108 protein-coding genes, 5 tRNA genes and 1 rRNA gene (1 of these 114 only partly in view) are annotated in these 113,894 nt (G+C 34.6%); 71 read left to right on the top strand and 43 right to left on the bottom strand.

Annotated elements, in window-relative coordinates:
* Positions 1-80 (top strand): 5S ribosomal RNA (gene rrf / locus IEV72_RS08425); the annotation flags it as partial.
* A gap of 87 nt (positions 81-167) precedes the next feature.
* On the opposite strand, the gene IEV72_RS08420 is transcribed toward rrf, so the two are convergent.
* Complete coding sequence (locus IEV72_RS08420) at positions 168-596, bottom strand: BLUF domain-containing protein (protein ID WP_188458648.1); 429 nt, start codon at positions 594-596, stop codon at positions 168-170.
* Positions 597-702: 106 nt separating this feature from the next.
* Here IEV72_RS08420 and IEV72_RS08415 point away from each other — a divergent pair, with 106 nt between their 5' ends.
* The 12 genes from IEV72_RS08415 (at position 703) to mutS (ending at position 10,592) form a co-directional block, all read left to right on the top strand.
* Positions 703-1,473 carry a 3'-5' exonuclease gene (locus tag IEV72_RS08415; protein WP_188458647.1) on the top strand — a complete coding sequence of 257 codons (771 nt, stop codon included), beginning with the start codon at positions 703-705 and terminating at the stop codon, positions 1,471-1,473.
* Positions 1,474-1,477: 4 nt separating this feature from the next.
* The gene (locus tag IEV72_RS08410; protein ID WP_188458646.1) at positions 1,478-2,089 is read left to right on the top strand and encodes a fumarylacetoacetate hydrolase family protein; all 612 of its coding nucleotides are present in this window, start codon (positions 1,478-1,480) and stop codon (positions 2,087-2,089) included.
* 2 nt (positions 2,090-2,091) lie between these two features.
* Positions 2,092-3,357, top strand: coding sequence for a CinA family nicotinamide mononucleotide deamidase-related protein (locus IEV72_RS08405; RefSeq protein WP_188458645.1), 1,266 nt, complete (start codon positions 2,092-2,094; stop codon positions 3,355-3,357).
* Between the two features lie 135 nt (positions 3,358-3,492).
* Positions 3,493-3,732: a 50S ribosomal protein L28 gene (rpmB, locus tag IEV72_RS08400; protein WP_188458644.1), complete on the top strand. Its 240-nt coding sequence runs from the start codon at positions 3,493-3,495 to the stop codon at positions 3,730-3,732.
* Positions 3,733-3,749: 17 nt separating this feature from the next.
* Complete coding sequence (gene rpmG, locus IEV72_RS08395) at positions 3,750-3,932, top strand: 50S ribosomal protein L33 (protein WP_188458643.1); 183 nt, start codon at positions 3,750-3,752, stop codon at positions 3,930-3,932.
* A 6-nt stretch (positions 3,933-3,938) separates the two neighbouring features.
* Positions 3,939-4,091, top strand: a complete 153-nt coding sequence (locus IEV72_RS08390; RefSeq protein ID WP_188458642.1) for a DUF4295 domain-containing protein — start codon at positions 3,939-3,941, stop codon at positions 4,089-4,091.
* A 100-nt stretch (positions 4,092-4,191) separates the two neighbouring features.
* Entirely contained in the window at positions 4,192-5,142 is a 951-nt protein-coding gene (ftsY, locus tag IEV72_RS08385) for a signal recognition particle-docking protein FtsY (protein ID WP_188458641.1), read from the top strand.
* 3 nt (positions 5,143-5,145) lie between these two features.
* Entirely contained in the window at positions 5,146-5,454 is a 309-nt protein-coding gene (locus IEV72_RS08380; RefSeq protein ID WP_188458640.1) for a hypothetical protein, read from the top strand.
* Between the two features lie 6 nt (positions 5,455-5,460).
* Positions 5,461-5,991 (top strand): TlpA family protein disulfide reductase, encoded by a 531-nt coding sequence (locus IEV72_RS08375; protein ID WP_188458639.1) that lies wholly within the window; start codon positions 5,461-5,463, stop codon positions 5,989-5,991.
* Complete coding sequence (locus tag IEV72_RS08370; protein ID WP_188458638.1) at positions 5,988-6,614, top strand: thioredoxin family protein; 627 nt, start codon at positions 5,988-5,990, stop codon at positions 6,612-6,614. The genes IEV72_RS08375 and IEV72_RS08370 overlap by 4 nt, the downstream gene beginning before the upstream one ends.
* Before the next feature lie 110 nt (positions 6,615-6,724).
* On the top strand, positions 6,725-7,786 hold the full coding sequence (gene rlmN / locus IEV72_RS08365; RefSeq protein WP_188458637.1) for a dual-specificity RNA methyltransferase RlmN: 1,062 nt from the start codon (positions 6,725-6,727) through the stop codon (positions 7,784-7,786).
* A 232-nt stretch (positions 7,787-8,018) separates the two neighbouring features.
* Positions 8,019-10,592 carry a DNA mismatch repair protein MutS gene (gene mutS / locus IEV72_RS08360; RefSeq protein ID WP_188458662.1) on the top strand — a complete coding sequence of 858 codons (2,574 nt, stop codon included), beginning with the start codon at positions 8,019-8,021 and terminating at the stop codon, positions 10,590-10,592.
* Between the two features lie 252 nt (positions 10,593-10,844).
* Here the strand turns inward: mutS and IEV72_RS08355 are convergent, their stop codons facing one another.
* The 4 genes from IEV72_RS08355 to IEV72_RS08340 form a co-directional block, all read right to left on the bottom strand.
* Entirely contained in the window at positions 10,845-12,563 is a 1,719-nt protein-coding gene (locus IEV72_RS08355) for a NupC/NupG family nucleoside CNT transporter (protein WP_188458636.1), read from the bottom strand.
* Between the two features lie 9 nt (positions 12,564-12,572).
* Complete coding sequence (locus tag IEV72_RS08350) at positions 12,573-13,181, bottom strand: bifunctional nuclease family protein (protein WP_188458635.1); 609 nt, start codon at positions 13,179-13,181, stop codon at positions 12,573-12,575.
* A gap of 88 nt (positions 13,182-13,269) precedes the next feature.
* A complete protein-coding gene (locus IEV72_RS08345; protein WP_188458634.1) occupies positions 13,270-14,238 on the bottom strand; it encodes an electron transfer flavoprotein subunit alpha/FixB family protein in 969 nt (322 codons plus the stop codon).
* A gap of 11 nt (positions 14,239-14,249) precedes the next feature.
* The gene (locus IEV72_RS08340; protein ID WP_188458633.1) at positions 14,250-14,996 is read right to left on the bottom strand and encodes an electron transfer flavoprotein subunit beta/FixA family protein; all 747 of its coding nucleotides are present in this window, start codon (positions 14,994-14,996) and stop codon (positions 14,250-14,252) included.
* A 144-nt stretch (positions 14,997-15,140) separates the two neighbouring features.
* Here IEV72_RS08340 and IEV72_RS08335 point away from each other — a divergent pair, with 144 nt between their 5' ends.
* The 5 genes from IEV72_RS08335 to IEV72_RS08315 all read left to right on the top strand — a co-directional run bounded on the left by IEV72_RS08335 (position 15,141) and on the right by IEV72_RS08315 (position 23,551).
* Positions 15,141-16,121 carry a pyruvate dehydrogenase complex E1 component subunit beta gene (locus IEV72_RS08335; protein ID WP_188458632.1) on the top strand — a complete coding sequence of 327 codons (981 nt, stop codon included), beginning with the start codon at positions 15,141-15,143 and terminating at the stop codon, positions 16,119-16,121.
* A 66-nt stretch (positions 16,122-16,187) separates the two neighbouring features.
* Positions 16,188-18,683, top strand: coding sequence for a DUF5686 and carboxypeptidase-like regulatory domain-containing protein (locus IEV72_RS08330; RefSeq protein WP_188458631.1), 2,496 nt, complete (start codon positions 16,188-16,190; stop codon positions 18,681-18,683).
* A 61-nt stretch (positions 18,684-18,744) separates the two neighbouring features.
* Complete coding sequence (locus IEV72_RS08325) at positions 18,745-19,254, top strand: inorganic diphosphatase (protein ID WP_188458630.1); 510 nt, start codon at positions 18,745-18,747, stop codon at positions 19,252-19,254.
* A gap of 104 nt (positions 19,255-19,358) precedes the next feature.
* Complete coding sequence (locus IEV72_RS08320; RefSeq protein WP_188458629.1) at positions 19,359-21,608, top strand: sodium-translocating pyrophosphatase; 2,250 nt, start codon at positions 19,359-19,361, stop codon at positions 21,606-21,608.
* A gap of 155 nt (positions 21,609-21,763) precedes the next feature.
* Entirely contained in the window at positions 21,764-23,551 is a 1,788-nt protein-coding gene (locus IEV72_RS08315) for an ABC transporter ATP-binding protein (RefSeq protein ID WP_188458628.1), read from the top strand.
* Between the two features lie 53 nt (positions 23,552-23,604).
* Here the strand turns inward: IEV72_RS08315 and IEV72_RS08310 are convergent, their stop codons facing one another.
* Positions 23,605-24,675 (bottom strand): branched-chain amino acid aminotransferase, encoded by a 1,071-nt coding sequence (locus IEV72_RS08310; RefSeq protein WP_188458627.1) that lies wholly within the window; start codon positions 24,673-24,675, stop codon positions 23,605-23,607.
* 102 nt (positions 24,676-24,777) lie between these two features.
* Between IEV72_RS08310 and IEV72_RS08305 the strand changes: the two genes are divergently transcribed.
* From IEV72_RS08305 to IEV72_RS08295, 3 genes are all read left to right on the top strand, one after another.
* Positions 24,778-25,365 carry a DUF4920 domain-containing protein gene (locus tag IEV72_RS08305; protein ID WP_188458626.1) on the top strand — a complete coding sequence of 196 codons (588 nt, stop codon included), beginning with the start codon at positions 24,778-24,780 and terminating at the stop codon, positions 25,363-25,365.
* Positions 25,366-26,037 (top strand): tRNA (5-methylaminomethyl-2-thiouridine)(34)-methyltransferase MnmC2, encoded by a 672-nt coding sequence (mnmC2, locus tag IEV72_RS08300; protein ID WP_188458625.1) that lies wholly within the window; start codon positions 25,366-25,368, stop codon positions 26,035-26,037. It begins immediately after the preceding gene.
* A 62-nt stretch (positions 26,038-26,099) separates the two neighbouring features.
* Positions 26,100-27,008, top strand: a complete 909-nt coding sequence (locus IEV72_RS08295) for a TIGR01777 family oxidoreductase (RefSeq protein ID WP_188458624.1) — start codon at positions 26,100-26,102, stop codon at positions 27,006-27,008.
* Here IEV72_RS08295 and IEV72_RS08290 read toward each other — a convergent pair.
* The 7 genes from IEV72_RS08290 to trmB all read right to left on the bottom strand — a co-directional run bounded on the left by IEV72_RS08290 (position 27,005) and on the right by trmB (position 31,766).
* Complete coding sequence (locus IEV72_RS08290) at positions 27,005-27,337, bottom strand: 2Fe-2S iron-sulfur cluster-binding protein (protein ID WP_188458623.1); 333 nt, start codon at positions 27,335-27,337, stop codon at positions 27,005-27,007. The genes IEV72_RS08295 and IEV72_RS08290 overlap by 4 nt on opposite strands.
* Before the next feature lie 5 nt (positions 27,338-27,342).
* A complete protein-coding gene (locus tag IEV72_RS08285) occupies positions 27,343-28,404 on the bottom strand; it encodes an NAD(P)/FAD-dependent oxidoreductase (RefSeq protein WP_188458661.1) in 1,062 nt (353 codons plus the stop codon).
* 74 nt (positions 28,405-28,478) lie between these two features.
* Positions 28,479-28,721: a NifU family protein gene (locus tag IEV72_RS08280; RefSeq protein ID WP_188458622.1), complete on the bottom strand. Its 243-nt coding sequence runs from the start codon at positions 28,719-28,721 to the stop codon at positions 28,479-28,481.
* Complete coding sequence (locus IEV72_RS08275; RefSeq protein ID WP_188458621.1) at positions 28,721-29,863, bottom strand: Mrp/NBP35 family ATP-binding protein; 1,143 nt, start codon at positions 29,861-29,863, stop codon at positions 28,721-28,723. The genes IEV72_RS08280 and IEV72_RS08275 overlap by 1 nt, the downstream gene beginning before the upstream one ends.
* Before the next feature lie 263 nt (positions 29,864-30,126).
* A complete protein-coding gene (locus IEV72_RS08270) occupies positions 30,127-30,468 on the bottom strand; it encodes an MGMT family protein (protein WP_188458620.1) in 342 nt (113 codons plus the stop codon).
* A complete protein-coding gene (locus tag IEV72_RS08265; RefSeq protein WP_188458619.1) occupies positions 30,461-31,084 on the bottom strand; it encodes a LysE family translocator in 624 nt (207 codons plus the stop codon). Before IEV72_RS08265 ends, IEV72_RS08270 begins: the two co-directional genes overlap by 8 nt.
* A 4-nt stretch (positions 31,085-31,088) precedes the next feature.
* Complete coding sequence (trmB, locus tag IEV72_RS08260; protein WP_188458660.1) at positions 31,089-31,766, bottom strand: tRNA (guanosine(46)-N7)-methyltransferase TrmB; 678 nt, start codon at positions 31,764-31,766, stop codon at positions 31,089-31,091.
* Between the two features lie 14 nt (positions 31,767-31,780).
* On the opposite strand from trmB, the gene IEV72_RS08255 reads away from it, so the two are divergent.
* The gene (locus IEV72_RS08255) at positions 31,781-32,878 is read left to right on the top strand and encodes a glycosyltransferase (protein ID WP_188458618.1); all 1,098 of its coding nucleotides are present in this window, start codon (positions 31,781-31,783) and stop codon (positions 32,876-32,878) included.
* A gap of 80 nt (positions 32,879-32,958) precedes the next feature.
* On the opposite strand, the gene IEV72_RS08250 is transcribed toward IEV72_RS08255, so the two are convergent.
* Both IEV72_RS08250 and IEV72_RS08245 read right to left on the bottom strand, forming a co-directional pair.
* Entirely contained in the window at positions 32,959-34,029 is a 1,071-nt protein-coding gene (locus IEV72_RS08250) for a sensor histidine kinase (protein WP_188458617.1), read from the bottom strand.
* Positions 34,019-34,708 (bottom strand): response regulator transcription factor, encoded by a 690-nt coding sequence (locus tag IEV72_RS08245; RefSeq protein ID WP_188458616.1) that lies wholly within the window; start codon positions 34,706-34,708, stop codon positions 34,019-34,021. The genes IEV72_RS08250 and IEV72_RS08245 overlap by 11 nt, the downstream gene beginning before the upstream one ends.
* A 300-nt stretch (positions 34,709-35,008) precedes the next feature.
* Here IEV72_RS08245 and IEV72_RS08240 point away from each other — a divergent pair, with 300 nt between their 5' ends.
* The 4 genes from IEV72_RS08240 (at position 35,009) to IEV72_RS08225 (ending at position 42,120) form a co-directional block, all read left to right on the top strand.
* Positions 35,009-36,310, top strand: coding sequence for a beta-helix domain-containing protein (locus IEV72_RS08240; RefSeq protein WP_188458615.1), 1,302 nt, complete (start codon positions 35,009-35,011; stop codon positions 36,308-36,310).
* A 146-nt stretch (positions 36,311-36,456) separates the two neighbouring features.
* On the top strand, positions 36,457-39,264 hold the full coding sequence (locus IEV72_RS08235) for a TonB-dependent receptor (RefSeq protein WP_188458614.1): 2,808 nt from the start codon (positions 36,457-36,459) through the stop codon (positions 39,262-39,264).
* Positions 39,265-39,348: 84 nt separating this feature from the next.
* Positions 39,349-41,073: a T9SS type A sorting domain-containing protein gene (locus IEV72_RS08230; protein ID WP_188458613.1), complete on the top strand. Its 1,725-nt coding sequence runs from the start codon at positions 39,349-39,351 to the stop codon at positions 41,071-41,073.
* A 75-nt stretch (positions 41,074-41,148) separates the two neighbouring features.
* Positions 41,149-42,120 carry a LuxE/PaaK family acyltransferase gene (locus tag IEV72_RS08225; protein WP_188458612.1) on the top strand — a complete coding sequence of 324 codons (972 nt, stop codon included), beginning with the start codon at positions 41,149-41,151 and terminating at the stop codon, positions 42,118-42,120.
* A gap of 504 nt (positions 42,121-42,624) precedes the next feature.
* Here IEV72_RS08225 and IEV72_RS08220 read toward each other — a convergent pair.
* Positions 42,625-43,695: a M42 family metallopeptidase gene (locus IEV72_RS08220; RefSeq protein WP_188458611.1), complete on the bottom strand. Its 1,071-nt coding sequence runs from the start codon at positions 43,693-43,695 to the stop codon at positions 42,625-42,627.
* Positions 43,696-43,800: 105 nt separating this feature from the next.
* Between IEV72_RS08220 and IEV72_RS08215 the strand changes: the two genes are divergently transcribed.
* Entirely contained in the window at positions 43,801-44,538 is a 738-nt protein-coding gene (locus IEV72_RS08215; RefSeq protein WP_188458610.1) for a DUF4294 domain-containing protein, read from the top strand.
* Here the strand turns inward: IEV72_RS08215 and IEV72_RS08210 are convergent.
* The 5 genes from IEV72_RS08210 to IEV72_RS08190 form a co-directional block, all read right to left on the bottom strand.
* Entirely contained in the window at positions 44,535-45,764 is a 1,230-nt protein-coding gene (locus IEV72_RS08210) for an ammonium transporter (RefSeq protein WP_188458609.1), read from the bottom strand. The two genes, IEV72_RS08215 and IEV72_RS08210, sit on opposite strands and share 4 nt — an antisense overlap.
* Positions 45,765-45,776: 12 nt before the next feature.
* Complete coding sequence (locus IEV72_RS08205; RefSeq protein WP_188458608.1) at positions 45,777-46,115, bottom strand: P-II family nitrogen regulator; 339 nt, start codon at positions 46,113-46,115, stop codon at positions 45,777-45,779.
* A gap of 204 nt (positions 46,116-46,319) precedes the next feature.
* On the bottom strand, positions 46,320-47,582 hold the full coding sequence (locus tag IEV72_RS08200) for a DNA recombination protein RmuC (protein ID WP_188458607.1): 1,263 nt from the start codon (positions 47,580-47,582) through the stop codon (positions 46,320-46,322).
* Between the two features lie 38 nt (positions 47,583-47,620).
* Positions 47,621-48,868, bottom strand: a complete 1,248-nt coding sequence (gene pepT, locus IEV72_RS08195; protein ID WP_188458606.1) for a peptidase T — start codon at positions 48,866-48,868, stop codon at positions 47,621-47,623.
* A gap of 10 nt (positions 48,869-48,878) precedes the next feature.
* Positions 48,879-49,589: a queuosine precursor transporter gene (locus IEV72_RS08190; RefSeq protein ID WP_229731845.1), complete on the bottom strand. Its 711-nt coding sequence runs from the start codon at positions 49,587-49,589 to the stop codon at positions 48,879-48,881.
* Between the two features lie 114 nt (positions 49,590-49,703).
* On the opposite strand from IEV72_RS08190, the gene folK reads away from it, so the two are divergent.
* A complete protein-coding gene (folK, locus tag IEV72_RS08185) occupies positions 49,704-50,828 on the top strand; it encodes a 2-amino-4-hydroxy-6-hydroxymethyldihydropteridine diphosphokinase (protein ID WP_188458605.1) in 1,125 nt (374 codons plus the stop codon).
* A 504-nt stretch (positions 50,829-51,332) separates the two neighbouring features.
* Here the strand turns inward: folK and nadE are convergent.
* Positions 51,333-52,121 (bottom strand): NAD(+) synthase, encoded by a 789-nt coding sequence (gene nadE, locus IEV72_RS08180; RefSeq protein ID WP_188458604.1) that lies wholly within the window; start codon positions 52,119-52,121, stop codon positions 51,333-51,335.
* A gap of 173 nt (positions 52,122-52,294) precedes the next feature.
* Between nadE and gldB the strand changes: the two genes are divergently transcribed.
* From gldB to IEV72_RS08165, 3 genes are read left to right on the top strand one after another with little or no spacing between them, the layout of a single operon-like run.
* Positions 52,295-53,263: a gliding motility lipoprotein GldB gene (gene gldB / locus IEV72_RS08175; RefSeq protein ID WP_188458603.1), complete on the top strand. Its 969-nt coding sequence runs from the start codon at positions 52,295-52,297 to the stop codon at positions 53,261-53,263.
* Positions 53,263-53,598, top strand: a complete 336-nt coding sequence (gldC, locus tag IEV72_RS08170; protein ID WP_188458602.1) for a gliding motility protein GldC — start codon at positions 53,263-53,265, stop codon at positions 53,596-53,598. The genes gldB and gldC overlap by 1 nt, the downstream gene beginning before the upstream one ends.
* Positions 53,598-53,969, top strand: coding sequence for a GTPase (locus tag IEV72_RS08165; RefSeq protein WP_188458601.1), 372 nt, complete (start codon positions 53,598-53,600; stop codon positions 53,967-53,969). The genes gldC and IEV72_RS08165 overlap by 1 nt, the downstream gene beginning before the upstream one ends.
* Before the next feature lie 92 nt (positions 53,970-54,061).
* Here IEV72_RS08165 and IEV72_RS08160 read toward each other — a convergent pair whose 3' ends face one another.
* Both IEV72_RS08160 and lpdA read right to left on the bottom strand, forming a co-directional pair.
* Complete coding sequence (locus IEV72_RS08160; RefSeq protein ID WP_188458600.1) at positions 54,062-54,871, bottom strand: TrmH family RNA methyltransferase; 810 nt, start codon at positions 54,869-54,871, stop codon at positions 54,062-54,064.
* A gap of 167 nt (positions 54,872-55,038) precedes the next feature.
* Entirely contained in the window at positions 55,039-56,430 is a 1,392-nt protein-coding gene (gene lpdA / locus IEV72_RS08155; RefSeq protein WP_188458599.1) for a dihydrolipoyl dehydrogenase, read from the bottom strand.
* Between the two features lie 146 nt (positions 56,431-56,576).
* On the opposite strand from lpdA, the gene IEV72_RS08150 reads away from it, so the two are divergent.
* Positions 56,577-56,819: a GlsB/YeaQ/YmgE family stress response membrane protein gene (locus IEV72_RS08150; RefSeq protein WP_188458598.1), complete on the top strand. Its 243-nt coding sequence runs from the start codon at positions 56,577-56,579 to the stop codon at positions 56,817-56,819.
* 211 nt (positions 56,820-57,030) lie between these two features.
* Here the strand turns inward: IEV72_RS08150 and trpA are convergent, their stop codons facing one another.
* The 13 genes from trpA to IEV72_RS08085 form a co-directional block, all read right to left on the bottom strand.
* Positions 57,031-57,795, bottom strand: a complete 765-nt coding sequence (gene trpA / locus IEV72_RS08145; RefSeq protein WP_188458597.1) for a tryptophan synthase subunit alpha — start codon at positions 57,793-57,795, stop codon at positions 57,031-57,033.
* A gap of 79 nt (positions 57,796-57,874) precedes the next feature.
* Positions 57,875-59,068 carry a tryptophan synthase subunit beta gene (gene trpB, locus IEV72_RS08140; RefSeq protein ID WP_188458596.1) on the bottom strand — a complete coding sequence of 398 codons (1,194 nt, stop codon included), beginning with the start codon at positions 59,066-59,068 and terminating at the stop codon, positions 57,875-57,877.
* Entirely contained in the window at positions 59,065-59,721 is a 657-nt protein-coding gene (locus IEV72_RS08135) for a phosphoribosylanthranilate isomerase (protein WP_188458595.1), read from the bottom strand. The genes trpB and IEV72_RS08135 overlap by 4 nt, the downstream gene beginning before the upstream one ends.
* A gap of 2 nt (positions 59,722-59,723) precedes the next feature.
* Positions 59,724-60,515, bottom strand: coding sequence for an indole-3-glycerol phosphate synthase TrpC (trpC, locus tag IEV72_RS08130; protein WP_188458594.1), 792 nt, complete (start codon positions 60,513-60,515; stop codon positions 59,724-59,726).
* On the bottom strand, positions 60,515-61,504 hold the full coding sequence (trpD, locus tag IEV72_RS08125; protein WP_188458593.1) for an anthranilate phosphoribosyltransferase: 990 nt from the start codon (positions 61,502-61,504) through the stop codon (positions 60,515-60,517). Before trpD ends, trpC begins: the two co-directional genes overlap by 1 nt.
* Positions 61,505-61,803: 299 nt before the next feature.
* Positions 61,804-62,370, bottom strand: a complete 567-nt coding sequence (locus IEV72_RS08120; RefSeq protein WP_188458592.1) for an anthranilate synthase component II — start codon at positions 62,368-62,370, stop codon at positions 61,804-61,806.
* Between the two features lie 188 nt (positions 62,371-62,558).
* Positions 62,559-63,962, bottom strand: coding sequence for an anthranilate synthase component I family protein (locus IEV72_RS08115; protein ID WP_188458591.1), 1,404 nt, complete (start codon positions 63,960-63,962; stop codon positions 62,559-62,561).
* A 971-nt stretch (positions 63,963-64,933) separates the two neighbouring features.
* Positions 64,934-65,584 carry a hypothetical protein gene (locus IEV72_RS08110; protein WP_188458590.1) on the bottom strand — a complete coding sequence of 217 codons (651 nt, stop codon included), beginning with the start codon at positions 65,582-65,584 and terminating at the stop codon, positions 64,934-64,936.
* An 8-nt stretch (positions 65,585-65,592) separates the two neighbouring features.
* Positions 65,593-66,009: a hypothetical protein gene (locus IEV72_RS08105; RefSeq protein WP_188458589.1), complete on the bottom strand. Its 417-nt coding sequence runs from the start codon at positions 66,007-66,009 to the stop codon at positions 65,593-65,595.
* 196 nt (positions 66,010-66,205) lie between these two features.
* Complete coding sequence (ald, locus tag IEV72_RS08100) at positions 66,206-67,300, bottom strand: alanine dehydrogenase (protein ID WP_188458588.1); 1,095 nt, start codon at positions 67,298-67,300, stop codon at positions 66,206-66,208.
* 612 nt (positions 67,301-67,912) lie between these two features.
* Positions 67,913-69,400 (bottom strand): carboxypeptidase-like regulatory domain-containing protein, encoded by a 1,488-nt coding sequence (locus tag IEV72_RS08095; protein WP_188458587.1) that lies wholly within the window; start codon positions 69,398-69,400, stop codon positions 67,913-67,915.
* Positions 69,401-69,445: 45 nt separating this feature from the next.
* The gene (locus IEV72_RS08090) at positions 69,446-69,853 is read right to left on the bottom strand and encodes a nuclear transport factor 2 family protein (protein WP_229731844.1); all 408 of its coding nucleotides are present in this window, start codon (positions 69,851-69,853) and stop codon (positions 69,446-69,448) included.
* A gap of 9 nt (positions 69,854-69,862) precedes the next feature.
* Positions 69,863-70,213 (bottom strand): SdpI family protein, encoded by a 351-nt coding sequence (locus IEV72_RS08085; protein ID WP_188458586.1) that lies wholly within the window; start codon positions 70,211-70,213, stop codon positions 69,863-69,865.
* Between the two features lie 221 nt (positions 70,214-70,434).
* On the opposite strand from IEV72_RS08085, the gene IEV72_RS08080 reads away from it, so the two are divergent.
* The 11 genes from IEV72_RS08080 to IEV72_RS08030 all read left to right on the top strand — a co-directional run bounded on the left by IEV72_RS08080 (position 70,435) and on the right by IEV72_RS08030 (position 81,971).
* Complete coding sequence (locus IEV72_RS08080; RefSeq protein WP_188458585.1) at positions 70,435-70,956, top strand: hypothetical protein; 522 nt, start codon at positions 70,435-70,437, stop codon at positions 70,954-70,956.
* Between the two features lie 116 nt (positions 70,957-71,072).
* Positions 71,073-72,251: an acyl-CoA dehydrogenase family protein gene (locus IEV72_RS08075; RefSeq protein ID WP_188458584.1), complete on the top strand. Its 1,179-nt coding sequence runs from the start codon at positions 71,073-71,075 to the stop codon at positions 72,249-72,251.
* 560 nt (positions 72,252-72,811) lie between these two features.
* Positions 72,812-73,594, top strand: a complete 783-nt coding sequence (locus tag IEV72_RS08070) for a DUF3050 domain-containing protein (RefSeq protein ID WP_188458583.1) — start codon at positions 72,812-72,814, stop codon at positions 73,592-73,594.
* Positions 73,595-73,901: 307 nt separating this feature from the next.
* Positions 73,902-74,297, top strand: coding sequence for a hypothetical protein (locus IEV72_RS08065; RefSeq protein WP_188458582.1), 396 nt, complete (start codon positions 73,902-73,904; stop codon positions 74,295-74,297).
* Between the two features lie 230 nt (positions 74,298-74,527).
* Complete coding sequence (locus IEV72_RS08060; protein WP_188458581.1) at positions 74,528-75,148, top strand: SGNH/GDSL hydrolase family protein; 621 nt, start codon at positions 74,528-74,530, stop codon at positions 75,146-75,148.
* A 44-nt stretch (positions 75,149-75,192) separates the two neighbouring features.
* Positions 75,193-76,476, top strand: a complete 1,284-nt coding sequence (locus IEV72_RS08055) for a DUF2851 family protein (RefSeq protein ID WP_188458580.1) — start codon at positions 75,193-75,195, stop codon at positions 76,474-76,476.
* Positions 76,473-76,694, top strand: coding sequence for a PspC domain-containing protein (locus tag IEV72_RS08050; protein ID WP_188458579.1), 222 nt, complete (start codon positions 76,473-76,475; stop codon positions 76,692-76,694). Before IEV72_RS08055 ends, IEV72_RS08050 begins: the two co-directional genes overlap by 4 nt.
* The gene (locus IEV72_RS08045) at positions 76,691-77,707 is read left to right on the top strand and encodes a potassium channel family protein (protein ID WP_229731843.1); all 1,017 of its coding nucleotides are present in this window, start codon (positions 76,691-76,693) and stop codon (positions 77,705-77,707) included. Before IEV72_RS08050 ends, IEV72_RS08045 begins: the two co-directional genes overlap by 4 nt.
* Before the next feature lie 76 nt (positions 77,708-77,783).
* The gene (locus IEV72_RS08040; protein WP_188458578.1) at positions 77,784-79,853 is read left to right on the top strand and encodes an amino acid carrier protein; all 2,070 of its coding nucleotides are present in this window, start codon (positions 77,784-77,786) and stop codon (positions 79,851-79,853) included.
* A 38-nt stretch (positions 79,854-79,891) separates the two neighbouring features.
* Positions 79,892-80,752 carry a ComEA family DNA-binding protein gene (locus IEV72_RS08035; protein ID WP_188458577.1) on the top strand — a complete coding sequence of 287 codons (861 nt, stop codon included), beginning with the start codon at positions 79,892-79,894 and terminating at the stop codon, positions 80,750-80,752.
* Between the two features lie 49 nt (positions 80,753-80,801).
* Positions 80,802-81,971, top strand: a complete 1,170-nt coding sequence (locus tag IEV72_RS08030) for an acyl-CoA dehydrogenase family protein (protein WP_188458576.1) — start codon at positions 80,802-80,804, stop codon at positions 81,969-81,971.
* 4 nt (positions 81,972-81,975) lie between these two features.
* Here IEV72_RS08030 and IEV72_RS08025 read toward each other — a convergent pair whose 3' ends face one another.
* Entirely contained in the window at positions 81,976-82,173 is a 198-nt protein-coding gene (locus tag IEV72_RS08025; protein WP_188458575.1) for a hypothetical protein, read from the bottom strand.
* 598 nt (positions 82,174-82,771) lie between these two features.
* Here IEV72_RS08025 and IEV72_RS08020 point away from each other — a divergent pair.
* The 20 genes from IEV72_RS08020 to IEV72_RS07925 all read left to right on the top strand — a co-directional run bounded on the left by IEV72_RS08020 (position 82,772) and on the right by IEV72_RS07925 (position 101,469).
* Entirely contained in the window at positions 82,772-83,671 is a 900-nt protein-coding gene (locus tag IEV72_RS08020; protein ID WP_188458574.1) for a T9SS type A sorting domain-containing protein, read from the top strand.
* Between the two features lie 93 nt (positions 83,672-83,764).
* On the top strand, positions 83,765-84,643 hold the full coding sequence (locus IEV72_RS08015; RefSeq protein WP_188458573.1) for a tyrosine-type recombinase/integrase: 879 nt from the start codon (positions 83,765-83,767) through the stop codon (positions 84,641-84,643).
* A gap of 131 nt (positions 84,644-84,774) precedes the next feature.
* Positions 84,775-84,848: transfer RNA gene (locus IEV72_RS08010), tRNA-Thr, on the top strand.
* A 24-nt stretch (positions 84,849-84,872) separates the two neighbouring features.
* Positions 84,873-84,955, top strand: a tRNA-Tyr gene (locus IEV72_RS08005).
* A gap of 36 nt (positions 84,956-84,991) precedes the next feature.
* Positions 84,992-85,064, top strand: a tRNA-Gly gene (locus IEV72_RS08000).
* Between the two features lie 36 nt (positions 85,065-85,100).
* A tRNA-Thr gene (locus IEV72_RS07995) sits at positions 85,101-85,172 on the top strand.
* Positions 85,173-85,269: 97 nt separating this feature from the next.
* Complete coding sequence (gene tuf / locus IEV72_RS07990) at positions 85,270-86,457, top strand: elongation factor Tu (protein WP_188458572.1); 1,188 nt, start codon at positions 85,270-85,272, stop codon at positions 86,455-86,457.
* Between the two features lie 58 nt (positions 86,458-86,515).
* Positions 86,516-86,588 (top strand) — tRNA-Trp (locus IEV72_RS07985).
* Between the two features lie 15 nt (positions 86,589-86,603).
* On the top strand, positions 86,604-86,801 hold the full coding sequence (gene secE / locus IEV72_RS07980) for a preprotein translocase subunit SecE (RefSeq protein WP_188458571.1): 198 nt from the start codon (positions 86,604-86,606) through the stop codon (positions 86,799-86,801).
* Between the two features lie 2 nt (positions 86,802-86,803).
* Positions 86,804-87,355 carry a transcription termination/antitermination protein NusG gene (gene nusG / locus IEV72_RS07975; RefSeq protein ID WP_188458570.1) on the top strand — a complete coding sequence of 184 codons (552 nt, stop codon included), beginning with the start codon at positions 86,804-86,806 and terminating at the stop codon, positions 87,353-87,355.
* A gap of 67 nt (positions 87,356-87,422) precedes the next feature.
* Positions 87,423-87,860, top strand: coding sequence for a 50S ribosomal protein L11 (rplK, locus tag IEV72_RS07970; RefSeq protein WP_188458569.1), 438 nt, complete (start codon positions 87,423-87,425; stop codon positions 87,858-87,860).
* Positions 87,861-87,876: 16 nt separating this feature from the next.
* Positions 87,877-88,575: a 50S ribosomal protein L1 gene (rplA, locus tag IEV72_RS07965; protein WP_188458568.1), complete on the top strand. Its 699-nt coding sequence runs from the start codon at positions 87,877-87,879 to the stop codon at positions 88,573-88,575.
* A gap of 9 nt (positions 88,576-88,584) precedes the next feature.
* The gene (gene rplJ, locus IEV72_RS07960) at positions 88,585-89,103 is read left to right on the top strand and encodes a 50S ribosomal protein L10 (protein WP_188458567.1); all 519 of its coding nucleotides are present in this window, start codon (positions 88,585-88,587) and stop codon (positions 89,101-89,103) included.
* Positions 89,104-89,152: 49 nt separating this feature from the next.
* On the top strand, positions 89,153-89,527 hold the full coding sequence (gene rplL / locus IEV72_RS07955; RefSeq protein WP_188458566.1) for a 50S ribosomal protein L7/L12: 375 nt from the start codon (positions 89,153-89,155) through the stop codon (positions 89,525-89,527).
* A 166-nt stretch (positions 89,528-89,693) separates the two neighbouring features.
* Positions 89,694-93,506, top strand: a complete 3,813-nt coding sequence (rpoB, locus tag IEV72_RS07950) for a DNA-directed RNA polymerase subunit beta (protein ID WP_188458565.1) — start codon at positions 89,694-89,696, stop codon at positions 93,504-93,506.
* A 78-nt stretch (positions 93,507-93,584) separates the two neighbouring features.
* On the top strand, positions 93,585-97,892 hold the full coding sequence (gene rpoC / locus IEV72_RS07945; RefSeq protein WP_188458564.1) for a DNA-directed RNA polymerase subunit beta': 4,308 nt from the start codon (positions 93,585-93,587) through the stop codon (positions 97,890-97,892).
* Positions 97,893-97,899: 7 nt separating this feature from the next.
* Entirely contained in the window at positions 97,900-98,214 is a 315-nt protein-coding gene (locus IEV72_RS07940; RefSeq protein ID WP_188458563.1) for a DUF3467 domain-containing protein, read from the top strand.
* 129 nt (positions 98,215-98,343) lie between these two features.
* Positions 98,344-98,961 (top strand): nucleotide exchange factor GrpE, encoded by a 618-nt coding sequence (locus IEV72_RS07935; RefSeq protein WP_188458562.1) that lies wholly within the window; start codon positions 98,344-98,346, stop codon positions 98,959-98,961.
* Positions 98,962-98,979: 18 nt separating this feature from the next.
* Positions 98,980-100,101: a molecular chaperone DnaJ gene (dnaJ, locus tag IEV72_RS07930; RefSeq protein WP_188458561.1), complete on the top strand. Its 1,122-nt coding sequence runs from the start codon at positions 98,980-98,982 to the stop codon at positions 100,099-100,101.
* A gap of 204 nt (positions 100,102-100,305) precedes the next feature.
* Positions 100,306-101,469, top strand: coding sequence for a sigma-54-dependent transcriptional regulator (locus IEV72_RS07925; protein WP_188458560.1), 1,164 nt, complete (start codon positions 100,306-100,308; stop codon positions 101,467-101,469).
* A 74-nt stretch (positions 101,470-101,543) separates the two neighbouring features.
* Here IEV72_RS07925 and IEV72_RS07920 read toward each other — a convergent pair whose 3' ends face one another.
* Positions 101,544-102,359, bottom strand: coding sequence for a T9SS type A sorting domain-containing protein (locus tag IEV72_RS07920; protein WP_188458559.1), 816 nt, complete (start codon positions 102,357-102,359; stop codon positions 101,544-101,546).
* A gap of 172 nt (positions 102,360-102,531) precedes the next feature.
* On the opposite strand from IEV72_RS07920, the gene IEV72_RS07915 reads away from it, so the two are divergent.
* Positions 102,532-103,509: a polyprenyl synthetase family protein gene (locus IEV72_RS07915; protein WP_188458558.1), complete on the top strand. Its 978-nt coding sequence runs from the start codon at positions 102,532-102,534 to the stop codon at positions 103,507-103,509.
* Between the two features lie 231 nt (positions 103,510-103,740).
* On the opposite strand, the gene IEV72_RS07910 is transcribed toward IEV72_RS07915, so the two are convergent.
* Positions 103,741-104,655 (bottom strand): bifunctional metallophosphatase/5'-nucleotidase, encoded by a 915-nt coding sequence (locus tag IEV72_RS07910; RefSeq protein WP_188458557.1) that lies wholly within the window; start codon positions 104,653-104,655, stop codon positions 103,741-103,743.
* Positions 104,656-104,676: 21 nt separating this feature from the next.
* Complete coding sequence (locus tag IEV72_RS07905; protein ID WP_188458556.1) at positions 104,677-105,453, bottom strand: 5'-nucleotidase C-terminal domain-containing protein; 777 nt, start codon at positions 105,451-105,453, stop codon at positions 104,677-104,679.
* A gap of 165 nt (positions 105,454-105,618) precedes the next feature.
* On the opposite strand from IEV72_RS07905, the gene dnaG reads away from it, so the two are divergent.
* Positions 105,619-107,586, top strand: coding sequence for a DNA primase (gene dnaG, locus IEV72_RS07900; RefSeq protein ID WP_188458555.1), 1,968 nt, complete (start codon positions 105,619-105,621; stop codon positions 107,584-107,586).
* Positions 107,587-107,792: 206 nt separating this feature from the next.
* The gene (locus tag IEV72_RS07895; RefSeq protein WP_188458554.1) at positions 107,793-108,275 is read left to right on the top strand and encodes an outer membrane beta-barrel protein; all 483 of its coding nucleotides are present in this window, start codon (positions 107,793-107,795) and stop codon (positions 108,273-108,275) included.
* On the opposite strand, the gene IEV72_RS07890 is transcribed toward IEV72_RS07895, so the two are convergent.
* Positions 108,268-108,816: an RNA methyltransferase gene (locus IEV72_RS07890; protein WP_188458553.1), complete on the bottom strand. Its 549-nt coding sequence runs from the start codon at positions 108,814-108,816 to the stop codon at positions 108,268-108,270. The genes IEV72_RS07895 and IEV72_RS07890 overlap by 8 nt on opposite strands.
* Positions 108,809-109,411, bottom strand: a complete 603-nt coding sequence (locus tag IEV72_RS07885; protein ID WP_229731841.1) for a hypothetical protein — start codon at positions 109,409-109,411, stop codon at positions 108,809-108,811. Before IEV72_RS07885 ends, IEV72_RS07890 begins: the two co-directional genes overlap by 8 nt.
* Positions 109,412-109,562: 151 nt before the next feature.
* Between IEV72_RS07885 and IEV72_RS07880 the strand changes: the two genes are divergently transcribed.
* The 5 genes from IEV72_RS07880 to IEV72_RS07860 all read left to right on the top strand — a co-directional run.
* Positions 109,563-109,721, top strand: coding sequence for a hypothetical protein (locus tag IEV72_RS07880; protein WP_188458552.1), 159 nt, complete (start codon positions 109,563-109,565; stop codon positions 109,719-109,721).
* Between the two features lie 42 nt (positions 109,722-109,763).
* Entirely contained in the window at positions 109,764-111,752 is a 1,989-nt protein-coding gene (locus IEV72_RS07875) for a tetratricopeptide repeat-containing sensor histidine kinase (RefSeq protein ID WP_188458551.1), read from the top strand.
* 103 nt (positions 111,753-111,855) lie between these two features.
* The gene (locus IEV72_RS07870) at positions 111,856-112,509 is read left to right on the top strand and encodes a response regulator (RefSeq protein ID WP_188458550.1); all 654 of its coding nucleotides are present in this window, start codon (positions 111,856-111,858) and stop codon (positions 112,507-112,509) included.
* A gap of 147 nt (positions 112,510-112,656) precedes the next feature.
* Entirely contained in the window at positions 112,657-113,643 is a 987-nt protein-coding gene (locus IEV72_RS07865; protein WP_188458549.1) for a PAS domain S-box protein, read from the top strand.
* A gap of 103 nt (positions 113,644-113,746) precedes the next feature.
* On the top strand, positions 113,747-113,894 hold the beginning of the coding sequence (locus IEV72_RS07860) for an MATE family efflux transporter (RefSeq protein ID WP_188458548.1). Its footprint extends 1,187 nt past the window's final position; 148 of the gene's 1,335 nt are visible here — the first part of the coding sequence; the start codon lies at positions 113,747-113,749; the stop codon falls past the right edge of the window.

The raw sequence follows: 113,894 nt of genomic DNA, 5'->3' as shown, positions 1-113,894 counted from the left end.
CTTCCCATTCCGAACAGAGAAGTTAAGCTCATTTGCGCCGATGGTACTGCATTCCGTGGGAGAGTAGGTCGCCGCCTTCCTTATACTAAAAGTCCTTTTAGCAATCACGCTGAAAGGACTTTTTTTGTTGTGTGCTTATTGTTACCCAGTTAAAATGAAAATCTTATCTAAGATAAGTTCTTGGTGAAATTGTACAAGATTTTTAAAACTGGATGGGCAGACCTTTCATCTTTATCAACAAAAAACAATTCGTCAAGCTTTAAATCTTTATAACCAACAAGTTTTTCGATGTCGGCATCTTTTACTTTTTGATACGCCATAGACCAATCTGTAAATTGTCTTTCTTCTAATTCGCCTTTATCTAAGAGTAAAAGTTCGTTATGTCTAGGGTCGTTTTTTATTTTCTTGTAAACCTTATCTATTTCTTTCGCAGGACCTTCAATATATTGTATGAATTTGCCTTGGATGAGCAGCAATAAACCTGTTATGGTTAAGCGTTTGTTTTTTTCCCTTACCTGAAATAACAAATCTTCAATGTCTTTTTCATTTAAAATATTGGCTTGGTTGCTCATATATGAAACATACTGTAAATCCATAATTCTAAATACTTATATACTGGAAAAATAAGTAATTTTTTTAAATGTTTATAGCAATTTTTAAGGATTTGATAAAATAAAGATTCAATTTTGCAAAAATTTATTTATGACCGCACTACAACTTAATAAACCATTGTGTTTTTTTGATATTGAATCAACAGGAACGAATATTGTGAAAGACCGAATTGTCGAAATTTCAATCTTAAAACTTTTGCCTAATCAAAATAAGGAAATCAAAACTTGGTTGGTAAATCCTGAAATGCCCATTCCTGCAGAAGTTACTGCTATTCATGGTATTTCAGATACAGATGTAGAAAATCATCCTTCGTTTAAACAATTAGCTTCTACAATTAATCAATTTATCAAAGGATGTGATTTAGCTGGATACAATAGCAATCGCTTCGATATACCTATGCTTGCAGAAGAAATGCTTCGTGCTGAGCAGGATTTTGATTTAAAGAATGTCAATTGTATTGATGTACAAACCATTTTTCATAAAAAGGAAAAACGCACACTAGAAGCGGCATATAAATTTTATTGTAATAAAGATTTAACCGATGCACATAGTGCTGAAGCTGACACGAATGCAACTTATGAAGTTTTGGAAGGTCAATTGCAAAAGTATCATGATTTAGAAAATGATGTGAAATGGTTAGCCGAATTCAGTAAGCATAAAGAATTTGCTGACTTTGCTGGTTTTATTCGTTTTAATAAAGAAGGCAAAGAAGTTTTTTCTTTTGGGAAACATAAAGGGAGATTAGTCGACGATGTCCTTAATGCCGAGCCCGGTTATTTCGGATGGATTCAAAATGCTGATTTTCCTAGGTATACCAAAAAAGTCTTAACCGCTATTAAACTCAGAGAATTTAACTCATAGTAGCATGAAAGTAATTTGTGTAGGAAGGAATTACGTAAAACATATAGAAGAATTAAAAAATCAAAAGCCTGACGAGCCCGTCATTTTTTTGAAACCTGATTCTTCCATTTTACCTAAAAATCAACCTTTTTTTATTCCGCCATTTTCAAATGATGTTCATTTTGAAACAGAACTGGTTTTTAGAATAGACAAAGTAGGAAAGCACATTTCAAAGAAATTTGCATCAAAATATTATTCTACATTTACACTAGGAATAGATTTTACTGCGAGAGACCTTCAACAGAAACTAAAAGAAAAATCCTTACCCTGGGAACTTTCAAAAGGTTTTGACGGTTCTTGTTTTGTTTCAAATCAATGGCTGAATGTTTCTGATTTCAATTTAAATGATATTCATTTTTCTTTATTGCAAAATGAAAACCGTGTTCAAAAAGGAAATTCTTCTGAAATGATTTATAGCATCGATGAAATTATAGCTTACGTTTCTCAGTTTTTCACTTTAAAAATTGGAGATTTAATTTTTACAGGAACACCAGCCGGAGTTGGTCCCGTGCATATTGATGATGAGCTGAAGGGCTTCGTAGAAAATGAAAACCTTTTCAACTTAAAAATAAAATAACAATGAAAGCCGAATTGATTACCATTGGAGATGAAATTTTAATTGGTCAGATTGTAGATTCCAATTCTGCTTTTATCGCAGCTCAGTTGAATAAAATCGGGATTGAAGTACACCAAATTACTTCTATACAAGATGATGAAGCAGTCATCATGAAAGCTTTTGATGATGCTGCTTCACAAGTTGATTTGGTGATTACCACAGGTGGTTTAGGCCCTACTAAAGACGATCTGACCAAAAAAACATGGTGTACTTATTTCAATGATGAATTGATTCTGAATGATTCTGTTTTAGCACATATCAAAGACATTTTCAAAAAATACGTTACCACGCCTATTTTACCCGCCAACCGAAGTCAAGCGTATCTGCCATCCAAATCAATTCCTTTGTATAATCGCTATGGAACCGCGCCTGGCATGTGGATGGATGCTAAAAATTGTGTTTTTATTTCGTTACCGGGCGTTCCATTTGAAATGAAATCCCTTTTTAGAGACGAAGTTATTCCGAAGCTAAAAGAGCGCTTCAAAACTCCTTTCATCATTCATAAAACAGTGCTTATTTACGGTTTAGGTGAAAGTGCAATTGCAGACAGAATTGAAAAATGGGAAGATAGTTTACCTACATTCATCAAGCTAGCTTACCTGCCTAGTTTAGGTAGAGTGAGACTAAGGCTTTCTGCTCGGGGCACAGATGAAGCCGTTTTAGTAAATGAAATAAAAAAGCAAATTGAAGCCTTACATCAATACATAGGAGATATTATTCGTGGTTATGAAGATGAACTTTCCCTTGAAGAGCAAATTGCTAATGTATTAACAAGCCATCAACTAAAATTAGTTACCGCAGAAAGTTGCACTGGGGGTAAAGTAGCTTCAAAAATAACGGAAATCCCGGGCGCTTCGTCTTACTATTTAGGTAGTATAGTGAGTTATGCTACTTCAGCTAAGAATGATGTGTTAAAAATTCCGTTGGATTTAATTGAAAAATATTCTGTGGTTAGTGCAGAAATTACGGAAGAAATGGCAAAACGTACTTTGAAGCTTTTTGGTGCGGACATCAGTCTTGCCACTACAGGAAATGCTGGTCCTACCAAAGGCGATAGCGATGCGGAGATAGGTACAGTTTTTATTGCTATTGCCACGAAAACGAAAGTAGAGTCGTTTCAATTTAATTTTGGCAATCACCGAGAGCGAGTGACCCAAAAAGCCGTCAATAAATCTTTTGAATTATTGATGGATCACCTGCAAGTGAATGTACTTACAAAGGCGAGTTAGTTTGAAATGCATAGTGTTTGACTAGTGTTTCAAAAATTAAAGCAGATGATGAAAATAAAAATAAATTTAACTTGGCAGATTGAGTAAAAAGTAGTTAATTTGCATCCTGTTTTGAAAACTTAAAGAAGTAAAGAAATGTCAAAAGTTTGTGAGCTTACCGGTAAAAGAGCGATGTCTGGAAATAACGTCTCTCACGCCTTGAATAGAACGAAAAGAAAGTTTAATGTAAACCTTATTAAGAAGCGTTTTTACATTCCTGAAGAAGATAAGTGGATCACGCTTAAAGTTTCTACTTCGGCATTAAAAACAATTAATAAAAAAGGAATTTCAGCTGTTTTGAAAGAAGCTCGTGCCAACGGTTTTCTTAAAAAATAGTATAATACAATAAGATTATGGCGAAGAAAGGAAATAGAGTTCAAGTTATTTTAGAATGTACAGAGCACAAGACTTCAGGAAAACCTGGGACTTCTCGTTACGTTACTACCAAAAACAAAAGAAATACACCGGACAGAATTGAGTTGAAAAAATTCAACCCTATTTTGAAGAAAATGACGGTTCATAAAGAAATAAAATAATTAATTATGGCAAAGAAATCAGTAGGAACGATACAAACTGGAACAAAGCGTTTAACAAAAGCCGTGAAAATGGTAAGATCTCCAAAAAGTGGATCCTATACTTTTGTTGAAAGAATCATGAATCCAGAAGATGTTAACGACTTCTTGAAGTCTAAATAAGTCTTTACTTATCATACAATATATAGCCGTAACTTCATGTTACGGCTTTTTTAGTTTTTACTATATTTGCTTGGCTTTAAAAGCGTAATAATTACCAAACATGGGACTATTCAAAAAAATATTTTCGAAAGAAAAAAAGGAAAAATTAGACCAAGGTTTAGAAAAATCGAAGTCCAATTTCTTTAATAAATTAGGAAAAGCAGTAGCTGGGAAATCTAAAGTTGACGATGATGTTCTTGACGATTTAGAAGAAGTGTTAATCTCCAGCGATGTAGGTGTTTCAACTACCATTAAAATTATCCGTAGAATTGAAGACCGCGTCGCGAAAGATAAATACCTAGGTACAGAAGAACTCAATGTAATTCTCCGAGAAGAAATCGCCGCTTTACTAAGCGAAACTGAAGAAGCTGAAAAAAACAATCAACCCGAATTAGGTCATCCGTATGTGATTATGGTTGTGGGAGTAAATGGCGTTGGTAAAACTACCACCATCGGAAAATTAGCATATCAATTTAAAAAACAGGGCAAAAAAGTTGTACTTGGCGCTGCCGACACCTTTAGAGCTGCCGCAATTGAACAACTGGAAATTTGGTCTCAACGTGTTGATGTTCCCATCGTGAAACAAAAAATGGGTAGCGATCCTGCTTCAGTTGCTTTTGATACACTTCAAAGTGCAGTAAAACTCAATGCCGATGTAGTTCTAATCGATACCGCTGGTAGACTACACAATAAAATCAACTTGATGAACGAATTGACCAAGGTAAAACGCGTGATGCAAAAAGTTGTTCCCAACGCGCCGCACGAAGTGCTTTTAGTTTTGGATGGTTCTACAGGGCAAAATGCTTTTGAACAAGCAAAACAATTTTCAGCTGCTACCGAAGTTACTTCGCTTGCCATTACCAAATTAGACGGTACTGCAAAAGGTGGAGTGGTAATCGGTATCAGTGATCAGTTGCAAGTTCCCGTGAAATATATCGGTGTTGGTGAAGGTATTGAAGACTTACAAGATTTCAATAAAATTGAATTTGTAGATTCATTTTTCAATCAATAAAGTATGTCTGAGCCCAAAAAGCAACCCCCAATTTTAAACCCCAAGAATAAAGTTGTTTTCAATAAAATAATTTTGATTTATGCTATATTTTACCTTGCTTTAAAAGCCTATGCTATTATTTTTATGGATCAATGGCTTTTAGAAAATTTCATCATTAGTATTCCAATCCTGATAATGGGATTGTTGGCTTTTTATTTTCAAAAGCAACAAATCCAAAATTGGGCATTTATTCTGCTAAGTATTGGAACAGCTATTTTGCTTCGCTTAAATGAAACGGAATGGATATTACACATACATGATCTTATAAACTAATTTTATATGTTCAAAACTTTTAAAATAGCATTATTTCTTTCGATAATTTTTATAGCTTTTACTTCTTGCAAAGAAGAAAAAAAGAAGAATAATGAAATCGAATTTTCAACTTGGACAGAAGAACGAATACCGATTATGGATTATGATGAATTCAAGCCCATGATTCAAGTTTCTGGTGATAAAAAATTACATGTTTTCAACTTCTGGGCAACGTGGTGTAAACCTTGTGTTGAAGAATTGCCTTATTTTGAAGAATTGAATCAAAAATATGATGAAGTGGAAGTAACTTTGGTAAGTCTCGACTTTCCAAACAAACTTTCTTCTCAAGTTGTGCCTTTTGCCAACAAACATCAATTGGTTTCAAATATTGTACTTTTAGACGATACTCGAAGCCATTTTTGGATTCCCGATGTAGATGAAAATTGGAGTGGAGCCATTCCTGCAACCTTAATGTTTTCTAAAAATGAGAAAGTTTTTTTTGAAAAAGCATTTACATTTGAAGAGCTAGAACAAGAAATTGTAAAACAATTAAAATGAAAACATTCAGTAACTTCAAAAAAATAGCAACCATCGGAATAATTGCTATTGCTTTATTCAGTTTTTTAAAGCCATCTACTTTAGATGCTTATCAAATTGGTGACAAAGTTGAAAACTTTAAACTTCAAAATATCGATGGTAAATTTGTAGCACTTTCAGATTACAATAATTACAAAGGCGTAATTGTGATTTTTACTTGTAACACCTGTCCGTATGCTGTTGCTTACGAAGATCGAATTGTCGCGCTTCATGAAAAATACCAAAGTCAAGGCTTTCCAGTTGTAGCCATCAATCCAAACGATCCTGAAGCTCAACCTGGCGATAGCATGATTGAAATGCAAAAACGTGCAGAAGAAAAAGCCTTTACTTTTCCATACCTCGTAGACGAAGGCCAAAAAGTGTATCCTAAGTTTGGCGCCACAAAAACACCACATGTATTTCTGTTAAACAATGAAAAAGGAGATTTCATATTAAAATACATCGGAGCGATTGACGATAACTATAAAGATGCTGCTCAAGTAAAAGAACCTTTTTTAGAAAACGCAATTCAAGCACTTCAAGAAGGCAGAGAAATCAAAGTAACCGAAACAAAAGCGATTGGCTGTACGATTAAAACGAAGTAGTTTTCAAATGAATTGAAATTTCAAATAAAAATCCGTTTTATCACTTAAAGCGGATTTTTCTTTTGAACAACATCACCACAATTCCCTTTTCAAATTCGTACTTTTGCAAAGTGAAAAAAGAAGATCAAAATACATCGAATAAAAAAGATATCAGGGCTTTAACAAAAGCGCAACTCCGTGATTTTTTTGTAAATGAAGGAGATAAGGCTTTTCGTGGAAATCAAGTCTACGAATGGTTGTGGAGCAAAGCTTGTTATAGTTTTGAAGACATGACCAATTTGTCTAAATCTACTCGTGAGTTGTTAGAAAACAATTTTGTAATTAACAATGTGAAGGTAGATCACATGCAAAAAAGCGAAGACGGAACCATCAAAAATGCAGTTAAGTTGCATGATGGTTTAACGGTTGAATCGGTTTTAATTCCTACTTTCTCGAGAACTACCGCTTGTGTTTCTTCGCAAGTAGGTTGCAGTTTAAATTGTAAATTCTGTGCTACCGCACAACTTAAAAGAATGCGCAATTTAAATCCCGATGAAATTTACGATCAAGTAGTCGCTATTGATAAGGAAAGTAGAATGTATAATGACATGCCACTTTCTAATATTGTTTTTATGGGCATGGGCGAACCCTTGATGAATTACAACAATGTACTCAAATCCATTGAAAAAATTACCAGTCCAGAAGGTTTAGGTATGTCGCCGAGACGAATTACCGTTTCAACTTCTGGCGTTCCCAAAATGATTAAGAAGTTAGCAGACGATCAGGTGCGTTTCAACTTGGCGGTTTCACTTCATTCAGCCCGTCAAGAAGTACGAACCCAAATCATGCCTTTTACGGAAACCTTCAATTTAGCAGACCTAAAAGAGTCATTGATATATTGGTTTCAAAAGACCAAAAAGCGTGTCACTTATGAATATATCGTTTGGGATGGAATCAACGACACCCAAGCCGATATCGATGCGCTTATCGATTTTTGTAGAGCCATTCCGTGTAAAGTCAACATCATAGAATACAACCCAATTGATAGTGAAGAAGCTTTTCAGCAAGGTTCAGATATTGCTGTTGCCAATTACGTAACCCAATTAGAAAAACACGGCATTACTGTGACAGTTAGGCATTCTCGCGGTAAAGATATCGACGCTGCATGTGGGCAATTGGCGAATAAACAATAATTGAAGCTGAGTAAGTTTTTTTGTTGCAAAAGTGAATCTTTGCGAACTTCACTAAATCATAGCGAGCTTTGCGTGAAAAATTAGACGTAGATTAAAATCTGTTATAAATTAGAAATCCTAATTATCGTATTCTTTTTCATAAATGAATAGCTTCAATTTTTTACCTTAGCAGTTCTAAAAAATCAACAGTTTGTCAGCTAAAAAGTCTTCCAAAGCCAAGGTTACTCCTTTAATGAATCAGTACAATGCCATCAAGCGAAAATATCCTGATGCTTTGTTGTTGTTTCGTGTAGGAGATTTTTACGAAACCTTCGGCGAAGACGCTGTACGAACTGCGCGCATTTTAAACATTGTGCTCACCAACCGAAATAACGGAAGCGAACGCACAGAATTAGCTGGTTTTCCACATCATTCCTTAAATACGTATTTGCCTAAATTGGTAAAAGCAGGTGAACGCGTAGCTATTTGCGATCAACTAGAAGACCCAAAACAAACCAAAACCATTGTAAAACGTGGCGTTACCGAATTAGTAACTCCTGGAGTTGCCATGAATGACGAAGTGCTTCAAAGCAAATCGAATAACTTTTTGGCTGCACTTCATTTTTCAAAAAACAACATCGGAATCAGTTTTTTAGATGTTTCTACAGGTGAATTTCTTTCGTCTCAAGGTAAGATAGATTACATCGATAAGTTGCTTAGAAATTTCAATCCAAGCGAAGTTTTGGTCGCTAAAAAAGACAAACACCTTTTTAAAGAACGCTTTGTAGATGAATTCCATACGTTTTACTTAGAAGATTGGTTGTTTAAATATGATTATGCAGAAGATTCGCTGAACAATCATTTCGGTACAACTTCTTTAAAAGGATTTGGAATTGAAGACTTAGAAGCGGGAATTATCGCTTCGGGAGCGATTTTACATTACTTAAATGAAACCCGACACGAAAAGCTTCAACACCTAACACATATTTCCAGAATTGCAGAAGACGCCTATGTTTGGATGGATAAATTCACCATACGAAATTTAGAGTTGTATGCTTCAACAGCAGTAGGAGCGGTGACTTTGTTAGACGTAATCGACAAAAGCATTTCCCCGATGGGAAGCCGAATGCTCAAACGTTGGCTTGCCTTTCCGCTGAAAAACAAAATCCAAATCGAGCAACGCCATGAAATTGTAGATTATTTTTTCAAAAACCCCAATCTGCAACAAAACATTCAGCTTCAATTGAAGAAAATTAGCGACTTGGAGCGGTTGATTTCTAAAGTAGCCACTCAGAAAATCAGTCCACGGGAAGTAAATCAATTAAAAGATTCTTTAGCGGCGATTTTGCCTATCAAAAAAGCATTGTTGCAAACGGACTTGGAATCACTTCGGGTGATTGGGGAGAACATCAATTCATGCGATTTGCTTCAAGAGAAAATTCAACTTGCTTTGCATGAAGATGCTCCAGTAAACATGAATAAAGGACAAGTAATTGCCAAAGGTTTTCATGAAGAATTAGATGAGTTGCGTTCCATCGCGTTTTCTGGGAAGGACTATTTAGATGAAATGGTGAATCGGGAAATTGAAGCAACGGGAATTTCAAGTTTAAAAATCGGAAACAACAATGTCTTTGGATATTACCTGGAAGTACGAAATACCCACAAAGATAAAGTGCCACAAGAGTGGATTCGCAAACAAACCTTGGTAAGTGCTGAACGATACATTACAGAAGAATTAAAAACCTACGAAGCCAAAATACTAGGTGCGGAAGAAAAAATACAACAATTAGAGCAAGAACTTTTTCAAAAATTGGTACTTTGGTTGAGCGACTATATTGAAGTAATTCAACAAAATGCACAACGCATTGCTAAAATTGATGTGTTGTGTGGTTTCGCTGAATTGGCAAGAATTGAAAACTATACTAAACCCAATATCAACGACTCTTTTGGGTTGAATATCGAAGATGGAAGACATCCCGTTATCGAAAAACAACTTCCAGCCGACGAAGCTTATGTAAGCAATTCCATTTATTTAGATCGGGAAGAACAACAAATCATCATGGTTACCGGACCCAACATGAGTGGTAAATCGGCTTTGTTGCGCCAAACGGCTTTAATTGTTTTACTGGCACAAATGGGTTGTTTTGTTCCTGCAAAATCGGCTGAAATTGGCATCGTAGACAAGTTATTCACCAGAGTAGGAGCCAGTGACAACATCTCGATGGGCGAATCTACCTTTATGGTAGAAATGAATGAAACGGCTTCCATATTAAACAACATTTCTGAACGCAGTTTGGTTTTATTGGACGAAATTGGTCGTGGCACCAGCACTTATGATGGAATTTCCATCGCTTGGGCAATCAGCGAATATTTGCACGAACATCCTGCACGTGCCAAAACCTTATTTGCCACCCATTACCATGAGCTCAATGAAATGACGGAGAAGTTTCCGAGAATCAAGAACTTCAATGTTTCCATTAAGCAATTGAAAGACCAAGTGCTTTTTCTTCGGAAATTAGTTCCTGGCGGAAGTCAGCACAGTTTTGGAATACACGTTGCAAAAATGGCGGGAATGCCACAACATGTAATCAATCGTGCCAATAAGATTTTAGAAAAATTGGAAAAAAGTCATAGTTCGGAAGAATTGGCTGGAAAGTTGAACCAAGCCGCTAATCAACCGCAATTGAGTTTCTTTAATCTGGATGACCCATTGTTGGAACAAGTTCGAGATGAAATTATTGACTTAGATATCGACACCCTAACTCCTGTTGAAGCTTTGATGAAACTAAATGAAATCAAACGAATGTTGGTGAAGAAGAAAAATTAGTTTAGAATAATTGGAATTTCAAAAGTATTGTAAAGTTCAAAAAAAGTATTGCTTCAAAAATCAAGGTTCAAATGGGCATGTTAATTTTTCACGCAAAGGTTCGCAAAGTATTTGCGCAAAGAACACCGAGAATGAAATGTTAGAAATCCTATTCTTAGCTTTTCATCTTTTCTATAGCTTATTTATTTCCAAACTTTCAAATTGACCCATTTTCAAATTAAAATAGTGTATAAATTTCCTATCAAAAGAAAATTAACCAATAATCATGCCTGCAATAGTAGCAGATAACAAGGAAGCTAAGGTTCCACCCAAAAGTGCACGCATTCCAAATTCCGATAAGACTTTACGTTGACCTGGAGCCAAAGAACCGATGCCACCAATCTGAATTCCAATTGATGCAAAGTTGGCAAAGCCACACAACATATAAGTTGCCATAAACACTGACTTTTCAAACTTTAAACTGAGTAAGTTTGCAGTATCTTTTAATTCTGCAAGTTGAATGTAGCCAACAAATTCGCTAGCTACAATTTTTATTCCTAGCAATTGTCCCATTAGCATTACGTCTTCTTTTGCTACACCAACTAACCACATAAGAGGGGCAAACACCAAGCCCAAAATAGATTCTAGTGAAAAGGATTCGTATGGAGTCTTGTTTGCTACTATAGTATTTAAGCTTGTTAAGTCGCCAAATTTTTCCAATCCAAAATTAATCATCGCAATAAAGGCAATAAATACCAACAACATCGCACCTACATTGGCGGCTAATTTTAAACCTTCTGTTGTTCCGTTGGAAATAGCATCTAAAATATTAGACCCAATTTTATCTTGCGAAACTTCTGCAGTTTGATCAATTTTAGCTTGCTGTGGATACAGCATTTTGGAAACAACAATCGCTCCAGGCGCTGCCATTACTGAAGCAGCCAGCAAGTGTCGAGCAAATTCTAATTTGGCAACGGGATCATCTCCACCTAGAAATCCGATATAGGCAGCTAAAACTCCACCGGCAACGGTAGCCATTCCGCCAATCATGACCAATAGCATTTCAGATCGGGTAAGTTTTTCTAAATAAGCTTTGATCATTAAAGGAGATTCGGTTTGGCCCAAGAAAATATTTCCCGCTACACTCAAGCTTTCAGCGCCTGAAATGCCTAATAATTTGGTAAGCACCCATGCCATTCCTTTTACCACTACTTGAATTACGCCCAAGTAAAAAAGCACCGAAGTTAATGCTGAGAAGAATATAACCGTCGGTAATATTTGAAAGATAAAAATGAAACCAAAAGAGTCCACATTCATTAAGTCTCCTAACAAAAATTCACTACCAACAACAGTAAAGTCTAATATTTTCACGAAAATTTTACTAATGATGTCAAAAAAGGCTTGTACAAATCCAATTTGTAAAATACCAATAGCAAGAAGCAATTGAGCACTTAACCCAGCACCTACTGTTTTCCAGTTGATGGCTTTTCGGTTTGCACTAAATAGAAAAGCAATAATTAAAATACTGATCATGCCTAAAACTCCACGCCAGAAACTTTCAAAAGTAAAACCTGTACTTTTAATCAATTCCTTTTTATTTTCTTCGGCTAGAGGGGAAGTAATGCTTTCGTCTTTTAACAGATGAATTTTCAACTGATTGTTTTCTAAAAACAAATTGCTTTCATCTTTAAAATGAAATTGTAAACTAGAATAATTGAAAATATCCAGCTCTGTTTGAAAAGTAATGATGCTGTCTTTTATCTTGTAATTTCCAGTAATCTTAGTCGAATCTTTTTGAATGCTAAAACTTTCATTTTCATTAAATGAAAACTTTATAGCCGTTTCAGATTGATTAAAAAAAGTATGCGCAGATTGATAGTCTTTTACTTCAATTACATCCCACTTGCTTTGTAATTGGTTTTCCGTGGTTTGTTGAGCATGAATGCTGTAAAAGCTAATTAAAGCAAAGGCGAAACAAGAAAATACTTTCATGAAATAAGGCTATCGTTTAGAAATTTCGTCTCTAATTCGAGCTGCTTTTTCGTAGTCTTCGTTTTTTACAGCTTCTTCAAGTAGACGATTTAGTTGGTTTATGCTAAAACTTGTAAACTCAATTTTTCCAGTTCCAGATTGGCTTCCGCCAGTAGTTTCTTCTTTATCGGTTAATTTAGCATCAAAAATACTAGAACTTTTGCCTGGTTTAAGTTGTATTCCTGCCTTTTCTAAAATATTAATATAGGTAAAAATTGGTGCGTCAAATCGAAGTGCCAATGCAATGGCATCACTAGTTCGTGCATCTATAATTTCTTCAATTTTATCGCGTTCACAAATCAGGCTAGAATAAAAAATACCATCTACTAATTTATGAATGATTACTTGCTTTACGTTTATTGAAAAACGATCTGCAAAGGTTTTAAATAAGTCATGTGTTAGTGGTCTTGGCGGCTTGATTTCTTTTTCTAAGGCAATGGCAATAGACTGTGCTTCAAAGGCACCGATTACAATAGGCAATTGTCTTTTTCCATTGATTTCGCTTAGTAACAAAGCATAGGCTCCATTTTGGGTTTGGCTATAAGAAATTCCTTTAATGTTTAAACGAACTAAACTCATGTTTGATTTTAAAAATTAAAAAACGGTCTAAAATCAGGCAAATCTACCTAAATTTTAGACCGCCGTTTCAGGCTCCTAAAATAGGAATTTAAGCATTATTAGCCTTAAATTCTTTTAGTTTTTCTGTAAGCTTCGGAATTACTTCAAAAGCATCGCCTACAATTCCGTAATCTGCTGCTTTAAAGAATGGTGCTTCAGCATCGTTGTTAATAACTACTTTTACTTTAGAAGCATTAATTCCAGCTAAGTGCTGGATGGCTCCAGAAATTCCGATAGCAATGTACAAATTAGATGCAACTGGTTTTCCAGTTTGACCTACGTGCTCGCTGTGTGGTCTCCAACCCATGTCGCTAACAGGTTTAGAGCAAGCCGTTGCTGCACCTAATGTTTCAGCTAAATCTTCAACTAAGTGCCAGTTTTCTGGACCTTTTAAGCCACGACCACCAGAAATAACAATTTCTGCATCGGCAATACTTACTTTGTCTTTGTTTTTATCAACCGATTGAACTTGAACTCCAGCTTCGCTTAAAACAACATTTGTTTGGTAATCTTCAACTTGAATATCCGTTTCTGCTTCATGTAAACCATAAGCATTACTTGAAACTCCAATTATTTTTGCATCTGTAGTGATAGCAGTTTCATTAAAAGCCTTGTTTGTAAAAGCGGTACGTTTTACTACAAACCCATTTTCAGTATTTGGTAATTCTACTACATTTGAAGCATAACCTGCTTCTAAATGTACTGCTAATAAGGGAGCAAGATATTTAGCATTAGCGCTTTGGCTCAACACAATTACTTTTGCATCCTGTGCTTTTGCAACTTCAGCAATTACTTCTGCATAGGCTTCTGCATTAAATTTAGAAAAGTTTTCATTGGAAAGATTAAAAGCTTTCTCCACTCCATAAGTTCCTAAATCGTTTGCGTTTTCTGCATTAAATGAAATGGCAAAAGTTTCTATTCCTAACTGCTTAGCAATTCCTTTGGCATAAGAAGCGGCTTCGAAAGCTGCTTTTTTAAATTTTCCGTTTTCACTTTCTGTATATACAAGTACTGACATAATTTTATTTTTTATATGGCTTTTGCTTCGTTATGAAGTAAGTCAATTAATTCATCTATATTTTCTGCATCAACAAGTTTAACATCTCCCTTTGGAGCAGGTTTGCTGAATTTTTTCGCTTCGGTACTAAGACCATCTGCAACAGGTTCAACTACATTCAAAGGTTTTTTTCTTGCCATCATAATACCGCGCATGTTTGGTATTTTTAAATCGCTCTCTTCAACTAAACCTTTTTGACCGCCAATTACCAATGGTAATGAAGATGTAAGTGTTTCTTTACCGCCGTCTATCTCTCTAATAGCAGTAGCTTTATCTCCTTCAATTTCTAAACTTACGCAAGTGTTAATAAAATTAGCACCTATTAATTTAGCTAACATTCCAGGAACCATACCACCATTGTAATCAATTGATTCTCTTCCTGCAATAATTAAATCGTAGTTACCATCTTTGGCTACCTTGGCTAATTCTTTAGCTACTTGGAAACCGTCTTTTGGTTCTGTGTCCACCCGAATAGCTTGATCTGCGCCAATAGCTAGAGCTTTTCTAATAGTGGGTTCGGTTTCTTTACTTCCAACCGTTACTACATCTACACTGGCACCTTGCTTTTCTTTAAACCACATAGCGCGAGTCAGACCAAATTCATCGTTTGGATTAATAACAAACTGAACTCCGTTTGTATCGAATTTAGTATCGTTATCCGTAAAATTTATTTTAGAAGTCGTGTCGGGTACATGACTAATACAAACTAAAATTTTCATGATTTTTTGTTTTCAATTTTGCTTGTGCGAATATATAAAAAATAGGCTTATTTTATTATGCATGCATAGTAAAATTTTATTAAATTTTAATAGGCTGAAGTCCATGTTATTCCTATTTTTGTGGCTTCTGAAAATTACTACTACATGAGAACAATACAGTTTAGAGAAGCCGTATGTGAAGCGATGAGCGAAGAAATGCGCGCAGATGAATCTGTTTATTTAATGGGTGAAGAAGTTGCCGAATACAATGGTGCTTACAAAGCTTCTAAAGGAATGCTTGATGAATTTGGTCCAGAACGCGTAATTGATACGCCTATTGCCGAGCTAGGTTTTTCGGGAATAGCTATAGGTTCAGCTATGAATGGAAACAGGCCTATTGTAGAATATATGACTTTTAACTTCTCTTTGGTTGGAATTGACCAAATTATCAATAATGCTGCAAAAATGCGGCAAATGTCTGGAGGCCAGTTTAATATTCCTATCGTGTTTCGTGGTCCAACAGCTTCTGCAGGTCAACTTGGGGCAACACATTCTCAAGCTTTTGAGAGTTGGTTTGCTAACACACCAGGCTTAAAAGTAGTAGTTCCATCTAATCCTTACGATGCAAAAGGACTTTTAAAATCTGCTATCCGCGATAACGATCCTGTTATTTTTATGGAAAGCGAACAAATGTATGGCGACAAGGGAGAAGTTCCTGAAGAAGAATACACGATTCCTCTAGGAAAAGCAGACGTTAAAAGAGAAGGAAAACATGTAACCATTGTTTCTTTTGGAAAAATCATAAAAGAAGCTTACAAAGCTGCAGACGCTTTAGCCGAAGATGATATTTCTTGTGAAATCATCGATTTACGTACTGTTCGTCCTTTAGATTATGATACTATTATCAAATCGATTAAAAAAACAAATAGAATGGTGATTTTGGAAGAAGCTTGGCCTTTTGGCAATGTTTCAACTGATATTACTTACCGCATCCAACAAGATGCATTTGATTATTTAGATGCTCCAATTATAAAAATAAACACCGCTGATACACCGGCACCTTATTCTCCAGTTTTATTGAAAGAATGGTTGCCTAACCATGAAGATGTAATTAAAGCAGTGAAAAAAGTAATGTATTTAGATTAATCTACTGAAATGTTAAATATTTAAGCTTCATTTGTATTTAATGCAGGTGAAGCTTTTTTCTTTTTTATGCGAAAAATAATAACATCCATCTTTCTTCTTCAATTCGTTTTCATATTTGGTCAAACCAAGGTGAGCGGATATGTGTTTGACGACGCTGATGAACCCGTAGCTTTTGCAAACGTTGTTTTTGAAAACTCAAGCGTAGGGACAATTACAGATGAAAACGGGAAATTTTACTTGGAAGCTGATGAAAAATATACTGCAGTAGTTGTATCTTTTATGGGTTTCAAAACCTACACGCTAACTTTAAATAAACCCAGCACTTACGATATTAAAATAAAACTAACCACAGACGAAGAAGCTTTGTCTGAAGTTATTGTTTATTCTGGAAAAACATCTAAAAAGAATAACCCTGCTATAGACATACTTAGAAAGATTTGGGAGAACAAAAGAGATAATGGGGTAAAGAAATTCAAACAATATCAATTTGACAAGTACGAAAAACTGCAGTTTGATTTGAATACCATAGATAGTAGCCTAATTAAAAGCCGTTTGTTTAAAGGAATGGAATTTATCTTTGAGCAAGCCGACACGAACAAAGTAACAGGAAAGACCTATCTGCCCATTTTTATAAATGAGTCCGTTTCTAAAGTATATGGAGATAATATTTTAGATAAAGAAAAAGAAATTTTAAAAGGAAACAAGAATTCCGGATTTAGCAATAATCAAGGCTTAGTAGCTTTTATAAAAGATTTATACGCTGAATATAGCGTGTACGACAACTACATTAAAATATTTGATAAAAGTTTTGTGAGCCCTTTATCTAAAACAGGTATCGATAATTACAATTACGTTTTATCAGATAGTACTTACATAGAAGACCGATGGTGTTATAAAATTGTCTATTACCCAAGACGAAAAAATGAACTCACATTTAAAGGAGATTTTTGGGTTAATGATACTACTTGGGCAATTAAACAAATAGAAATGACCATGTCTAAAAGCGCAAATATCAATTGGGTTAAAGACATCTACATTGAGCAAGAATTTGACGTGCTTAATGATTCTATCTTTTTAATAACGCGTGATTATTTTATGACTGATTTTACCTTTAGGAAAAAAGAAGATTCAAGAGGAGTTTATGGTAAACGCACAACTTTATACGATCACTATCAATTTGACAAGATAAAAGAAAAAGAATTTTATGATAGGCAAACCAATCCTTATAAAGATCAAGTCTTCGATCGGGATAGCACATTTTGGGCAAACAATCGTTTAGAAGAACTTAATAAAGACGAAAAGGAAATATATACTTTAGTAGACACCTTAAAGACTGTAAATGCATTTAAGCAAGTTTATGATGTTGCAACCGTATTAACTACCAACTATTATGAATTTGACGGGTGGGATTATGGTCCCGTATTTTCAACTTTAGGCTACAATGATATTGAAGGAGTCCGATTAAGAGTCGGAGGGCGTACTTATTTTGGACAAAATGACCCATGGCGAATTCAAGGCTTTACAGCTTACGGATTTAATGACGACAAGTTTAAATATGGCGTGTCTGGAAAAATTATGCTGGACAGAAAGTCAAGATTAATCTTATCTGCAGGAAACAGAAGAGACGTAGAACAACTGGGTGCGAGTTTAACCAGTTCTAATGATGTATTAGGTAGAAGTTTAGTGTCATCATCACCACTTACTGTAGCATCAAACAATACCTTAACCAATATCAATTTAAGTAGTTTAGCTCTAGAAGCAGAACCCTTTTTCAATTTTAAACTTCGTTTAGAAGGAACTTACCGAACCTTAGCTGGAGCAGATACAGATTTGTTTAGTCTTGCCTTTTATACAGACGATGAACGTACACAAACACAAGAACAAACAACACAATCAGAATTATCTTTAACTGCTAATTACACACCCAATAAAAAAGCAACTGGATATGGAGTTGAACGCTATATTGTGAACAATGGAAAATATCCTGAGTTTATGCTGAAATATACCAAAGGATTAAAAGGTGTAATCGATAGCGATTTTAATTATGATCGGTTACAACTTTTATACAAGCAACCTATTCTTTTAGGTGGTTTCGGAAAATTTACTTCTACTTTAGAAGCAGGAAAAACATTTGGCGGTGTGCCATTGAGCTTACTAAATGTAGTTCCAGGAAACCAAACTTTGTTTTCTATTCAAGGAACATTTCCATTATTGAATTTTTACGAATTTGTCACAGATGAATATGTAAGCCTGCACATGGAACATAATTTTAATGGCAGATTGTTTTCTAGAATTCCTTTATTAAGAGATTTAGATCTTAGGGAAATTGTAACTTTACGTGGAGTCTACGGTCAACTATCAGATGAAAGTATGTTGTTGAACGCTTCTACTACAAATCCTGTTTTGTTTGCTCCCGATCGTAATATTTATTATTCATACAGCGTAGGTATAGGAAACATTTTTAGAGTCTTTAGACTCGATTTTCACTTTAGAGGAAATTACTTTGATATTTCCGATTCAAGAAATTTTGGAATAACAGGAGCTTTTGGATTTTATTTTTAAAAAAATAGTAGTTTGCCTACTTCTAATAGTTAATTTTGCATTTTTAAATAAACAATAGATTATGACTTTTGATGTATTAATTGAAATCCCGAAAGGGAGTAGAAACAAATATGAATACGATTTTCAATTGAAAAAAATCAGGTTCGATAGAATGCTTTTTTCTTCTATGATGTATCCAGCAGATTATGGTTTTGTACCAGAAACTTTAGCTTTAGACGGAGACCCTTTAGATGTATTGGTATTGGTTACTGAGCCTACTTTTCCAGGCTGTGTAATGGAAGTTAAACCCATAGGTGTTTTCCATATGACGGACGAAAAAGGTCCAGACGAAAAAATTATTTGCGTTCCTGTAAGTGATCCAGTAGCAAGTAAGTTTCAAGATTTATCTGAACTAAATCCACACCTTGTTTTAGAAATTGAACACTTTTTTAAAGTATATAAAGATTTAGAAAAGAAAAAAGTAGATGTAGGTGGTTGGGGAAATGTAGATGAAGCTAAAGAAATTGTAGCAGCTTGCGAAAAAAGATACCAAGAAAGTGATGTTCCTTTTAACGAAGTATCTATCAAATAAGTCAAAATTTTAACATTTTTATAAAGCAGCGCCAAAAAGTGCTGCTTTTTTTATGCAATTAATTTTTTTTCATTTAGATTTAACAAAATTTTTAATTAAAATCTATGAAATCAAATGTTATTTTCATTCCTATCATTCTTTCGGTGATAGGTCTTTTATTTATGATTGTAAAAATGTTTTGGGTGAAGAAGCAATCCCCAGGAAATGCTAAAATGCAGCAAATTTCAAAAAGCATAAAAGAAGGTGCACTTGCCTTTCTAAATGCAGAATACCGTTTGCTAATGGTTTTTGTAGTCATAGCATCTATAGCACTATTTTTTGTTTCTCAGCAGGTAGAAACTACCAGTTTTTTAATAATCCCTGCATTTATTATTGGAGCTTTCTTTTCAGGTTTAGCAGGAAACATTGGTATGCGTGTTGCAACAGATGCTAATGCTAGAACAGCAGAAGCGGCCAAAACTAGTTTGCCACAAGCCTTAAAAGTTTCTTTTAGTGGCGGTACGGTTATGGGATTAGGTGTTGCTGGCTTAGCAGTTCTAGGCTTAAGCCTAATTTTTCTCTTTCTAATGGGGCAATTCATGATAGAAGGTGGAGATTTTTATGGAGATATGACTGTTGTATTAGAAGCCTTAGCTGGTTTTTCTTTAGGTGCAGAATCCATTGCACTTTTTGCTAGAGTTGGTGGAGGTATTTATACCAAAGCAGCAGATGTAGGTGCAGATTTAGTAGGTAAAGTAGAAGCTGGAATTCCAGAAGATGACCCAAGAAATCCAGCAACTATTGCAGATAATGTTGGAGACAACGTGGGAGATGTTGCAGGAATGGGAGCCGATTTATTTGGTAGTTACGTAGCTACCGTTTTAGCGGCCATGGTACTCGGTAATTATGTTATTCGAGATATGTCTGTTACTACTCAATTTGTAGACGATTTTAATAATATGGGACCAATTTTACTTCCCTTAGTTATCGCGGGTGTAGGTATTTTAGCATCCATCATCGGAACATTTTTTGTCCGAATTGGTAGCAATGATGCAAAAGAAGCTAGAGTGCAATTGGCTTTGGATATTGCTAATTGGTCAGCTATAATTTTAACCGGTATTGTCACTTGGTTTTTAATTCAATGGATGTTACCATCAACTTTGCAAATGGAATTTTTTGGGGAAGGCATGAAAGACATTCCTTCAACTTATGTATTTTACTCCTGTTTAATCGGTTTAGCTGTTGGAGCTTTAATTTCATTTGTTACTGCATACTACACGAGTTTGGGTAAAAAACCTGTTTTAGATATTGTAAGAAATAGTTCAACTGGAGCGGCAACCAATATCATAGCTGGTTTAGCAGTTGGGATGAAATCTACTTTTTGGTCGGTTTTATTATTTGCTGCTGCCATTTACGGTTCGTATGCACTTGCAGGATTTTATGGTGTAGCACTTGCTGCATCAGCTATGATGGCAACTACTGCCATGCAATTAGCTATCGATGCTTTTGGACCCATTGCAGATAATGCTGGTGGAGTAGCCGAAATGAGTGAATTAGATGATCAAGTTAGAGAACGTACCGATATTTTAGATTCTGTAGGAAATACAACTGCTGCCGTTGGAAAGGGTTTTGCCATCGCTTCGGCTGCATTAACTGCTTTAGCTCTGTTTGCCGCTTATGTAACTTTTACAGGAATTGAAGGCATCAATATTTACAAAGCCGATGTGTTAGCTATGCTTTTTGTAGGTGGAATGATTCCTGTAGTTTTCTCAGCATTAGCTATGAAATCGGTTGGTAAAGCCGCTATGGAAATGGTAAAAGAAGTGCGTAGACAGTTCAAAGAAATTCCTGGAATTATGGAAGGAACTGGAACACCAGAATACGCAAAATGTGTTGACATTTCAACAAAAGCTGCTTTACGCGAAATGATTTTACCCGGTTTAATTACCATTATCACCCCAATTTTAGTAGGTTGGTTTTTTGGAGCTGAACCTTTGGGCGGCTATATGGCTGGAGTTTGTGTTTCGGGTGTAATGTGGGCTATTTTTCAAAACAATGCTGGTGGCGCTTGGGACAATGCTAAGAAATCTTTTGAAGCGGGTGTAGAAATAGACGGAAAAATGCAATACAAAGGAAGCGAAGCTCACAAAGCAGCTGTTACAGGTGATACCGTTGGCGATCCGTTTAAAGATACTTCTGGTCCATCGATGAATATTTTAATTAAACTTACTTGTTTGGTTGGACTAGTTATCGCTCCAGTTTTAGGTCATGAATCTGAAACCGAAGTAGGTGAAGAAACCAAAAACGATGAAAAAAATATTGAAATAGTAGATGTAAAAGCAGAAGAAAATGTTACCACATTTGTTGTGGAATAAACTTTTTGCTCAATAGTTATTTTCAAAAGCCAACTCGAAATTTAGGGTTGGCTTTTGCTTTTGATAGAACTCAGGTTAATATTATTCTATAATGCATAAAAAATAAAAGTATAGCTGAATTACTTTTTTAAATTGCAACCATAAATTCATTAGGAATGGCAAAGAAGAAAACACAAAACGATTTACCCAAAGCAAGTTTAAATGCTTCTAATTTGAAAAGAAGCCTACGCTTATTCAAATATGTGGGACCACATAAATGGAAATTGATTCTTGGTTTAGTATTCTTAAGCTTTACAGGATTAACTGCTTTGCTTTTCCCAAAATTAATGGGAGATTTAATTGAAACAGCAGATTTTACTGCTGAAGACATCAACCGAATGGGCTTAATTTTATTAGCTTTATTTACAGCTCAAGCTATTTTTTCCTTTTTCCGCGTAGTGCTTTTTGTAAATGTTACCGAAAACATGTTAGCCAGTATAAGGAAAGACACTTTTTCAACCTTGATTAAAATGCCAATGCAGTTTTTTTCCAGTAGAAAAGTAAGCGAATTGAATAGCCGAATTGCAGCAGATATCGGTCAAATACAAGACACCTTTACAACAGGAATTGCCGAGTTTTTAAGGCAATTTATCATTGTAATTGGTGGAGTTATTGCCTTGTTTTTTACTTCGGTTAAGCTTTCCTTATTAATGTTAGCCACCATTCCCGTTTTTGCCATTGTAGCCGTTTTCTTTGGAAAATACATTCGAAAGTTAGCAAAAGATGCCCAAGATGAAGTAGCCGAATCCAACTCCATTGCTTCCGAAAGTCTACAAGGCATTGCCAATGTAAAAGCTTTTACTAACGAATTTTTTGAAATGCTTCGGTACGACAAAGCAGTCGATTCTATCAAAAAAATAGCCATCAAAGGCGGTTTAGCGCGAGGGGCTTTTTCTTCATTTATCATCTTTTGTATTTTCGGAGCTATCGTGTTGTTGGTTTGGTATGCGGTAAAACTTCAAAATCAAGATTTATTAACCCAATCAGAATTAATTACTTTCATTTTATACACCATTTTTGTAGGAGCTTCCATCGGAGGTTTGCCCATACAATATGCACAAATCCAAAAAGCGGTTGGAGCTACGGAACGGGTTTTTGATATTATTGACGAACAAACGGAATCGCTTCATGTTAAAGATAGAAGCAAAATTGAAGAATTGGAATTAGCTGGAAATATTCATTTTAAAAATGTAGATTTTCATTATCCATCCCGACCAGAAATTCAAGTCTTAGCTAATTTAAACTTTAAAGTAAATGCCGGTGAAACTATTGCAATTGTTGGTCCAAGTGGAGCTGGTAAATCAACTATTGCAGCACTTTTGCTTCAATTTTATAAACCTACAAACGGTGAAATTTTAATAGATGACAAATCCTGTTCAACCATGGATTTGTATAGCATTAGAGAAGAAATGGCTTATGTGCAGCAAGAAGTATTTTTATTTGGCGGAAGTATTCTGGAAAACATTCAATATGGTAAACCCGAAGCTAATTTAGATGAAATTAAAGAAGCGGCTAAAAAAGCAAATGCACATCAATTTATAGAAGATTTTCCTGAGCAATACGATACCATTGTAGGCGAGCGCGGCATCCAACTTTCTGGTGGTCAACGTCAACGTATTGCCATTGCACGTGCGGTTTTAAAAAATCCTAGTATTTTAATTTTAGATGAAGCAACCAGTGCTTTAGATGCTGAGTCGGAACATTTGGTGCAAGAAGCTTTGCAGAAATTGATGAAAGGCAGAACTTCATTTGTGATTGCTCACCGCTTGTCTACTATTCAAAATGCAGACCAGATTTTGGTTTTAGAAAACGGGAAGTTGCTTGAAAAAGGTACACATCAAGAATTAATAGCTAACCCTTTGGGACGTTACAAAAATCTAGTAGAATTGCAATTGCAAAGTTAGCGTATAAAAAAAGCTCGGAATTTCCGAGCTTTTTAATATTTAAGTAATAAAGATTATTTTTCGATAGGATGTAACCAGTTGTTTTTGTCTTCAACACGGTTGTACTGTATATCCTGTAAGTATTTTTTCATTAATTCACTATACTCAACTTCCATCTTTGGTAAAGTGAATTCATCACCTGCATGTTCAAAACCAGTAACTTTAGCAATAGTTGCTGCAGTTCCTGTGCCAAATATTTCCTTCAGTTCACCAGCTTTAGCAGCGTTTTTAATACGCTCAACTTCAACAGGAGCAACTTCTACTTCAATACCGTTATCTTTTGCAAGCTGAATTACACTTTTTCGGGTAACACCATCAAGAATTCGGTCGCTAGTTGGTGCGGTAAGTAGTTTATCTCCAATTCTAAAGAAGATATTCATAGTTCCTGCTTCTTCTAAATATTGGTGTGTTTTAGCATCTGTCCAGATTACCTGATCATAACCTTTGCTTTTAGCAATGTTTGTAGGGTAGAATTGTGCGCCATAGTTTCCGGCCGCTTTTGCATAACCAACGCCACCATCTGCAGACCGTGAATATTTTTCTGCAAATAAAACTTTTACAGGTTTGTTGTAATAAGCCTGAGATGGGCAAGTAATAATCATAAATCGATATGCATCAGATGGAGCAGCAGCCACGCCTTCTTCGGTTGCAATTACAAATGGTCTGATGTAAAGTGAATTGCCTTGTCCGGGTTTAACCCATTCGTGGTCTAGTTTCAATAGTGTTTCTAAACTTTCAAAAAAATAATCTTTTGGAAATTCAGGTATGGCTAAACGTTCTGAAGATTTATTAATTCGTTTAAAATTTTCTTCGGGTCTAAATAAGTGTACTCTTCCAGCATCATCTTTAAAAGCTTTCATACCTTCAAATACAGCTTGACCATAATGAAATACTTTAGTAGACGGACTAAACTCCATCGGACCATAAGGAACTATTTGCGGAGTTTGCCACTTCCCATCAATATAGTCACAATACATCATGTGGTCAGAATAATTTTTTCCAAAAGCCAAATTATTAAAGTCAACTTGTTCTATTTTAGATTTTTCTATTTTTTTTACGTGTATTGTTAGACTTTGTGTTTCCATTTAGTTTAAATTTGTTGCAAAAGTAAGAAATTAAAATAATCTACTTTTTCGTAAAGATATTAACTTTGTCATAATTATGACCTATTAAAACACTAGAAAAATATGAAAAATTTATTTTTAGTATTGATTTTGTCAATTATTGTTAGCTGCGAAACAGCTGAAAAAAAAGACGATCAGAAAACAAATCCAACTGAAGAACTAACCAAAAAAGTTCCTTACGCTTCATTTGGTGCTCAAATTGAAGAAAAAGATGCCTACAGCTCAGAAAGGTTAAATGAACTTTATCTTGGAATGGAAGTTGGAGATACTGTTGATGTTAAGTTTGCATCTAAAGTGAATTCTGTTTGTAAGAAAAAAGGCTGCTGGATGAAATTGGAGCTAGCAGAAGATAAAGAAACCATGGTTAGGTTTAAAGATTATGGTTTTTTTGTGCCTAAAAATAGCGAAGGAAGAGACGTTATAGTAGAAGGCTTTGCTTTTTTAGATGAAACTTCTGTTGACGATTTAAAGCACTACGCAGAAGATGAGGGAAAATCGAAGGAAGAAATAGAAGCGATTACCGAACCAAAAATCACCTATTCTTTTACGGCAACTGGAGTTTTAGTTCAAGGTACAGATGAAGAATTTGAAAGTCAAGTTGAAAAAGTAGAAGAAATCAAAGAAAAAACAGAAGAAGTTGAAACGGAGTAAATGCGAAAAATTGTAACCACAGCAGATGGTACTAAAAGTATACTAATTACAGATACTGACGTACAATACCATTCTAAGCATGGAGCAATTTTAGAAGCAAAACACGTTTTTATACATTCTGGATTACATTATTATTTAAAGTCCAACCATCCAAAACCCATTTCGGTATTCGAAATGGGTTTTGGTACTGGGTTAAATTGCTTGTTAACTTATTTAGCATCTAAGCAAAATAATATTTCTATACAATATACAGGTATTGAAGCTTTTCCAGTTGATTTTTCTGAACTAAAACAACTCAACTTTCATGAAAAACTAGGAATTCCAAATGAAGTTTTTTTTAAGTTACATCAATTCAAATGGGAAGAGAAGCATCAATTAACAGAAGACTTTAGTTTTCAAAAGATTCATAAAAGATTACAAGATTTTTCAGCAAAAGAAGAGTTTGATATAATTTATTTTGATGCTTTCGGTTCAAAAACACAACCTGAGTTATGGACAAAAGAAATAACCGACCAACTTTTTGAAATGCTTCAAAAAAATGGAGTAGTAGTTACTTATTCTGTAAAAGGAAGTTTTAGGCGGGATTTATTAGCTAGTGGATTTTCAGTTGAAAAAATTCCCGGACCGCCAGGTAAACGCGAAATGTTAAGAGCTACAAAAGAAGCCTGTTAAACTAGTTTAAAGTTTAATTGTGCGCAGTTTAATTCATTTACTTTTGAGCAAAATTCATCTTTATGCGATTTCTAATAACAGGTGCAACCGGAATGATTGGCAGTAAACTCGTAGAGCAATGCCACGATTTAGGAATTGCGGTAAATTACTTAACCACATCTAAAAATAAAATAACCAAAACAGACCATTACAAAGGTTTTTACTGGAATCCACAAAATCAAGAAATAGATAGTGCTTGTTTTCATGAAGTAGATGCTATTGTTAATTTAGTTGGAGCCAATGTAGCTGAACGATGGACAACCAAATACAAAAAGGAAATAATAGAAAGCAGGACTAAAACAGCAGCTTTAATGTTAAATGCGTTGAAACAAATTGACCATCAAGTGAGTTATTTAGTTTCTGCTAGTGCTATTGGAATTTATAAAAGTTCGCTTACTAAACTCCATACAGAAGATGAAGATAGTGAGTTTTATAACAACGAATACATCGGTCATGTTGTTCAGGAATGGGAAGCTGCCGTTGATGGTTTTTCTGAAATAGGAATAGATGTTGCTAAGTTGAGAATTGGTCTTGTACTTGCTGAAAAAGGCGGTGCATTAGAACGAATTTTGCAACCGATAAACTATTATGTTGGTGCACCGCTAGGAAGCGGAAAACAATGGCAATCTTGGATTCATGTAAATGATTTGGTAAGTATGTTTATCTATGCTGTAAAACACCAACTCACAGGCGTTTTCAATGCAGTTGCACCTAACCCTGTCACCAATAAAGAATTGACCAAATGTATTGCTGAAAAGGTAGGCAAACCTTTATGGTTGCCCAATGTGCCTGGCTTTGCTTTAAAATTTGCACTTGGAGAAATGTCTACTATTGTATTAGCTAGCCAACTGGTAAGTTCTAAGAAAATACAAAGTGAAGGATTTCAGTTTGAATATACCTATCTGAAAAATACGCTAGAAGATTTACTCTAAATTTCTTCTGGAGCTAATCTGACTCTTAAACCTTCTAAATTTTCTGTTATAGGAATTTGGCAACCTAATCGGCTGTTTTCTTTCACAAAAAAAGCTTCGGCTAACATTGCTTCTTCGTCTGATTCTATTTCAGGTAAAACCGTATCCGATTCAATATAACATTGGCAAGAAGCACACATTGCCATGCCACCGCAAATTCCGATGCTGCCTTCTGGAGCTAATTCGTAAGAGCGAACTACTTCCATTAAATTCATGGCCATATCTGTAGGAGCTTCAACTTCGTGAATAACTCCTTCTCGATCTACAATGGTAATGTTTACGTCTTGCATTTAGCTTAATCTATGCTTTTTACAACAGCTTTTGGTGCTTCTTTTTTAGATCCATCAAATCCTGTAACTCCACCAACTGTGGTATACTTCATAACGTATCTTTTATTGGGATGAATTCTTTGATAAGCGCTTTGACACATCAACGTAGCTTCATGAAACCCGCAGAGAATCAGTTTTAATTTTCCTGGGTAGGTATTTACATCACCAATGGCATAAATTCCCGGAATATTGGTTTGGTAATCTAAGGTATTATCTACTTTAATGGCATTTTTTTCAATTTCTAAACCCCATTTTGCAATAGGCCCTAATTTAGGCGACAAGCCAAATAATGGAATAAAATAATCTGTGCTCAAAGCAAAATCTTCTTCGGGGTTATTGTTTTTCCGAATCATTACCCCTTCAAGATGATCGCTTCCGTAGACATCTACAATTTCTGCAGGGGTAATTAATTTAATCTTGCCTAAATCTTTTAGCTCTTTTACTCGATCTACAGATTCTAGCGCTCCGCGAAATTCGTTTCTTCGGTGAACCAATGTAACTTCATCTGCAATGTCTGCTAAATAAATACTCCAATCTAAAGCAGAATCTCCACCGCCAGCAATTACAACAGATTTACCTTCAAAATTTTCAGGGTTTCTAATCATGTATTGCACTCCTTTGTCTTCAAATTGAGCTAAATTCTGGATAGGTGGTTTTCTGGGCTCAAAACTTCCTAATCCGCCAGCAATCGCAATAATAGGAGCGTGGTGTTTTGTGCCTTTGTTGGTAGTTACAATAAAACTGCCATCTTCTTGTTTATCTATATCTTGAGCAACTTCGCCTAAGGTAAAACCAGGCTGAAAAGCTTTGATTTGCTCCATTAGATTATCTACTAAAACACCTGCTTTAATTTCAGGAAATCCAGGAATATCGTAAATGGGTTTTTTAGGATAGAGTTCTGCCAATTGCCCACCAGGTTGAGGTAGCGCATCAATAATATGGCATTTCAATTTGAGTAATCCAGCTTCAAATACAGTAAATAATCCAGTTGGTCCTGCGCCAATTATAAGTATATCTGTTTTAATCATAACTTCAATTTCTTCGTAGCAAATTTTAGCCAATTCATTTCAATTTAAAATGACCAAGGTCAAGTTAACTGAAATTAGGCTTCAATATTAATTACGGTTTCAATTTGTGGAGCGTGTTTTTTGATGGTCATTTCAACTCCAGATTTCAAGGTCATTTGGTTAACTGAACATCCAACACAAGTTCCCATGAGTTGAACTTTAACGTGTTTGTTGTCTTTTATGTCAATCAATTCGATGTCTCCACCATCATTTTGTAAAAAAGGACGGATTTCATCTAAAGCTTTTTCTATTGATTTTCTGAGTTCTGCTCCTGTCATTATTTCTTTTTATTAACTGCGCTACATCCAGCCATAGTTGTAATTTGAATGGCTTCAGTAGGAGGAATTGATTCATTTCTTTTTACAACTTGTTCAACTACATTTCGGGTAGTAGACAAGAATGCTTCAGATAATGCTGTTTTTTCTTGCAGTGCAGCAGGTCTTCCTACATCGCCAGCTTCTCTAATACTTTGTACTAATGGAATTTCACCTAAAAATGGAATTTCTAAATTGGTGGCTAAATTTCTAGCTCCTTCTTTTCCAAAAATATAATATTTATTGTTAGGTAATTCTTCTGGAGTAAAATAAGACATGTTTTCGACCACGCCCAATACGGGAACACTAATGTTTTCTTGTTGAAACATAGCTACTGCTTTTTGCGCATCTATTAAAGCAACGTTTTGTGGTGTGCTAACTATAACTGCACCAGTTATAGGCATAGATTGCATGATAGATAAGTGAATATCTCCCGTTCCAGGTGGTAAATCTACAAGAAGAAAGTCTAACTCTCCCCAATCGGCGTCAAAAATCATTTGGTTTAAAGCTTTAGCTGCCATAGGTCCACGCCAGATTACTGCCTGATTGGGTTTGGTGAAAAATCCAATAGATAACATTTTAACGCCATAATTTTCAACGGGTTTCATTTTCGATTTTCCATCTACTGTAACCGAAAGCGGTCTTTCGTTTAACACATCAAACATGGTTGGTCCTGAAGGTCCGTAAATGTCGGCATCTAACAATCCCACCTTAAAGCCCATTTTAGCTAAAGTTACTGCGAGATTGGTGGTTATGGTAGATTTTCCAACACCACCTTTACCTGAAGCAACAGCAATAATATTTTTAATGCCAGGAATAGGTTTTCCTTTTATTTGATTTGGATTTTCTTTTTTGGGAGCTTCAACTTTAATGTTTACTTTCACTTTGGCTTTTTCATAGACTTTTTCATGAATTACTTTCATTACATCTACTTCAGCTCTTTTTTTGATGTGTAGCGCTGGAGTTTGCAAAAGCAAATCAACAACAACTTCATCACCAAAAGTGATTATATTTTGAACAGTGCCTGCATCTACCATGTTTTTGCCTTCTCCTGCAACACTAATTGTAGACAACGCCTTTTTAATATCTTCTTTGTTTAATTTCATTCAGATTAAGTTTAATTAGAATTAATCTAAATGCAAATATAGACTTTAGACTAGTATTTTACAGAAACTTTGATTGAAATTAACGATGCTGTAACAGGAATTCTTGATGCTGTTATTTATAAGTTGAAATTGATTTTTGGATTTTCTAATAAATTAGTTTTTTTGATTCTGAAGATAAACACCCACCTTTAATCCTCCCTTAAGGGAGGAAACAATACGTATTCACATCTCATATCTAACTTCTCATACACCACTTTAAACTTCTATTCTTTAGCTTCAAGTACTTCTGGCTCCCAGAAATGTGCTTCGAAGTTGATAATCTGGTCGTCTATAACTTCAATTCCTTCAGCTTCTAAAAGCTGCTGCATGGCATGAGTTCCAGAAAAATGATGTTTCCCTGTTAAAACGCCATTTCGATTGACTACTCGGTGTGCAGGAACATTTTCTAAGTTATGAGAAGCATTCATAGCATAACCAACCGTCCGGGAACTTTGTGGCGAACCAATAGCTTTGGCTATAGCTCCATAACTGGTTACTTTTCCTTTTGGAATTTGCCTAACTACGGCGTATACTTTTTGATAAAAATCTGCTGGGAGTTTACTCATAATATATTCTGATTGAAGTAACTGCAATTAAAATTAGCATTAAAATAGCCATGAATAAATTAGATCTTTTGGCAAATAATCTTCGGTCTATGCCAATCCTAATAAATGAAAATATATATAAATAGAGTGTAGCAAATGTACCTAAAGCTGCCGCTAAGGAAAAGAAAAAAATACTCCATGCATCGTAATCTGCTTTTGCATCTGTGTTAAAAAGCGTGCTGATAACTACAAAAAAAGGAATCGGAAAAATATTGATAATGGACATGCCAACTCCTTTAAAAAAACTTTTTTTGGACTTAAATTTTTTATGTTGAATTGGTTTTTGTTTCAATCTGCTTTTTACAAAAAAGTAAATGCTTAATATGATTAAAATTACCAAACCCAAACGAAGCAAAATCACCCGAACACTTGGGTTGGTTGATATGTAGCGAGACATAAGAATGGCAACCAAGGCTTGAAAAAAAACAACAAAAGATGCGCCAATAGCCATGATTAATCCGTTTCTTTTTCCTTCTGAAAGTGAAGTTTTAACCACCGACATATTAATTAAGCCTGGTGGAATTACTCCAGCTGCTGCTGCAAAAAAAGTAAAGAAGAAAAGCTTTGTTGTTTCCACTTAATTAAAAGTTAAGTCTAAATTTAGTGTAAGTTATGGCTTTGTTTTTTTCTAAATATTGCTTTTCGTAAAAAGTTTGAATTTCTACTAATTCAGAAGCAATTTCATTGTTGTTGTAAATATCGTGATGTGCGTATAAAAGTTCATGATTGCTGCCCTGAATCAAGCCTAGCGTATAACCATGCATAAATTCACTATCTGTTTTTAAATGAATGATTCCATCGGGTTTTAAAATGCGATGGTATTTTTTTAAAAATTCTGGATTGGTCATTCTGTGTTTAGTGCGCTGGAATTTAATTTGTGGATCTGGAAAAGTAATCCAGATTTCGGAAACTTCATCAGGTGCAAAAAGCAAATCTACCAATTCGATTTGAGCTCTTAAAAATTTAGCATTGGGAATGTTTTCTTCGGTAGCTGTTTTTGCTCCGCGCCAAAATCGAGCGCCTTTAATATCTATACCTAAAAAGTTGAACTCTGGATGTCTTTTGGCTAATTCAACTGTATATTCCCCTTTTCCGCATCCCAATTCTAAAATCAACGGATTCTTGTTTTTGAAGAATTGGGAAGCCCATTTTCCTCTTAAAAAATAATCCTTATTTATAATTTCTTCCCGTTCTGGTTGAATTACGTTTTCAAATTTTTCGTTTTCTTTGAAACGTTTTAGTTTATTTTTACTTCCCACTTTAGCTTTAATTTTTGGCAAAATTAGGTATTTTTCAAGCTTCTAATGAAGTTGCCAGAGTATTTATGCCACAAAAAACCATTTTAGTAGCTCCTTTAAATTGGGGTTTAGGTCACGCCACGCGTTGTGTACCCATTATTCATGCGTTGCTGGCAGATGGTTTTAAAGTTGTTTTAGCTTCAGATGGAATGGCATATCAATTTTTAGAGAAAGAATTTCCACAGCTTCCAATTTACAAATTAGCTTCCTTACATGTGTTCTATGCTGAAAAGAAAAAGTGGCAAACACTAAATATGTTGAAGCAAATTCCGAAATTATATAAATTTATATCTGAAGATCAATTAGCGATTGAAAAATTGGCTAAACAAATTAAGATTGATGGAATTATTTCAGACAATCGTCCGGGTGTTTTTTTAGCTGAAACTCCTTGTGCGTACATCAATCATCAATTGAATGTAAAAAGTGGTGTTGCTACTCCATTTAGTTCAAAGCTACACCAAAATCTAATGAAGAATTTTGATGAAATTTGGGTGCCTGATGTTGAAGATGAACCTAGTTTAAGTGGTGAGTTGGGACATTTATCCAAAGCGAAAAACTTGCCTACAATCAAATATTTGGGTTGGTTGAGCAGACTGCAACCTGAAAATAATTCAATTATATATGATTTTTGTGCGGTGATTTCTGGACCCGAGCCGCAACGTACTTTATTTGAAAATGCACTGGAAGAATTGTTTCAAAAATTGCCCGGATGCAAAGTTATGGTGACCGGAAACCCTGATAAGAATGATAATTCTGAAGATTTTGAAAAATGCGGGATGTTGAATTCTTCTGAATTAAATCGATTAATAGCTCAATCTAATCTACTAATTTGCCGTTCGGGATATACTTCACTTATGGACTTGTTAAAAATGCAAAAACAGGCTTTATTAGTTCCAACTCCTGGACAATTTGAGCAAGAATACCTAGCTAAGCGAATGCAGGAATTGGGTTGGTTTTCGGTTTGTAATCAAGAAGATTTACTTGAATATACACTAAAAAATATGGAAGCAATTCAAACGAATAGGCTTCCAAATTTTCAAGATTTAAAATTGGATTTCTCTTTGTTTAAGTAGTGACTCACAAATTCTTACACCATAAAAATGTTCAAAGGTTATTGATGTTTTCTTAACCACTAATCGAAACAACTAAATATTTATTTTTTAATATTTAGTTGTTTGAAATCATCTGCTTTTTTCAAGGTGAAAGAAAAAGTACTTCCTTTTCCAAATTCACTTTCTACGGCTAAATTTTCTTGGTGTGCTTCAATAATGTGCTTTACGATAGATAAGCCTAAACCTGAACCACCTTCTTTTCTAGAGCCAGATTTATCTACTCTGAAAAATCGTTCAAAAAGTCTCGGAATGTGTTCTTTTTCAATACCAATACCATTATCAATTACCTTTATAATTAGGTGTTCTTTATTTACATCTTCAATACTTACCAAAGTTTCGCCCTTCTTTTTTCCATATTTAATTGAATTGACAATTAAATTGGTTAAAACTTGTTGAATGCGTTCTTTGTCTCCATGAACTAAAACAGGTCGTTCATAGTTTTTATCTAAGCTGATGGAAATTTCTTTTTTAGCCGATTTCATTTCGAGTAACTCAAAGACATTGTCAATCATTTCAATAATATCAAAGTCGTCTTGATGCAGATTTAAATCGCCAGTTTCTAGTTTGGTTATCATATCTAAATCTTTTACAATGTACAGCAATCGGTCTACACCTTTGCTGGCGCGATTTAGATATTTCTTTCTCACTTTTTTGTCTTTTATAGCACCATCTAAGAGCGTAAGAATGTAACCTTGTACAGTAAATAAAGGAGTTTTCAGTTCATGCGAAATATTTCCCATAAATTCTTTTCGGTAATTTTCCCGAACCTGCAAGGTTTCAATTTCAAGCTTTTTGTCTTTTGCAAATTTTTCAACTTCAGATTTAAGTGAACCAATATCGGTAGTAATTTTACTTTTGCTAAGCGATGCTGAATCTAACAGTGAAACGCTATCGTAAATAGATTTGACTCTTCTGTAGATGAAAATTTCAACCCGGATTTGAATCAGAAAAAAAGAAACTACGAAGCAAACCAAGATGAAAAAGAATATGGACGTCCAGTTAATTTCAAAGAAAATCCACTCAAAAATAAAGATTAAAACGCTTAGTATGAGTGTTATGTAGAGTGATGTGAATAACGCAAATCGATACGTCTTCTTGAGTTTAGTCCCCATTATTTACAAATTTGTAACCTACGCCTTTAACAGTTTTAAAGAAGTGATTGCCTAACTTTTCTCTCAATTTTCTAATGTGAACGTCTATGGTTCTGCCACCAACAACTACATCTTCTCCCCAAACATGTTGTAAGATTTCATCCCGTTTAAATACTTTGTTAGGGTCTGAAGTTAGCAGTGCAAGTAGTTCGAATTCTTTTCGAGGTAAACTTAACTCTTCTTCGTTAATAATAATTTTGTACTCGTGTTTGTCTATGGTTAAATCTCCAACAGTGTAAACTTCTTTTTTATTTTTCTCTTTAAATCTTCTCAATAAAGCTTTTACCTTACTAATAAGTACTTTCGGTTTAATGGGTTTGGTAATATAGTCATCTGCTCCAGCATCAAATCCTGCTATTTGAGAATAATCTTCACTTCTTGCTGTTAAAAAGGTAATGATGGTTTCGTTTAGCACATCCATTTTCCGCATTTGCTCGCAAGCTTCAATGCCATCCATTTCTGGCATCATTACATCTAAAATTATTAAATGTGGTTTTTCTTTTTTAGCTTTTTCAATTGCTTTTAAACCATTACTTGCTGTAAATACTTGGTAACCTACATGACTTAGGTTGTAAGATAGGATTTCAAGAATATCTGGCTCGTCATCTACTATAAGTATTTTGGTATTTTCTTTTTTCATCTTGCTTCTTTTAATTGTTCGCAAAATTAGTTGCTAAATCAGTATTCAAAGTTAATTAAACTTTATTAGTCTGTACCGGTAATTTCCCAATGTTAATAGAGTGTAAATATAAGGTTATAAAATTAATACAGTTATTTGAGTGTTTCGCATTAAGTTGTTTAAAATCAAATATCTATGTTGAATTTTTACTCAATGTTAAGCGTGCTTAACATACGCGCATCATTCTTTAAACTTGAGTTTACATTAAAACAAAAATGCTGCTGTTTATTTGCACCGAAATAATACATAACAACATTTAACATGAAAAATTTAATTAATTCTTTTTTACTATTAGCCATGTTTGGCTTTCTATTCACAAGCTGTGATAGTGATGACGACAACAACGTTGGAACAGGCCCAGGAACAGAAACTAATTTCTCAGAAGATGCTGACGAGTGGACAACATCCGTAGAGCAAGGACAACAAACCACAGGTGCAAATTTAAGTGTGTTTGGTTGGACATATGCTGCAAGTCAAGCCGCAAGCTCAATTGATGGATTAGATTATGATAACCCAAGTTGGACTATTTCTAACCCGCAACCAGACGAAACTCACTCAGGTTTTATTGATAGTGATGAAACTTGGACTAACGATCGTGTGCACCTTTTAGACGGAAAAGTGTATGTTAATGATGGAGCTTCATTAACTATAGAAGCTGGTACTTTAATTAAAGGTAAGCAATCTTCTGGTTCGAATGCTTCTGCACTTATTGTTTCTCAAGGCGGAAAAATATTTGCTAACGGTACTGCTCAGCAACCTATCATCATGACATCTGAGCTTGATAATATTACATTAGGGTCTAACGCAGGAACTAATCTTGGAGTTAATGACAATTCTTTATGGGGAGGTTTATTAGTATTAGGTAATGCAAGAGGTTCTTTTTCAGGAGATGCTGTATCTATTCAAATTGAAGGTTTGCCAGCAACTGAGCCAGGTGACTATGGTGGTACTGATGATGCTGACAACTCAGGTGTTATTAATTACTTGTCATTAAGACATGGTGGAGCAATCATCGGGTCTGATAACGAAATTAACGGAATTACCCTTGGTGCAGTTGGTAGTGGCACTCAAATTTCAAATATTGAAGTAGTAGCTAACAAAGATGATGGTATAGAATGGTTTGCAGGAACTGTTGACGTACAAAACGCATTTGTATGGGGTTGCTCTGATGATCAATTTGACTTTGATGAGGCTTACTCTGGAACTCTTTCTAATGCTGTGTCTGTTTCGACAAACCTTACTGATCACGCCATGGAAATTGATGGTCCTGCCGGTTCTTATCAAGCTGCATTTACTATTGATGGATTAACTTTAATAGGTGATACTTCTACAGTTGTAGATGGTGTAAGTGGAAACAGAGAATATGCTGATCTTAGAGATGGAGCTTTGTGTACAATTAAAAATGTATACGTTTATAATTTTAGATCTGGATCTGATGTTGAATTAGATGATGCAGATACACTAGAAAATTATTTAAATGGTAATGTTTCTTTTGAAAACTGGCAAGTTGTTTATCCTGTTGGAGATGACAATACTGTAATGTGGAACAACACAGTTGAGTAATATTAAACAAAACAAATTAGCTAAATATAGATTACCAATAGTAATTGAAAATTATTTAGTTGTTTGAATCAGCCAAGCTGCTTACTTCATTTCAATGTGGTAGGCAGCTTGTTTTTTAAAATTTTGAAGTAAAATTCACAGAATATATGAAAAATCAATTATTAACTATTTTACTAGTATTTATAAGTTTAACTACTTGGGCTCAAAATGGAATTGTTACAGGCGTTGTTAATGATGGGGAATTAAATGACGTTTTACCATTTGCAGACGTTGTTGTGAAAGGAACAGGAAAAGGAGTAACCACTGATTTTGATGGAAAGTATTCCATAGAGTTAGAGCCAGGTACTTACACATTACTTTTTTCTTTTGTGGGCTATCAAACAAAAGAAATAACTGATGTTAAAGTTGAAGCAAATAAAGACGTTATAGTAGATGTTGTTTTAAATGTAGCAGAAGGTCAGTTAGATGAAATTATTATCACAACTACAGCACGAAGAAACACAGAATCTTCTGTATTAAACCTTCAAAAAAAATCGGTAAATTTATTCGATGGCTTATCTCTAGAAGGAGTTAAAAAAACAGGTGCGAGTAATATTGCTTCTGCCGTAAAATCCGTACCCGGAGTTTCCTTACAAGGTGGGAAATTTGTATATGTTAGAGGTTTGGGTGATCGTTATACTAAGTCTACTTTAAACGGGATGGATATTCCTGGATTAAACCCAGATCGGAACACCGTACAGCTTGATATTTTTCCAACCAATTTGATAGAAAATGTAATAGTATACAAAGCACTTACAGCCGACTTGCCAGCAGATTTTACAGGTGGTGCAGTAGACATTGTTACCAAAGATTTTTCATCTAGAGAAGAATATAACTTTTCATTTGGGTCGGCTTACAACCCATCTATGCATTTTAACGGAGATTTTATTCAAGAAGATGGTTCAGGTACAGATTTTTTAGGTTTTGATGATGGATTACGGTCAGACCCTTTTTCTTTGGGAGTTAACACCCCACAACCTAACCAAAATGATCCTAGAACAACAGATATTACAAGAGAATTCAATCCAACTATGGCTGGTGAAGAATCCATGAGTTTTATGAATTTTAATATCGGATTTAGTACTTCCAATCAATTTAATGTAGGCGATAACAAATTGGGCTATAATGCTTCTTTAGCTTACCGAAGTGAAGTCACACACTATAATGATTTTACTCAAAACTTCCTTTTCAAACCACAAGAATTAGATGATTTTGAATTGATTCCCAACCGTCTTCAAGAAGGAAGATTGTCTAAACAAAACACTTTAATAAGCGGTTTAGCTGGCCTTACTTACAAAACTGATTATTCTAAATACAAGCTAATTTTTATGCGTATTCAAAATGGTGAAAAACGTGCTGGTGAATTTGATCAAGAGAGTTTTATAACCAATGCAGCTACTTTTGTAAGTGAAAATTTAGAGTATACAGAAAGTTCTATTTCCAATGTTCTCCTTTCTGGTGAACATTCCTTTTCCCAAGAAAGTAATTTATTGATGGACTGGAAAGTTAATGCTGCCTTGTCTAGTGTAGATGATAAAGACGTACGTTCTACTTTATTTGAAGTAGATGATGGTCAATTTATTATCAGACCAAGTATCGGCGAACCAAGGCGTATTTGGAGAGATTTAGATGAAACTAATTTTTCTAGTAAATTAAACTTTGATTACAATCATAATTTATTTAATAATGCTGCCAAATTGAAATTTGGGGGTGCACAAGTTTACAAACAAAGAGATTTTACTATCAATCAATACGTGATAAGAATTGATGGCACTCCTGCAGAAGGCTTTAATGGTGATCCTAATAGGTTATTAATTGGAGGAAATCTATGGACACCTAATAATTCAGGTGGAACATATGTGTTTAATACTTTTGAGCCAGCCAATCTTTTTGAATCTTACTCATCTGTTTATGCTGCCTATGCTTCTGAAGAATTTAAAATATCCGAAAAATTAAAAAGTATTTTAGGGCTAAGGTTTGAAAAATACGATTTGTTTTATACCGGACAAAACACCATTGGAGATATTAATTTGGATAATGAAAATATTTTAGATGAAGCTGATTTTTTTCCATCAGCCAATTTAATTTATGCATTAAATGATAATACTAATCTTAGGTTATCCTATGCTCGTTCTACAGCAAGACCTTCCTTTAAAGAAGCTTCTATTGCTCAAATTTTTGATCCAATAACAAACATTACCTTCAACGGAAATTTAGATTTAAAGCCAACTTATGTAAATAATTTTGATATCCGATACGAACTATTTGGTGATGATGGTGGTTTACTTGCCTTTAGTGTTTTTTACAAAGATTTTAAAGACCCTATTGAATTAGCTATTTTTGGTATTGAGGCAATTAATGATGTGCAGCCTAGAAATTTAGGTGAAGCACAAGTATTTGGAGTTGAAGTTGAATTTAGAAAAAACCTAGGGTTTATTTCTTCTTCACTAGAAAAATTATCCTTGAATACCAATGTTTCCATTATTCAATCTGAACAACAAATGAACGAAGCCGAATTTGAAGCACGACAAATGTCAGCAAGAGTCGGTGAGAATATTGACAACAAAAGACAACTTCAAGGTCAATCGCCTTACTTGGTAAACGCGGGCTTAACTTATGATGATGCAGATAAGGGACTACAAGCTGGATTTTACTATAATGTACAAGGCGAAACTTTACAAATTGTAGGAATTGGTCAAGTAGCAGACGTATATTCAGATCCTTTTCATAGTTTGAATTTTAATGCATCTAAAAAATTCGGTGAAGATCAAAATCAAACCTTCACATTAGGTGTAGATAATTTACTTAATGATGAGGTGCAATCATTCTACCAATCCTTTAATGCAGAAGATGCTTTGTTTTCAAACTATAGTCCAGGAATAGAGATTTCGCTCAAATACTCTTATACATTTTAACTTTAAGTAATTGTTATAAAAGAATTCATTCAATACTAGTAATTCAAATTTTATTACTTTTGCAACAACTAAAAATTAAACAAAATGAAAAAAATTACCTTATTACTAACTTTACTAATTAGTGTATTTGCAATAGGACAAACTCCTGTTTTAACTATGATTTCTGATGGAGACTGCTCAGGTGGAAATCCAAAAGTAGTTGAAATTTATGCAGATGGCACTGTTGACTTTGCAAATTATTCACTAGAAATTCAAACCAATGCTAACGACACTTGGGGAAACACTTTAAACCTTACAGATTTAGGTGTTGTAACTGATGATTTTGTGTACATCCATAAAGAAGATGAATCTTTTGCAACTGAATATCCAAGTGCTACAAATGTACTTTCAACAAATTCAAGTGCGGTAAACTTTAATGGTGACGATAGAGTTAGAATCATTGAAGATGCAACAAGTACTGTTGTAGATCAATATGGTGCTGAAGCTACCGATGGAACTGGAGAAGTTTGGGAATACCAAGATGGGTATGCCAAGCGCAACGACGGTTCTGGTCCAGATTTTGGCTTTTTTGCAGGAAATTGGTCTTACTTTAACGGAGCTTTAGACGGTGAAGGTACTTGTCAAGGTGGTGCAACTTTCGAATCTATAATTGGTACAGCAACTTATACCCCTGAAGGTGGAAGCAATGATCCTGCTGTATTTATAACTTCTCCAGCAAATAACGCTGTTTTAGATCCAGGGACTACCAGTGTAGATGTAGCTTTTTCTGCTCAAAACGAACCAGCTGGCGCTCAGTTTGATATCACTGTTAATGGCTCAACTACAACAGGTGTTACTTCTCCTTTTAATTTAACTACGCAAAACGGTGAATCCTATACTGTAGAAGTTGAATTACTTGACGGACAAAGCATAGCTGCTTCTGCTAGTATTGACTTTAGTGTTGCAGACGTAACTCAAGTTGCAGATATTGCTGCTTTACGTGCTGATGTTGATGCTAACGGAGATGGTGGATTTTATGAAATTACTGGTCCAGTAACATTCTCTCACGGAGATAATTTTAGAAACAGAAAGTGGTTTCAGAACGAAACTGGTCCTGGTTTAATGATTTTTGATTTTGATGGCATTATTGACAATGATGTATATGCTTTTGGAGATCAAGTTACTGGTTTAACAGGACAATCTAACTTTAATAATGGTGTTCTTCAATTATTGCCTACTGCAGATAATGGTGTGGTAACAGGGAACAACGAACCATCTGTTCAGATTTTATCTTTAAGCGAATTCATTAACAATTATGAATCTTATGAGTCTATTTTAGTTGGATTTCAAAACGTGTCTTTCCCAAATGCAGATGGTACACTTACTTTTGAAAACGGACAAAATTACGATTTATCAGACGGCACAAATACAATTACATCTCGTACAGAGTTTTTTAATGTAGACTATATTGGAACAGTAATTCCACAAGGAGAATTAGCTGGTGTAGTTGGTGTAGCAAGCGAATTTAATGGAGATCCACAAATATTTTCAAGATTTTCTGCAGACATCGATGTAACTTTAAGCATTGCTAACTTCGATAAATCAGAATTTGCTATTTTCCCAAATCCAGCATCAGGAAAAGTTAACTTCAAGTCTCCAATAGGAGAAACTTTTCAAGTAGGAATTTATAACGTATTGGGTCGTAAGCTTATGGACGCAGAAATATCAGGAGATACTCCTTTAGATATTTCTAACTTACAATCAGGAATTTATATGGTACAATTTGGTGAAGGAAAAGGAAGCTTCACTAAAAAATTAATCGTTCAATAAACCGAACATTTTTTCTTATAAAAAGGGCGTCGCATTTTGCGATGCCTTTTTGTCTATATGTATTTTTGAAGCATTATGAATAAGCCCAAACACTTTTCATTAAGTCCTAAAAACTTCACAGAAGAAGCACTAAGGTTATTCGCTTTTCAATATGAAAATAATCTAGTTTATCAACAGTTTTGTAAGCTGTTAAACAAGAATCCAACTAACATTAATGAATTAGAAGCTATCCCGTTTTTGCCTATTGAATTCTTTAAAACACACACTATTTTGAGTGATTCTAGTTCAATTGAAGCCATTTTTACTAGTAGTGGGACAACAGGAGATCAAACCAGCAAACATCATGTAACAGATTTATCAATCTATGAAAATAGTTACCTTAAGGCTTTTCATCAATTTTATGGTGATGTGGAAGATTATTTGGTTCTAGGTCTTTTACCATCTTATTTAGAGCGAAACGGGTCTTCGCTAATTTACATGGTAAACCATTTTATTAAAAAAAGTAAATATGCAGAAAGTGGCTTTTTTTTAGATGATTTTGAATTGCTTAAAAACACCATTGAAAAGTACGATGGCAAACGAAACATTTTATTGATAGGTGTAAGCTTTGCTTTATTAGATTTTTCAGAACAATTTCAATTTCAGTTAAAGTCTACTATTATCATGGAAACCGGTGGAATGAAAGGAAGAAGAAAAGAAATGATCCGGGAAGAATTACATGAGCAATTGAAATCTGGTTTTGGAGTTGAGCATATTCATAGTGAATACGGTATGACGGAGTTGCTCTCTCAAGCTTATTCAAAGGGCAACGGAATTTTTAATTGTCCCTCAAGTATGAAAATCTTAATTAGAAATACAGACAATCCTTTAGAGATTCTTCAGCAAAATCAAACAGGTGGCATCAATGTAATTGATTTAGCTAATGTTAACTCTATCGCTTTTATTGCAACCCAAGATTTGGGTAAAGAAATAGGAAATAATCAATATCAAATTTTAGGCAGATTTGATCATAGCGATGTTCGTGGGTGTAATTTAATGGTACTTTAAATACCAAACCTTATTTACTTCTTTTCAAGAACTATGATTTTCACAAAATTTCGAATCGACCTTAAAATAGTCCGTTTATCGTTTCAATTTTTACTTTCAAAGTTTCAATTTGCTAACATATTGAATAGATCTAAAAAATAATTATTTGATAATCAACTTAATAAATGAAATAATTATTTTTTGCTTTTTTTGTTGTTTACTGTAGAATATAGCCTACATTTGTATATGAAATTTTCATAATAGATTGGTTAGTTAATTTGCCTGCTCATTTTTATAGTGAGCAGGTTTTTTTTTTGACTTTAATTTTAAGAGCCTATAAAAAAATGTTAATTCGAATAAATTCTACACTGCATTAAAGAAAAGTAATATATTTGCCGTGGATGAAGTTTTTCATAATAGATTGGTTAGTTAATTCGCCTGCTCTCCCGAGCAGGCGTTTTTTTTTGTCTCAAAAAAAAACAGCTCCTAAAGAGCTGTTTCTATTTCTTCTATGATAAGTAGTAATTATTTGAAGTAACTAAAATCTTCTCCTTCCTTCATGGCTAAAAGCGAATTGTAAATTAATTCAATTACATTTTTAACGTCATTTTTATGCACCATTTCTACAGTGGTATGCATATAGCGTAAGGGAAGCGAAATTAGTGCTGAAGCCACACCACCATTGCTGTAGGCAAAAGCATCAGTATCTGTCCCCGTCATTCTACTAGCGGCCATTCGTTGAAAAGGAATTTTGTAATCATTTGCAGTTTTAATCAACAATTCTCGAAGTTTGTTTTGCACAGCAGGTGCATAAGAAATTACAGGACCGTCGCCCATTTTGGTCAATCCTTCTTTTTCTTTTTTAATCATTGGTGTAGTTGTATCATGACAAACATCAGTTACAATAGCAACATCAGGTTGTATACGTTGGGTAATCATTTCTGCACCACGTAATCCAATTTCTTCTTGTACAGAGTTTGTAATGTATAAACCAAAAGGAAGTTGGATATTGTTTTCTTTTAATTTACGTGCTACTTCGGCAATCATAAATCCACCCATACGGTTGTCTAAACCACGGCAAACAAACTTGTCTTCATTTAAAATAAAAAATTCGTCTGGATAAGTAATTACACATCCAACATGAACACCAAGTTTTTCAACTTCTTCTTTAGAAGTACAACCTACATCAATACAAATATTGTCTAATTTCGGAGTTTCTTCTTTGTCGCCTTTTCGGGTATGAATAGCTGGCCAACCAAAAACACCTTTTACAATTCCGTTATCTGTATGAATATTCACTCGCTTAGAAGGCGCTATCATGTGGTCGCTACCACCATTTCGAATAACATAAATTAAACCCTCGTCTGTAATGTAGTTTACGTACCAAGAAATCTCGTCTGCATGGCCTTCAATTACCACTTTGTATTTGGCTTCTGGATTAATTACACCTACCGCTGTTCCGTAAGTGTCCGTAATAAATTCATCTACATAAGGTTTTAAATAGTCCATCCACAATTTTTGACCTTCCCATTCATAACCTGTTGGAGATGCATTGTTTAAATATTTTTCTAAAAATGCTAAAGAATCTTTCTGCATGTTGTTTTAATTTAATTTTGAATAGTTGCGAATTTAATAATCTTTTGAGACTAAAATGTTTATGAATACCTAATTTTGGCACGCATATAGCATTTGAATGTTTTTATGAAAAAGTATAGCCTTTATTACAGCCTTTTTTTCTTGTTAGGAATAAATTTCGTTTCCTCACAAGAAAATGATTCCATTGCTAAACTTGAACAAAAAGACAGCTTAAATTTAGAGTTTTATGAATTTGTAAACGACTCTGTTTTTGAAGATGCAGAGTATTTAGATGAAGTTTTAATACTTCCGAAATTGAGCTTTCAAAACAAAGAAGATTTACGAGAATATTTAATTTTAAAGCGAAAAACTAAACGAGTTTGGCCTTATGCAGTTTTAGCTGCTAACCGTTTAGATAGTTTAAATGTAAGACTTTTAAAAATTGATTCGAAGAGAAAACGAAAGCGGTATACTAAAATGATTCAAAATTACATTGAAGGAGAATTTACAGATGAACTTAAAAAATTGACCAAAACCGAAGGACAAATTTTAGTAAAACTGATGCACCGACAAACAGGCGAAACTACTTTTGATTTGGTGAAAGAATTGCGAACGGGCTGGAGGGCATTTTGGTACAACACTACTGCAAAGCTTTTTAATATTTCATTGAAGGAAAAATTTAATCCTTACGAAGTGCGAGAAGATTTTTTAATTGAAGATATACTGCAACGCGAATTCAGTAAACGCACATTAAAAGATCAACAGCCTGCAATTCATATCGATTATTATGAGTTAACTTCTGTTTGGAAAGATAAAGTGCACATTTTCAAACAAACACCTAAAGCATCACCTCAAGCAAATTAATATTCGTTGGTGGTATTAAAATCGTTATACGCACTCATGCCATGTTCATGCTGATCAAGTCCTTCTACTTCTTCACGACTTGAAACACGTATCCCGATAGTTTTTTTAATCGAAAAGATAAACACCCAAGCAGTTACACAACAAAAAACACCAATAATAGCAACTCCAGTTAATTGATGCAGAAATTGTGACCAACCGGCCATGCTACCAAAAATTCCTACTGCTAATGTTCCCCAAATACCGCAGAATAGATGAACCGCAACAGCTCCAACAGGATCATCTAAACGTAACCGATCGATTAAACTTACTGCGAGCACGATTACAATTCCTGAAACAACTCCAATGGCAATAGCTTCTAGTGGAGACATTAAATCTGCTCCTGCCGTAATTCCTACTAAACCGCCTAAAATTCCGTTTAAAAACATACTTACGTCTAAATTTTTATACAATAATCTAGAAAATATAAAAGCGCTCATTCCTCCAGCAGCGGCAGCCAAACTAGTGGTTACGAGAACCAAAGAAGTTTCTGCTGGGCTTGCGGAAAGCACGGAACCGCCATTAAAACCGAACCAACCCAACCACAATATAAATACGCCCGCAGTAGACAAGGGAATATTGTGCCCTAAAATTACTTTCGATTTTCCTTCGCTGAATTTACCTATTCTCGCACCTAAAAGAACAATGGCTACAAGCGCTGCCCAACCGCCAACGGAATGCACCAAAGTAGAACCAGCAAAATCGTAGAAACCGAGTTCATCTAAAAAACCGCCACCCCATTTCCAAGAACCAACAATGGGGTAAATTAATCCTAGGTACAACACACTAAACAACATAAATGCGTCTAATTTTATACGTTCAGCTACTGCGCCAGAAACAATGGTAGCCGCTGTTGCCGCAAACATGCCTTGAAAGATAAAATCGGTAAAATAGGTGTAACCACCATCAGCATAAGTAAATTCATTGCCGTTTTCAGGTAAGCTGATGCCAAATCCTGAAAAGCCAAGAAATCCATTAAATGTTCCTGGATACATCAAACTGAAACCAACCACATAATATAAAAGTAAGCCAGCACAAATGATGAAAATGTTTTTGAAAAGTATATTGATGGTGTTTTTCTGCCGGGTTAGCCCAATTTCTAAAAGTGAAAAACCCAAATGCATAAAAAATACCAAAGCAGTGCAGACCATCATCCAAACATTATTTGCCGTAAATAGTTCCTGATTCATTTTTGAATGTTTTTAGTTAATTGCAGTTTTCCCTGTTTCCTTGGTGCGGATTCGGTAAGCTTGTTCGATGTTAGAAATGAAAATTTTCCCATCACCTACATCTCCAGTAGCTGCGGAATTGAGCAGCATATCCACCGTTTTGTCTACAAAATCGTCTGAAACGACAATGACTAAATGACGGCGTTGTATATCACTTGTGCTATACGAAACGCCACGGTACACATGACCATGTTTTTCGTTACCCACGCCAGTCACATCCCAATAACTAAAAAAATTTACTCCAATTTCTTGCAAGTCTTTTTTGACTTGATCGAATTTAGATTTCCGAATAATGGCTTCAATCTTTTTCATGAATTAAGCTGATTTTAATTTCGGGCTTAAAAGTAGTGAAATTCAAAGAAGCTGTCCAAATTATTTAGGGGTGATGCTTAATTTTTGTGAAATAAATAAAAAGTAACCCCAATAATTTAAGGGTATGTAATAATGAGAAGTGTTTTATTTGAATTATGAAGAATAAAAACAGGGGTGATTTTTAAATTGAATAAACTTCAACGACTATTCCAAGTTTTTTTTAGTCGGAACACCTAGTTTCTTCAATTTTTTGATGTCTTTTACCAAGTTTTGTTGACCCGTTAATTTTTTCATGGCATCTTGGTATTTGTTTTTACTGGAATCAATTCGGCTTCCTAAAGTTTCTAATTCTTCAATTAAACTGGCAAATTTGTCGTGTAGATTTCCTGCGTGTTTGGCAATTTCTAAGGCGTTTTGCTGTTGTTTTTCGGTTTTCCAAATCATTTCAACCGTGCGCAAAGTAGAAAGTAGAGTAGTGGGGCTCACCAATAAAATGTTTTGTTGAAAAGCATCGTAAAAGAAATTGGCATCTTCGCTTTGTGCTAAAAACAAAGCCGGTTCAATGGGTATGAATAGCAAAACAAAATCGGGACTTTTTACACCATATAAATCTTCGTATTTCTTCTCTTTTAATCCTTTAATGTGATTTTTTAATGAGATTAAATGCGCTTTTAAAGCATGTTCTTTTTCTTTTTTGTCTTCAGAAGTCACATAGCGTTCATAAGCAGTTAAACTCACTTTGGAGTCGATGATCATTTTGCGTTGGTCGGGTAAATGAACCACCACGTCGGGGAGTTGTGTTCTGCCACTTTCATTCTTGTTTGCTACTTGCACATCGTATTCAATTCCTTTGGTTAGTCCCGATTTTTCTAGCACTCTTTCCAAAATGACTTCGCCCCAGTTGCCTTGCATTTTGCTATCGCCTTTTAGCGCTTTAGTTAGATTTTGTGCTTCTTCCGAAATACGAATGTTTTGTTCGCTCAAATGCTTCAACTGTTGTTCTAACTTTGAATTTTCCTTGATAAAGGTTTCATTGTTCTTCGAAATTTGTTCTTCAAAAACCTTTATTTTTTCCTGTAAAGGTGACAGAATCTGATGGATATTCTTCTGATTCACTTCCGTAAATTTCTCCGTTTTCTGATCAAGAATCTTCTGGGCTAAATTTTCAAATTCCGTTTTAAATCGCTTTTCCAATTCAACTAAATCTGTTTTTTGTTCATTTAGTTTTTCTTGCAAATGCTCGTTCTGGCTTTGCTTCCGAACTACATCTTGTTGCAGTTGGTTTTTTTGCGAGTCACTTTCCTGCAATTGTTGACCAATTTTTTCTTTTTCATCAGCTTTTTTTTGCAACTGAATTTCAAGCATTTCTAATTTGGTGTTCAGTTTTCCTTGCTTGGTTTTTTGCCCGAATACAAAACCTAAAATCAAGGTAACTACAGCTAGCATTCCTATTCCTATGTATTCCATATTTACTTGATATTAAGTTCAAAAAAAGGCCAATTAAATTACACTTCCTGCGTCGTAATTTCTGCAATCTTCACAATAACTTGTGTCGCTTTTAGCATGCTTTCTAATGGAACATACTCATATTTTCCGTGAAAGTTATGACCGCCAGCAAAAATATTGGGGCAAGGCAAACCCATATAGCTAAGCTGCGAACCATCGGTACCACCACGAATGGCTTTAAAATTGGGTTTGATGTCCAACGAAAGCATGGCTTTTTCTGCAATGTCAATGATGTGCATTACGGGTTCAATTTTTTCGCGCATGTTGTAGTATTGGTCTTTCATTTCCAAGACAATATTTTCTTTTCCATGTGCATCTTGCATTTTTTTCACTTCATCTATCACTTTTTGCTTTCTGGCTTCAAATAATTTTTTATCGTGGTCGCGAATAATGTAATGCAGATGTGTTTCTTCCACTTCGCCTTTGATATCACTTAAATGAAAAAAGCCTTCTTTGCCTGTGGTTTTTTCAGGAACTTCATCCGCTGGCAAAGCCTGAATAAACTGGCTTGCTAAGTACATACTATTGATCATTTTTCCTTTGGCATAACCGGGATGCACAATTTTTCCTTTAAAATAAATATCTGCAGCAGCGGCATTGAAGTTTTCGTATTCCAACTCTCCAATTTCGCTTCCGTCCATGGTGTAGGCCCATTTGGCTCCAAATTTTTCAACATCAAATTTGTGTGCTCCACGACCAATTTCTTCATCTGGGGTGAAGCAAATTCTAATTTTCCCATGTTCAATTTCAGGATGTTCGATGAGGTATTTCATCGCAGAAACAATTTCGGTTACACCGGCTTTGTCGTCTGCGCTCAGCAAAGTTGTACCATCGGTTGTAATAATGGTTTGGCCTTTGTATTGCTGTAAGTCTTCAAAATAATCGGGAGACAAAACAATGTTTTTTTCAGCATTGAGCACGATGTCTTTTCCATCGTAATTTTCATGAATTTGCGGGTTGATTCCTGTTGCATTAAAATCGGGCGAAGTATCGTAATGTGCTACAAAACCAATACAGGAAACTTGTTTTTGGGTAGTCGCAGGCAAAGTAGCCATCAAATACCCATTTTTATCCAGGTGAACATCTTGCATTCCAATTTGGTTGAGGTCTTCTTCAAGAAGCTTTACCATGTTCCATTGTTTTTCGGTACTCGGTGTCGTGTTACTAGTTGCATCACTTTGACTATCAATTTTGATATATTTGATGAATCTTTCTAAGACTTCATCTCTGGAAATTTCAATTTGCATTTTTAAATTTTTATGTGTTTTCTGAATCATCTCTATACCAAGAAATTTCTTCGTTGGCTTGCAGTTTAAACCGTTTTTTGAAGGCATAAACTACTGCGTATAAAATTGGTGTATCTGCCAAGGCAACTAAAGATTTAAACAAGAATCCACTAAGTAATAGAGTCCAGAAATCTTTCCAAGCAAGTTCGCCAAAAATGCACAATAAACCAACTACGGCTGCTGTGTCTACCAATTGCGATGTAAAAGTACTAAAGTTATTTCGCAACCATAAGTGCTTTCCTTTGGTAAGTCTTTTCCAAAAATGAAACACAGAAACGTCGATGTATTGTGCTAACAAATAAGCCAACATCGATGCGCCGACGGCTATACCTGTGGCGCCAAATGCTTCATTAAACAGGTCATCATCAAGTGGTGAATCTGCATAAGCTGGCAGTGCATTAGCAACTAAAACAATCAGTAAGGTAAAAATAGAAGCAAAAATTCCTGCGGTAACCACCCATTTTGCTTTTTGTTTTCCGTAAATTTCACTAATGGTATCAGTGATGAGAAAAGTAATAGGGTAGGGTAAAACGCCAACGGAAATCTTAAAGGTATACCAACCAAAAAAATCAATACTTACAAATTTTTTAAAAATTAAATTTGCAGTTACCAAAGATGCTATAAACAAGGCAGCTAAAATGATATAAATACGTAAGGCTAAATCTTTATCTGAAATTTTCAATTCTTTGAGTGTTGCGCTTTATCTTTGCTTACAAATATAGAAGTGTGAGCGGGTTTTTAAGAAGTATTACTCGTTTAATTCACATTGTTATTCGCTAAATTATTCTTAAAAATATTGAATTCAAACACCATTACATACATTGCCTTAGGCAGTAATCAAGGAGATAAATTAAACAACTTAAACCAAGCTATACTATTTATTTTTGAACGCATAGGAAAAATTGAAGCTGTTTCAAAAGTATATAAAACACCAGCTTGGGGATTTGAAGGCGAAGATTTTTTGAATGCCTGTATTGAAGTAAGCACTCGGTTTTCAGCGGAACAATTGCTTCATGAATTGTTAGAAATTGAAATTGAATTAGGAAGAATTCGCATCCCGCAAGCTGGTTATCAAAACCGAATTATTGACTTGGATATTATTTTTTATGGCGAAGAAGAACATCATTCTTCTACATTACAAATTCCGCATCCTAAATTAGCAGAACGCAATTTTGTACTTTATCCTTTAAAAGATATTGCGCCCCAATTGAAGCATCCACTTTCAGCAAAAAGTATCTCTCATTTGGTTGAAAATTCTGAAGACAATTCTAAGATTGAGCTTGTATCAACAGAATTAGAACTCCCTACATTACCTGAAATTCATTCTACTTATGTTGCAATTGAAGGTAATATTGGTGCTGGAAAAACCAGCTTAGCAAGTCTGATTTCTGAAGATTACAATGCCAAATTAATCACCGAGCGTTTTAAAGACAATCCATTTTTACCTAAATTTTACGAAGACCAAAATCGGTATGCTTTTCCATTAGAAATGTCTTTTTTGGCAGATCGGCATCAACAGTTGTTAGATGATATTTCGCAGTACGATTTGTTTTCAGATTTTGTGGTAGCCGATTATGATGTGTATAAATCATTGATTTTTGCCAAAGTAACTTTGCAAGAAGACGAGTATAGTTTGTACAAAAAAGTATTTGATATCATGTATAAAGAGCTTCCAAAGCCTGATTTATATGTGTATTTGTATCAAAATACCGAACGCCTTTTAGAAAACATAAAAAAACGCGGTAGAAGTTATGAGCAAAACATCGCCCCGGATTATTTGGAAAAGATTAACCGTGGTTATTTAAACTTCATTAAAAGTCAACAGCAAATCAATATTAAAATCATTGATATTTCAGACAAGGATTTTGTTTCCAACCGAAGTGATTATTTGCATCTGCTTGAAGCTATTTCAAAAAAGTAAAAGTTTCAAGATTTAGAATTAATTTTTCATGTATAACCCGTTGTGCATTTTGACAAAATTCTGTCAATTCGAGTGAATTTCGCGATTGAAATGAGTGATTCTGAAGTATCGTAAGTTTTGAGAATAAGAATTTTTCGATATGAATTGGTTTCTGTTATATTTTTTATCAAAAATCACTACCAAAGAAATGTTATGTAAAGTAATGATTATTAATATTTTGTTTCAAGTTCGAGAGAAGTCGAGAACCACTTACATCTCGACTACGCTCGATGATAGAACGGTACTAAAAATGTCACTTTTTATTAAATGAAATTTGCAGAACTTCCCAAAGCTCAAACCTGTCTGACTGAACAAGCAGTATGACATTATGCTATATATCTTAACTCAAAATGCACAAAAGGTATGTATAACGTATTTTTATTTTATGTAAAATGAAAGTATTTTTTATGTAAAATGAATATTTAAGAAAGTGTAATCAAGAATTCAATCTAACATAGTCTACAACTAATCCCGCATTACATCAGGAATTTCACAAACTGGAATAGCATTCATTTTATGCTGATTTTTTCGATTTAGGTTTCTATAGATTTCCAAAACTTGATGTTGTCTAACGTCTAAATCAGTTTTAATTGGATTTTCATCTTGTTTCATCGCCCATTCCAATTCATCATAACTAGCACCGAGTTGGTCTTCATCGGTTCGGCTATCGCCAAAAAGTCCATCAGTTGGAGCCGCTTTTTGAATTTCTTCCGTAATTCCTAAATAGGCAGCAATTTCGTAGACTTCAGATTTCATTAAATCGGCAATAGGGCTTAAATCTACACCACCATCGCCATATTTAGTGTAAAATCCAACCCCAAAATCTTCTACTTTGTTTCCCGTTCCTGCTACTAAATAACCGTGTAAAGCTGCAAAATAATACAAAGTTGACATTCTAAATCTAGCGCGTGTGTTGGCTAAACTCAAACTTTTTTGTTCAGATTCGGGTACTTTTGGCAATGCAGCTTTAAATTCTTCAAACATGTGGGTAAGGTCAACTTTTAGGCTGCTTACGTTTGCAAACTGTTTTTTTAAATCTTGAATATGCTTTTGCGCTCGCGTAACTTGACTTGGGTCTTGGTGAATAGGCATTTCCAAGCACAGCGTTCGTAAGCCGGTTTTTGCGCACAAAGTAGAAGTCACGGCAGAATCAATCCCACCAGAAACACCAATTACAAAACCTTGAGTTTTGCTGTTTTGCGCATAATCTTTCAACCAACTTACAATGTGTTTTACTACCAAATCTGTTTTCATTATTCAAAATTTTGCCTAAAAATACAATACTTCTTAAGCTTACAGAAATTAGAAGTTGATAAGAATGATTTTTTTAACCAAAGTTTGCTTCGCTTCATAAGAAAATGTTGAATATAGGGCTGAACAGTAAAATTCAATTAAATTTGTTTTTTAATAGAAATCAGTTTGCCAATATGATTAAACCACTTTTGAAGTATTTCAATATATTTTTCATTATACTTTTTATCTCCTGTGCAGATGATCAAGTAAAAGACGAGATTAAACAAATTGATGTTGATCTGGAAGTCAAACGTTTTGATCGTGCTTTTGCTGAAGCTAAGCCAAAGGACTTACCCAAATTGAAAAGCGAATATCCATTTTTATTTCCTACACAATTTCACGATAGCATTTGGATTGCTAAAATGAAAGACACCTTACAAATGGAAATACAAGAAGAAGTATTCAAGGTTTTTCCTGATTTTGAAAAGCAAGAACAAGAGATGGAATTGTTCTACAAACACCTAAAATATTATTTTCCTGAATTTAATATCCCCACCGTAGTTACTTTAGCGGAAGAAGTAGATTACAAAAACAAGGTGATTCTTGCAAATGATTACTTGCTGCTTTCATTGGATAATTACTTGGGGAAAGAACATCGTTTTTACGAAGGAATTTATACTTATGTAGCAGAATTGCAAGACAAAGAATTTTTGTTGGCAGACATTGCAGAAACCTATGCTCGTGAAGTAAACCACAAAAAACAAGGTAGAGATTTCCTTGCTACCATGATTTATTATGGGAAAACCCGGTACATCATGCAGGAATTATCACCTTTTTTAGAACCACATCTCCATCTGCATTACACCGCAGAAGAATTGGATTGGGCACAACGAAATGAAACTCAAATTTGGGAATATTTTGTAGAAAAAGACTTGCTTTATAGCACAGATCAAAACCTGAACGATCGGTTTATAAATCTAGGACCATATTCAAAATTTTACTTGGAATTGGATTCTGAAAGTCCACCTAGATTAGGACAGTACATTGGTCTGCGAATTGTACAAGATTTTATGCAGAAAAACCCCAATGTAGATTTTGAAGAATTATTGAAACTAAAAGAAGAAAATGTATTTAAGCAATCTGCTTATAAACCTGGAAAATAATGACAAAAAAAACATCAGAAATTAGTATTACTGTTGAAACAGACGAAAATAAAATCCCAGAAAAATTAAGCTGGTCAGCTCAAGATGGTGGAGTTGAAAATGAAGAAGCCAAAGCGGTTTTGCTTTCGCTTTGGGATGCTGAAAACCAAGAAACTTTACGTATAGATTTGTGGACAAAAGACATGCCCATGGATGAAATGAAAAAGTTTTTCCACCAAACTTTAGTCACCATGAGCGATACGTATTACCGAGCAACTCAGGATGAGAAAATGACCGAAACCATGAAAGATTTCTGTGATTATTTTGCTGAAAAGCTCGATTTAAAAAAGAAATAATGGCATTAAAAAAACTTATATTTGTTTATAACGCAAACAGCAATACTAAGGAAACTTTGCTGGATTCAGCTAAAAAACTATTAAGTCCGAGCACTCACGATTGCAAATTATGTGCACTCACTTACGGATTAACTTCTGAGAAGAAAAAGTGGAAAAAATTCAGGAAAGCATCAGGTATTGCAATGGATTTCTTGCATAAAGATGAATATGAAAAGCAATTTAAATCGAAGTTTGCTCAACAATATACTTATCCTATTATTTTAATTCAAGACCATTACGATTTGGATATTTTCATGAATGCAGAGAAATTGAACCAAATTGAAGATTTAGATACGTTGATTGATGAAATTGAGAAACGGTGGGGAAGTTAGCTAATACGTTTAAACCAAAATTTGAGTAGCATAGAATTTTCTTTTGCGACTTGGAGTCTTTGCGAGAGATATAAAAATGTAAATTTTATGATTTAGTTTTGATTCCTATTTCGTTGCCTAACCGCCTCAAAAAGTAAAATTCCTGTTGCTACTGAAACATTCATGGAATCAATTTTACCTTGCATTGGGATGATGATGTTTTCTGTTGAAGCTTCGCGCCATTCATCAGTCAAGCCATCTGCTTCTGTTCCAACTATAATGGCACACTTGGTTTGGTAATTCGGAGTTAGGTATGAAACGGCATCTTGTAAAATAGCCGAATAGATTTCAAACTGATTTTCTTTTAAATAGGCAATCACATCGGCTGAATTTGCTGTGGCTAATTGATTGGTAAAAACCGTACCCACACTAGAACGGATGATGTTTGGATTATACAAATCGGTTTTCGGATTGGCAATAATTACCGCATCTATATTCGCTGCATCTGCTGTTCGTAAAATGGCACCAATATTCCCTGGTTTTTCAGGAGCTTCTGCTACTAAAATCAAGGGATTGTTAGATGTAAACACCAATTTATCTAAATTGTGATTTTTCGATTTTACAATGGCTATGATTCCTTCCGTACTTCCGCGGTAAGCAATTTTTTGATAAGCTTCTTTGCTAATTGGATAGTTGGCTTTAACCAAAGTAAGCAATTCACTTAAATCATCTTCTTCATGAAATGCTTCACAATAAAAAAGTTCTTCAATTCTGTAATTGGCTTTAATAAGCAAATCGATTTCTCGTTTACCTTCCACTACAAAGACGCTTTCTTTTTTACGGTTACGCGATTTTTCTTGCAACTGCAAAATTCGTTTCAATTTGGGATTTTGTAAACTCGATATGTAATTGGGATTTTCCATGTAGTACTAATTTTAGAAATTTAGCTTTGCAATTAAGTTCTGTAGTTGTAATCTCTACATCCGCAACAAGAAACCTTAATGTAAGAATTAAAACGAAAATCAATACAATGCAATACCGCTTCAAAAGTAAACTAATGAAGCGGCTTAAAATTGGTTTAACTTATATTTTATAAATGAATTACTTCATCGTACGCATCTGCTACTGCTTCCATAACGGCTTCACTCATGGTTGGGTGTGGGTGAATGGTTTTTAAAACTTCATGACCTGTAGTTTCTAATTTTCTGCCTAATACGGCCTCGGCAATCATGTCGGTTACACCTGAACCAAGCATGTGGCAACCTAGCCATTCGCCATATTTAGCATCAAAAATTACTTTTACAAAACCATCTTTGTTGCCTTCTGCACTTGCTTTTCCAGAAGCTGAAAAAGGAAATTTACCTACTTTTAGTTCGTAACCTGCTTCTTTAGCTTGTTTTTCGGTCATTCCTACACTGGCAATTTCTGGATTAGAATACGTACAACCCGGAATGTTTCCGTAGTCTAAAGCTTCCACTTTCATACCTGCAATTTTTTCAACACACAAAATCCCTTCGGCAGAAGCAACGTGCGCTAAAGCTGGTCCATGCGTTACATCGCCAATGGCATAGTAACCTGGTACATTGGTTTGGTACCAATCGTTTACTATGATTTTGTCTTTATCGGTTTTGATGCCTACTTCTTCTAGACCAATATTTTCGATGTTGGTTTTAATTCCAACCGCAGAAAGTACAATATCGGCTTCTAAAATTTCTTCCCCTTTTTTGGTTTTTACCGTCGCCTTTACTTTTTTGCCTGAAGTATCTACTTTTTCTACAGAAGAATTGGTCATGATTTTAATGCCTTTTTTCTTGTAGATTTTTTCGAATCCTTTAGAAATTTCTTCATCTTCAATAGGAACGATATTGGGTTGGAATTCAACTATGGTAACATCTGTTCCCATAGAATTATAAAAACTAGCAAATTCTACTCCAATTGCACCAGAACCAACCACAATCATAGATTCAGGTTGCTTTTCTAGGGTCATCGCTTTTCGGTAACCAATTACTTTTTTGCCATCTTGTGGTAAAGAAGGTAATTCTCTAGAGCGGGCACCCGTTGCAATAATAATGTGTTCTCCTTCGTAATCGGTAGTTTTTCCTTTGCTATCTTCTACGCTTACTTTTTTCCCTTTTTTAATTTTTCCATGGCCTTCAATAACGTCAATTTTATTTTTTTTCATTAAAAATTGAACGCCTTTGCTCATGCCATCGGCAACGTTTCTACTGCGTTTTACAACTGCTGTAAAATCTTTATCGGCTTTTTCTACTTTTAAGCCATAATCGTCTGCGTGTTTTAAAAAATCGAAAACTTTTGCACTTTTTAGCAATGCTTTTGTGGGAATACAACCCCAATTTAAACATACGCCACCAAGGCTTTCTTTTTCAATTACTGCGGTTTTCATCCCTAATTGAGATGCTCTAATGGCAGTAACATAACCACCTGGGCCGCTTCCTAAAACAATCACATCGTATTTGCTCATAACTTATTTTTTAGCTCGTTTACAAAAATGCTAAATTAAGAATAATCCCATTAATAGCCACTTTTTAATAGTGACTTTGGGATATAATATTATAGCAATAGAAAATTGACTATCTTTATGGTATATCAACCTTAAATGTATTTATTATGTCAATTATTTATGTAATTTTAGTAGGCGCTTTAATCGGATGGATTGCAGGAAAACTTATGAAAGGCGGTGGATTTGGATTTATCATCAACATGATTGTTGGAATTATCGGTGGTGTTGTAGGTAGCTTAATCTTCGGCGAGTTAGGCATTAGCTTTGGTAGTGGTTTAATATCAGATATCATTATTGGTGTCATCGGTGCTGTTATCTTTCTTTTTGTTATAAGCTTGTTTAAGAGGTAGTTTGCCTAATTTTTAAGTTGAAAGATTCCACTTAGCTTGAAATTTCGATTGATATTCCGCAAAAAATTCAAAAGAGTTTTATGCGGAATTTTCTTTTTCATCAAAGCATATCGGTAATTAAGTAATTCACTCTGCTAAATATGAATACTGTTCGGAAAAATTATTTTGCTAACTAAAATGAGATACTATCGGTTTTGTATGATGCCTATTATCATCTAATCGTTTTCACAAAATCAGGAATGCTATCCACTCCATTTTCTGTTAGGTGTTTTATAAACGCACTTCCGATGATGCTTCCTTTGGTAAATTGGGTGGCTTGCTGAAAAGTTTCTTGGTCTTTTATTCCGAAACCAACAACCAATTTGTTTTTTAATTTCATTTTTGAAATACGTTTAAAATACTGCATTTGTTCATCTCCAAAACCAGCATTACTTCCTGTTGTGGAAGCAGTACTGACCATATAAATGAAACTATTACTCACTTCATCCATCAACCTAATGCGTTCATCTGAAGTTTGTGGAGTAATTAAAAATATGTTGTGTAAGTTGTATTTTTCAAATATTTCTTGGTATTCTTTTTGATAAATTTCCAAAGGAAGGTCGGGCATAATAATGCCATCGATTCCTAACTCATTACACTTTTTACAAAATGCTTCTACGCCATATTGTAGCATGGCATTAAAATATCCCATTACAATTAGTGGAATGTGAATTTCATCGCGAACGCCTTCTAACTGTTCAAATAGTTTTTGAGAACTCATTCCATTTTTTAAAGCAGCGGTAGAACTTTCCTGAATGGTAGGTCCATCTGCTAATGGGTCACTAAACGGTAAACCTATTTCTAACATATCTACTCCAGCATTTTGAAGTGTTAGCATGACTTTTCTAGTGTCTTCTAATGTTGGAAATCCAGCGGTAAAATAAATACTCAGTACTTTGGAATCTTCTGCTAATTTTTGATTGATGCGGTTGTTCATATTTTATTGATTATTCTTGATTTTACTTTGCGACTTAGCGACTTTGCGAGCTAATATTTTTTTGTGAATCATTCAAAATCTAAAACCCAAAATAATCAATATAGGTTTGTAAATCTTTGTCACCGCGTCCTGATAAATTGAAGACCAAGACATCGTCTTTTTTGAATTTCATTTCCTTAAAAATCGCAAAAGCATGAGCGGTTTCAATAGCGGGAATTATTCCTTCGGTTTTACTCAATTCCAATCCTGCTTGCATGGCGTCTTCATCGGTAATGGAAACAAATTTGGCTCGACCTGATTCGAACAAATGCGCATGCATCGGACCGATTCCAGGATAGTCCAATCCAGCTGAAATGGAATAGGGTTCGGTTATTTGTCCATCTGGATTTTGCATTAATAAAGTTTTACTTCCGTGAATAATTCCTTCTTTTCCTAAAGCAGTTGTGGCAGCCGATTCGGTGGTTAAAATTCCTTTTCCAGCGGCTTCTACAGCAATTATTTGCACTTCTTCTTGGTCTAAATAATGGTAATACAAGCCTGCAGCATTGCTTCCACCACCTACGCAGGCAATGACGTAATCTGGATTTTCACGCCCTTCTTTTTCCAATAATTGGGCTTTGGTTTCTTTTGAAATAATGGCTTGAAAACGTGCCACTAAATCCGGATAAGGATGCGGTCCTACTACCGACCCAATAATGTAATGCGTGTTTTCTGGATTGGAAATCCAATCGCGAATGGCTTCGTTGGTAGCATCTTTCAGGGTTTTACTTCCCGAGTTGGCTGGGACAACTTTAGCTCCTAACATTTTCATTCGGGACACATTGGGAGCTTGGCGCTTAATATCGACTGCGCCCATGTAAATTATACATTCAATTCCCATTAAGGCACAAGCTGTTGCAGTAGCTACTCCATGTTGACCCGCACCGGTTTCGGCGATGATTCGTTTTTTACCAAGACGCTTTGCCAATAAAATTTGCCCAATGGTATTGTTTACTTTGTGCGCGCCAGTATGACATAAATCTTCGCGTTTCAAATAAATTTTCGCCCCGTATTTTTCGCTCATGCGTTTAGCAAAATAGAGTGGAGTAGGGCGCCCCACATAATCTTTCAGTAAATCGTTCAATTTATTTTGAAAGGATTCTTCTTCAATTATGGATAGGTATTGTTGCTTAAGATTTTCAATATTGGGATACAGCATTTCTGGAATAAATGCACCACCAAATTTTCCGTAAAAACCGGCTTCGTCTGCTAAATATGGATTTCTTGCTTTCATACTACTTCATTTTTTACTTCTTCTACAAATCGTTTTATTCTACCAAAATCTTTTAATCCCGGATTAATTTCAAATCCGCTGTTAATGTCAACTCCCCAGATTTTATTGTTATCGCGTAGTTTATTGATTTGTTCGGTATCGTCAATTTTAATACCACCACTTAAAATCAATGGACTTTGAATGTGTAAATCGTCTAACAAATCCCAATCAAATTTAGTTCCGTTTCCGCCCGGAAGTGGTCCTTTGGCATCAAGTAAAATAGCATCTACTTTGGTATCGAATGTTTGAATGATTTCCAAATCAGAAGCCGTTTTTACTGCGATGGCTTTCCATATTTTTACGTGATTTAGTTCTTTGGCGTATAGCTTCAGTTGAAGCTCCCTAACGTACAACAAGTCTTCTTTGCCATGTAGTTGTACCACATCTAAACCAAATTCTTTTACCTTTTGTGCTACTTCGTTAACACTAGCATTCACAAAGACACCTACTTTTTTAGTATTTGGTGGAATTTTTTCGCTGATGCGAAGTGTGTAGCGAGCAGATTTTTTATAAAATATGAATCCTGCATAATCTACTTCTAACTTGGCGATCAAAGCCTGGTTTTTTGGATATTTTAATCCACATACTTTAATTTGAAGTACTTGTTTTTCCATATTTATTTTTGGGTATTTATTTGATTGATAAACGCGCTACAGGTTTCTCCAGGGTGTTGAGTTTTCATGAAACTTTCGCCCATTAAAAAAGCTTGAAAACCAGCTTTCTTTAATTCATTTAGCGTTTCAGTTGCATTTATTCCGCTTTCTGAAACTTTGATAAAATCTTTAGGGATTTTGGCAGCCAGCTGCATGCTGTGTTCTAAATTTACTTCAAAAGTTTTTAAGTTTCGGTTGTTTACACCGATTAAATTAACATGCTTGCAAATTGACTTTTCTAACTCATCTTCTGCATGAATTTCAACTAAAACTTCAAGGCCTATATCCTGTGCTATTTTTGCTAAATTTTGAATCTGCGGCTGAGTTAAAACTGCAGCAATCAACAAAATAAAGTCGGCTCCTGCCGCTTTGGCTTCGTAAATTTGATAAGCATCAATGATAAAATCTTTCTGCAATATAGGAATATTTACGCTTGTTTTAACGGCTTGTAAATCTTGAAAACTCCCACCAAAAAAATGATAATCGGTAAGCACCGAAATTCCAGCTACACCAGCATTTTGATAACCTAAAGCCACTTCTTTGGGATTTGCCATTAAATTTATGTTTTGTTTGCTAGGTGATTTGCGTTTAAATTCAGCAATAATGGCTGTTTCTTTTTGCAAGATGTGTTCGGTAATCGAGTGTTTTGGAAGTTGAAATGCTTTTTCTTTTTGAAGCAAGTCTAAAGATTTCAGCAATTTCCGTTGCTGAACTTCCTTGGCCTTAAAACTGATTATTTTATCTAAAATATGCATTAGGCAACCGATTTTAATTGTTCTAAAACCTGAAAGGCTTTTCCTTCTAGTAGATTTTGCAATGCCATATCAAAACAGGTTTTTAAAGGTTTGTTGGTAGTTGTGTGAATGGCTAAAGCTGCATTGGCTGCAACTACATGGTTTTGAGCAGTAGTTCCTTTGCCTTGCAACACCTTTACAAAAATAGCTGCAGCTTCTTTTACTGTATTCCCGCCGAATAATTCATTTTGTTGAAGTGCTTTCACATCAAATGTTTCGGCTGAAATCATCAATTCACTTTGATGGGTATGAACTTTAGCTGAAGAAGTTAAGGAAACTTCGTCATAGCCATCTAGTTCGTGTATAATGCTGTATTTTTTGTCGGTTTGTTCATACAAATACGCATAGGTTCTGAGCAATTCTAAATTGAAAACGCCTACCAATTGAAGCTTAGGAAAGCTCGGATTGACCATTGGACCAAGCATGTTAAAGAAGGTTTTTAAACCTAGATTTTTTCGAATAGGAGCAACTTCTTTCATAGCAGGGTGAAACAAAGGTGCGTGTAAAATGCAAATTTGGGCTTTGTCCATGCATTTTTTAAGAAAAGCTTCATCATTGCTGAATTTTACGCCTAAACTTTCCAAAACATTAGAACTTCCACTTACCGAAGAAACACCATAATTTCCATGTTTCGCCACAGGAATTCCGCAAGATGCGGTAACAAAAGAAGCCGCCGTAGAAATATTAAACGTGTTTTTTCCATCGCCACCCGTACCGCATAAATCAATTGGATTGTAGTCTGATAAATCTACTGAAATACACAATTCCAATAAAGCTTCTCGAAAACCATCCAGCTCTTCGATGCTGATGTTTCGCATCATGTACACCGTTAAAAAAGCAGCGATTTCCACCTGAGAAAATTTCCCTTTAGAAATGGAAACCAGAACATCTTTTGCTTCTTGTTTTGTTATTTTCTGAAACTGCGTTAAACGGGTTAATAGGTTTTTCATTGCTGTTTGCTAATTTTTTTATTGTTGCTTTGGTTGCTTCAATTGTTTCTATGGTTTCTGTTGCTTCTATTGTTGCTGTTGTTTCTATTGCTACTATGGTTACTATTGCTAATATGGTCGCTATGTTTTTTTATTTTTAATCAAATATTTTTCATCCATTTTTAATTCCATTATCTTAATCTTTACCACAAACCTGTCTGCCGACAGGCAGGGGCACAGAGTACACAAAGTTTAATTTCTACTTTCTAATATCTAACTTCTAATATCTTAAATCATCAATCAAAAATCAAACTTCTAACTCAGCTTTCCACCCAATTCTGAATCATCTTCTTGCCATCTGGCGTTAAAACCGATTCGGGATGAAATTGCACAGCTCTTACATCAAATTCACGATGGCGAATGGACATGATTTGTTGGTTTTCATCATAAGATGTAATTGCTAAACAATCTGGAATATCAGGATTGATAACCCACGAATGGTAACGACCAACTTCCAACTGCTTTGGTAAATCTTTGAATAGGATTTCGTCGTCTACTATCACCTCAATTTGCGTGGCTACGCCATGATACACTTTTTTAAGGTTAAGTAGTTTTCCGCCATAGACTTCCATGATGGCTTGTTGTCCTAAACAAACACCAAGTAGTGGAGTTTTCCCAGCGTAGTGACGAATAATGTCTTTGAGCAATCCCGCTTCTTCGGGAATTCCTGGTCCGGGAGAAAGTAGGATTTTATCGTATTTTTCGAGTTGCTCAATTTGTACTTGGTCATTTCGGAAAACATCTACTTTGGCGGCAAATTCTTCTATATAATGAACTAGGTTGTACACAAAAGAATCATAATTATCGATAACGGCTATTTGTTGCATAGGTCAATTTTTATTTTGAAAATGGATTTTGCGTTAAGGATTGCAGCGGCATCCTTTTAAACCTGGATTTTGGGTTTAAAAGATATAGCGGAAAGCCTGACTTACCCAAAAAGACAAAGTCTAAAGTTTGGTTTTTTGGGTAAGGAACGCCCACTTTATTCGACAGGCAGCCCCAATTTTTTTGATTTTTAATACACATGTTCTGCGAGTTGAAGGGCTTTGGTTAAAGCTCCGAGCTTGTTATATACTTCTTGTAATTCGTCTTCGGGTTTGGAGCTGGAAACAATTCCGGCACCGGCTTGGTAATGTAAATGTTTGTCTTTGCTTACAAAGCTTCGGATGATGATGGCTTGGTTGAAATTTCCGTTGAAATCCATGAAGCCTATCGCACCACCATAGGCATCTCGGTTTACATTTTCGTATTTTTCGATGAGTTTCAGCGCCATGTGTTTTGGGGCTCCACTTAACGTTCCCGCTGGAAAAGTATCGGCTACCAATTGCATGCTGGCTACTTCGGGTTTTTTTTGCGCTACCACCTTGCTCACCAAATGGATAACATGCGAAAAATATTGAATTTCGCGGTAGGTTTCTACTTTTACTTTGGTTGCATTTCGGCTGAGGTCGTTTCTTGCTAAATCGACCAACATAACGTGTTCTGCATTTTCTTTGGGGTCGGCAGCCAAAGCTTTGGCGGCAATGGCATCTTGCTCATCGTTTCCAGTACGTTTAAACGTTCCTGCAATGGGATGAATTTCTGCCATTTGGTCTTTGATTACCAACTGCGCTTCTGGCGAACTACCAAAAATCTTGAAATCACCATAATCGAAATAAAACAAATACGGACTTGGATTCACACTTCTTAAAGCACGATAGACATTGAATTCGTCTCCCTGAAAAGCTTGTGAAAAACGTCTGGAAAGCACCAATTGAAACACATCACCACGTTGGCAATGCTGCTTGGCTTTTTCTACATTTTGAAGGTATTCCGCATCAGTTAAATTGGAAAATGCTTGGTTTTTAAGTTTAAAATTGAAACTGTTTACATGTTGGTTTGCAATAAGCTGAACGATTTGTTCTAGCGCTGTTTCCCCGTTATAACTGTGATTGAAAACATAAGCTTCATTATTGAAATGATTAATGGCAATGATGTTTTGATATACAGCATAATATAGGTCGGGAAGTTGAAGACCATTTTTGCGTTTGGTGATGTTTACACTTTCAAAATAACGAACTGCATCGTAAGCTGTGAAACCAAATAACCCGTTGTGAATGAATTTAAAGGGGAGTTGTTCGGTTTCAAAGATTTGCGTAAAATCTTGAATGGATTTTACAACATTGGTTTGCTTATCGATTTTCTGAACTTGAACATTTCCATCAGGAAATGTTTGGGTTAGCTTTTCATTTTTAACTTGTATAGAAGCTATGGGATTGCAACAGATGTAGGAAAAACTATTATCGTTAGCATGGTAGTCGCTACTTTCTAACAATAAGGAGTTGGGGAAAACATCGCGTAGTTTTAAATACACACTTACTGGCGTAATGGTGTCTGCTAGTAAACTTTTGTATGTGGTTTTTAAAGAGAATGTTGTCATTTCAATGTTGTAAATAAAAAAAGGCTTGTCGTGAGACAAGCCTTTTTGGGTTTATATAAAAGGGATGTGGATCACGACTTCAGACGTAATTTATTCCACCACCAATTATTGTTATGTGTTATTTTCATGTAGGCAAATATAAAAGCCTTTTTGAAATACCACAATGGAATTTGAAAAAATTGTGTTTTGTTGAAGGGATGAGCTTTTATGAAGCCTTCTAACTCATTATGTTGAACGATGGAGTTTAAATAAAATTAGTGTATTGTGCTTTACCAATTTTATCAAACTTGCCGAAATTTTAAAAACCAAAGAAATGATGTTTTTAAATAGGCGTTTAAATAATATTGTTTATCAAGTTGTGTTTACACTTGTAAGCAAATAAAATGAATTTCTGCTTTCTCAATCTCCTGAGCTTTAACGGTTGGCAGATTCAAGTTTAAAATATATTACCGCAAAGGCGCTGAGAACGAAGGGATATTAATTTTTTCATATTGACTTTTAAAATGCTTTGTAATATAATTTTAGATCAAATTACCTAGAAAACTACACATCGCTTTGATTTTGATATTGTTCGCTAGCTTATTGTATCATGCGTTCCAAATTGAATGGTCGCAACTATTCCAAGATTCTTTTGAATGGAAATCCCTCAAAGGTTTTTCGGTAAGTTTGCTAGTTATCTTGGTATTGATTTTTCAGTTTAGAAATGCACATCAGAATTGAAAACAAATGGCAAACCTCACAGGTTTCTAAAACCTGTGAGGTTTATTATGCCTACTTATCACAATTGTAAAATTTGTTGATTATTGTATGGATGCTAAATTGGTTTCTGAACACAGGTGTGCAAATCAAAATAATAGAATTATTGTTTATTGAACTTAATTTTAACCTGCTGAAACAATCATTGACAAAAATAAATAAACCCAATATATGAATAAGCTTTAATTGAGGAAGTCTTCGTTTTTAGTTAGGTATTAATTAATTTCTAACTCAATTTCTTCTTGAAGTGCTTTGGCTTGTTCAATAAGTAGATATAAGCTATTGGTTTTTTGTTGCAACAAGGATTGGTAAATGATAATGTAATTTTTGAGCAGTTGTAAATGGTCTGTATTGGTAATTTCAAAGCTTTCTAAATCGACATTTTGCATGCACCATGTGAGCAGGTAAGTAGAAAAAAATTCAATTTGATATTCGCTTTTAGCTTCGGTTTCTGCGGCGTAGTTTTCGTAATACGAACTTAACTTTTCCAATAAGTGAATGTTTTGAATCATATTGAATTTCCCTGAGCTTTTTAAAGAAGAATAGGCCGCAGTAGTAGGAACATAATTATCTATTTCAAGAATTACAAAAAGTTCTTTGTTGAGTTGCTGTGTACTGTCTTTATGAAAAAGTGGGATGAGGTCGGCAAGTTGATTTTGAAATTTTTCATTTTGTGGTATTTGATATTTTTCAAAGGTATTGATATCGGTTTTAAGTTCAGTAACAATGGATTGTAGAAAGGTATTCACTTCGGCTCTTTCTTTTTTTTCTTGTGCTTTTTCATTGATTAAAAAAGCAAGGTAAACTCCTAAAATTACGGATAAGAAGTTAAAAAAATGATTTTGCCAAGTTCGGTTTCTTTTCATGCTCGTTTTTACCTTATGGGAATTACTTCGCAAGGAATTTCGTTTTCATTAATAAATTGGTCTAATAGTTCGATGCTCTCTTCTTCTAGTGTTTGTGTTTCTATTCTGGTTTCTTTATTTGAAAAAACAAAGGTTACATCTCCAGCAAATTTTTTAACGTATTTGGCTTTTTTTAGATCTGTTTTACTAGCAAACCATGTGTTTTTTTTAAAAACTCCGTTATGAATGCTTGCATGAATTTCGTTATTTATTGATGAATGAAATAAATAATGAATCAAACCTAATCCCAAATAAAACCATCCCATTTTATCGTCATCAAAAAGCATGAAAGTACCTAAAACAACCCAAGCTATATCAATATATTTAAAATATTTTTGATTAGCTGATCGGAATTCTTTTTTAATTTTTAAATCTATTTTATTCATACCCAAATATAATGAAAAATTTTATTTGAAGTTACTCAACAAACCCTAGCCCCGATAGGAATGGCAGCTTTGGTTGTGCAAGGTATTAATTTGGCGCATTTTTCGAGAGCGATTTTATGAGCTCCTTGAAAATGCAATGCCAAATTTCACATTGCGCTACCAAACTATAATGGATAGCGGGTTTCTGCTACTCATATTAATTTAGCAATTCTGGGAAAGCTTTTTTCACTTCAGGACAAATTACATCGCCTTGTACCATGCTTAAACCTTTTGCAAGGCTTTTGTTTTCTTGACAGGCTTTTTCCCAACCTAAATTAGCCAGTTGCATGACATAAGGAAAAGTTACGTTGGTAAGTGCTAAAGTGGAAGTGTAAGGAACGGCGCCTGGCATGTTGGTTACACAATAATGCACTACATCGTCTATGATGTAGATTGGGTTTTCGTGTGTTGTTGGTTTGGTGGTTTCAAAACATCCGCCTTGATCTACGGCTACGTCTACCATAACTGTTCCAGGTGTCATCTCTTTAAGCATATCGCGTGTAATTAGTTTGGGTGCTTTTGCTCCAGCAATTAATACAGCACCAATAATTAAATCGGCGGTTTTGATGTGTTTTCGGATGTTGTATTCGTTGGAAAATTCCGTTACTACGTGGCTTGGCATCACATCGTTTACATAGCGAAGTCGTTTCATGTTAATGTCTAAAATGGTAACGTGTGCACCTAATCCTGCTGCCATTTTTGCCGCTTGAACACCCACTACACCAGCACCTAAAACCAAGACTTTTCCAGGTGAAACACCTGGTACTCCACCAAGTAAAATACCTTTTCCTTTGATGGGTTTTTCTAAAAATTTTGCGCCTTGTTGGGTAGCCATTCGTCCAGCTACTTCCGACATGGGTGTGAGCAAAGGCAAACTTCCATCTTCGTCTTGAACGGTTTCATAAGCAATGCAAGTAGCTTTGGCTTTCAGCATGGCTTCGGTGAGTTGTAGACTAGAAGCAAAGTGAAAATAGGTGAATAGCAACTGATTTTCTTGAATCAAACTGTATTCTTCTTCAATAGGCTCTTTAACTTTAACAATGGTTTCGGCTACTTGGTAAACATCTTCGATGCTTTCTAATATGCTAGCCCCTGCATTTTGGTAATCTTGATTGGTGAATCCGCTGGCATAACCAGCATTGCTTTGTACAAAAACTTCGTGTTTTTGTTTGGTTAGTTCATAAACTCCGGCAGGAGTTATGGAAACTCTGCTTTCGTTGTTTTTAATTTCGGTAGGAACCCCTATTTTCATGACTAGTAGTTAAATGATTATCGGGTAAAATTAAAATAATATGCAATTTAATGGGTTTTGACCCTGTTAAATATAGGGTGTAAAATGAATTTTTACATTTTAAATTAAAAACACCCCTTCAGTTAAGATTAATAGTAAAAATATTTTTGTTTATTGATAATTTAGTAATCTTAGTGTTGATTAGTACTATTCAGTTTAGTTTTGGTGAAGTAGTAGGTTTTTAAAATACACCCATCTCTAGTCTTCCCTTACTTCGACTTCGCTCAGTACAAGCCAGGGAAGAAGATAGATTTGATTTTGAATTAACTGAAAAGTTTAACTAGAAATATTTTCCCTTCGAGGGAAATGCCGAAGGCAAAGGGTGTTTAAAGTAATATGTAGCATTATAGCTTCGTTTAAAATGTGTTCAGTACAAATTAAAATACACCCATCTCTAGTCTTCCCTTACTTCGACTTCGCTCAGTATAAGCCAGGGAAGAAGTAAAATTTAAGTTTGTATTAACCGAAACGTTTAACCAGAAATAATTTCCCTGTGAGGGAAATGCCGAAGGCAAAGGCTGTGTTTTAAAAGTCATCATCTCCAATTTGTAATTTAACTACCCATTATAAATACTATTTTAAATGATACTCCTTCATTTCTTTTGTAGCTTCAAAAACGGGATAATCTTTCCAGATTTCTGGACTGTAAGTTTCGATGGTTTCAATTTCTAGGGAAGTGTTGAAGTTATTCGAAGTTATTGGCTTATCTGCTATATTTTCATGTTCTAATAAAACCCATTCGTCTGTCACTTCATTTTTGGTTTCAATAATAAATCTGAGTTTGAATTTTATACGTTCACTTCGATTGGGATTATTTTCAATAAAGGTTAATGTTCTTCTTAAAAATACATAAGCTGCTCGGGTAGCGTTAGCGTAATACGGAATGTAATTTCCATTTTCTGTTTTCTTGAAACGGATGCTGTTGCTGTCTTTATATCCATTGAATTTTACACCTAAAAATTTTAAATTTACACTGTTTGTTTTCTTTCCTTCAGCCAGTTGATAATCAATCTGCGTAAGCGCAAAATCTTCTTGATCGATGTATAATCTGCCTTTGTGCTTTCCTTTTCTTCTGCCAGGTTCAAAGTGTATGACGTATTGCGGTCTGCCGTTTACAATAGTTGGTTCTTGCAGCTCATAATCAAAATACTTGGTTTCTGAAAGTACATCTGGAATTGAATTTTCTTCGCTGTAGGCAATTTTAGGATATTCTGTTACAGAAAAGTCAGGTTTTATTTGATGTTCGTCTTCATCATCAGTATTACCAACACTTATGTTATCATCTGAAGAGTTCACTTCAACAGAATCGGCTACTTTTAAAATTCCGATTTTAATTTTAAAGGTATGTTCAGAATCAAAATTTTTAAACAACTTTCTAATGGCTTGCTCTTGGTATTCATCAACATCGTTTTTTGCATCCGAATCGGCCAAGTAAATTTTCTTTTTAAGATCAAACAGAATGGTATCACTTAAGGTATATAAATCACGTAAGCTTTCGTAAAATCCAAGACTTTGGCTTCCTGAGATTTCTTCATCAAATTCAGCTAAGGATTTGTTGATGCGTTTACGCTCTTTCTTTTTTAAGTTGCTGGCTTTTTTGAGTTGAAAAACCATTTGTTCTGGTATAAATGTATTTCGTTTTCTATGAAAAAGTCGAAATCTGTTTTCTCCAAGTTGATGATTTTTAACTCTATTTTCGTTGAATTTTTGAATAATTTCTAAGGCGGTAAATTGCTTGTTGGTTACAACTACTTGATCAAGCAACTCGTCTGAAGGCTTTAGAACAATGGTATTGATTTGTTGAAGTTCTTCAATACTTAGCTGAAATTCTTCAAATCCCATAGAAGAAAAAGTAACTAAATGTGAAGCTTCATAACCATCAATATTTAATCGAAAAATGCCTTCGTTATTGGAAATAGTCCCTTTGTTTTCGCTTAGTTGAATGTTGACAAACGGAACAGGTTCTTGCAGCTCACTATCAATTATTTTTCCTTTAATTTCTTGAGCAAAGTTGTTAAGTGAAATTAGGCATACAAAGTAAAACAGAAAGATTTTTTTCATAATAGATTTTAAATATTAACGAAATGATTTTAAAAATGTTTTGTTTTATTCCCTTATAAAAGTGGCTTTGGTAATCAGTTCATTTTTTACTTCATAAATGGCAATCAGTTTTAGCACATCTTCATAACCTTGTCTTCCTGAAATCAATTCGTAATCGATTACTTTGTTGCCAATTACACTTCGGTTGATCACCAAACTATGCAGATTGGGCGAATTTTTAAAAAGCTTGTAGTAAACTGCCCTAATCTCTTCAGCGCCTTTTGCTAAGGCTTCTTCTTCACCAAAATTAAAAATAGCTGCGTCATTAGAAAACAGGTTCATAAAAGTATCAATATCTTTGGCATTGTAGGCATCCAATTGTTGTTGAACGACTGTTTTAGCTACTTCTTCGGGGCGTTGTGCTAAAGTAATAGTACTAAAACTCAACATCAGGATAACAATTAAATTTCGCATAATAATTTTTTATTTCGATTTAAATTTTTCTTTTAGTGCTTTTTCGGTGGTGTAAATAGGGTAGGCTACAAAAATGGCTAAAATTAACATAGAAAGGACAAATCCTGTAATGTGTTCCACTTCAAAAAATAAAAAGGGTAAAGCCGAAAGCGTATACCAAAATCCAGATTTAATCAGTTGCTTGCTCGAAAAAGCTTGGGCAAATTGCCATTGCTCTTTGCTTGCCATAGCGCGTTTGGTTCGGTAGCCGTAAAACGTATTAATTTCTTTTGGTGGTTTTTTAAGCATGATGTAACCCGTAATTAATAAAATAGGTCCGGTAGAAATGCCAATGATAAAAACAGGATTTAAGAAATACATGAATTCAGTTTGGTTTCAAATTTACATTATTTTTGAAAAAGAATTAATTGTACTTTATTTATTACTGCATTAGGTTGTTTTGTTAGCTTAACAAAGCAAAACCATTTCAATTTTAATTTTTAGAAAAAGAACTTATGAAACGCAAAATAGCCACCATATTACTAGCATGCTCATTCCTAAGTTGCACAAGCATTACAAAGTTGATCAATGGTGAAAAACGAATGAAAATAGAAACCCATCAATCCATTGTAAATTTTGTAAATGAGCAGAACTTGATGATTGATTTTGAAAAAAACCTATACCTAAAGCAACGAAAGAAAAATGAAGTTTTAGCGAACATAAGAACGTATAATAATTTGGATAAAGTTTCTTTTCCTGATGTGTATTTTTTTAATGCTGAGGGTCAATTTGTGGAAGATGAAAATGTTGCTTGTTACATTGAAAAAAATGTAACAGAGGATTATGATTACTACAAAGATTTTTTCAATTCTAAAGAATTATTGGTCAGCAATACCAAAAGATTAACTGATTTGGAAGGTGAGTTTGTCAATTATCGTGGAGAAGCTATTTTTCCTTTTGATAATAAAAACAACAATTCCTACACGGCTATTGTCTTATGGTCCAAATACAAAGGCAAAATGTGGGCTAATGAAACTAATTTCATCATAAAGCAACTTCAAAATTCGAGTATAGATTTTGATATCTATTTTTTGAATATGGACGTGGTTGAGTTTGAACTGTAAATTTCAAATTTATAGAGTTTTCAATAATCCACAATAAATCCCAAAAAATAATAACAAGTGTTTATTCAGAAGCACGAAAACTTTCGTTAAATTTGTAATTCAATAATTTAATGAACATGAGCCAAGATTTATTTCAAGCACCGGATTATTACAATATAGACGATTTACTAACCGAAGAACACCTACTTATTCGCCAAGCGGCGAGAGATTGGGTAAAACGCGACGTGAGTCCGATTATTGAAGAAGCTGCCCAAAAAGCAGAATTTCCCAAATCCATTATCAAAGGATTATCAGAAATTGGCGCTTTTGGTCCATATATTCCAGAAGAATACGGAGGTGCGGGATTAGATCAAATTTCGTATGGCTTAATCATGCAAGAAATTGAACGCGGAGATTCGGGTGTTCGTTCTACGGCTTCGGTACAATCTTCGTTGGTCATGTTTCCTATTTACGCTTACGGAACCGAAGAACAAAAACAAAAATTTCTACCCAAATTAGCTTCAGGCGAGTTTATGGGATCATTTGGTTTAACCGAACCTGACCATGGTTCCAATCCTGGCGGAATGACTACTAACTTTAAAGACAAAGGAGATCATTACTTGCTTAACGGAGCAAAAATGTGGATTTCTAACGCGCCATTTTGTGATGTTGCTGTAGTTTGGGCTAAAAATGAAGAAGGTAGAATTCACGGTTTAATTGTTGAACGTGGTATGGAAGGTTTCAGCACGCCAGAAACGCACAACAAATGGTCTTTGCGTGCTTCAGCTACTGGAGAATTGTTATTCAATAACGTAAAAGTGCCAAAAGAAAATTTACTTACTGGAAAAAGCGGACTCGGTGCGCCATTATCTTGTTTAGATTCGGCTCGCTACGGAATTGCTTGGGGTGCCATCGGTGCTGCAATGGATTGTTATGATACTGCATTGCGATACGCTAAAGAACGCATTCAATTTGATAAACCTATTGCTAGCTTTCAATTACAACAAAAAAAGTTAGCAGAAATGATTACCGAAATCACCAAAGCACAATTACTCGCTTTGCGTTTGGGACAATTAAAAAATGAAGGCAAAGCGACCACCGCTCAAATTTCGATGGCAAAACGAAACAATGTAGACATGGCCATTAAAATAGCAAGAGAAGCCAGACAAATTTTAGGCGGAATGGGAATTGTAGGCGATTACAGCATCATGCGCCACATGATGAATTTAGAAAGTGTAATTACCTATGAAGGAACACACGATATTCATTTGCTGATTACAGGAATGGATATTACTGGTATTGCGGCTTTTAAGTAGATATTAAAAAGTACAAAGTACGATATTAGAAGTGGTGATAAGTATGCTATATCTAGTCTCAGCAAATTCTATGAATTTCATTTAATTCAAAGTCACGATTAACATCATAATTATAACCATTCCTTTAACTTTTTCCCTTCCATCGAGGGAAGGGTAAGGGTTGGGTGTAAACTAGAATGCAAGATCATCCTTTACCTTTCGGAATTTCTCTAAAGGAATAAAATAATCAAGCTTTTTCATTTAAGACAAAACCAGTAAAGCCTTTAAGAAGTAACTGGAAAGATGCAAATTATATAAAACGTCAATGCAAAAAATATTAATTTTTCATTCAAAAAGTGGGATGTTAAATTTGTAAATATATGTTCTGCTTAAAATACTTATTTTAGCTATACTCAAACTAAAACTCTTTTAATTTGGAATTGTGAAATAAAATACATGAAGTTACAAATACGATATTAAATATTTAAAGTTTCAAATAAACAGTTTATAAGGTTTCGCAAATCTTGAAGATTTGAAATTTCACTTTAAATAAACTTCTTATTTTTGCAAAAAAAATCCCTATGAATTGTCAAACTTTGCAAGAAAGTATTCAAGAAGAACGTCAGCAATTACTTCAACATCCGTTATATAAATTAGTTGAAAGTCCACATGATTTACAGATTTTCATGCAACACCATGTTTTTGCTGTATGGGATTTTATGTCTTTGCTTAAAGCGCTTCAACAGCAATTAACTTGTACGCAAACGCCTTGGTTTCCGGTCGGAAATCCGCAACACCGTTACTTAATCAACGAGATTGTGCTTGCCGAAGAAACTGATTTGAATTTTTACGGAAAACGCCAAAGTCATTTCGAAATGTACTTGGATGCTATGCAAAAAGCGGAAGCTTCAATTCAAAAAGTAGAAGATTTTGTTGCGCAAATTCAACATGGTACCGATGTATTTTTGGTCATTGCCAAAAGCGATTTGCCGGAAAGCGTAAAGTTATTTTTAAACTTCAGTTTCAGTTTGCTGCAAGAAGGAAAAGCCCACAAAATCGCGGCGGCGTTTACCTTTGGTAGAGAAGAATTGATTCCTGATATGTTCACCTCCATTATTCAAGAAATTCAGCAGAAATTTCCCGAACAAGATTTGGAATTGTTCAGTTACTATTTTGAACGCCACATCGAGTTAGACGAAGATGAGCACGGACCGATGGCTTTGCAATTAGTAGAAGAACTCTGTGGTGATGATGCAGTAAAATGGAAAGAAGCACAAGATTGCGCCAAGGAAGCATTACAAATCCGAATGCAACTTTGGGATGGCATTGCCAAACACATCAATTATTATAAAGCCATCGCTTAGTTGAATTAATTGTACGAGGGCCAAATTCCAGCTTTCCGTTACAAATCCTCGCCATCCTGCTCAAAAAAAATGCGCTTGAAAAGAGCTTCCTACCGGTCGCTTTCCCAAGCTTGTTTTTTAACAGCAGGCTTACTCCGGGTTTTTCACTGCAATCTGGGGCAGGGATTTTAGGTTCAATTTATTTTTTGGAGTCAAGAGAAAAAGATTAGTATTTCATAAAGGTAAAATTCAGCATAATTCACATTTGTATATTTTGAAGACAAACATTTCAAATCAATCGCTTACTTTTGATTTCAAATTGAACTTCATGCGAGAAACAATACTTCAAAATTTAAAAAAATACGACTATGATTTTGAGTTGAATGGTAAAAATACCATCCGAGTAAAATTGAATTTGAACCTTCATGTAATTATCAACCTTAAGGATGAAAAGGTAAAATTCGAAAATCAACTGATGGCTTGGAATCCACTTTCTGGAACTTTTGAAGTGAGTTTAGAAAAATATCTAAAGCGCATGGTGTATTGGATGATGGGTATTATTGTTTTATTTGCTTTGTTTATGCTAACAAGTTTCGATTCAATCGTGTATCTCTACAACATAGTCATTCTAATTACAGCACTAATTTACACCTGTATAGCAAGTACTTATTTTTTTATCACCTACGAATCCTTTAAAACCAAGGTGATGTTGTGGTTGAAGTAAAACTATGGAAAACAAAAAAAGGAAGTCAAAAATCTTATTAAAAGGAAATTGACAACGACTTTAACTTCTCATCTTTATTATTCAGTTAAATAATTTTTTTCATTTTGTAATCGAAATTCCCTAATTTTAAATCTTATTTTAGAATGAACATGCAGCAGTTAGTCAAATTTACGTTTTTACTCTTTTCAATTAGCTTAATTTTGAATGCACACAAACTACAATCTCAATCTATGAATTATTTAGCTTTAGGCGATTCTTATACTATAGGTGAAGCCGTTCACACAGAAAAGAATTGGCCAAATGTGTTGGTAAAACAACTTCAACAAGATGGGTTTGCTATGCAAAAACCAAAAATCATTGCCGTAACCGGATGGCGAACAGATGAATTAATCGATTCTATAAAAACTCAAGAAAAGGAGTTAGCCAAAAAATATGATTTAGTTTCTTTATTAATTGGCGTAAATAACCAATACCAAAAAAAAGACATCAGCCAATACCAAAAAGAATTTGAAGAACTGCTAAAAATAGGTTTAGCTAAATCTAAATACGGTGCAGAAAGCATGTTTGTAGTAAGTATTCCCGATTATGGCGTAAGCGATTTTGCCAAAAACAAAAACCTAGAAAACGTAGCCGAAGAAGTTGCCCAATACAATCAAATTGCAGCTGAAATCGCCCAAAAGTACCAAGTATCATTTTACAACATTACCCCAGTTTCCAAAACCACCGAAGGCGACACAAGCATGTTTGCCGAAGACGAATTACACCCTAGCGCCAAGCAATACCAATTATGGTTAGATGTGTTTTATGATGAAGTAAAAGCAAGAATGGAAAGATTATATTCAGCTGAATAAGTCTAAGTTGAAGCTTCCAGAACTATCGATTTGAAACAATACTGATGAAAGAAGATTTTTTACATTATGTATGGAAGTTTGCCAAATTCAATACCAAGGAATTGAAAACTACTGCTGGTGAACATCTTCAAATCATTCGTTTAGGAACGCATAATCAACATGAATCGGGACCCGATTTTTTCAATTCACAAATTGAAATCGATAACCAACGTTGGGCAGGAAATGTCGAAATTCATTTAAAATCTTCCGACTGGTATGCTCATGGTCACGAAAAAGATGATGCTTACCAAAATGTAATTCTGCATGTGGTTTGGGAACACGACGTGGACATTTACAGAACAGACCAAAGCGTAATTCCCACCTTGATTCTGAAAGATGTTGTTGAAGCTTCAGCCGAAAAAAACTACCACCAATTGATGCAAAATCAGTTGAAGTGGATCAATTGCGAAGCTGATTTCAATTCCTTTGAAGAACTCAAACTCAAATCCTGGTTAGAACGTGTTTTTGTTGAACGATTGGAAGAAAAATCCAAATTGATACAGCAAATGCTCCACCAATCCAAAAACAATTGGGATGAAGTCTTGTTTTTGATGCTGGCTAAAAATTTTGGTCTAAAAATTAACGGTGAAGCTTTTTTATCTCTTGCTAAGTCCATTCCATTTCAAGTGCTTCAAAAGTGTGCACAATCGCAGCTTCAATTGGAAGCTTTGTTGTTTGGGCAAGCGCATTTGTTAGAAAAAAAGGATGTAGAAAACGCATATTTTCTTCAACTAAAAAACGAATATGCCTATTTAGTACAAAAGTTTCAATTGAAAAATAAAGCGGTTCTTCCTGTTCAATTTTATGGCGCAAGGCCTACCAATTTTCCAAGTATTCGGTTAGCTCAATTGGCAAGTTTATATCATCAAAACCAGCATTTGTTTAGTGCTTTAATGAATGTGAAAAACAGCAAGGAAATTTCAAAAGTACTTGCCATTCAATTGCATGACTTTTGGCAAACGCATTATACCTTCGAAAAAGAAAGCAAGCATAGAAAAAAGCAACTTTCAGCTAATTTTATTCATTTGTTGATCATTAACACCGTGGCTCCTATTCAATTTTCTTTTGCTAAATTTACCAATAATTTTGAATTGGAAAATTCCAGCATTGCGCTATTGAGTAATTTACCAAGTGAAAAAAATAAAGTCATTGAAAAATACAATGCTTTGCGAGAGCAAACAGCAACCAACGCTTTGGAATCTCAGGCTTTGTTGCATTTGAAAAAAAAGTATTGCGATAGGCACAATTGCTTGCAATGCAATTTAGGAATTGAACTTTTAGGAAGATGATACAACACATACGCTATTTTTTTGAACGCCACGGATTTTACGTAAGCACTCGCTTGGCCGACCGTTTGGGAATGAAGGTGAAATCGGTAAGATTGTTTTTCATCTATGTTTCCTTTGCTACTTTTGGCTTTGGTTTTGGATTGTATCTCACCATCGCGTTTTGGTTAAAATTGAAGGATTTAATTTACACCAAACGTACATCAGTATTCGACTTATGATGCTTAAACTTTTTAAGTCTAAAATATACATAGCCGTCGGGCTTTTGCTATTAATTACCGTAATAGGCACTTTAGGAATTAAGTTTTTTGAAGACGTAAGTTGGATCGATGCCATTTACATGACCGTGATTACCATTAGCACGGTAGGTTACAGAGAAATTGTGCCTTTGTCAGACCAGTCCAAAGTGTTTATTATATGCTTAATAGCGGTAAGTGTAATTTATACTGCGTTTGTAATTACCATGATTACGCAATACATTTTTAATGAATATTCTTTAATCGATTTAAAGCAAAAAAGGGTGAAAAATAAAGTAAAAAAACTAACGAACCATGTTGTTTTATGTGGCTATGGAAGAAATGGAAATCAGGCGCTTAAAAAACTACGTCAATACAAAAAGGAGGTGGTAGTTATTGAGCATGACAAAGAAAAATGGGAAGCTTTGCAGGATGATGACATCCTATTTATAAAAGGCGATGCCACTAAAGATGAAGTTTTAAAAGAAGCCAATATCGAAAATGCTTCACATTTAATCAGCGCATTAGATGAAGATACCCAGAATTTGTTTATTGTTTTGAGTGCCAAACAAATGAATAATCAATTAAAAATTATTTGTAGAGCATCAACTGAAGCCAATTATAAAAAAATGAAATTGGCAGGTGCAGACAACGTAATCCTACCCGAAAAAGTGGGTGGTGACCATTTGGCTTCCTTAGTAGTTACACCAGACTTAATTGATTTTTTTGATAAATTATCCATTTCAGATGGAGATACACACAATGTCCGTGAATTAAAATTCAATGTTTTGTGTCCAGATGATAACGAAAAAAGCATCAATGAATTAGAAAAATTCAATAAAACAGGCTGTAAAATTATTGGGTATAAAGACAAGGGTAACAAATTTAGCGTAAACCCAGAATCCGATTTTATATTGAAAAAAGGTTCCAGTGTCATTATAATTGGAAATTCTAAACAAATGCAGAATTTAAGAGCCAATTTCGAATTGAAAGACTGAATTGAATAAAAATAGCTTTAATAGATTAACTATTTTTTGCATATTGCACCATCAACTACTTTACAAGCTAAATTTTATGTGGAATTTTAAAATACTGCCCTTTTTATGTGGCTTTTTGTTTTTAACAATGTCTTCTTATGCTCAAGACTTAAAAGTGGAAGCAAAACTCATCAACCCTTCAGATGAAATAGATAACGGGAAAATACAACTACGTGTGTTAGATGGTGAAGAGCCTTTTACATTTAAATGGTCTAAGGAAGATGTTAAATTAACATCTTCAAGTGCGTCTAATTTGGTAGAAGGGGTTCCATATACGGTTACCGTAACCGATGCAGAAGGAAGAACTTTTTCAGCTGAATATACCATTGAGTCAGAATCTATAGCAGAACACTTCAACGGTACGTTCAAACCGATTGTTGCCGGATTAGGGAGCGTTTTATTTTGGGATCCGTTTGCTGCAGTTGGACTATACGATCCTGTTGTGTACAAAGATTTCGAACAAATTTTTGCACCCGGATGGAATGCCGATACTGAGGAAAAATTTAAACTTGAAAAATGGCTAGTAGAAGATGGAGTGGAAGTTAAAGAAGGCGATGTAATTGCAAGATTAAGCAGAGGCCGTTTAGGAGATATTGAAGTGAAATCGCCTGTAAACGGAGTATTGAAGCACTTGGATAAAGAAGGAGATTTTATTCATAACCCCGAAAATAAAAAACACCAAATTGAAACCAACTCGCACTTATTTGCAAGGGTAAAGTATTCCGATAAAGTGGTTTTAACACACCCCAACGGTGATCCGGTTAAAAACCAAATTCCATTTATTGTAATTTGGCTGATCTTTGGTGCTGCGTTTTTCACCTTCCGCATGGGTTTTATTAATATTCGTGGTTTTAAACATGCATTGCAACTTGCTAGCGGTAGATATGATGAACCAGACGCACCTGGCAGAATTACGCATTTCCAAGCCTTAGCAACTGCAGTTTCGGCTACCGTAGGGTTAGGGAATATTGCAGGTGTTGCAGTTGCTATTTCATTGGGTGGTGCAGGTGCTACTTTTTGGATGATTGTAGCTGGTTTCCTAGGTATGTCTTCCAAATTTGTAGAATGTACACTAGGTGTAAAATATAGATTTATCAGCAAAGAAGGTAGGATTTTTGGTGGACCCATGAACTATTTACGCCATGGCTTAGAAAAAAGGAATCTTGGTAAGTTAGGTGCCTTCCTAGCTGGCTTTTTTGCCATCTTAGGAATTGGCGCATCCTTTGGCGGTGGAAATATGTTCCAATCTAATCAATCTTTTGAAATCCTTTCGAATCAAATTCCGTTTTTAGTTGGTCAAGGACCTTGGTTTGGGGTGTTCTTAGCCGTTTTAGTCGGAGTAGTTATTATTGGTGGAATTAATAGTATTGCCAAAGTTACAGGTAAAGTGGTTCCATTTATGGCGGCAGTTTATGTAATTGGTGCTTTAATTGTAATCGGAATTAATATCGAAAATATAGGTCCTGCTTTTAATGCTATATTTTCAGGTGCTTTTGATCCAGGTGCTTTAAAAGGTGGATTTATTGGTGTATTGGTTGTCGGTTTTCAACGCGCAGCATTTTCGAATGAAGCTGGTGTTGGTTCGGCGGCTATTGCTCACTCTGCAGCAAAAACGTATCACCCGCCATCAGAAGGATTTGTGGCTTTGTTAGAGCCGTTTATTGATACCGTTGTGGTTTGTACCTTAACCGCTTTGGTTTTAATTTTCACAGGAAAACATGAATTAACAGGCGTTTCTGGGGTTGAATTAACTTCTTCGGCATTCGGTAGCGTAATCTCTTGGTTTCCTTATGTACTTTCAGTTGCGGTATTCTTATTTGCTTTTTCAACCATGATTTCATGGTCTTACTACGGTATGCGATCATGGACATACATTTTCGGAAAAAGCAATCGTTCAGAATTAATTTATAAACTACTCTTTTTATTGTTTGTAGTCTTAGGTGCTTCGGTAAGCTTAGGCGCTGTTCTTGATTTTTCAGACATGATGATTTTAGCCATGTCTTTCCCTAACATTATTGGACTATATATTTTATCAGGTGAAGTAAAAGGAGACTTAAAAGCATATTTCATTAAATTGAAAGATGGTTCGTTGTATAAAAAAGAATAAATGTAGTTAAAATGAAATTTTCAAAATCCCATTTCGATATGAGTCCATCACAACGAAATGGGATTTTATTTTTGATATTTTTACTCCTTGCTTCATTGGCTTATCAATATTTTTGGATGATTCCGAATAGCGATGAAGCCAAATTTGCTTTTAGTGAAGCAGACAAACATAAGCTGCAAGAAGAAATAGATTCATTAAGGCTTGCTTCAGAAGAAGCAAATAAGCCTAGAATTTTTCCATTTAACCCCAATTATTTAAAAGACTTTAAAGCTTATCAGTTGGGTCTTTCCACAGAAGAATTTGACCGACTTCAGCAATTTAGAAGTGAAAATCAATGGATTAATTCAGCTAAAGATTTTCAAGAAGTAACTCAGGTTTCAGATAGTTTGATAAATGAAATTAAACCTTATTTCAAATTTCCTGATTGGGTAATTCAAAAGGAAAAGGCCAAAGCTGAAATGGAAGCGCATCAAGCGCAAATGAAAACCTATGCACAAAAGAAGAATTTAAATGAAGCAACTGAAATGGAGTTGCAAGAAATTTCAGGAATTGGTGAAGTCTTAGCCAAACGAATTGTTAGACATCGAAATAAAATAGATGGATTTATAGACGATTTACAATTGAAAGACATTTGGGGATTAAAGTATGATGTAAGAGAAAATGTGCTTAAAGAATTCACCGTAAAGCTTGAAAAACCACACCAGAAAATTAACATCAATACCGCTTCAATTGTAGAGCTCACTGAAATTCCCTATTTCGATTATGAACTTTCCAGAGAGATAGTGCATTTCATCAAAGTAAGAGAAGGAATTAGCGATTTTGAAGAATTAGCAAAAATCTATGATTTTCCTACGCATAAAATTGACAGAATTAAATTATATTTGGAAATAAATGATTAATCCATAATCTTGAAGGAAAAATCATTCAACAATTCAAAATAAAAAGACAATGAATTTATATTTTACTGAAGAACATAACCTATTTAGAGAAAGTTTACGGGATTTCTTGAAAAAGGAAGTCGTTCCACATTTAGATAAATGGGAAGAAACCGGAACCATTGACCGTTTCATCTGGGAGAAATTTGGTGAAATGGGCTTTTTTGGTGTCAATTATCCAGAAGAATATGGTGGTATGAACTTAGATTTGTTCTACACTGTAATTTTGTTAGAAGAATTACAACGCATCAATTCAGGTGGATTTGCAGCAGCTATTTGGGCACATGCTTATTTGGCGATGACGCATTTAAATGCAGAAGGTTCAGAAGAAATAAAACAAGAATATTTAGCCAAAAGCATAACTGGTGAAAAAATCGGTTGTTTGTGCATAACCGAACCATTTGGCGGAAGCGACGTGGCAGGAATGCGGTCTACCGCAGTAGAAAAAGACGACCATTACATCATTAATGGCTCTAAGACTTTTATAACCAATGGAGTATATTCAGATTACTTGATTGTAGCCGCCAAAACTAATCCCGAATTGGGAGCAAAAGGAATGAGTATTTTTCTTTTAGATCGTGATATGCCTGGTATTTCTGCAACCAAACTCAACAAATTGGGTTGGAGAGCTTCCGATACGGCAGAACTTGCATTTGATAATGTAAAAGTTCCCAAAGACCGTTTAATGGGCGAGAAAAACATGGGCTTCAATTACATTATGCAGCATTTCGCTTTAGAGCGATTAATCATGGGAATCAACGCACATGCTAGAGCAGAATATGCCGTAGAATATGCATTGGGTTATATGGAAGAACGTACCGCTTTCGGAAAGAAAATCAATGAATTCCAAGCCTTACGACACAAAATGGCAGAACGAGCCAGTGAAGTTGAAATGGCAAAGCAATTCAATTATTCCATTGTAAAACGAATGATTTTGGGCGATTATGTAGTGAAAGAAGCGAGCATGTCTAAATTACTTTCCACTAAAATTGCCGACGAAACTATTTACGACTGTCTACAAATGTTAGGTGGCTACGGTTATATTGAAGAATACCCGATGGCAAGAATGTGGCGCGATAGCCGCCTAGGTCCAATAGGAGGCGGCACTAGTGAAATTTTAAAAGAAATTATCGCCAAAATGATTATCGATAAGAAAGAATATCGTCCAGCAACGAAAGCTTAATTCATCATTTTGGCGAAAATGCATCTTCTGCATCGCCAAAATGATTATCGATAAGAAAGAATACCGTCCAGCAACGAAATCTTAATTTATCGTCTTGGCGAAAATGCTCTTCTGCATCGCCAAAATGATTATCGATAAGAAAGAATACCGTCCAGCAACGAAAGCCTAATTTATCGTTTTGGCGAAAATGCCCTTTCTGCATCGCCAAAATGATTATTGATAAGAAAGAATACCGTCCAGCAACGAAGGCCTAATTTATCGTTTTGGCGAAAATGCTTTCTGCATCGCCAAAATGATAATTGACAAAAAGGAATATCGTCCAGCAACGAAAGCTTAATTTATTGTTTTGGCGAAAATGCTCTTTCTGCATCGCCAAAATGATTATCGACAAGAAAGAATACCGTCCAGCAACGAAAGCTTAATGTATCGTTTTGGCGAAAATGCTTTTCTGCATCGCCTAAAGGATGTATTCTCTTGCTGGATTGTTATGTTAAACACATCAAGAAGGTTTTTGATTTTACGCCACTAATGCACGAATAACTATTAGTGTATTAGTGGCGTAATTTTTTAAAATTTTATTCACAATATGTAAGATAAAGCTAAATAATCATTGATATGAAGGTATATCATCAAACAATCAAATAAATGAAAAACACTCATGTGGGATTTTTTTTGATATAAAAATTTGAAGCTATTTTTATTTTATTAAGAGATGTATCAGTAAATTGACAATAATTTTAGAATGATGAGTGTAAATCATTTTTTTTATACATTTATAAACTAAATAAACAAAAAATATAATGAAAAATTTATCCTTATTCATCATTTTTTTAATTTGTTCTCAACTCCATTCTCAAGTTACAGCCATTCCAGACCAAGGCTTTGAAGAAGAATTAATTATGCAAAATATCGATTCTGATGGAATTGTAAACGGTGAAGTTTTAACAGCCGATATTGCAAGTGTTACTTCGTTAATTATAAGCGGCAACTTTCAAATTAACGATTTAATCGGTATTGAAGATTTTGTGTCGCTTACTTACTTAGACATTACAAATACAGAATTGTATCTTGATAACAGTTTTAATGCAAATCAAGAACTTGATTTATCTAATAACGTAAATTTAGAAACCTTAATTTTGTATGGAGGTGATGATGCTGTTACCAATTTTGTGTCAAGCATCAATTTGAGTAATAACCCGATGATTAGCGAAATTACTGTTCCAGGCAATTGGATGCTGAATCAAATAAACTTAAGGTCTGGCCAAACAGATGTAAGTGACTTGGTTATAGATATAGGAGTATACCCACCTTTTCAGGAAAATGATTTTTGCATAAAAGTAACAGACGAAAGTGCTGCAAATGTGGGTCAAGGCGTTTATGCTTCTTGGTCGATAAATGCACCCAACAACCCTTTTTTCTTTTCTGAAAATTGCACGCTTGCAGTTGAAGAATTTAATGCTAGTACAGTTTCTGTATTTCCTAATCCAACTGCTGGTCAGTTAGAAATCAATAGTGAAATTATACCAATCGCTAAACTAGAATTGTATTCCATTTCAGGAAAAAGAATCATTACAATTGATGATTTTGAGATTAAACAACCTATTATTTCGCTTCAAGAATTAGAAAACGGAATCTATTTGTTGAAAGTTTACGATAACCAAAAAAATAGCATCACGAAAAGAATAATTAAAAAAGACTAATTTTTAAATTTCTCTGTATTCAGTACCACCAATGTAGTTTGTACTGCATAATTTCATAATTTAGCACAAACTAAATAGGTATATTTCTACTGAATGAATGCATTCGATATTTTTATAGATTACATAACTGGAGAAAAAAAATATTCTCCACACACTATAACCGCCTATCAAAACGATTTACTTCAGTTTTTAGACTTTATTGAAGACACCTATGATGAACAAGACCTTAAAAAAGTAAATTATCAATTTATCAGAAATTGGATCATTCACTTAAAAGAGTTAGGACTTAACAATAAAAGCATCAATCGAAAAATATCTACGCTTCAATTATTCTACAAACATTTATTGAAATTGGAAGAAATAAAAGTTTCTCCTTTAGCTAAACATCGTTCGTTAAAAGTTGGGAAGCGGGAAGAGATTCCATTTTCAACCAAAGAAATAGAAGAGGTGTTAGCTACTTTTGAAGATGATTTTTCTTCTGTAAGAAATAAATTACTCATCGAGTTGCTATACACAACAGGAATGAGAAGGGCAGAGTTGGTGGGTTTAAAGATGTCTTCAGTAAATTTATCTAATCATCAAATTAGAGTTTTAGGAAAACGGAATAAAGAACGAATAATCCCTCTTTTGCCTAAAATTGTAAAAAATATTGAAGTTTACTTAATTGAAAAAAGGCTGTTGACTAATTCAACAAGTTTATTAGTGAAAGATTCAGGAGAACCTATCGATGATGCTTTTGTGTACAAAGTGGTAAAACAAGCCTTTGAAAAAGCATCGACAAAATTGAAAAAAAGTCCACATATTTTACGGCATAGCTTTGCTACACACTTATTAAATAATGGAGCTAATTTAGCTGAAGTTAAAGAATTGTTAGGTCATGCAAGTTTAGCTTCAACGCAGGTATACACACACAATAGTATAGCAAAGTTGAAAGCATCCTATAAGTCTGCACATCCTAGAAATAGATTATGATTTTTACTGACTACATTGAAAGTAAAATGAACTAAAAAAAATGCAAAAAAAAAGAACAAAAAGTTTTTATATAACAAAATAAAGTATCTATATTTGCAATCCGAAAAATAAGGCATGTAAAATGTTTTTATGCCGATGTAGCTCAGCTGGCTAGAGCAGCTGATTTGTAATCAGCAGGTCGTGGGTTCGAGTCCCTCCATCGGCTCTATTTTTCGAAAACGTTCTTTTAGGGGAGATACTCAAGCGGCCAACGAGGACAGACTGTAAATCTGTTGGTTTTCACCTTCGCAGGTTCGAATCCTGCTCTCCCCACATCATAGCAAACATCATAATAGGGTGTAGTAAAATGCGGGAGTAGCTCAGTTGGTAGAGCGTCAGCCTTCCAAGCTGAATGTCGCCGGTTCGAACCCGGTCTCCCGCTCTAAGTTTAGCAGGATTGAAGTTTGCTTTTTGTTCTGCCGACGTAGCTCAGGGGTAGAGCGCTTCCTTGGTAAGGAAGAGGTCACGAGTTCAATTCTCGTCGTTGGCTCTAGTGAGAAAAAGTCACAGGGAAGTTTCTGCCTTGATGACTTCAATTGTTGTTTAAAATTAAACACTAATATATAACTAAGATTAAATAATTAATTATGGCAAAGGAAAATTTTGATCGTTCCAAACCGCACCTTAACATAGGTACAATTGGACACGTTGACCACGGTAAAACAACTTTAACAGCTGCAATTACTAAAGTACTTGCAGATAAAGGGTATTCAGAAGCTAGTGCTTTTGATCAAATTGACAACGCTCCAGAAGAAAAAGAGCGTGGTATTACCATTAACTCTTCTCATGTTGAGTACTCAACTGAATCACGTCACTACGCTCACGTTGACTGTCCAGGTCACGCGGATTACGTAAAAAACATGGTTACAGGTGCTGCGCAAATGGATGGAGCTATCTTAGTAGTTGCTGCTACTGATGGTCCTATGCCACAAACTAGAGAGCACATCTTATTGGGTCGCCAAGTTGGTATTCCAAGAATTGTTGTTTTCTTAAATAAAGTTGACTTAGTTGACGATGAAGAATTATTAGAATTAGTAGAAATGGAAGTTAGAGATTTGTTAACTTTCTACGAATATGATGGTGATAACGGTCCTGTAATTTCAGGTTCTGCCTTAGGTGCGCTAGAAGGTGATGCTAAATGGGGAGATACTGTTATGGAATTAATGAATGCTGTAGATAGCTGGATTGAATTACCACAACGTGATGTTGAGAAAGATTTCTTGATGCCTATCGAAGATGTATTCTCTATTACCGGTCGTGGTACTGTAGCAACTGGTCGTATTGAAACTGGTGTTGCGAATACTGGAGATCCGGTAGAAATCATTGGTATGGGAGCTGAGAAATTAAAATCAACTATTACTGGTGTTGAAATGTTCCGTAAGATTTTGGATCGTGGAGAAGCTGGTGATAACGTAGGTATTTTATTAAGAGGTGTTGAAAAGTCTCAGATTTCTCGTGGTATGGTAATTACTAAACCAGGTTCTGTAACTCCACACGCTAAATTTAAAGCTGAGGTATATATCTTGAAAAAAGAAGAAGGTGGGCGTCACACTCCATTCCATAACAACTATCGTCCACAGTTCTATGTTAGAACAACAGACGTAACAGGTACAATTAGCTTGCCTGATGGAGTTGAAATGGTAATGCCGGGTGATAACTTAACTATTCACGTTGAATTGTTACAGCCTATTGCAATGAATGTAGGTCTTCGTTTCGCTATCCGTGAAGGTGGACGTACTGTAGGTGCAGGTCAGGTTACTGAAATTTTAGATTAATAATTTAGAAGTTAAATAGCTAATTGAGGTGTCTTTAAAGATGCCTCAATTAGTATTTACGGGTTTAGCTCAGTTGGTAGAGCACTGGTCTCCAAAACCAGGTGTCGGGAGTTCGAGCCTCTCAACCCGTGCAAAAATCTATTACAATGGCAAATATTACAGAATACATATCAGAGTCATTTAACGAGTTGAAAAATAATGTAAGTTGGCCATCTTATGCTGAAGGGCAGAAGTTGATGGTAATTGTAGCTGTATTTTCAATCTTGTTTTCACTTGCCATTTGGGGAGTAGACGAAGTATTTAGCGGAGTTATTAAGCAATATTTTAACTGGGTTAAATCTTAAATATGTCTGAATCGAGCATTAAAAAATGGTATGTTGTACGTTCTGTGAGCGGCCAGGAAAACAAAGTAAAAGATTACATCGAAAAAGAAATAAACCATCAAGGTTTGTCAGACTTTATTGATGAGATTTTAGTGCCTACTGAAAAGGTAGTGCAAATAAGAAACGGAAAAAAATACAATAAAGAGAAAGTTTATTTTCCGGGCTATGTAATGGTTAATGCTGCTTTAGAAGGAGAAATTCCTCACATTATTAAAAATATCAATGGTGTAATTGGCTTTTTAGGAGAAACCAAAGGTGGTGATCCTGTGCCGTTACGTAAGTCTGAAGTAAATCGTTTACTAGGTAAGGTTGATGAATTGTCTACTAAAACTGAGAATGTTGCAATACCATTTGTTCCAGGAGAATCAGTAAAAGTTGTCGATGGACCTTTTAATACTTTTACGGGCGTAATTGAAAACGTAAATGAAGAAAAACGCAAGTTAAAAGTCATGGTTAAGATATTTGGTCGTAAAACACCTGTTGAGCTTAGCTATATGCAAGTAGAAAAAATATAATTGTTACACATTTATAATAGTCGGTTTCTCAGCTTCCATTTGAAATTGACACAACAAATTAAATAAAATGGCAAAAGAAGTTAGTAAAGTTGTAAAACTGCAAGTAAGAGGCGGTGCTGCAAATCCATCACCACCAGTTGGGCCTGCGTTAGGTGCGGCAGGTGTTAATATCATGGAATTCTGTAAGCAATTTAACGGCAGAACTCAAGATAAAGCTGGAAAAGTATTACCTGTTGCAATTACAGTTTATAAAGACAAGTCTTTTGACTTCGTTATAAAGACTCCACCAGCAGCAGTTCAAATTATGGAAGCAGCAAAAATCAAAAAAGGTTCAGGAGAACCTAACAGAATGAAAGTAGCAAGTATCTCTTGGGATCAGGTTAAAGCTATTGCAGAAGATAAAATGCAAGATTTAAATGCTTTTACTGTAGAATCTGCTATGAAAATGGTAGCTGGTACAGCACGTTCGATGGGTATTAATGTAAAGGGCGCAGCTCCTTTTTAATTAAACAAGACTTAAAATGGCAAAAATCACTAAAAAGCAAAAAGAAGCAAGGGGAAAAGTAGATAGTTCTAACTTATACCCGGTAGCCGAGGCATCTGCTTTAGTAAAAGATACTAGCTCAGCAAATTTTGATGAGTCTATAGATTTAGCGGTTCGCTTAAATGTAGATCCACGTAAAGCTAACCAGATGGTTAGAGGTGTTGTAACTCTACCTCATGGTACAGGAAAAGTAACTCGCGTCTTAGCTCTTGTTACTCCAGATAAGGAGCAAGAAGCTAAAGATGCTGGAGCTGATTATGTAGGTTTAGATGAATACCTTGAAAAAATAAAATCCGGTTGGACAGATGTTGACGTTATTGTAACTATGCCTGCAGTTATGGGTAAATTAGGGCCACTAGGTAGAATTTTAGGTCCACGTGGCTTGATGCCTAACCCTAAAACAGGTACAGTAACCATGGATATTGCAAAAGCAGTTTCAGACGTTAAAGGTGGTAAGATTGATTTTAAAGTAGATAAAACGGGTATTATTCACGCTTCTATCGGTAAATCATCTTTCGAAGAAGATCAGATTGCTGGAAACGCAAGAGAACTTTTAAATACAATTGTAAAGTTAAAACCTTCAGTTGTAAAAGGATCTTACATCAAAAGCATTAACATTTCATCAACTATGGGACCTGGAATTGGTGTTGATACCAAAAGGTTTACTGAGCAATAAATAAGCATTATGACAAGAGAAGAAAAATCACAAGTAATACAAGATTTAACTGCCCAGTTAGCTGAAACATCTAACATTTATTTAGCCGATATTTCTGGATTAAATGCAGAAGACACAAGCAAACTTAGAAGAGCTTGCTTTAAGGCTAATATCAAGTTGATGGTAGTTAAAAATACTCTATTAGGGAAGGCTATGTCTTCATCTGATAAAGAATTTGGAGAGTTGGCAGATACATTAAAAGGAAACACTTCTATAATGTTATCTGAAACTGGAAACGGTCCAGCCAAAGTAATCAAGGACTTTAGAAAGAAAAATGAAAAGCCTGTATTGAAAGGAGCTTACGTAGAAGAAGCAATTTACGTAGGAGACGAGTATTTAGAGACCCTATCTAATATCAAATCTAAAGAAGAAGTTATTGGCGACATTATTGGATTATTACAGTCACCAGCTAAAAACGTTGTTTCTGCACTTAAATCAGGTGGAAGCAAACTTTCTGGAATTTTGAAAACACTTTCAGAAAAAGAATAAGTAACACACTAATTAATTATAAATAACAAAATTTTTAAAAACGATAGAAATGGCAGATTTAAAAGAATTCGCAGAACAATTGGTTAATCTTACAGTAAAAGAAGTAAATGAATTAGCTGATATTTTAAAAGATGAATATGGAATTGAGCCTGCTGCTGCAGCTGTAGCTGTTGCTGGTGGTGGTGCTGGTGGTGATGATGCCGCTGAAGAGCAAACTGAATTTGACGTAATCTTGAAAGCACCAGGTGGTTCTAAATTAGCAGTTGTTAAATTGGTAAAAGAACTTACAGGTCTTGGATTGAAAGACGCTAAAGGTTTAGTAGATGGTGCACCTGCTCCAGTAAAAGAAGGTGTAACTAAAGACGAAGCAGAGTCACTTAAAGCACAATTAGAAGAAGCAGGAGCTGAAGTTGAGCTTAAGTAAGCTCTTCAATAGACAATTATTAAGGTTTAGGCCCTCAGAATATGCTTCTGGAGGTCTAGACCATTTTGCGTATTTATACGCCACAATGTTTTTGAACATTATTATTTTAGTTAATTTTGTAGTATAGAGCTGTTTAGCTCGATTAATGCATTAAATTCTTCCTTAGATGTTAGCAACGCAAAACGAACGCATTAGCTTTTCAACAGTTACCAACAAGCCAGATTATCCAGATTTCTTGGATATACAGGTCAAATCCTTTAAAGATTTTTTCCAGCTTGAAACTAAAACTGACGAAAGAGCTAACGAAGGTTTATATAAAACCTTCAAAGAAAATTTCCCCATTACTGATACAAGAAATCAATTTGTATTAGAATTTATAGACTACTTTGTTGACCCTCCAAGATATTCTATTCAAGAATGTATTGAGCGCGGTTTAACATACAGCGTGCCTTTGAAAGCTCGCTTAAAATTATATTGTACCGACCCAGAACACGAAGATTTTGAAACCATTGTTCAGGATGTGTATTTAGGAACGATTCCTTATATGACACCAAGTGGAACTTTTGTAATCAATGGTGCTGAACGTGTTGTTGTTTCTCAACTTCACCGTTCGCCAGGTGTGTTTTTTGGTCAATCTTTTCATGCTAACGGAACTAAATTGTACTCGGCTAGAGTAATTCCATTTAAAGGTTCTTGGATTGAATTTGCAACGGATATCAACAGCGTTATGTACGCGTATATCGATAGAAAGAAAAAGCTTCCAGTTACAACTTTGTTCAGAGCAATAGGTTTTGAACGCGATAAAGATATCTTAGAAATATTTGATCTTGCTGAAGAAGTAAAAGTTTCTAAAGCTGGTTTAAAACGGGTGTTGGGTAGAAAATTAGCCGCACGTGTATTAAACACTTGGTATGAAGATTTCGTTGATGAAGATACAGGTGAAGTAGTTTCAATTGAGCGTAATGAAATTGTTTTAGACAGAGATACTGAACTTGAAAAAGATCATATCGAAGAAATCATTGAGACAGGTTCTAAAACCATTTTACTTCACAAAGAAGAAAACTTAACTGGAGATTACGCTATTATTTATAATACACTTCAGAAAGATCCTACCAATTCTGAAAAAGAAGCAGTAGAACATATATACAGACAATTACGTAACGCTGAACCGCCAGATGAAGAAACAGCACGTGGTATTATTGAAAAATTATTTTTCAGTGACCAACGTTACAATTTAGGTGAAGTAGGTCGTTACCGAATGAATAAAAAGTTAGGACTGGATATCGATATGGATAAGAAAGTCTTAACCAAAGTAGATATCATCACCATTATCAAGTATTTAATTGAATTGGTGAACTCGAAAGCAGAAGTAGATGATATCGATCACTTATCAAACAGACGTGTAAGAACAGTTGGTGAACAACTTTCTCAGCAATTTGGTGTTGGTTTGTCACGTATGGCAAGAACCATTCGTGAACGTATGAATGTACGTGATAATGAAGTGTTTACGCCAATCGATTTGATCAATGCGAAAACACTTTCATCGGTAATCAACTCCTTTTTCGGAACCAACCAGCTTTCACAATTCATGGATCAAACCAATCCAATTGCAGAATTAACCAACAAACGTAGGTTATCGGCATTAGGACCAGGTGGTTTATCAAGAGAACGTGCAGGATTCGAAGTACGTGATGTGCATTACACACACTACGGAAGATTATGTCCGATTGAAACTCCTGAAGGACCAAACATTGGTTTGATTTCTTCTATGTCTGTTTATGGAAAAGTGAACAGCATGGGATTCATCGAGACTCCTTACAGAAAAGTTGAAAACGGTAAAATCAATTTACAAGAAGAACCAATTTATCTTTCCGCTGAAGAAGAAGAAGGTAAATTAATTGCACAAGCAAATATTGATATTGCTGAAGACGGAACTATTCAAGCTGAACGTGTAATTGCCCGAATGGAAGGCGATTTCCCTGTAGTAGATCCAAAGGAAGTGAATTACATTGATGTAGCTCCTAACCAAATCTCCTCTATCTCTGCATCTTTAATTCCGTTCTTAGAACATGATGATGCAAACCGTGCTTTGATGGGATCGAACATGATGCGTCAAGCTGTTCCATTATTGCGAGTTGATTCTCCAATTGTAGGTACTGGTCTAGAGCGAAGAGTGGCAAAAGATTCACGTGTTTTAATTAATGCTGAAGGTGCTGGTGTTGTAGAATATGTAGATGCCGATAAAATTGTAATCAAATACGACCGTACAGAAGAACAACGTATGGTGAGTTTTGAATCGGATTCAAAAACATACGAACTGATTAAATTCAGAAAAACTAACCAAGGAACTTCAATTAATTTGAAGCCAATTGTAAATGTTGGTGATCGTGTTCAAGAAGGCCAAGTGCTTTGTCAAGGTTATGCAACCGAAGCAGGCGAACTTGCCTTAGGTAGAAACATGAAAGTAGCTTTCATGCCTTGGAAAGGATACAATTTTGAGGATGCAATTGTATTGTCTGAAAGAGTAGTAAGAGATGACATGTTGACTTCTATTCACATTGATGAATATTCTTTAGAAGTGCGTGACACTAAATTAGGAAACGAAGAGTTAACAGCTGATATTCCAAACGTTTCAGAAGAAGCTACCAAAGATTTAGATGAAAACGGAATGATTAGAATTGGTGCCGAGATTAAACCTGGCGATATTCTAATTGGAAAAATTACTCCTAAAGGTGAAAGTGATCCAACTCCAGAAGAAAAATTATTACGTGCCATCTTTGGTGACAAAGCAGGTGATGTAAAAGATGCTTCTTTAAAAGCTTCACCTTCATTGAATGGGGTTGTAATTAATAAAAAGTTATTTTCTAGAGCGGTAAAAGATAAAAGAGCTCGTGCAAAAGACAAGCAAGAAATCGATCGCTTAGAAAGCAAATATGCTGTTAAATATGAAGATTTACGTGGTCAACTTATCGAAAAGTTATTCGCCTTAGTAAATGGTAAAACGGCACAGGGTGTATTGAATGATTTAGGAGAAGAAGTACTTCCTAAAGGCAAAAAGTATACCTTGAAAATGTTGAACTCTGTTGATGATTTTTCACATTTAACCCAAGGTACTTGGACAACAGACGACGATTTGAATGGCTTGGTTACAGATTTGTTACACAACTATAAAATTAAATTGAATGACCTTCAAGGGAATTTAAGACGTGAGAAATTCACGATTAGTGTTGGAGATGAATTGCCATCAGGTATTTTGAAACTAGCTAAAATCTACGTTGCTAAAAAACGTAAATTGAAAGTTGGTGATAAAATGGCTGGACGTCACGGTAACAAAGGTATTGTGGCTAAGATTGTTCGTCAAGAAGATATGCCATTCCTTGAAGATGGAACTCCAGTAGATATTGTATTGAATCCACTTGGTGTACCATCGCGTATGAACATTGGTCAGATATATGAAACTGTTCTTGGTTGGGCAGGTCAAAAATTAGGTCGCAAGTTCGCAACTCCAATTTTTGATGGTGCAACCATAGATCAAATTAATGCATTAACAGATGAAGCTGGCGTTCCAAGATACGGTCACACGTACTTGTACGACGGTGGAACTGGAGAGCGTTTTGATCAACCTGCAACGGTAGGTGTAATTTACATGTTGAAATTAGGACACATGATTGAAGATAAAATGCACGCGCGTTCCATTGGTCCTTACTCATTAATTACACAACAACCATTAGGTGGTAAAGCACAATTTGGTGGTCAGCGTTTTGGAGAGATGGAAGTTTGGGCATTGGAAGCTTATGGTGCATCTAGTACACTTCGTGAGATTTTAACAGTAAAATCAGATGATGTAATAGGTAGAGCAAAAACTTACGAAGCAATTGTTAAAGGTGAACCTATGCCAGAACCTGGTATACCTGAATCTTTTAACGTATTGATGCACGAATTGAAAGGTCTTGGACTAGACATAAAATTAGAAGAGTAAAGTGAAGCCGCAATTTCGGTTGCGGCATTACTTCTTAGATTACAAAATTTAGATTAATTCTTTAGCAAAACTTGTATGATGACAAGAAATAATGAAAAGGATACCCAAAAGAGATTTAATAAAATTTCTATAGGTTTAGCTTCACCAGAGCAAATTCTAAGTGAATCTCGTGGAGAAGTCTTAAAACCTGAAACCATTAACTACAGAACGCATAAACCTGAACGTGATGGTTTGTTTTGTGAGCGTATTTTTGGTCCAGTAAAAGACTACGAATGTGCATGTGGTAAATATAAAAGAATTCGCTACAAAGGTATTGTTTGTGACCGTTGTGGTGTAGAAGTTACAGAGAAAAAAGTACGTAGAGAGCGTGTAGGGCATATTAGTTTAGTAGTTCCTGTTGCGCACATTTGGTATTTCCGTTCTTTGCCTAACAAACTTGGGTACTTACTTGGTATTCCTTCTAAGAAATTAGACATGATTATCTACTACGAAAGATATGTAGTAATCCAACCAGGTGATGCCAAAAATGAAGAAGGAGAACCATTGCAAAAAATGGATTTCTTAACTGAAGAAGAATACTTAAATATCTTAGATAGTCTTCCACAAGAAAACCAATATTTAGACGATGATGATCCAAACAAATTCATCGCTAAAATGGGAGCGGAATGCCTTATTGAAATATTGAAACGTCTTGATTTAGACGAACTTTCTTACGATTTAAGACACAAAGCAAACAACGAAACTTCTAAGCAACGTAAAACGGAAGCTTTAAAACGCTTACAAGTTGTAGAAGCCTTGCGTGATTCAAAAAACAATCGGGAAAATAATCCTGAATGGATGATCATGAAGGTAGTTCCTGTTATCCCACCAGAATTAAGACCTCTAGTGCCACTTGATGGAGGTAGATTTGCTACTTCAGATTTAAATGACTTATATAGAAGAGTTATTATCCGTAACAATCGTTTAAAGCGATTGATGGAAATCAAAGCTCCAGAAGTAATTCTACGTAATGAAAAACGTATGCTTCAAGAGTCGGTAGATTCATTATTCGATAATACCCGAAAATCTTCTGCAGTAAAAACAGATTCCAATCGTCCTTTAAAATCCCTTTCAGATTCTTTGAAAGGAAAACAAGGTAGATTCAGACAAAACTTACTAGGTAAGCGTGTAGATTATTCTGCTCGTTCGGTAATTGTGGTAGGACCAGAGCTTAAAATGTTCGAATGTGGTTTACCAAAAGATATGGCAGCTGAATTATACAAACCGTTTATCGTTCGTAAATTAATTGAACGTGGCATTGTAAAAACAGTAAAATCGGCCAAGAAAATAATTGACAAAAAAGAGCCGGTAGTTTGGGATATTTTAGAAAACGTTTTAAAAGGACATCCCGTTCTTTTAAACCGTGCTCCAACGCTTCACCGTTTAGGAATCCAAGCATTCCAGCCTAAATTAATCGAAGGAAAAGCAATTCAGTTGCATCCTTTGGTTTGTACGGCTTTTAATGCGGATTTTGATGGTGACCAAATGGCAGTTCATTTACCATTAGGGCCAGAAGCTATTTTAGAAGCTCAACTTTTAATGTTGGCTTCGCACAATATTTTGAATCCAGCAAACGGTTCACCGATTACCGTTCCTTCTCAGGATATGGTTCTTGGGTTGTATTACATGACCAAAAAATTAAAAACTACAGCAGAACACAAAGTAAAAGGAGAAGGCTTGACTTTCTATTCTGCTGAAGAAGTAGAAATTGCTTACAACGAAAGAAGATTAGAATTAAACGCAGCTATTAAAGTAAGAACAAAAGACTTTAATGAAGATGGTGAATTGGTAAATCAAATTATCAATACAACTTGTGGTCGTGTTTTATTCAATAAATATGTTCCAGAGCAAGTGGGTTACATCAACCAAGTTTTGAACAAAAAAGCTTTACGTGATGTAATTGCTAATGTTTTAAAAGCGACTAGTGTTCCTGAAACCAGTGAATTCTTAGATAGCATTAAATCCTTAGGATACGAGTTTGCATTCAAAGGTGGTTTATCTTTCTCTTTAGGTGATATTATTATTCCAGAAGAAAAGCAAAGCTTAATTGATGATGCTAACGAACAAGTTTCTGGTGTTGTTGCTAACTATAATATGGGATTAATTACCAATAACGAACGTTATAATCAGGTAATTGATATCTGGACTGCAACCAATGCAAATCTTACGGAATTGGCTATGAAGCGAATTACAGAAGACAAACAAGGATTTAACTCTGTATTTATGATGTTGGATTCGGGTGCGCGTGGTTCGAAAGAGCAAATTCGTCAGTTAACTGGTATGCGTGGATTGATGGCCAAGCCTAAAAAATCTACTTCCGCAGGTGGTGAAATTATTGAAAACCCAATTCTTTCTAACTTTAAAGAAGGTTTATCAATTCTTGAATACTTTATTTCTACTCATGGTGCGCGTAAAGGTCTTGCCGATACCGCATTAAAAACAGCAGATGCAGGTTACTTAACTAGACGTTTAGTAGATGTTTCTCAAGATGTAATTGTTCGTGAAGAAGATTGTGGAACTTTACGTGGAATTGAAGTTTCTGCCCTCAAGAAAAACGAAGAAGTTGTTGAAACTTTAGGGGAAAGAATTGTAGGTAGAACTTCTTTAAATGATATTGTAGACCCAATTTCGCAAGAATTGATTGTTGCAGAAGGACAAGAAATATCTGAAGCTGCAGCTGAAAAAATTGAAAAATCAGTATTAAATTCTGCTGAAGTACGTTCACCATTAACTTGTGAATCTAAAAAAGGAATTTGTGTAAAATGTTATGGTAGAAACTTAGCTACTGGTAAAACAGTTCAGCGAGGTGAAGCCGTTGGCGTTGTTGCAGCTCAATCTATTGGAGAGCCAGGAACACAGCTTACACTTAGAACTTTCCACGTAGGTGGTATTGCAGGAAACATTTCAGAAGAAAACAAGTTAGAAGCTAAATTTGAAGGTGTAGCCGAAGTAGAAGACTTGAAAACAGTGAAAGGAAAAGACAATGATGGCAAAGATGCTGACATTGTAATTTCTAGAACTTCAGAAATTAAAATCATTGATAAAAAATCTGGAATTGTACTCAGTACAAATGTAATCCCTTACGGTTCCCAGTGCTTCGTTAAAAATGGAGACAAAATTAAACCAGGCGATGTAATTTGTAAGTGGGATCCATATAACGGTGTAATTATTTCTGAATTTGCTGGTCAAATTGAATTTGAAAACATTATTCAAGGTCAAACCTACACAGTAGAAAGTGACGAGCAAACAGGATTTGAAGAAAAAGTAATTATAGAATCTAAGAACAAACGTAAGATTCCAACATTACACATTCTAGATAAAAAAGGAGAAAAACAACGTTCATACAACTTACCAGTTGGAGCTCACTTAATGGTGAATGATGACGAGAAAATTGGCGTAGGTAAAGTCTTAGTAAAAATACCACGTAAATCTTCTAAAGCTGGTGATATTACTGGTGGTCTTCCTAGACTTACTGAGTTATTTGAAGCTAGAAATCCATCTAACCCTGCTGTAGTAAGTGAAATTGACGGTGTTGTTTCTTTTGGTAAAATTAAGCGTGGTAACCGCGAGATTATTGTAGAGTCTAAACTTGGTGAAATTAAAAAATACCTCGTAAAATTATCTAATCAGATTCTTGTACAAGAAAATGACTATGTAAGAGCAGGTATGCCACTTTCTGACGGTTCAGTAACTCCAGAAGATATTTTAAATATCAAAGGTCCAAGCGCTGTACAACAATACTTAGTGAATGAAGTTCAGGAAGTATATCGTTTACAAGGTGTACAGATTAACGACAAGCACTTTGAAGTTGTGGTTAGACAGATGATGCGTAAAGTAAAAATAAACGATCCAGGTGATACTATTTTCCTAGAAAATCAATTGATCCATAAAGGTGACTTTATTGAAGAAAACGACAACATCTATGGTAAAAAAGTGGTTGAAGATGCAGGAGATAGTTTAAATCTAAAAGCAGGACAAATTGTAACACTTCGAGAATTAAGAGATGAAAATTCATCACTAAAACGCGAAGACAAACAATTGGTTCAAGCTAGAGATGCAGAATCCGCAACAGCAACACCAATTTTACAAGGAATTACTAGAGCTTCATTACAAACTAAATCCTTTATTTCTGCAGCTTCCTTCCAGGAAACTACTAAAGTATTAAACGAAGCAGCTGTAAGTGGTAAAGTTGATAATTTAGAAGGCTTGAAAGAAAATGTAATCGTAGGACATAAAATTCCAGCGGGTACAGGATTGAGAGAGTTTGATAATATTATTGTTGGTTCAAAAGAAGAGATGGATAATATGCTTTCGAGTACAGAAGAAACCAAAGTAAATTTTAATTAAATTGTTTATGAGCGACCAAAAAGATAATAAGCAGAAAAAAATAAATATTCAGCTAGACGAAGACACAGCTCAAGGGAAATATAGTAATCTTGCTATTATAAATCATTCAGCTACAGAGTTCGTAGTAGACTTTGTAAATGTAATGCCAGGTTCTCCTAAAAGCAAAGTTCAATCTAGGATTATTCTTACGCCTCATCATGCTAAACGCTTGCTGAAAGCACTCAACGATAACATTCATCGGTTTGAAAACGCCAATGGAAAAATTGAAGAGAAAGAAAAGCAAAACATTCCGCTTAACTTTGGTCCCACAGGACAAGCTTAATAAAAAAAACTCGGTGAAAGCCGAGTTTTTTTATGCTGTCAATTTCATAGTATAAATTTGATAAAATGACATATTGGCATTTTTTGTCAAGTGGCAATGCTTTTGTAATATATTGTAAAAATTAGAGATATGTCTGAAGAAAATACAACTATACCCAATAAAGAAGAACAAGAAGAGCAATTAAAGAAAGAAGAACAAAATAGTTCTGCTCACAAAAATCAATCTTCTAATACTGAAGATGCTGAAACTGAAAATATTCAGCGTGAAGAAGAAGCTTCAACTGAAGAAAATGAACTTTCTGAAGAAGAAAAATTGAAATTAGAATTAGATTTACAAAAAGACAAGTACCTCAGGTTGTTTGCTGAATTTGAAAACTATAAACGCCGAACTAGCAAAGAAAGAGTAGAGTTATTTAAAACTGCGGGACAAGAAGTCATGCAGTCTATGCTTCCTGTTTTAGATGATTTTGACCGTGCGCTTAAAGAAGTTTCAAAATCAAAAGAAAAAGAAGTGGTTCAAGGAATTGAATTAATTCATAATAAACTAAGAGATACTTTGAAGGCAAAAGGCCTTGAAGAATTTCACGTTAAAGAAGGAGATACTTTTGATGGAGACTTACATGAAGCTATAACACAGATTCCTGCACCTTCTGAAGATTTAAAAGGAAAAATTATAGATGTAGTTGAAAAAGGCTACACACTAGGAGAAAAAATAATTAGATACCCTAAAGTTGTTACGGGGAAGTAATATTATAGATTGATCAATATGAGTTCTAAACAAGATTATTACGAAATACTTGGAATTAGTAAAAATGCAACGGCTGCTGAAATTAAAAAAGCATACCGAAAGCTTGCTATTAAGTATCACCCCGATAAAAACCCTGATAATGCAGAAGCTGAAGCTAAGTTTAAGCAAGCGGCAGAAGCTTACGAAATTTTAAGTAACCCAGAAAAAAAGGCAAAATACGATCAGTTTGGTCATGCTGCTTTCGATGGCTCTGGTGGCTTTGGTGGTAGCGGAATGGATATGGACGACATCTTTAGCCAATTTGGAGACATCTTTGGAAGTGCATTTGGTGGTGGCGGAGGCTTTGGCGGCTTTGGCGGCGGACAACAAAGGCGAAGAGCAAAAGGCGGTAACTTACGTATCCGCGTAAAACTTAACTTAAAAGACGTTGCAAAAGGAGTAGAGAAAAAAGTTAAAGTGTCTAGAAAAAAGCAGGCTAGCGATACCACTTATACTACCTGTACTAATTGTAATGGTACTGGTCAAGTAACCAAAATTACAAATACTATTCTAGGCAGAATGCAAACAGCAACTGCTTGTGGTGTTTGTGGTGGCAGCGGTCAACAAATAGAGAATCGTGGTAAAGGCACAGATGCACACGGTTTAAAAATGGAAGAAGAAACAGTTAGCATTAAAATTCCTGCTGGAGTTGAAGATGGCATGCAAATGAAAGTTCCAGGAAAAGGAAATGAAGCACCTGCTGGTGTAGCTGGAGATTTAATTGTTTTGATAGAAGTAGAAGAAAATCCAAACCTACAACGGGACGGTGAAAATCTGCATTATGATTTATACATCAGTTTTGCTGACGCTGCTTTGGGCGGTAGTAAAGAAATTGAAACCGTTGAAGGAAAAGTTAGAATTAAAATTGAACCGGGCGTACAAAGTGGAAAAATATTACGCTTACGCGGAAAAGGACTTCCTAAGTTAAACGGGTATAATTCTGGAGATTTGTTAGTTCATATTAATGTATGGACTCCAAAAACGCTTTCTAAAGAGCAAAAGAATTTTTTCGAAAAAATGAAAGACGATGCTAATTTTATTCCAGACCCGCAAAAATCTGATAAGTCATTTTTCGAAAAAGTAAAAGATATGTTTTCTTAATTTCGTACTTAACATTAAATTATATATATTTGAACATCGCTATTTATAGCGATGTTTTTCTTTTTCATAGCAATTTTTTTCCCATCCTCGGCTTGCCAAGGGTGGGTTTTGTTTTTAACCTTAACCTTACCTTAATCTATACTAATTCTGTTGCAAATCTTTCAATTTTACATCCTACTTCAGTATTTTGCATAAAAATTGAATATGTCTAAAATTCTAATAGCAGAAGACGAACCTTCTATTCGCAGAGTCTTGGTGAAAATTTTATCAGAAGAAAATGATACTTACTCCATAGAAGAAGCAGAAGATGGAGCAGTCGCTATTCAATTGATAAAGTCAATTGAGTTTGATCTAGTGCTTTGCGATATCAAAATGCCTAAACATGATGGATTAGAAGTACTTGAAAAAATAAAAGAGCTTCAACCAGAAGTTCCTGTGGTTATGATTTCTGGACATGGCGACCTAGATACGGCTGTAGAAACAATGCGTAAAGGTGCCTTCGATTACATTTCGAAACCACCTGACTTAAATCGCTTATTAACTTCAGTTAGAATTGCATTGGATAACAATCAATTGAAAGTAGAAAATAAGAAGTTAAAAAGAAAAGTTTCAAAGAAATACGAAATGATAGGCCAATCTGAGCCCATTCAGGAAATTAAGCAAATGATAGATAAGGTTGCTCCAACCGATGCACGTGTATTGATTACGGGTGGGAATGGCACAGGCAAAGAGTTAGTAGCGCATTGGCTACATGAAAAAAGTGAACGTGTCAAAAAACCTTTTATTGAAGTAAATTGTGCAGCTATTCCATCAGAGCTTATTGAAAGTGAATTATTTGGTCATGTAAAAGGAGCATTTACATCTGCCAATAAAGATCGAGCTGGAAAATTTGAAGCGGCCAACGGCGGAACCATTTTTTTAGATGAAATAGGAGATATGAGTCTTTCTGCTCAGGCTAAGGTATTAAGAGCTTTACAAGAAAATAAAATACAACGTGTTGGAAGTGATAAAGACATTAAAGTAGATGTTCGTGTAATTGCAGCCACCAACAAAGATTTGAAACAAGAAATTGAAGATAAAAAATTTCGAGAAGATTTATATCACCGCTTAGCAGTGATTTTAATTCATGTCCCAGGTTTAAACCAAAGAAGAAAAGACATTCCCTTATTAATTGAACATTTTGCAAAAGCAGTGGCTAGTGAAAATGGAAATGCGGTAAAAGAATTTAAACCTGATGCTATAGAAGTATTAAAGTCTTATGATTGGACGGGCAACGTTAGAGAATTAAGAAACGTAATAGAACGTCTTCATATTTTAGGAGGGGAAACAATATCAAAAGATGATGTTGAACTTTTTGCTGCGAAATAAAAAGAAATAGTAAACTAAATAAAAAAGCCGTTTCATAATTGAAACGGCTTTTTTGTACTTTTTAAATTTGAAAATTACTTAGTAAATTTAAATGTATGAACTCCATTTTCACTAGCTAACTTCGCGATATAAATTCCTGTATTTAAAGAAGAAATATCAACTTGCACATCATTTTGAGCATTCAAATTGTTTTGAATAACACGCTTTCCTGCAAGGTTAAAAATTTCTACATTGTTAAGTAAAGTAGATGCTTGTAAGTTTAAAGTGTTGTCTTTTACAAATTGTACAAAATTGTTTTCTGCTACAAATTGGTTGTTAGATAAAGTCTCTGAAAGCACTTCTACTTCATGAATAGCAATAAAATCCATATCAGTAGTGTTATAGTGTCTAAAAGCTATATAAACTTCATCTTCTCCAGCAAATCCTGAAATATCGTGACTATGTGTTTCTTCAGGGTTTGTTCCTGCTCCATCACCAAGCGTAGTTGAGAAAACTGGAGTTTCGTTTTGTAAAACAGCAAGATCTGAAGAAGTTGAAACATAAACACTATAAGTTTCTTCATCCCAAGTTTGAGCAGCGACTTGTGTAATATAATCAACTGTTATCGTACCAGAAGCGGTTGACAAATCTATGGCTGGACTTACCGCCCAATTATCAGGTGTCAAAGGAGAACCTTGCCAAGATCTTGAAATTAAAGAAGGAGGTGTCGTAGCATTACCATCACCATCTTCAATTTGATTTAAATCGCCCCAATTGTTGCCATCTCCATCAACATCATAAAATACCCATCCTGGATAAGTATCATCTGTAAAATCATCGAAATAAACGCTTTCCTGTGCATAACTAAAAGTAAATGCAAAAATCATCAGTAATAAAGTAATTTTTTTCATATCTATAAATTTTTAAGTTTAGACAATTATAGTAATTCTCTTTAAACTACCAACTACGATCAACTGTTTTAACTTAATTATAATTCTGTTAACAATAATTTAGTAAACCAACTAAGTTAAGTTTTCATTTTATTAAAAGCCAATTCTGCCAATTGCCTATCTTTGTAAACCTTTGAAAACTGTAGCCAAAATAAAAGCTCCTATAGAGCACGAAATGGAGATTTTTGAAAAAAAATTCTCCTTATTTATGTCGTCCCGTGTTGCCTTGCTCAATAAAATTACACATTTTATTGTAAATAGAAAAGGTAAGCAAATGCGACCGATGTTTGTTTTTTTAGTTGCTAAAATGTTAACTAAAGGTGAAGTAAACGATAGAACCTACAGAGGCGCAGCCGTAATTGAACTGATTCACACCGCAACTTTAGTTCATGATGATGTGGTTGATGATAGCAATAGAAGACGCGGTTTCTTTTCAATAAATGCCTTATGGAAAAATAAAATTGCTGTTTTAGTTGGTGATTTTTTACTTTCAAAAGGACTTTTGCTTTCTATTGATAACAACGATTTTGATCTATTGAAAATTATTTCTGTAGCCGTTCGGGAAATGAGTGAAGGCGAATTGCTTCAGATTGAAAAATCTAGAAAACTTGATATTACCGAAGATGTGTACTACGAAATTATTCGTCAGAAAACAGCTACCTTAATCGCTGCCTGTTGTAGTTTAGGAGCAGCGGCGGTACAACCTGAATCTGAACACGTAGAAAGCATGCGGAAATTTGGTGAACTCATAGGCATGGCTTTTCAAATCAAAGATGATTTGTTTGACTATGGCGAAGATAAAATAGGGAAGCCTATTGGTATTGACATTAAAGAACAAAAAATGACTTTGCCTTTGATTTATGTGTTGAATAATGCTAGCCAAAAAGATAAAAAATGGTTGATTAATTCAGTTAAAAACCACAATAAAGATAAACAACGTGTGCAAGAAGTAATTTCTTTTGTGAAAGCTTCTGGAGGTTTAGATTATGCTATACTGCAAATGAAAAAATACCAAGCTGAGGCTTCTTCTATTTTAGATACTTATCCAGAATCTGAATACAAACTTTCCTTACAAACACTAATTGATTATGTTATTGAACGTGAAAAATAATTTCGCTTCGTAAACAGCATTCTTAATTAAGGTTTAAATCTTCCAATTCAATTGGAAGAAATCTTATAAATAATAAGGTTTAAAGGTTTTTGTGTTACAAGCCTGCTAAATAGAAAATTGGATTTACAACAAGTCTAAGCTAATTCATCAACTAGTTAGAAAAAATTCTTCATATTGGTTACTAACAGTAAAGCCGTCTTTTAACTTTTATCGGACAATAGTGAATTAGCATTACAATTCAATGATGGCTCCCTTGCTTGCTTTTGCTCTATCCATATAAAAATCGATTCTTCCCATATTTATTCCAGCCCAACCAACTTGATTGACTAAAACTTTTTTGAAATCTAGGTTTTCAACTTCAGTGGGTTTGTCTAAAAAAGTATGTGTATGTCCTCCAATAATCAAATCGATATTTCGGGTTTGTTGAGCTAATTTAATGTCGCAGATTTTACTTCCGCTATAGTTATAGCCTAAATGCGATAAGCAAATCACTAAATCGCAATTTTCTTCTGTTTTTAATTTTTTCACAATGTCTTTGGCTACATCAACTGGATTATTGTATGCTGTTTCCTTGAATAATTTTTTAGAAACCAAACCTTCTAATTCGATACCAAGACCAAAAACACCAATTTTAACTCCGTCCATTTCATAGGTTTCATAAGGTTTAATCATTCCATCTAAAATGGTGTTTTTAAAATCATAATTGGCATTAAGCATGCTAAATTTAGCATGTTCTAATTGGGCAGCAATATTTTCTATACCATTGTCAAATTCGTGATTACCAATTGTAGAAGCGTGATAACCCATTTTACTCATTAATTTGAATTCCAATTCTCCACCATAGAAATTAAAAAACGGAGTTCCTTGAAAAGAATCTCCTGCGTCCAAAACCAAAGTGTTCGGATTTTGTTTTTTCACCATATTAATATATGCATATCGTCTAGCTGCACCACCACGATTAGGGTATTTTGAATGAGTACTTTCAAAAGGATCGATGTGGCTGTGTACATCGTTGGTGTGTAAAATGGTAATTTTTTTTGAATTATTTGTAGAATCGTTCAAGGCGGTATTCAAAATGGCAGTGCTTCCAAGACCTAAAACACTTGAAGCTACTCCCGTTTTTACTATAAAATCTCTTCTTTTCATTTTTCTTAGCTACTTTTCAAATTAATTACCTACTGTAAATCGGTTATCTTGTGTTGGATTAATTTCATCTTTTTTCTTAAAATAATCGATAAACAAATTCCTGAGTTTATAATCTAAATGAAATACTTCTGTATTGTTGGTGAAAAAATCCATCTCGTCACCACCTTGCAACAAATAATCTGATGTAGCTATGTAAAAGCTTTTATTTTTATTGTCTTCTGGATGTATTGCTTCATTATTTATAAATGCTTCTTTAAAACTATAATTGTGGTTTAATTGTATTTGCATTCCTGAAATTGGATGAGCAGTTCTTTTCTTCATCAAATACTTGATCATTTCTTGAGCTGCTTCATAAGGTAGTTCAACCACAACAACTTTATTTTCAAAAGGCATAATATCATAAGCTGTTCTTACCGTTATTTCTCCTTCACTTATACCTGATCGTATTCCGCCATAGTTTAATAATACAGCATCAATCGCTAAGTTATGTCTTTGCTTAAAAAGCGGATTAGCTTCTTCTAAAACTGCATCTGCCATCATGTTTCCAATAGCTGTATTGTAAGGACTATCTGACTTAAACATGCTTTTAGGCGAGTAACTTAAAACAGTTTTCATTTCTGCATCAATCTTTTCACGGTACGGTTTTATAAACTCTTCCATATCTGTATTCTTCGCTAAAGTTGAATCAATAGCTTGTTGTTGATACGAAATTTTTACCGGTTTTACATATTCTTCTTCACAACTAAATAGTCCTAGAAATAAAACCACAACCAATAAGTTGAAAAATTTATTTTTCATCATGTTAAATTAAGCCTCAAATATAGCAAAGTAAGAGGAGTTGATGTTAGCTTAAAATGAAATTGCCATAAAAATTTAAAAAATAAAAGAATTGTTTAGTTTGGCTTTCTCTTCAAACCGGATCTACTTTATTTATGTATTTTTGAATTTCTAATTTTTTTCAATTTGATCAGTAAATCTACCATAGAAAAAGTTTTTGATATCGCTCGAGTTGAAGAAGTGATAGGCGATTTTGTTCAGTTGAAGAAATCGGGATCTAACTTTAAAGGTTTAAGCCCGTTTACAGAAGAACGGACGCCTAGCTTTATGGTTTCTCCTGTGAAGCAAATTTGGAAAGATTTTTCTAGTGGAAAAGGAGGAAACGTGGTTTCCTTTATCATGGAACACGAACAATTTACGTATCCTGAAGCTATAAAATATTTAGCGAAACGCTACGGAATAGAAATTGAAGAAACCGAACAAACCGACGAAGAAAAGGAAAAAGCTAGCGAGAAAGAAAGCCAGTTTTTAGTATCTGAATTTGCACGCGATTTTTTTGTAGATCAGTTGACAAACACCACTGAAGGAAAAAAAATCGGACTCAGTTATTTTAAAGAACGGGGTTTTACAGATGAAACTATTTCGCTTTTTCAATTGGGCTATTCTCCAGACCAATGGCAAGCTTTTACAGATGAAGCATTAAAAAAAGCTTATCAATTAGAATTTTTAGAAAAAACAGGCTTAACCATTGTTAAAGGCGAAAAGAAATTCGATCGATTTAAAGGTCGTGTCATGTTTCCCATTTTATCCATGTCAGGTCGCGTCTTGGGTTTTGGTGGCCGAATTTTAAAATCCGACCCCAAAGCAGCAAAATATCTCAATTCTCCAGAAAGTGAGATTTACCATAAAAGCAAAGTCTTGTATGGTTTGTTTCATGCTAAAAAATACATTGCCAAAGAAGACAATTGTTATTTGGTGGAAGGTTACACAGATGTGATTCAGTTTTTTCAAACCGGAGTAAAAAACGTAGTTTCTTCATCTGGAACCGCTCTCACGCCTGACCAAATACGCTTGATTAATAGGTTAACCAACAATATTACGGTGTTGTTTGATGGCGATGAAGCTGGACTGCGTGCATCTATTCGAGGGATTGATATGATTTTGGAACAAGGCATGAACGTGAAAGTCTGTACTTTTCCCGAAGGCGAAGATCCAGATAGTTTTGCCAAAGCCAATAACGAAGTTGAATTGAAAGCTTATTTAGATGAAAACGCAACCGATTTCATTCAATTTAAAGCTTCACTTTTAGCGAAATCTGCCAAAAATGATCCGATACGAAAAGCAGAAGTTACTCGCGAAATTGTAAATAGCATTGCTTTAATTCCAAATGAAATTCAGCAAGAAATATACATCAAAGAATGTTCTCGGATAATGGATGTTTCGGAAGAAGTTTTGTTTAGCGCTTTGGCACAAATGCTGGCTAAGAAACAACGCGACGATTCTAGAAAAAAATACCAGCCTGATAAACCAATGGCTTTAGTGAAGCCAGAAGAAGCGCAAATTACCGCCGAAAAAGTTGATCCAAAATACGTTTTAGAACGCAAAATTATTTCACTTTTGCTGAAACATGGGCACGAAAAAAGCATCTTTAATGATGTAGCCATAAACATTGATGAACAAGGCGAAATTATCTATGAAAATGTAGCTATTGAAAGCAGCGTTTACGATAAAATTTACAAAGATTTACAAGACGACGAAACTGAATTTAGCAATCCCGTTTTTAGCCAATTGCATAAAAAAATTGAACTAGAATTGGCCACCAAAGAAAAAATAGAACTCAATGAATTTGTACAAACTTTAAATGAAGAAGAAGCTTCTGAAGTAACCACCATTTTAATGGAAGACGAAAAAGAAAAGCTACACCGCTGGCAAGATGCTAATATATTTGTAACCGATAAATCAGTTTTAGACCCGAAAGAAGTAGTGCAAAGTATTTTAACTTTACGTAGACTACTCATTAAGGAAAAAGTTGCACAATTCGGCGAAAAAATCAAGGCTAATCCAGATGAAGATATCATTAAAATACTTACTGACATTAAAGAATACAAACACTTAGAAGTAGTTATTTCTAAACGGCTAGATCGAGTGCTTTAACTCAAAAGGAATTCAAAACCCTAATTTAAAAATAGCTTTAGTGCACGACAAAAAATTACTATAGCATGTACTATGCTGATTTTTAATCTTATGCGATTTAGACCTCACAGGTCTTTAAGACCTGTGAGGTCTTGCTGATCAAACATTTAGAATTAGATTCGATTATTTTTGTCATGTATGATTAAGAATAGCTTAAAAAAAATCAGATGAAATCAATTTTTAACTTATTTTGTTTAGCCTTATTACTTTTGTTAAATGCAACTACTTATTCGCAAGAAACCAAACGGAATTACGTTGGTGGTTTTGCAGCTTTTGGCTCAGAGATTGAAAAATTTGGATTTGGCGGTTTAGGCGATTTTTACTTTTCTGACGAAGTAAGCTTTTCTCCACAACTTTTATATTATTTTGCAGGAAGCAGTAGTAGTTTTAGTGAAATAAACGCTAATATAAATTACCACTTTAGCAATACTTCTCAAATTGATTTGTACGCTTTTGGAGGATTAAACTTGAGTAATTTTACAGGCACATCAAATCCATTTAAAAGAATTTCTTCAGATGTAGGAATCAATTTAGGTGCAGGTTTACAATTGAATACAGATTATGATTTTATTCCCTTTGCAGAATTGAAATACGTTTTAGCATCTTCAGAGCAAGCCGTTCTCTTTTTAGGTGTAAAATTTTCTATTTAACTGAAGAGCTTAAAACTTTCAATTTACTTACAAAATCCCATAGACAAACGCCAACACTAACCGAGATGTTCAATGAGTGTTTTGTTCCCAATTGAGGTATTTCAATTACGCCATTACAAATATCAACTACTTTTTGTTGCACGCCTTTTACTTCGTTTCCAAAAACAAATGCATATTTTTTGTCTTTTGCTACTTCAAAATTATTTAATTGAATGGCTTTTTCGGCTTGTTCAATAGCAAAGACTTCCACATTGTTTTTTTGAAGCTTTTTCACTAAATCAACTGTGCTTTCGGCATGTTCCCAATTCAGGCTTTCAGTTGCGCCTAAGGCCGTTTTATGTATGTCTTTATGTGGTGGAGTTGCGGTGATGCCGCACAAGTAAATCTTTTCAATTAAAAAAGCATCGGCTGTTCTAAAAACAGAACCAATATTGTTTAAACTTCTAATGTTGTCCAAAATTATAATAAGTGGAGTCTTGCTTGCCGCTTTGTATTCTTCTACACTTTTTCTATCTAATTCTACATTTTTTAGTTTACGCATGGTCTTGTTTTTTAGGTGGGTCATACCGCATAAAAACCATAGTGTCGCCGCTTGGGTGTTGCCAGTCTTTTAGCTTTTTAAATCCGTAACGTTGGTAAGCCAAAGCAACTCTTCTTATTCTTGTTTCAGCATATATAGGAATTTGCAAATGGTAAGCACGTTCGTAAAATTCATCTTTCATTCTAAAAGCGGTCATTTTATCGGTTACGCCACGAGCATCAGCTAAAATTCCCCAAAACCAACAATATAGATATGTGCCTTGATTAGGTCTTTGTTTTCTAACTACATTTTGAGTTTTTAATGCTTTTAGACCTTTCCGAATTCCAGTTACATAAAAAGCGAGCTTTACATCGTCTACAAGTTCTTGCCAAAAATTCTTTTGGCTTCCGTCTATTTTAAAAAGTATAGCAATGCCTTTTAAATCTTCACTAACTATTAGCGCATCTTCTCGAATAGCTTTCTCTACCATGTGTTTGGCTAGGTAATTAAAACGTTGTTCTTTTTTAGCATCGTTTTTTACTACTTCTAAAGAGCTAGGCACTTCTTGGAGCAATTTAGCTACATTTTTAATAATCTGTTTTTTGTCTTTATCCAAAATCTATCTTGTGTTTAGCTTAGTAAAATCTGGCAATTTACGACTTTTTTAAATTTAATTTTTGCAGTTTTTCTGCAAAATTCAATTCTTTAAATGTTGTTGTTTAGCAGCGTAAAACAAACATAATATTAATAATTAAAAACAGAACACCATGAAAAATTTATGTGTAATTGCAGGAATGGTTTTAGCATCATTAAGCATCTCATGCTCATCAGACGAATTATACGATGAAAACGAATTAATTATAGATGAAGTACAATTAAATGATAGTGACATTAGAATTAAAGAACCAAGAAGAGATGATGATTAATTTATGATTTTCGAATAAGTCGTTGTAGCTTTACAATTACTTATGAGATTAAAAAAAATCATTATAGCATTACTCTTACTTGTTAGCAATACTTTACAGAGTCAATCTAATCCGTTAAAGCCTTACGAAGTTTTGTTGGATTCAATTGATAATTTACAAGATGTAAATAAGAAATCAGAATTATTTGTATCCTTATTTACTCAATTAAAAAATGAACCCGATAATGTAAAGAAGTCAAGGCTATTAAGAAAGTTATCAAACCGCTTGTATAACAATGGTTTTTATGAAGAATCTTATAAAGTTTCATTAACTAATTTACAAGTTTCTAAAGAAGCTAAAGACACTCTAATTCTTTCAAAAACTTACAAAGACATTGGAGATTATTATTACAAAAAAAGTGTAAACGATTCATCTTTTTATTACTATCAACAATCGCTAAAGTTTTTAAAACCGGAAAGTGCAAGTTTTGTTCAGGCCTTAATAAGTAAAGCTGAACTTTATAAAAATGAAAGTCATTTTATTGAAGCTGAAAAAGTTTTAGTTGATGCAATACGAATTGCCAAACGAAATAAAAATTATAGGCAGTTATACGATGCATACATTGTACTTGCTATTACCCTAAACTCGTTAAAAGATTATGACGAAGCTATAAAAAACTATGACGAAGCCTTCAATTATCTTGACGAGCTAAAATCTGATGATCAGTATCCGCTCTTGGTGGCACAAACCCTAAATAATAAGGCTAATGTGTATGTTGAACAAGAAAATTATACAGCAGCTATTTCTAACTATCAAATGGCGCTAAGTGATGAAGTTAAAAAGTTTTCTGATGTGTTGTATGCAGCAGTGCTTGATAATTTAGCTTATGCTCAATTTTTAGCAGGTGGCGAAAATCCTGAAGCATTATTCCTGGAAAGTTTAGCAATACGAAATCAGATTAATAATAGACTTGGAGTTGTAGTTTCCAAAAAGCGATTAGGGGAGTTTTATTTGTCAAATAAGGATACTTTAAAATCGGAAACTTTTTTAAATGAAGCATCCGAATTGGCAGAGCAAACCAATTTTATAAGAGAGTTACTCGAAATCCTAGAACTAAAAGCTAAAGCAGAACCGCAAAAGGCTTCTCAATATTTAAATAGGCATATTCAGTTAAAAGATTCGCTTTTGCAAGTGGAAAGGATTACACGCGAAAAATTTGCTAAAATCGAGTTAGATACCGAAGAAGTAATTACAGAGAATGCCCTGCTTAACCGTAGACTTACCATAGTTTACATAAGTGCATTTAGTGCAGCAGGCTTACTTTTTTTACTGTACTTAATATTTAAACAACGTGCCAAAAACAAACTACTACTTTTAGAGCAGGAACAGCAAAAAAGCAATCAAGAAGTTTTTGAACTTTTACTCGAGCAACAGCAAAATGTAGATCAGGCTAGAAGAGCAGAAAAAGACAAGATTGCTAGTGAGCTCCACGATGGAATTGTTTCAGAAATTTTTGGAACTCGATTACATATCATGCATTTTTTCGATTCAATTAAAGATAAAGCTTCAAAAGAAGCAGAGCCTTACATACATAAATTAAGCGATCTAGAAAATAAAATTAGGACTTTAAGTCACGAATTAAAAAGTAAACATCAATTAAACTTAACAGGGTTCGATTCCATTTTAAAAAATTTATTCGAAGAGTTTGAATTCAATACCAGCATAAAAATTCATTTACATGTGGCAGCCGAAATTCATTGGGAAGAAATAGACTACAATATAAAAGTAAATTTGTATCGGATATTTCAAGAATCGCTTACCAATGTTAGAAAATATGCAGAAGCAAGTCAAGTTCAAATTCATATTCAAAAAGTTGCTAATCAAATAGCAATTAATTTTAAGGATGATGGTAAGGGTTTTGATGTTCAGAAAACGAATGACGGCATAGGACTTAAAAACCTAAAAAACAGAATTAGCAATTTAAAAGGCAACGTAGAAATTTCTAGTAATGCTGATGGAACCACACTTTTTATTGAAATACCATTAAGTTAAAAATAAAGCTAATATTGCTGTGCAGAGAGCGATTTCTTATTATTTTCGGACTCATCTAATCAATGAAAATTTCAAAACTAGGGATTAACTTAAGTAGGTAATAATGAACATTTTTATAGTTGAAGATCACAAAATTGTATTAGATGGTTACAAATTAATGTTGAAGTCTATTGAAGATTTTGATGTAAATAAAATAATTGATTTCGATAATATTGAAGCTGCCTGCAATTATTTAAACTCAACTAAAGAAGATGCCATAGACTTAGGTATTTTTGATTATAGCATTCCACCTTCAGAAAAGCATAAAATTAAGAATGGCGTAGACTTGTCTATTTTATTTAAAAAGCATCATCCCAATTCCAGAATAATCATACTAACTTCCCATTCAACTCCACTTTTACTTGCTCAGATTCATAGAAGAGCTAATCCAGATGGCATCTGGTTAAAGGGAGATGTTTCTAGTCGATCTTTCAACGAAAACATTCCTTTAATTCTAAAAGGACAAGAAGTACATAGTATAAATGCACAAAACGCTCTAGAAAAAGTACACTTTTTTAAAAAGCACCTAGACGAAATTGATCATCAAATTTTGTTATTATTAAATCGAGGTGTAAAAACAAAGTACATTCCAGAACATTTAAGTTTAACTATTAGCACAATAGATCACCGGAAGAAAAAAATTAAAGAAGTGTTGGGATTAAAGGCGGCAGACGATAATCAAATTGTGCAGAAAGCCCAAGAAGTGGGACTTTTATAAGTTTTAACATTTCGCAACACTTTAAATTTCAAAACCTTAGGTTTCAAAAATGCATTTTTGCAGAAAATCTGCTTTTTTGCTGGAATTCAATCCGCTAATTTTGGTAGCAAATAATAGCATTGTTTGTGCATTGCCAAATATTTTAAAATGAAATCTATAAACCAAAGTATTTTAAAAGAGCTAATCGAACAGATTAATGATGGAGTTTTTGTTTTAAATAAACAATTTGAATCTGTTAGCTTTAATACAAATGCTTTGCAGATTCTGGCCATTAAATCCAAAGAAGCAGAACAAAGTCTTTTTACTGATTTCTTAAACCCTGTAAATGCTTCAAATTTTATAAAAGCAGCATCGGATGCGAAGCAGTTCAAAAAAGAAATTAATATTCATGCCAATCTTGGAAAACTTGAAAGATGCTGTTTAATTAAATGCAAGGCAGATGCAGGTTTACTCTATGTATACATACATCAGGTAGATGCAGAAATATGTGAGAATTTAAGAAAGAAAAGTTTACATGTAGATTCAAACTTATTAGAAAAGCATTTAAAATACAAAAACTTAATAGAAGTTATAAACGCCAATCCTTCGCCAACACTAGTTGTAAACCAAAAAAATCAAATCATATTAATCAATAAAGAATTTGAACAGGTTTTTGAATATACTAACGAACAACTTAGCCAAACTGAAATTAGAAAACTATTCATTAAAGAAGAAGACTTAAATGAAGATGTATTTAAAGATAAATTTCAATTAAGCTATTGGAATGCCAGGAACGATTTAAAAATTAAAAATGCAAGAGGAAAGTTTATTCCAGTAGATGTAAAAATCAATTCTTTTGAAGCTGAACAAGAACGCTTTTATACATATGTTATTAGAGACATAAGAAAAATTAAGGCTTTCCAACGAAAAATACAAAGTCAAGACCAACAATTGAAAGATATAGCTTGGATGCACAGCCACTTAATGCGCCAACCCATTACCAATATTTTAGCGCTAATCAACGCAGTAGAAACCTGCGATACTTTAGAAGATAAAATGCAATGCATCAATATGCTAAAAGAATGCTCGTATCAATTTGATAGTTTAATTAGAAAAGTATTTGAAAAAACTGGACATAAAAGTATTGTTACTTAAATTTAATTCATCCACTCCATGACTCCTTGGTTAGTTAAATACCATTAAATTTGGTATTTAGCGTAGCAATAAAAAAACTACATTTGCAAATTTTTTAGAAGCTATGCTTACAGACTATACCAAGGAGTTTTTTAAAAATTACAAACTTGCCTATCCTATCATGCTTGGGCAGTTAGGACATATCTTGGTTGGATTTGTAGATAACATTATGATTGGTCAACTGGGAGCAGCTCCATTAGCCGCTGTATCTT

It is taken from the genome of Psychroflexus planctonicus, from assembly GCF_014640195.1.
Classification (GTDB): Bacteria; Bacteroidota; Bacteroidia; order Flavobacteriales; family Flavobacteriaceae; genus Psychroflexus; species Psychroflexus planctonicus.
Note: the sequence above shows the minus strand (reverse complement) of the source record. Positions and strands in the feature narration are given on the sequence as shown.

Bases quoted from the DNA above. Each gene is read 5' to 3' on its own strand.
- IEV72_RS08165 (WP_188458601.1), top strand. From the start codon at position 53,598: ATGGCATTAAAAAAACTTATATTTGTTTATAACGCAAACAGCAATACT.
- IEV72_RS08330 (WP_188458631.1), top strand. From the start codon at position 16,188: ATGCGAAAAATAATAACATCCATCTTTCTTCTTCAATTCGTTTTCATA.
- IEV72_RS07880 (WP_188458552.1), top strand. From the start codon at position 109,563: ATGAAAAATTTATGTGTAATTGCAGGAATGGTTTTAGCATCATTAAGC.
- pepT (WP_188458606.1), bottom strand. From the start codon at position 48,868: ATGCAAATTGAAATTTCCAGAGATGAAGTCTTAGAAAGATTCATCAAA.
- IEV72_RS08115 (WP_188458591.1), bottom strand. From the start codon at position 63,962: ATGACAACATTCTCTTTAAAAACCACATACAAAAGTTTACTAGCAGAC.
- IEV72_RS07910 (WP_188458557.1), bottom strand. From the start codon at position 104,655: ATGAAAAGAAGAGATTTTATAGTAAAAACGGGAGTAGCTTCAAGTGTT.
- rpoB (WP_188458565.1), top strand. From the start codon at position 89,694: ATGTTAGCAACGCAAAACGAACGCATTAGCTTTTCAACAGTTACCAAC.
- IEV72_RS08065 (WP_188458582.1), top strand. From the start codon at position 73,902: ATGCGAGAAACAATACTTCAAAATTTAAAAAAATACGACTATGATTTT.
- IEV72_RS08310 (WP_188458627.1), bottom strand. From the start codon at position 24,675: ATGGAAACACAAAGTCTAACAATACACGTAAAAAAAATAGAAAAATCT.
- IEV72_RS08085 (WP_188458586.1), bottom strand. From the start codon at position 70,213: ATGTATTTCTTAAATCCTGTTTTTATCATTGGCATTTCTACCGGACCT.
- IEV72_RS08270 (WP_188458620.1), bottom strand. From the start codon at position 30,468: ATGAGTAAACTCCCAGCAGATTTTTATCAAAAAGTATACGCCGTAGTT.
- IEV72_RS08075 (WP_188458584.1), top strand. From the start codon at position 71,073: ATGAGCCAAGATTTATTTCAAGCACCGGATTATTACAATATAGACGAT.
- IEV72_RS08325 (WP_188458630.1), top strand. From the start codon at position 18,745: ATGACTTTTGATGTATTAATTGAAATCCCGAAAGGGAGTAGAAACAAA.
- IEV72_RS07895 (WP_188458554.1), top strand. From the start codon at position 107,793: ATGAAATCAATTTTTAACTTATTTTGTTTAGCCTTATTACTTTTGTTA.
- IEV72_RS08315 (WP_188458628.1), top strand. From the start codon at position 21,764: ATGGCAAAGAAGAAAACACAAAACGATTTACCCAAAGCAAGTTTAAAT.
- IEV72_RS08080 (WP_188458585.1), top strand. From the start codon at position 70,435: ATGAAAATAGAAACCCATCAATCCATTGTAAATTTTGTAAATGAGCAG.
- mnmC2 (WP_188458625.1), top strand. From the start codon at position 25,366: ATGCGAAAAATTGTAACCACAGCAGATGGTACTAAAAGTATACTAATT.
- ftsY (WP_188458641.1), top strand. From the start codon at position 4,192: ATGGGACTATTCAAAAAAATATTTTCGAAAGAAAAAAAGGAAAAATTA.
- IEV72_RS08040 (WP_188458578.1), top strand. From the start codon at position 77,784: ATGTGGAATTTTAAAATACTGCCCTTTTTATGTGGCTTTTTGTTTTTA.
- rplL (WP_188458566.1), top strand. From the start codon at position 89,153: ATGGCAGATTTAAAAGAATTCGCAGAACAATTGGTTAATCTTACAGTA.
- rplK (WP_188458569.1), top strand. From the start codon at position 87,423: ATGGCAAAAGAAGTTAGTAAAGTTGTAAAACTGCAAGTAAGAGGCGGT.
- nadE (WP_188458604.1), bottom strand. From the start codon at position 52,121: ATGAAAACAGATTTGGTAGTAAAACACATTGTAAGTTGGTTGAAAGAT.
- IEV72_RS08280 (WP_188458622.1), bottom strand. From the start codon at position 28,721: ATGACAGGAGCAGAACTCAGAAAATCAATAGAAAAAGCTTTAGATGAA.
- IEV72_RS08030 (WP_188458576.1), top strand. From the start codon at position 80,802: ATGAATTTATATTTTACTGAAGAACATAACCTATTTAGAGAAAGTTTA.
- rplJ (WP_188458567.1), top strand. From the start codon at position 88,585: ATGACAAGAGAAGAAAAATCACAAGTAATACAAGATTTAACTGCCCAG.
- rpoC (WP_188458564.1), top strand. From the start codon at position 93,585: ATGACAAGAAATAATGAAAAGGATACCCAAAAGAGATTTAATAAAATT.
- IEV72_RS08380 (WP_188458640.1), top strand. From the start codon at position 5,146: ATGTCTGAGCCCAAAAAGCAACCCCCAATTTTAAACCCCAAGAATAAA.
- IEV72_RS08060 (WP_188458581.1), top strand. From the start codon at position 74,528: ATGAATTATTTAGCTTTAGGCGATTCTTATACTATAGGTGAAGCCGTT.
- rpmB (WP_188458644.1), top strand. From the start codon at position 3,493: ATGTCAAAAGTTTGTGAGCTTACCGGTAAAAGAGCGATGTCTGGAAAT.
- IEV72_RS07875 (WP_188458551.1), top strand. From the start codon at position 109,764: ATGAGATTAAAAAAAATCATTATAGCATTACTCTTACTTGTTAGCAAT.
- trpA (WP_188458597.1), bottom strand. From the start codon at position 57,795: ATGAACAACCGCATCAATCAAAAATTAGCAGAAGATTCCAAAGTACTG.
- IEV72_RS07870 (WP_188458550.1), top strand. From the start codon at position 111,856: ATGAACATTTTTATAGTTGAAGATCACAAAATTGTATTAGATGGTTAC.
- IEV72_RS08210 (WP_188458609.1), bottom strand. From the start codon at position 45,764: ATGAATCAGGAACTATTTACGGCAAATAATGTTTGGATGATGGTCTGC.
- IEV72_RS08410 (WP_188458646.1), top strand. From the start codon at position 1,478: ATGAAAGTAATTTGTGTAGGAAGGAATTACGTAAAACATATAGAAGAA.
- rpmG (WP_188458643.1), top strand. From the start codon at position 3,750: ATGGCGAAGAAAGGAAATAGAGTTCAAGTTATTTTAGAATGTACAGAG.
- IEV72_RS08095 (WP_188458587.1), bottom strand. From the start codon at position 69,400: ATGAAAAAAATCTTTCTGTTTTACTTTGTATGCCTAATTTCACTTAAC.
- IEV72_RS08160 (WP_188458600.1), bottom strand. From the start codon at position 54,871: ATGGAAAATCCCAATTACATATCGAGTTTACAAAATCCCAAATTGAAA.
- IEV72_RS08290 (WP_188458623.1), bottom strand. From the start codon at position 27,337: ATGCAAGACGTAAACATTACCATTGTAGATCGAGAAGGAGTTATTCAC.
- IEV72_RS08370 (WP_188458638.1), top strand. From the start codon at position 5,988: ATGAAAACATTCAGTAACTTCAAAAAAATAGCAACCATCGGAATAATT.
- IEV72_RS08020 (WP_188458574.1), top strand. From the start codon at position 82,772: ATGAAAAATTTATCCTTATTCATCATTTTTTTAATTTGTTCTCAACTC.
- IEV72_RS08350 (WP_188458635.1), bottom strand. From the start codon at position 13,181: ATGAGTTTAGTTCGTTTAAACATTAAAGGAATTTCTTATAGCCAAACC.
- IEV72_RS08295 (WP_188458624.1), top strand. From the start codon at position 26,100: ATGCGATTTCTAATAACAGGTGCAACCGGAATGATTGGCAGTAAACTC.
- rplA (WP_188458568.1), top strand. From the start codon at position 87,877: ATGGCAAAAATCACTAAAAAGCAAAAAGAAGCAAGGGGAAAAGTAGAT.
- IEV72_RS08320 (WP_188458629.1), top strand. From the start codon at position 19,359: ATGAAATCAAATGTTATTTTCATTCCTATCATTCTTTCGGTGATAGGT.
- ald (WP_188458588.1), bottom strand. From the start codon at position 67,300: ATGAAAATAGGGGTTCCTACCGAAATTAAAAACAACGAAAGCAGAGTT.
- IEV72_RS08220 (WP_188458611.1), bottom strand. From the start codon at position 43,695: ATGCAGAAAGATTCTTTAGCATTTTTAGAAAAATATTTAAACAATGCA.
- IEV72_RS08090 (WP_229731844.1), bottom strand. From the start codon at position 69,853: ATGCGAAATTTAATTGTTATCCTGATGTTGAGTTTTAGTACTATTACT.
- IEV72_RS08225 (WP_188458612.1), top strand. From the start codon at position 41,149: ATGAATAAGCCCAAACACTTTTCATTAAGTCCTAAAAACTTCACAGAA.
- dnaJ (WP_188458561.1), top strand. From the start codon at position 98,980: ATGAGTTCTAAACAAGATTATTACGAAATACTTGGAATTAGTAAAAAT.
- trpB (WP_188458596.1), bottom strand. From the start codon at position 59,068: ATGAAAGCAAGAAATCCATATTTAGCAGACGAAGCCGGTTTTTACGGA.
- IEV72_RS08215 (WP_188458610.1), top strand. From the start codon at position 43,801: ATGAAAAAGTATAGCCTTTATTACAGCCTTTTTTTCTTGTTAGGAATA.
- IEV72_RS08035 (WP_188458577.1), top strand. From the start codon at position 79,892: ATGAGTCCATCACAACGAAATGGGATTTTATTTTTGATATTTTTACTC.
- IEV72_RS07925 (WP_188458560.1), top strand. From the start codon at position 100,306: ATGTCTAAAATTCTAATAGCAGAAGACGAACCTTCTATTCGCAGAGTC.
- nusG (WP_188458570.1), top strand. From the start codon at position 86,804: ATGTCTGAATCGAGCATTAAAAAATGGTATGTTGTACGTTCTGTGAGC.
- IEV72_RS08340 (WP_188458633.1), bottom strand. From the start codon at position 14,996: ATGAAAATTTTAGTTTGTATTAGTCATGTACCCGACACGACTTCTAAA.
- IEV72_RS07935 (WP_188458562.1), top strand. From the start codon at position 98,344: ATGTCTGAAGAAAATACAACTATACCCAATAAAGAAGAACAAGAAGAG.
- gldB (WP_188458603.1), top strand. From the start codon at position 52,295: ATGATTAAACCACTTTTGAAGTATTTCAATATATTTTTCATTATACTT.
- IEV72_RS08135 (WP_188458595.1), bottom strand. From the start codon at position 59,721: ATGGAAAAACAAGTACTTCAAATTAAAGTATGTGGATTAAAATATCCA.
- gldC (WP_188458602.1), top strand. From the start codon at position 53,263: ATGACAAAAAAAACATCAGAAATTAGTATTACTGTTGAAACAGACGAA.
- mutS (WP_188458662.1), top strand. From the start codon at position 8,019: ATGAATCAGTACAATGCCATCAAGCGAAAATATCCTGATGCTTTGTTG.
- IEV72_RS08405 (WP_188458645.1), top strand. From the start codon at position 2,092: ATGAAAGCCGAATTGATTACCATTGGAGATGAAATTTTAATTGGTCAG.
- IEV72_RS07890 (WP_188458553.1), bottom strand. From the start codon at position 108,816: ATGCGTAAACTAAAAAATGTAGAATTAGATAGAAAAAGTGTAGAAGAA.
- IEV72_RS08250 (WP_188458617.1), bottom strand. From the start codon at position 34,029: ATGGGGACTAAACTCAAGAAGACGTATCGATTTGCGTTATTCACATCA.
- IEV72_RS08355 (WP_188458636.1), bottom strand. From the start codon at position 12,563: ATGAAAGTATTTTCTTGTTTCGCCTTTGCTTTAATTAGCTTTTACAGC.
- IEV72_RS08420 (WP_188458648.1), bottom strand. From the start codon at position 596: ATGGATTTACAGTATGTTTCATATATGAGCAACCAAGCCAATATTTTA.
- lpdA (WP_188458599.1), bottom strand. From the start codon at position 56,430: ATGAGCAAATACGATGTGATTGTTTTAGGAAGCGGCCCAGGTGGTTAT.
- IEV72_RS08285 (WP_188458661.1), bottom strand. From the start codon at position 28,404: ATGATTAAAACAGATATACTTATAATTGGCGCAGGACCAACTGGATTA.
- IEV72_RS08235 (WP_188458614.1), top strand. From the start codon at position 36,457: ATGAAAAATCAATTATTAACTATTTTACTAGTATTTATAAGTTTAACT.
- tuf (WP_188458572.1), top strand. From the start codon at position 85,270: ATGGCAAAGGAAAATTTTGATCGTTCCAAACCGCACCTTAACATAGGT.
- IEV72_RS08415 (WP_188458647.1), top strand. From the start codon at position 703: ATGACCGCACTACAACTTAATAAACCATTGTGTTTTTTTGATATTGAA.
- IEV72_RS08110 (WP_188458590.1), bottom strand. From the start codon at position 65,584: ATGAAAAGAAACCGAACTTGGCAAAATCATTTTTTTAACTTCTTATCC.
- IEV72_RS08275 (WP_188458621.1), bottom strand. From the start codon at position 29,863: ATGAAATTAAACAAAGAAGATATTAAAAAGGCGTTGTCTACAATTAGT.
- IEV72_RS07865 (WP_188458549.1), top strand. From the start codon at position 112,657: ATGAAATCTATAAACCAAAGTATTTTAAAAGAGCTAATCGAACAGATT.
- IEV72_RS07940 (WP_188458563.1), top strand. From the start codon at position 97,900: ATGAGCGACCAAAAAGATAATAAGCAGAAAAAAATAAATATTCAGCTA.
- secE (WP_188458571.1), top strand. From the start codon at position 86,604: ATGGCAAATATTACAGAATACATATCAGAGTCATTTAACGAGTTGAAA.
- IEV72_RS08205 (WP_188458608.1), bottom strand. From the start codon at position 46,115: ATGAAAAAGATTGAAGCCATTATTCGGAAATCTAAATTCGATCAAGTC.
- IEV72_RS08240 (WP_188458615.1), top strand. From the start codon at position 35,009: ATGAAAAATTTAATTAATTCTTTTTTACTATTAGCCATGTTTGGCTTT.
- trpC (WP_188458594.1), bottom strand. From the start codon at position 60,515: ATGCATATTTTAGATAAAATAATCAGTTTTAAGGCCAAGGAAGTTCAG.
- IEV72_RS08200 (WP_188458607.1), bottom strand. From the start codon at position 47,582: ATGGAATACATAGGAATAGGAATGCTAGCTGTAGTTACCTTGATTTTA.
- IEV72_RS08150 (WP_188458598.1), top strand. From the start codon at position 56,577: ATGTCAATTATTTATGTAATTTTAGTAGGCGCTTTAATCGGATGGATT.
- IEV72_RS08230 (WP_188458613.1), top strand. From the start codon at position 39,349: ATGAAAAAAATTACCTTATTACTAACTTTACTAATTAGTGTATTTGCA.
- IEV72_RS08015 (WP_188458573.1), top strand. From the start codon at position 83,765: ATGAATGCATTCGATATTTTTATAGATTACATAACTGGAGAAAAAAAA.
- IEV72_RS07920 (WP_188458559.1), bottom strand. From the start codon at position 102,359: ATGAAAAAAATTACTTTATTACTGATGATTTTTGCATTTACTTTTAGT.
- IEV72_RS08050 (WP_188458579.1), top strand. From the start codon at position 76,473: ATGATACAACACATACGCTATTTTTTTGAACGCCACGGATTTTACGTA.
- IEV72_RS08345 (WP_188458634.1), bottom strand. From the start codon at position 14,238: ATGTCAGTACTTGTATATACAGAAAGTGAAAACGGAAAATTTAAAAAA.
- IEV72_RS08245 (WP_188458616.1), bottom strand. From the start codon at position 34,708: ATGAAAAAAGAAAATACCAAAATACTTATAGTAGATGACGAGCCAGAT.
- IEV72_RS07905 (WP_188458556.1), bottom strand. From the start codon at position 105,453: ATGAAAAATAAATTTTTCAACTTATTGGTTGTGGTTTTATTTCTAGGA.
- IEV72_RS08070 (WP_188458583.1), top strand. From the start codon at position 72,812: ATGAATTGTCAAACTTTGCAAGAAAGTATTCAAGAAGAACGTCAGCAA.
- IEV72_RS08375 (WP_188458639.1), top strand. From the start codon at position 5,461: ATGTTCAAAACTTTTAAAATAGCATTATTTCTTTCGATAATTTTTATA.
- trpD (WP_188458593.1), bottom strand. From the start codon at position 61,504: ATGAAAAACCTATTAACCCGTTTAACGCAGTTTCAGAAAATAACAAAA.
- IEV72_RS08045 (WP_229731843.1), top strand. From the start codon at position 76,691: ATGATGCTTAAACTTTTTAAGTCTAAAATATACATAGCCGTCGGGCTT.
- IEV72_RS08335 (WP_188458632.1), top strand. From the start codon at position 15,141: ATGAGAACAATACAGTTTAGAGAAGCCGTATGTGAAGCGATGAGCGAA.
- IEV72_RS08105 (WP_188458589.1), bottom strand. From the start codon at position 66,009: ATGAATAAAATAGATTTAAAAATTAAAAAAGAATTCCGATCAGCTAAT.
- IEV72_RS08025 (WP_188458575.1), bottom strand. From the start codon at position 82,173: ATGCAGAAAGGGCATTTTCGCCAAAACGATAAATTAGGCTTTCGTTGC.
- IEV72_RS08120 (WP_188458592.1), bottom strand. From the start codon at position 62,370: ATGCAACAAATAGCCGTTATCGATAATTATGATTCTTTTGTGTACAAC.
- IEV72_RS08055 (WP_188458580.1), top strand. From the start codon at position 75,193: ATGAAAGAAGATTTTTTACATTATGTATGGAAGTTTGCCAAATTCAAT.
- IEV72_RS08390 (WP_188458642.1), top strand. From the start codon at position 3,939: ATGGCAAAGAAATCAGTAGGAACGATACAAACTGGAACAAAGCGTTTA.
- IEV72_RS08305 (WP_188458626.1), top strand. From the start codon at position 24,778: ATGAAAAATTTATTTTTAGTATTGATTTTGTCAATTATTGTTAGCTGC.